At 64.1% G+C, this 115,343-nt stretch carries 103 protein-coding genes, 1 tRNA gene and 1 pseudogene; 66 read left to right on the top strand and 39 right to left on the bottom strand.

Features of this window, described 5'->3' with window-relative positions:
• Positions 1–183 precede the first annotated feature (183 nt).
• Both ilvD and SADO_RS09585 read right to left on the bottom strand, forming a co-directional pair.
• Positions 184–1,881, bottom strand: coding sequence for a dihydroxy-acid dehydratase (gene ilvD, locus SADO_RS09580; RefSeq protein ID WP_353110981.1), 1,698 nt, complete (start codon positions 1,879–1,881; stop codon positions 184–186).
• A 195-nt stretch (positions 1,882–2,076) separates the two neighbouring features.
• A complete protein-coding gene (locus SADO_RS09585; protein WP_353110982.1) occupies positions 2,077–2,712 on the bottom strand; it encodes a peroxiredoxin in 636 nt (211 codons plus the stop codon).
• 181 nt (positions 2,713–2,893) lie between these two features.
• On the opposite strand from SADO_RS09585, the gene cutA reads away from it, so the two are divergent.
• The 12 genes from cutA to SADO_RS09645 all read left to right on the top strand — a co-directional run bounded on the left by cutA (position 2,894) and on the right by SADO_RS09645 (position 16,204).
• Positions 2,894–3,235 (top strand): divalent-cation tolerance protein CutA, encoded by a 342-nt coding sequence (cutA, locus tag SADO_RS09590; RefSeq protein ID WP_353110983.1) that lies wholly within the window; start codon positions 2,894–2,896, stop codon positions 3,233–3,235.
• Positions 3,232–5,100: a protein-disulfide reductase DsbD gene (dsbD, locus tag SADO_RS09595; protein ID WP_353110984.1), complete on the top strand. Its 1,869-nt coding sequence runs from the start codon at positions 3,232–3,234 to the stop codon at positions 5,098–5,100. The genes cutA and dsbD overlap by 4 nt, the downstream gene beginning before the upstream one ends.
• Positions 5,097–5,642, top strand: coding sequence for a TlpA family protein disulfide reductase (locus SADO_RS09600; protein WP_353110985.1), 546 nt, complete (start codon positions 5,097–5,099; stop codon positions 5,640–5,642). The genes dsbD and SADO_RS09600 overlap by 4 nt, the downstream gene beginning before the upstream one ends.
• 172 nt (positions 5,643–5,814) lie before the next feature.
• Positions 5,815–6,270 (top strand): type II 3-dehydroquinate dehydratase, encoded by a 456-nt coding sequence (gene aroQ / locus SADO_RS09605; protein WP_353110986.1) that lies wholly within the window; start codon positions 5,815–5,817, stop codon positions 6,268–6,270.
• Between the two features lie 6 nt (positions 6,271–6,276).
• Positions 6,277–6,741: an acetyl-CoA carboxylase biotin carboxyl carrier protein gene (gene accB, locus SADO_RS09610; protein WP_353110987.1), complete on the top strand. Its 465-nt coding sequence runs from the start codon at positions 6,277–6,279 to the stop codon at positions 6,739–6,741.
• Positions 6,741–8,096 carry an acetyl-CoA carboxylase biotin carboxylase subunit gene (accC, locus tag SADO_RS09615; protein ID WP_353110988.1) on the top strand — a complete coding sequence of 452 codons (1,356 nt, stop codon included), beginning with the start codon at positions 6,741–6,743 and terminating at the stop codon, positions 8,094–8,096. The genes accB and accC overlap by 1 nt, the downstream gene beginning before the upstream one ends.
• Positions 8,089–8,988 (top strand): 50S ribosomal protein L11 methyltransferase, encoded by a 900-nt coding sequence (prmA, locus tag SADO_RS09620; RefSeq protein ID WP_353110989.1) that lies wholly within the window; start codon positions 8,089–8,091, stop codon positions 8,986–8,988. The genes accC and prmA overlap by 8 nt, the downstream gene beginning before the upstream one ends.
• Positions 8,989–9,071: 83 nt before the next feature.
• Entirely contained in the window at positions 9,072–9,332 is a 261-nt protein-coding gene (gene fis, locus SADO_RS09625) for a DNA-binding transcriptional regulator Fis (RefSeq protein WP_353110990.1), read from the top strand.
• Positions 9,333–9,424: 92 nt separating this feature from the next.
• A complete protein-coding gene (purH, locus tag SADO_RS09630; protein WP_353110991.1) occupies positions 9,425–11,023 on the top strand; it encodes a bifunctional phosphoribosylaminoimidazolecarboxamide formyltransferase/IMP cyclohydrolase in 1,599 nt (532 codons plus the stop codon).
• Between the two features lie 141 nt (positions 11,024–11,164).
• The gene (locus SADO_RS09635; RefSeq protein WP_353110992.1) at positions 11,165–13,810 is read left to right on the top strand and encodes a galactose oxidase early set domain-containing protein; all 2,646 of its coding nucleotides are present in this window, start codon (positions 11,165–11,167) and stop codon (positions 13,808–13,810) included.
• Positions 13,807–14,823 carry a hypothetical protein gene (locus SADO_RS09640; RefSeq protein ID WP_353110993.1) on the top strand — a complete coding sequence of 339 codons (1,017 nt, stop codon included), beginning with the start codon at positions 13,807–13,809 and terminating at the stop codon, positions 14,821–14,823. The genes SADO_RS09635 and SADO_RS09640 overlap by 4 nt, the downstream gene beginning before the upstream one ends.
• Positions 14,824–14,983: 160 nt before the next feature.
• Positions 14,984–16,204, top strand: coding sequence for a carbohydrate porin (locus SADO_RS09645; protein ID WP_353110994.1), 1,221 nt, complete (start codon positions 14,984–14,986; stop codon positions 16,202–16,204).
• Between the two features lie 72 nt (positions 16,205–16,276).
• Here SADO_RS09645 and SADO_RS09650 read toward each other — a convergent pair whose 3' ends face one another.
• The 5 genes from SADO_RS09650 to gatC all read right to left on the bottom strand — a co-directional run bounded on the left by SADO_RS09650 (position 16,277) and on the right by gatC (position 20,598).
• Positions 16,277–16,816, bottom strand: coding sequence for a superoxide dismutase family protein (locus tag SADO_RS09650; protein ID WP_353110995.1), 540 nt, complete (start codon positions 16,814–16,816; stop codon positions 16,277–16,279).
• 104 nt (positions 16,817–16,920) lie between these two features.
• Positions 16,921–17,337, bottom strand: coding sequence for a secondary thiamine-phosphate synthase enzyme YjbQ (locus SADO_RS09655; protein ID WP_353110996.1), 417 nt, complete (start codon positions 17,335–17,337; stop codon positions 16,921–16,923).
• 59 nt (positions 17,338–17,396) lie between these two features.
• Positions 17,397–18,851 (bottom strand): Asp-tRNA(Asn)/Glu-tRNA(Gln) amidotransferase subunit GatB, encoded by a 1,455-nt coding sequence (gatB, locus tag SADO_RS09660; RefSeq protein ID WP_353110997.1) that lies wholly within the window; start codon positions 18,849–18,851, stop codon positions 17,397–17,399.
• The gene (gatA, locus tag SADO_RS09665) at positions 18,851–20,314 is read right to left on the bottom strand and encodes an Asp-tRNA(Asn)/Glu-tRNA(Gln) amidotransferase subunit GatA (RefSeq protein ID WP_353110998.1); all 1,464 of its coding nucleotides are present in this window, start codon (positions 20,312–20,314) and stop codon (positions 18,851–18,853) included. Before gatA ends, gatB begins: the two co-directional genes overlap by 1 nt.
• The gene (gene gatC / locus SADO_RS09670; protein WP_353110999.1) at positions 20,311–20,598 is read right to left on the bottom strand and encodes an Asp-tRNA(Asn)/Glu-tRNA(Gln) amidotransferase subunit GatC; all 288 of its coding nucleotides are present in this window, start codon (positions 20,596–20,598) and stop codon (positions 20,311–20,313) included. The genes gatA and gatC overlap by 4 nt, the downstream gene beginning before the upstream one ends.
• A gap of 223 nt (positions 20,599–20,821) precedes the next feature.
• Here gatC and SADO_RS09675 point away from each other — a divergent pair, with 223 nt between their 5' ends.
• The 16 genes and pseudogenes from SADO_RS09675 to SADO_RS09750 all read left to right on the top strand — a co-directional run bounded on the left by SADO_RS09675 (position 20,822) and on the right by SADO_RS09750 (position 34,774).
• Positions 20,822–21,862, top strand: a complete 1,041-nt coding sequence (locus SADO_RS09675) for a rod shape-determining protein (RefSeq protein WP_353111000.1) — start codon at positions 20,822–20,824, stop codon at positions 21,860–21,862.
• Between the two features lie 85 nt (positions 21,863–21,947).
• A complete protein-coding gene (gene mreC, locus SADO_RS09680) occupies positions 21,948–22,871 on the top strand; it encodes a rod shape-determining protein MreC (protein ID WP_353111001.1) in 924 nt (307 codons plus the stop codon).
• Complete coding sequence (mreD, locus tag SADO_RS09685; protein ID WP_353111002.1) at positions 22,868–23,353, top strand: rod shape-determining protein MreD; 486 nt, start codon at positions 22,868–22,870, stop codon at positions 23,351–23,353. The genes mreC and mreD overlap by 4 nt, the downstream gene beginning before the upstream one ends.
• Before the next feature lie 109 nt (positions 23,354–23,462).
• Positions 23,463–25,346, top strand: a complete 1,884-nt coding sequence (gene mrdA / locus SADO_RS09690; protein ID WP_353111003.1) for a penicillin-binding protein 2 — start codon at positions 23,463–23,465, stop codon at positions 25,344–25,346.
• The gene (gene rodA / locus SADO_RS09695; protein ID WP_353111004.1) at positions 25,343–26,461 is read left to right on the top strand and encodes a rod shape-determining protein RodA; all 1,119 of its coding nucleotides are present in this window, start codon (positions 25,343–25,345) and stop codon (positions 26,459–26,461) included. Before mrdA ends, rodA begins: the two co-directional genes overlap by 4 nt.
• Positions 26,458–27,468: a lytic murein transglycosylase B gene (gene mltB / locus SADO_RS09700; RefSeq protein WP_353111005.1), complete on the top strand. Its 1,011-nt coding sequence runs from the start codon at positions 26,458–26,460 to the stop codon at positions 27,466–27,468. Before rodA ends, mltB begins: the two co-directional genes overlap by 4 nt.
• Entirely contained in the window at positions 27,465–28,472 is a 1,008-nt protein-coding gene (locus SADO_RS09705) for a septal ring lytic transglycosylase RlpA family protein (protein ID WP_353111006.1), read from the top strand. The genes mltB and SADO_RS09705 overlap by 4 nt, the downstream gene beginning before the upstream one ends.
• Positions 28,473–28,549: 77 nt before the next feature.
• Positions 28,550–29,695: a D-alanyl-D-alanine carboxypeptidase family protein gene (locus SADO_RS09710; RefSeq protein WP_353111007.1), complete on the top strand. Its 1,146-nt coding sequence runs from the start codon at positions 28,550–28,552 to the stop codon at positions 29,693–29,695.
• Positions 29,696–29,767: 72 nt separating this feature from the next.
• Positions 29,768–30,613 (top strand): aminotransferase class IV, encoded by an 846-nt coding sequence (locus SADO_RS09715; RefSeq protein ID WP_353111008.1) that lies wholly within the window; start codon positions 29,768–29,770, stop codon positions 30,611–30,613.
• Positions 30,606–30,875, top strand: a complete 270-nt coding sequence (locus SADO_RS09720; RefSeq protein ID WP_353111009.1) for a YbeD family protein — start codon at positions 30,606–30,608, stop codon at positions 30,873–30,875. The genes SADO_RS09715 and SADO_RS09720 overlap by 8 nt, the downstream gene beginning before the upstream one ends.
• Positions 30,876–30,878: 3 nt before the next feature.
• On the top strand, positions 30,879–31,535 hold the full coding sequence (gene lipB, locus SADO_RS09725) for a lipoyl(octanoyl) transferase LipB (protein ID WP_353111010.1): 657 nt from the start codon (positions 30,879–30,881) through the stop codon (positions 31,533–31,535).
• Between the two features lie 34 nt (positions 31,536–31,569).
• Positions 31,570–32,415 carry an ABC transporter ATP-binding protein gene (locus tag SADO_RS09730; RefSeq protein WP_353111011.1) on the top strand — a complete coding sequence of 282 codons (846 nt, stop codon included), beginning with the start codon at positions 31,570–31,572 and terminating at the stop codon, positions 32,413–32,415.
• Positions 32,412–33,197: a lipid asymmetry maintenance ABC transporter permease subunit MlaE gene (gene mlaE, locus SADO_RS09735; RefSeq protein WP_353111012.1), complete on the top strand. Its 786-nt coding sequence runs from the start codon at positions 32,412–32,414 to the stop codon at positions 33,195–33,197. The genes SADO_RS09730 and mlaE overlap by 4 nt, the downstream gene beginning before the upstream one ends.
• 19 nt (positions 33,198–33,216) lie before the next feature.
• A pseudogene (mlaD, locus tag SADO_RS09740) lies at positions 33,217–33,666 on the top strand (outer membrane lipid asymmetry maintenance protein MlaD); the annotation flags it as partial.
• A gap of 152 nt (positions 33,667–33,818) precedes the next feature.
• Complete coding sequence (locus SADO_RS09745; RefSeq protein ID WP_353111013.1) at positions 33,819–34,436, top strand: MlaC/ttg2D family ABC transporter substrate-binding protein; 618 nt, start codon at positions 33,819–33,821, stop codon at positions 34,434–34,436.
• Positions 34,437–34,474: 38 nt separating this feature from the next.
• Positions 34,475–34,774: an STAS domain-containing protein gene (locus SADO_RS09750; protein WP_353111014.1), complete on the top strand. Its 300-nt coding sequence runs from the start codon at positions 34,475–34,477 to the stop codon at positions 34,772–34,774.
• Between the two features lie 97 nt (positions 34,775–34,871).
• Here SADO_RS09750 and SADO_RS09755 read toward each other — a convergent pair whose 3' ends face one another.
• Positions 34,872–36,854 (bottom strand): acetoacetate--CoA ligase, encoded by a 1,983-nt coding sequence (locus tag SADO_RS09755; protein ID WP_353111015.1) that lies wholly within the window; start codon positions 36,852–36,854, stop codon positions 34,872–34,874.
• A 348-nt stretch (positions 36,855–37,202) separates the two neighbouring features.
• Here SADO_RS09755 and SADO_RS09760 point away from each other — a divergent pair, with 348 nt between their 5' ends.
• Entirely contained in the window at positions 37,203–38,765 is a 1,563-nt protein-coding gene (locus SADO_RS09760) for a class I adenylate-forming enzyme family protein (RefSeq protein WP_353111016.1), read from the top strand.
• A gap of 59 nt (positions 38,766–38,824) precedes the next feature.
• Here SADO_RS09760 and purL read toward each other — a convergent pair whose 3' ends face one another.
• The 4 genes from purL to SADO_RS09780 all read right to left on the bottom strand — a co-directional run bounded on the left by purL (position 38,825) and on the right by SADO_RS09780 (position 44,013).
• A complete protein-coding gene (purL, locus tag SADO_RS09765; RefSeq protein ID WP_353111017.1) occupies positions 38,825–42,748 on the bottom strand; it encodes a phosphoribosylformylglycinamidine synthase in 3,924 nt (1,307 codons plus the stop codon).
• The gene (locus SADO_RS09770) at positions 42,724–43,512 is read right to left on the bottom strand and encodes an MBL fold metallo-hydrolase (protein WP_353111018.1); all 789 of its coding nucleotides are present in this window, start codon (positions 43,510–43,512) and stop codon (positions 42,724–42,726) included. Before SADO_RS09770 ends, purL begins: the two co-directional genes overlap by 25 nt.
• 21 nt (positions 43,513–43,533) lie before the next feature.
• Complete coding sequence (locus SADO_RS09775; protein WP_353111019.1) at positions 43,534–43,890, bottom strand: DUF1820 family protein; 357 nt, start codon at positions 43,888–43,890, stop codon at positions 43,534–43,536.
• Positions 43,891–43,922: 32 nt separating this feature from the next.
• Positions 43,923–44,013: transfer RNA gene (locus SADO_RS09780), tRNA-Ser, on the bottom strand.
• Positions 44,014–44,194: 181 nt separating this feature from the next.
• On the opposite strand from SADO_RS09780, the gene mltF reads away from it, so the two are divergent.
• Positions 44,195–45,661: a membrane-bound lytic murein transglycosylase MltF gene (gene mltF / locus SADO_RS09785; protein WP_353111020.1), complete on the top strand. Its 1,467-nt coding sequence runs from the start codon at positions 44,195–44,197 to the stop codon at positions 45,659–45,661.
• Positions 45,662–45,780: 119 nt separating this feature from the next.
• On the opposite strand, the gene SADO_RS09790 is transcribed toward mltF, so the two are convergent.
• Positions 45,781–47,868 (bottom strand): TonB-dependent receptor, encoded by a 2,088-nt coding sequence (locus SADO_RS09790; protein WP_353111021.1) that lies wholly within the window; start codon positions 47,866–47,868, stop codon positions 45,781–45,783.
• Positions 47,869–48,247: 379 nt separating this feature from the next.
• Here SADO_RS09790 and SADO_RS09795 point away from each other — a divergent pair, with 379 nt between their 5' ends.
• Genes SADO_RS09795 through SADO_RS09815 form a run of 5 tightly spaced genes read left to right on the top strand, consistent with a single transcriptional unit; the run spans position 48,248 to position 52,770 of the window.
• Positions 48,248–49,162: an ABC transporter substrate-binding protein gene (locus SADO_RS09795; protein ID WP_434547907.1), complete on the top strand. Its 915-nt coding sequence runs from the start codon at positions 48,248–48,250 to the stop codon at positions 49,160–49,162.
• Entirely contained in the window at positions 49,159–50,151 is a 993-nt protein-coding gene (locus SADO_RS09800) for a FecCD family ABC transporter permease (protein WP_353111023.1), read from the top strand. The genes SADO_RS09795 and SADO_RS09800 overlap by 4 nt, the downstream gene beginning before the upstream one ends.
• The gene (locus SADO_RS09805) at positions 50,144–51,172 is read left to right on the top strand and encodes a FecCD family ABC transporter permease (RefSeq protein WP_353111024.1); all 1,029 of its coding nucleotides are present in this window, start codon (positions 50,144–50,146) and stop codon (positions 51,170–51,172) included. Before SADO_RS09800 ends, SADO_RS09805 begins: the two co-directional genes overlap by 8 nt.
• A gap of 3 nt (positions 51,173–51,175) precedes the next feature.
• Positions 51,176–51,967 (top strand): ABC transporter ATP-binding protein, encoded by a 792-nt coding sequence (locus tag SADO_RS09810; RefSeq protein ID WP_353111025.1) that lies wholly within the window; start codon positions 51,176–51,178, stop codon positions 51,965–51,967.
• A complete protein-coding gene (locus SADO_RS09815; RefSeq protein WP_353111026.1) occupies positions 51,964–52,770 on the top strand; it encodes an IucA/IucC family C-terminal-domain containing protein in 807 nt (268 codons plus the stop codon). The genes SADO_RS09810 and SADO_RS09815 overlap by 4 nt, the downstream gene beginning before the upstream one ends.
• Before the next feature lie 98 nt (positions 52,771–52,868).
• Here the strand turns inward: SADO_RS09815 and SADO_RS09820 are convergent, their stop codons facing one another.
• Positions 52,869–53,498, bottom strand: coding sequence for a phosphoadenosine phosphosulfate reductase domain-containing protein (locus SADO_RS09820; protein WP_353111027.1), 630 nt, complete (start codon positions 53,496–53,498; stop codon positions 52,869–52,871).
• 243 nt (positions 53,499–53,741) lie between these two features.
• On the opposite strand from SADO_RS09820, the gene ettA reads away from it, so the two are divergent.
• The 3 genes from ettA to SADO_RS09835 all read left to right on the top strand — a co-directional run bounded on the left by ettA (position 53,742) and on the right by SADO_RS09835 (position 57,428).
• Positions 53,742–55,403, top strand: a complete 1,662-nt coding sequence (gene ettA / locus SADO_RS09825) for an energy-dependent translational throttle protein EttA (RefSeq protein ID WP_353111028.1) — start codon at positions 53,742–53,744, stop codon at positions 55,401–55,403.
• A gap of 270 nt (positions 55,404–55,673) precedes the next feature.
• The gene (locus tag SADO_RS09830) at positions 55,674–57,089 is read left to right on the top strand and encodes a GGDEF domain-containing protein (protein ID WP_353111029.1); all 1,416 of its coding nucleotides are present in this window, start codon (positions 55,674–55,676) and stop codon (positions 57,087–57,089) included.
• 168 nt (positions 57,090–57,257) lie between these two features.
• Positions 57,258–57,428, top strand: a complete 171-nt coding sequence (locus SADO_RS09835) for a hypothetical protein (protein ID WP_353111030.1) — start codon at positions 57,258–57,260, stop codon at positions 57,426–57,428.
• Between the two features lie 167 nt (positions 57,429–57,595).
• On the opposite strand, the gene SADO_RS09840 is transcribed toward SADO_RS09835, so the two are convergent.
• Positions 57,596–57,970, bottom strand: coding sequence for a hypothetical protein (locus tag SADO_RS09840; RefSeq protein ID WP_353111031.1), 375 nt, complete (start codon positions 57,968–57,970; stop codon positions 57,596–57,598).
• Positions 57,971–58,245: 275 nt separating this feature from the next.
• On the opposite strand from SADO_RS09840, the gene SADO_RS09845 reads away from it, so the two are divergent.
• Both SADO_RS09845 and SADO_RS09850 read left to right on the top strand, forming a co-directional pair.
• Positions 58,246–59,127, top strand: coding sequence for an ATP-binding protein (locus SADO_RS09845; RefSeq protein ID WP_353111032.1), 882 nt, complete (start codon positions 58,246–58,248; stop codon positions 59,125–59,127).
• 36 nt (positions 59,128–59,163) lie between these two features.
• The gene (locus SADO_RS09850) at positions 59,164–59,709 is read left to right on the top strand and encodes a hypothetical protein (RefSeq protein ID WP_353111033.1); all 546 of its coding nucleotides are present in this window, start codon (positions 59,164–59,166) and stop codon (positions 59,707–59,709) included.
• A 114-nt stretch (positions 59,710–59,823) separates the two neighbouring features.
• On the opposite strand, the gene SADO_RS09855 is transcribed toward SADO_RS09850, so the two are convergent.
• From SADO_RS09855 to SADO_RS09870, 4 genes are all read right to left on the bottom strand, one after another.
• Positions 59,824–60,387, bottom strand: coding sequence for a SprT family zinc-dependent metalloprotease (locus SADO_RS09855; protein WP_353111034.1), 564 nt, complete (start codon positions 60,385–60,387; stop codon positions 59,824–59,826).
• Positions 60,388–60,422: 35 nt separating this feature from the next.
• Complete coding sequence (locus SADO_RS09860) at positions 60,423–61,106, bottom strand: hypothetical protein (RefSeq protein ID WP_353111035.1); 684 nt, start codon at positions 61,104–61,106, stop codon at positions 60,423–60,425.
• A gap of 82 nt (positions 61,107–61,188) precedes the next feature.
• Positions 61,189–62,193, bottom strand: a complete 1,005-nt coding sequence (locus SADO_RS09865; RefSeq protein ID WP_353111036.1) for a helix-turn-helix transcriptional regulator — start codon at positions 62,191–62,193, stop codon at positions 61,189–61,191.
• A gap of 89 nt (positions 62,194–62,282) precedes the next feature.
• Positions 62,283–64,433, bottom strand: coding sequence for a bifunctional metallophosphatase/5'-nucleotidase (locus tag SADO_RS09870; RefSeq protein WP_353111037.1), 2,151 nt, complete (start codon positions 64,431–64,433; stop codon positions 62,283–62,285).
• Between the two features lie 158 nt (positions 64,434–64,591).
• Between SADO_RS09870 and SADO_RS09875 the strand changes: the two genes are divergently transcribed.
• The 8 genes from SADO_RS09875 to SADO_RS09910 all read left to right on the top strand — a co-directional run bounded on the left by SADO_RS09875 (position 64,592) and on the right by SADO_RS09910 (position 72,418).
• Positions 64,592–66,007 carry an SDR family NAD(P)-dependent oxidoreductase gene (locus SADO_RS09875; RefSeq protein ID WP_353111038.1) on the top strand — a complete coding sequence of 472 codons (1,416 nt, stop codon included), beginning with the start codon at positions 64,592–64,594 and terminating at the stop codon, positions 66,005–66,007.
• The gene (locus SADO_RS09880; protein ID WP_353111039.1) at positions 65,994–67,286 is read left to right on the top strand and encodes an ABC1 kinase family protein; all 1,293 of its coding nucleotides are present in this window, start codon (positions 65,994–65,996) and stop codon (positions 67,284–67,286) included. Before SADO_RS09875 ends, SADO_RS09880 begins: the two co-directional genes overlap by 14 nt.
• 70 nt (positions 67,287–67,356) lie before the next feature.
• Positions 67,357–68,043 carry a 7-cyano-7-deazaguanine/7-aminomethyl-7-deazaguanine transporter gene (locus SADO_RS09885; protein WP_353111040.1) on the top strand — a complete coding sequence of 229 codons (687 nt, stop codon included), beginning with the start codon at positions 67,357–67,359 and terminating at the stop codon, positions 68,041–68,043.
• Between the two features lie 123 nt (positions 68,044–68,166).
• Positions 68,167–68,598, top strand: a complete 432-nt coding sequence (locus tag SADO_RS09890) for a hypothetical protein (RefSeq protein WP_353111041.1) — start codon at positions 68,167–68,169, stop codon at positions 68,596–68,598.
• Positions 68,599–68,783: 185 nt separating this feature from the next.
• Positions 68,784–70,115 (top strand): arylsulfotransferase family protein, encoded by a 1,332-nt coding sequence (locus tag SADO_RS09895; RefSeq protein WP_353111042.1) that lies wholly within the window; start codon positions 68,784–68,786, stop codon positions 70,113–70,115.
• Between the two features lie 12 nt (positions 70,116–70,127).
• Positions 70,128–70,433 carry a hypothetical protein gene (locus SADO_RS09900; protein WP_353111043.1) on the top strand — a complete coding sequence of 102 codons (306 nt, stop codon included), beginning with the start codon at positions 70,128–70,130 and terminating at the stop codon, positions 70,431–70,433.
• A 72-nt stretch (positions 70,434–70,505) separates the two neighbouring features.
• Positions 70,506–71,222, top strand: a complete 717-nt coding sequence (locus tag SADO_RS09905; RefSeq protein WP_353111044.1) for a hypothetical protein — start codon at positions 70,506–70,508, stop codon at positions 71,220–71,222.
• Positions 71,219–72,418: a sulfotransferase gene (locus tag SADO_RS09910; RefSeq protein WP_353111045.1), complete on the top strand. Its 1,200-nt coding sequence runs from the start codon at positions 71,219–71,221 to the stop codon at positions 72,416–72,418. The genes SADO_RS09905 and SADO_RS09910 overlap by 4 nt, the downstream gene beginning before the upstream one ends.
• A 94-nt stretch (positions 72,419–72,512) precedes the next feature.
• On the opposite strand, the gene SADO_RS09915 is transcribed toward SADO_RS09910, so the two are convergent.
• Together SADO_RS09915 and SADO_RS09920 are read right to left on the bottom strand one after the other, a co-directional pair.
• Positions 72,513–72,920: a GlcG/HbpS family heme-binding protein gene (locus SADO_RS09915; protein ID WP_353111046.1), complete on the bottom strand. Its 408-nt coding sequence runs from the start codon at positions 72,918–72,920 to the stop codon at positions 72,513–72,515.
• A 129-nt stretch (positions 72,921–73,049) separates the two neighbouring features.
• The gene (locus tag SADO_RS09920; protein WP_353111047.1) at positions 73,050–74,744 is read right to left on the bottom strand and encodes an L-lactate permease; all 1,695 of its coding nucleotides are present in this window, start codon (positions 74,742–74,744) and stop codon (positions 73,050–73,052) included.
• Between the two features lie 428 nt (positions 74,745–75,172).
• Between SADO_RS09920 and SADO_RS09925 the strand changes: the two genes are divergently transcribed.
• From SADO_RS09925 to SADO_RS09940, 4 genes are all read left to right on the top strand, one after another.
• Entirely contained in the window at positions 75,173–75,622 is a 450-nt protein-coding gene (locus tag SADO_RS09925) for a hypothetical protein (protein WP_353111048.1), read from the top strand.
• A 362-nt stretch (positions 75,623–75,984) separates the two neighbouring features.
• Positions 75,985–76,821: a p-hydroxycinnamoyl CoA hydratase/lyase gene (locus tag SADO_RS09930; protein ID WP_353111049.1), complete on the top strand. Its 837-nt coding sequence runs from the start codon at positions 75,985–75,987 to the stop codon at positions 76,819–76,821.
• 104 nt (positions 76,822–76,925) lie between these two features.
• Complete coding sequence (locus tag SADO_RS09935; RefSeq protein ID WP_353111050.1) at positions 76,926–78,767, top strand: feruloyl-CoA synthase; 1,842 nt, start codon at positions 76,926–76,928, stop codon at positions 78,765–78,767.
• Between the two features lie 99 nt (positions 78,768–78,866).
• Positions 78,867–79,175 (top strand): DUF1272 domain-containing protein, encoded by a 309-nt coding sequence (locus SADO_RS09940; protein WP_353111803.1) that lies wholly within the window; start codon positions 78,867–78,869, stop codon positions 79,173–79,175.
• 156 nt (positions 79,176–79,331) lie between these two features.
• Here SADO_RS09940 and SADO_RS09945 read toward each other — a convergent pair whose 3' ends face one another.
• The 11 genes from SADO_RS09945 to SADO_RS09995 all read right to left on the bottom strand — a co-directional run bounded on the left by SADO_RS09945 (position 79,332) and on the right by SADO_RS09995 (position 90,396).
• Positions 79,332–80,390 carry a TRAP transporter substrate-binding protein gene (locus SADO_RS09945; RefSeq protein WP_353111051.1) on the bottom strand — a complete coding sequence of 353 codons (1,059 nt, stop codon included), beginning with the start codon at positions 80,388–80,390 and terminating at the stop codon, positions 79,332–79,334.
• Positions 80,391–80,429: 39 nt separating this feature from the next.
• The gene (locus tag SADO_RS09950; RefSeq protein ID WP_353111052.1) at positions 80,430–80,927 is read right to left on the bottom strand and encodes a DUF3237 domain-containing protein; all 498 of its coding nucleotides are present in this window, start codon (positions 80,925–80,927) and stop codon (positions 80,430–80,432) included.
• Between the two features lie 12 nt (positions 80,928–80,939).
• Positions 80,940–82,259 carry a TRAP transporter large permease gene (locus SADO_RS09955; RefSeq protein WP_353111053.1) on the bottom strand — a complete coding sequence of 440 codons (1,320 nt, stop codon included), beginning with the start codon at positions 82,257–82,259 and terminating at the stop codon, positions 80,940–80,942.
• Entirely contained in the window at positions 82,256–82,801 is a 546-nt protein-coding gene (locus tag SADO_RS09960; RefSeq protein WP_353111054.1) for a TRAP transporter small permease, read from the bottom strand. Before SADO_RS09960 ends, SADO_RS09955 begins: the two co-directional genes overlap by 4 nt.
• A 277-nt stretch (positions 82,802–83,078) precedes the next feature.
• Positions 83,079–83,558 carry a MarR family winged helix-turn-helix transcriptional regulator gene (locus SADO_RS09965; protein WP_353111055.1) on the bottom strand — a complete coding sequence of 160 codons (480 nt, stop codon included), beginning with the start codon at positions 83,556–83,558 and terminating at the stop codon, positions 83,079–83,081.
• A 208-nt stretch (positions 83,559–83,766) separates the two neighbouring features.
• Complete coding sequence (locus tag SADO_RS09970) at positions 83,767–84,666, bottom strand: MBL fold metallo-hydrolase (RefSeq protein ID WP_353111056.1); 900 nt, start codon at positions 84,664–84,666, stop codon at positions 83,767–83,769.
• Between the two features lie 111 nt (positions 84,667–84,777).
• Positions 84,778–86,217 carry an alginate export family protein gene (locus SADO_RS09975; protein ID WP_353111057.1) on the bottom strand — a complete coding sequence of 480 codons (1,440 nt, stop codon included), beginning with the start codon at positions 86,215–86,217 and terminating at the stop codon, positions 84,778–84,780.
• Between the two features lie 169 nt (positions 86,218–86,386).
• Entirely contained in the window at positions 86,387–87,673 is a 1,287-nt protein-coding gene (locus SADO_RS09980) for a TRAP transporter large permease (protein WP_353111058.1), read from the bottom strand.
• Entirely contained in the window at positions 87,663–88,175 is a 513-nt protein-coding gene (locus SADO_RS09985) for a TRAP transporter small permease (protein ID WP_353111059.1), read from the bottom strand. Before SADO_RS09985 ends, SADO_RS09980 begins: the two co-directional genes overlap by 11 nt.
• Positions 88,176–88,180: 5 nt before the next feature.
• Positions 88,181–89,218 carry a TRAP transporter substrate-binding protein gene (locus tag SADO_RS09990; RefSeq protein ID WP_353111060.1) on the bottom strand — a complete coding sequence of 346 codons (1,038 nt, stop codon included), beginning with the start codon at positions 89,216–89,218 and terminating at the stop codon, positions 88,181–88,183.
• Positions 89,219–89,493: 275 nt separating this feature from the next.
• Positions 89,494–90,396 (bottom strand): LysR family transcriptional regulator, encoded by a 903-nt coding sequence (locus SADO_RS09995; protein WP_353111061.1) that lies wholly within the window; start codon positions 90,394–90,396, stop codon positions 89,494–89,496.
• 97 nt (positions 90,397–90,493) lie between these two features.
• Here SADO_RS09995 and mdlC point away from each other — a divergent pair, with 97 nt between their 5' ends.
• Both mdlC and SADO_RS10005 read left to right on the top strand, forming a co-directional pair.
• Positions 90,494–92,086: a benzoylformate decarboxylase gene (gene mdlC, locus SADO_RS10000; RefSeq protein ID WP_353111062.1), complete on the top strand. Its 1,593-nt coding sequence runs from the start codon at positions 90,494–90,496 to the stop codon at positions 92,084–92,086.
• A 282-nt stretch (positions 92,087–92,368) separates the two neighbouring features.
• Positions 92,369–93,679 (top strand): MFS transporter, encoded by a 1,311-nt coding sequence (locus SADO_RS10005; protein WP_353111063.1) that lies wholly within the window; start codon positions 92,369–92,371, stop codon positions 93,677–93,679.
• A gap of 76 nt (positions 93,680–93,755) precedes the next feature.
• On the opposite strand, the gene SADO_RS10010 is transcribed toward SADO_RS10005, so the two are convergent.
• Complete coding sequence (locus SADO_RS10010) at positions 93,756–95,207, bottom strand: aldehyde dehydrogenase (RefSeq protein WP_353111064.1); 1,452 nt, start codon at positions 95,205–95,207, stop codon at positions 93,756–93,758.
• 350 nt (positions 95,208–95,557) lie between these two features.
• Between SADO_RS10010 and SADO_RS10015 the strand changes: the two genes are divergently transcribed.
• From SADO_RS10015 to SADO_RS10065, 11 genes are all read left to right on the top strand, one after another.
• Complete coding sequence (locus SADO_RS10015) at positions 95,558–96,358, top strand: IclR family transcriptional regulator domain-containing protein (protein WP_353111065.1); 801 nt, start codon at positions 95,558–95,560, stop codon at positions 96,356–96,358.
• A gap of 92 nt (positions 96,359–96,450) precedes the next feature.
• Positions 96,451–97,788, top strand: coding sequence for a class-II fumarase/aspartase family protein (locus SADO_RS10020; RefSeq protein ID WP_353111066.1), 1,338 nt, complete (start codon positions 96,451–96,453; stop codon positions 97,786–97,788).
• Between the two features lie 141 nt (positions 97,789–97,929).
• Complete coding sequence (locus SADO_RS10025; RefSeq protein ID WP_353111067.1) at positions 97,930–98,751, top strand: CoA transferase subunit A; 822 nt, start codon at positions 97,930–97,932, stop codon at positions 98,749–98,751.
• Positions 98,748–99,521 (top strand): CoA-transferase subunit beta, encoded by a 774-nt coding sequence (locus tag SADO_RS10030; protein WP_353111068.1) that lies wholly within the window; start codon positions 98,748–98,750, stop codon positions 99,519–99,521. The genes SADO_RS10025 and SADO_RS10030 overlap by 4 nt, the downstream gene beginning before the upstream one ends.
• A 3-nt stretch (positions 99,522–99,524) precedes the next feature.
• Positions 99,525–100,733 (top strand): 3-oxoadipyl-CoA thiolase, encoded by a 1,209-nt coding sequence (pcaF, locus tag SADO_RS10035; protein ID WP_353111069.1) that lies wholly within the window; start codon positions 99,525–99,527, stop codon positions 100,731–100,733.
• An 18-nt stretch (positions 100,734–100,751) separates the two neighbouring features.
• Positions 100,752–101,924, top strand: coding sequence for a bifunctional 3-oxoadipate enol-lactonase/4-carboxymuconolactone decarboxylase PcaDC (gene pcaDC / locus SADO_RS10040; protein WP_353111070.1), 1,173 nt, complete (start codon positions 100,752–100,754; stop codon positions 101,922–101,924).
• A gap of 87 nt (positions 101,925–102,011) precedes the next feature.
• Positions 102,012–102,950, top strand: a complete 939-nt coding sequence (locus SADO_RS10045; RefSeq protein ID WP_353111071.1) for a LysR substrate-binding domain-containing protein — start codon at positions 102,012–102,014, stop codon at positions 102,948–102,950.
• Between the two features lie 137 nt (positions 102,951–103,087).
• Positions 103,088–103,825, top strand: a complete 738-nt coding sequence (gene pcaH, locus SADO_RS10050) for a protocatechuate 3,4-dioxygenase subunit beta (RefSeq protein WP_353111072.1) — start codon at positions 103,088–103,090, stop codon at positions 103,823–103,825.
• A 3-nt stretch (positions 103,826–103,828) separates the two neighbouring features.
• Entirely contained in the window at positions 103,829–104,452 is a 624-nt protein-coding gene (gene pcaG / locus SADO_RS10055) for a protocatechuate 3,4-dioxygenase subunit alpha (protein WP_353111073.1), read from the top strand.
• A 62-nt stretch (positions 104,453–104,514) separates the two neighbouring features.
• Positions 104,515–105,708 carry a 4-hydroxybenzoate 3-monooxygenase gene (gene pobA, locus SADO_RS10060; protein ID WP_353111074.1) on the top strand — a complete coding sequence of 398 codons (1,194 nt, stop codon included), beginning with the start codon at positions 104,515–104,517 and terminating at the stop codon, positions 105,706–105,708.
• An 81-nt stretch (positions 105,709–105,789) separates the two neighbouring features.
• A complete protein-coding gene (locus tag SADO_RS10065; protein ID WP_353111075.1) occupies positions 105,790–106,899 on the top strand; it encodes a 5-methyltetrahydropteroyltriglutamate--homocysteine S-methyltransferase in 1,110 nt (369 codons plus the stop codon).
• A gap of 21 nt (positions 106,900–106,920) precedes the next feature.
• On the opposite strand, the gene SADO_RS10070 is transcribed toward SADO_RS10065, so the two are convergent.
• Genes SADO_RS10070 through SADO_RS10095 form a run of 6 tightly spaced genes read right to left on the bottom strand, consistent with a single transcriptional unit; the run spans position 106,921 to position 114,126 of the window.
• Positions 106,921–107,934: an Ldh family oxidoreductase gene (locus SADO_RS10070; protein WP_353111076.1), complete on the bottom strand. Its 1,014-nt coding sequence runs from the start codon at positions 107,932–107,934 to the stop codon at positions 106,921–106,923.
• Positions 107,935–107,972: 38 nt separating this feature from the next.
• Complete coding sequence (locus SADO_RS10075; RefSeq protein WP_353111077.1) at positions 107,973–108,857, bottom strand: HpcH/HpaI aldolase/citrate lyase family protein; 885 nt, start codon at positions 108,855–108,857, stop codon at positions 107,973–107,975.
• A complete protein-coding gene (locus SADO_RS10080; protein ID WP_353111078.1) occupies positions 108,854–109,315 on the bottom strand; it encodes a MaoC family dehydratase in 462 nt (153 codons plus the stop codon). The genes SADO_RS10075 and SADO_RS10080 overlap by 4 nt, the downstream gene beginning before the upstream one ends.
• Before the next feature lie 38 nt (positions 109,316–109,353).
• Complete coding sequence (locus tag SADO_RS10085; RefSeq protein WP_353111079.1) at positions 109,354–111,342, bottom strand: acetyl/propionyl/methylcrotonyl-CoA carboxylase subunit alpha; 1,989 nt, start codon at positions 111,340–111,342, stop codon at positions 109,354–109,356.
• A gap of 19 nt (positions 111,343–111,361) precedes the next feature.
• The gene (locus tag SADO_RS10090) at positions 111,362–112,969 is read right to left on the bottom strand and encodes a carboxyl transferase domain-containing protein (protein WP_353111080.1); all 1,608 of its coding nucleotides are present in this window, start codon (positions 112,967–112,969) and stop codon (positions 111,362–111,364) included.
• 8 nt (positions 112,970–112,977) lie between these two features.
• A complete protein-coding gene (locus tag SADO_RS10095) occupies positions 112,978–114,126 on the bottom strand; it encodes an isovaleryl-CoA dehydrogenase (protein WP_353111805.1) in 1,149 nt (382 codons plus the stop codon).
• Between the two features lie 176 nt (positions 114,127–114,302).
• Between SADO_RS10095 and SADO_RS10100 the strand changes: the two genes are divergently transcribed.
• Positions 114,303–114,911 (top strand): TetR/AcrR family transcriptional regulator, encoded by a 609-nt coding sequence (locus SADO_RS10100; protein ID WP_353111081.1) that lies wholly within the window; start codon positions 114,303–114,305, stop codon positions 114,909–114,911.
• Positions 114,912–115,343 lie beyond the last annotated feature (432 nt).

The following is a 115,343-nucleotide window of genomic DNA, read 5'->3' on the forward strand; positions in this document are numbered from 1 at the left end:
ACTAGCGTCTCGATTTCTGTCGGCATCTTCAAGATGCGAGGTCTTGCATCGTGCATGACGTGAGCTGGATCTGAATCCCAACTGGAACACAGCGGCGGTGCTTAGAAGCATCTCAGAATCCCCGAACATAAAAAAGCCCGCACGAAGCGGGCTTTCAATAGACAGCTAATCAATCAGCACCAATCACTCCGGCGCCTGATCCGTAACCGCCCCTTTCGAGGCCGTCCCCACCAACCGAGCATATTTCGCCAACACACCCCGAGTCGCATTCGGCGGCTTGGGCTGCCATGCCTTACGACGCTCGGCCAGCTCCTCGTCGCTGACGTCGAGATGCAGCTTGCGCTCGCGCGCGTCGATGGTAATGGTGTCGCCTTCCTGTACCAGGGCGATATTCCCACCTACGGCAGCTTCCGGCGCAACATGCCCAACAACCATGCCGTAGGTGCCGCCGGAGAAACGGCCGTCCGTGATTAGGCCGACTTCCTCGCCCAAGCCGCGGCCGACGATGGCGGACGTCGGCGAGAGCATTTCGCGCATGCCGGGGCCGCCTTTCGGGCCTTCGTAGCGAATGACGACGACATCGCCGGAGACGATCCTCTCGTCGACGATCGCCTGCATGGCTTCCTCTTCGGAATCGAACACGCGGGCGGGGCCGGTGATGGCCGGGTTCTTGAGACCGGTGATCTTGGCGACACCGCCCTCTTCGGCCAGATTGCCCTTGAGGATGGCGAGGTGGCCGGACTTATACAGCGCCTCTTCCATCGGCAGAATGACCTTCTGGCTCTTCGGCGGCTCGTCGGGCACGTCGGCCAGCGTTTCGGCCAGCGTTTCGCCGGTGATGGTCAGGCAATCGCCATGCAGCAGACCGGCGTTCAGCAGCATCTTGAGCACCTGCGGGATGCCGCCGGCGGCGTGCAGCTGGGTGACTACGAAACGGCCGGACGGCTTGAGGTCGCAGAACACCGGCACCTTGGCGCGAATGCGCTCGAAGTCGTCGATGGTGAGGTTCACATCCGCGGCCTGGGCGATGGCCAGCAGATGCAGCACGGCGTTGGTGGAGCCGCCCACGGCCATGATCAGGGTGATGGCGTTCTCGAAGGCCTCGAACGTGAGCAGATCACGCGGTTTGATGTCTTTCTCGATCGCCTCGATCAACACTTCGGCCGAGCGCGCCGCGCTGTCGGCTTTTTCGGCATCCTCGGCAGCCATGGTCGAGGAGTACGGCAGGCTCATGCCCATCGCTTCGAACGCGCTCGACATGGTGTTGGCGGTGAACATGCCGCCACAGGAACCCGCCCCCGGGCAAGCATTGCATTCGACGGTCTTCACGCGTTCGTCGTCGATCGTACCGGCGATGCGCTGGCCGACGGCCTCGAACACAGAGACCACGGTGAGATCTTCGCCGAAGGCGTGACCGGGCTTGATGGTGCCGCCGTAGACAAAGATGGCCGGCACGTTCATGCGGGCAATGCCGATCATGGCACCCGGCATGTTCTTGTCGCAGCCGCCCAACGCCATCACGCCGTCCATGGATTCGCCCTGCACGGCGGTTTCGATGACGTCGGCAATGACTTCGCGCGAGACCAGCGAATACTTCATGCCCGGCGTGCCCATGGAAATGCCGTCAGACACGGTCACGGTGCCGAACATCTGCGACTTGGCGCCGCCGCCTTCGAGCGCAGCCTCGGCCCGCTTGGCGAGATCGTTCAGGCCCATGTTGCAGGGTGTGATGGTCGAGTAGCCGTTGGCGATGCCGACGATGGGCTTGTCGAAATCCTCGTCGGTATAACCCATCGCGCGCAGCATGGCGCGGTTGGGCGCGCGCGACGTGCCCTGGGTGACGACGTGACTGCGGCGTTGCTTGGGCGTGTCCTCGGCCATGGTGTTTCTCGTTGTTTGAAGGTTGATCGGATGACGGCGGCTGGGCCGACCGGCGGCGCGCCAATGCGGGCGGGCCCTGCGGCTATGCGTGGCGGTCGCCGTCGAGCGGCGTAGTATGCCGCGATCCGTGCAGTGCACACAAAAAAGGCGCGGCCTCGAAAGACCGCGCCCTTTTGTTCGCTGACGTAGCGCCGCTTACTTGTTCGGCTGCTTGGTCATGCGCAGGTAGGGCTTGAGCTCGTTCCAGCCCGCGGGAAACAGCTTCTCGGCTTCCTCGTTGGACAACGCGGGCGAAACGATCACGTCGTCGCCGTCCTGCCAGTTCGCCGGCGTGGTGACCTTGTAGTTGTCGGTCAGCTGCAGCGAATCGATCACGCGCAGGATCTCGTCGAAGTTGCGGCCGGCGCTCTTCGGATAGGTGAGCGTCATCCGGATCTTCTTGTTCTGATCGATGATGAACACCGAACGAACCGTCGACGTGTCGCCCGCGTTCGGGTGAATCATGTCGTAGAGCTCGGCGACCTTGCGATCGGTGTCGCCGATAATCGGGAAGTTGACCGCATTACCCTGGGTCTCTTCGATGTCCTTGGACCATTTCTTGTGGTCTTCCACCGAGTCCACCGATACGACGATGGCTTTCACGCCGCGCTTGGCAAAGCGCTCGGTCAGGCCGCCGACGGCGCCCAGTTCGGTCGTGCACACCGGCGTGAAGTCGGCCGGATGCGACATGAGCATGCCCCAGCCGTCGCCCAGCCATTCGTGGAAGTCGATCTCACCTTCGGTGGTGTCGGCGGTGAAGTTCGGTGCGGTATCGCCCAGTCGAAGACTCATGTTTGTCACTCCGTTCGTTGTTGTGGCGCGACTATAACAGCCGCTTTTTGGCGCCACTAAATAAGCCTGTTTACACCAACTATTCTGGGGTGCGCTCGCCGCGGTACAAGACATTGCCAATGATTCGGCCGTACCGCGGTACGGCGTCGCGCCCGAGCACCACACGTCCTAGAATGCGCGCATGAACGAAACCCGAAACGACGCCGACGCCCGGATGGTCTACGTGACCTGCCCGGACCGCGAGACCGCCCGCACGATCGCCAGCGCCCTGGTCGAACACCACGAGGCCGCCTGCGTGAATATCGTGCCCGGCCTGGAGTCGGTCTATCGCTGGCGGGGCAAGGTCGAGATCGACGAGGAACTGCTGCTGCTCATCAAGACTCGCGCAGCGCGCGTCGCCGACGTGCAGGCACGCGTCGAGTCCCTGCATCCGGATGAACTTCCCGAGGTGGTCGCAGTCCGTCTGTGCGACGGCTCCAAAGGCTATCTCGATTGGCTCGACCAGCAGACGACCCCGCAATGACGTCTTCCCCGGCTGCGGCGGGCCGAGCGCCCGCGCCTTACGCGCGCGCGTTCTTCTTATGCTCACTCTGTGTCCTGACGCTGCTGAGCGCGATCAGCGCGCCAGCCCGTGCCGCCGACGACTTCCTGCCGGTCGAGCAGGCGTTCGCGCCCAGCGCGGCACGCACCGTCGAGGGCGATATCGCCGTGACGTGGCAGGTCGCCGATACCTACTATCTGTATCGGCACGCCTTCGACTTTGCCCTGGTCGACGCCGGCCCCGCCCGCATCGGCGAGCCGCAGATTCCCGACGGCGAAAAGCACGAGGACGAGTTCTTCGGCCCGGTCGAAACCTATCGCGATAGCGTGACCGTGCGCCTGCCGGTCGAGGACGGCCCCGAGCTGGCGGACGAGGCGCGTATCGAAGTCACCTACCAGGGCTGTGCCGATGCCGGCCTGTGCTATCCACCGCAGACAATCGCGCTCGATATCGCAGACGCGCCCGCAGGCGCCACGGCTACAGCCGAGACGACGACCAACACGTCTACCGGCACGGGTGACAGCGCATCCGACAGCTTTCTGACCCAACAGGACGACCTCGCCGGCCGCCTGGCTAATGCGGACACGCTGTCGACGCTCGGCCTGTTCTTCGTATTCGGTCTGCTTCTGGCGTTCACGCCGTGCATTCTCCCGATGATTCCGATTCTGTCAGGGTTGATCGTGGGCGCCAACGCGCCGCCGCGGCGCGCCTTCGCCCTGTCGGTGGCCTATGTGCTGGCAATGGCGCTGGCGTACACGGTGTTCGGCGTGATCGCCGGCTATTTCGGCGCCAACCTGCAGGCCGCGCTGCAGATGCCGGCCGTGCTGATTCCATTCGCCGGCGTGTTCGCCCTGCTCGCGCTGGCGGCATTCGGTGTTTTCCAGTTGCAGGTGCCCGGCGCGCTACAGGCACGGCTCGGCGGCCTCGGCACGCGTCGCGGCGGGCTCGCGGGCGCCGGCATCATGGGCTTTTTCTCCGCGCTGATCGCCGGGCCCTGCCTCGCCCCGCCACTGGTCGGCGCGCTGCTCTATATATCCAGTAGCGGTGACATGCTGCTGGGCGGCGCAGCGCTGTTCATGCTCGGCCTGGGCATGGGCGTGCCGCTGATCGCGATCGGCGTGTTCGGCGCGCGGATCATGCCGCATGCCGGCGCCTGGATGAACGAGTTCCGGGTCGCCTCGGGCGTCGTGCTGCTGATGGTCGCGTTGTGGTTGCTGTCCCGCATCCTGCCGGCTGACGTGACGCTGGCCGGCTGGGGCCTGATCGCGCTCGGGTACGGCAGCTATCTGTCGACGCTGGCCACACAGACCCGAGCCGCCACCGCCATCAAGCGCGCGCTCGTGTTTGCGGTGCTCGTTTATGCCGGGGCCGCGCTGACCGGCGTGCTCATAGGCGGCGGCACGGCACTGCGGCCGCTCGCCGGGTTGGGCACGGCGGCCAACGGCGCGACGAGCACCGCCGACGTCGAATCCCCCTTCACCCGTATCGATAATCTGGAACAACTTCAAGCGGCGCTCGATACCGCACGCGCCAACGGCCGGCCCGCGGTCGTGGATTTCTATGCCGACTGGTGTGTCGAGTGCGTCGAGATGGAGCATGGCCTGTTCGCGGATCCGGCCGTGCGCGATGCGCTATCGAACGTGGCCGCGCTGCAGGTCGACGTCACCGATTACGACGATGTCGATCGCAAACTCATGCGTGAGCTGGATGTCTTCGGCCCGCCGACCGTGCTGTTCTATCGCGCGAACGGCGAAGAAGCCGCCGATCAGCGCCTGATCGGCAAGATCGATACCGACGGCTTTATCGAGCGCCTGAACCGTCTGGACCATGCGGGTAACGCACCATGAGTCGACCGCTCCGCAACCTCGTCGGACTGGCGCTGATCGCCCTGTTCGTTGCAGGTGGATCGCTGGCCTACTGGCTGGCCGCCGAAGACCACCCCGTACGCCCGGACTTCAGCCTGCCCGATCTGCAGGGCAATCCGCATGCGATCGGCGATTACGATGGCCAGGTGGTGGTACTCAACTTCTGGGCCAGCTGGTGCAAGCCGTGTCGCGAAGAGGTGCCCATGCTCATCGACGCCCAGAACGAGTGGGGCGACGAGGGCCTGCAGGTGATCGGCCTGGCCGTCGACCCACCTGAAGCCGCTCGCGATTTTGCGGCGGACTACAACATCAACTACCCCGTGCTGGCCGACCCCACCGAGGGCGCACGTATCCAGGACCGCTATACGGCCGAAGGCACACCGGCCGGCGTATTGCCCTACACCGCCATCATCGACCGTGACGGCCATATCGTTGCGCGCATCGCCGGTGCGCTGAACCACGCCAAACTGGCCGACATCGTGCAGCCGTTGCTCGAAAATGAGGCATCTGCGACCAAAGAGTGACGAGCAGCCCGCCGCGCCCGCCGAATGCGATTGCAATGCGCCTTGCGCTGAGGGGAACTTCGGCGAACTACCGACAATACGGTAGCGAACGGTCACGAAAATCCGCGGCGGATGGTTGTAACGCTGATTTCCTTGGGGCAGACTCCAAGCATCGCCATACAAGGACGGCCGCGTGGCTCATTTTCTGCTGCTCAACGGACCCAATCTGAACCTGCTCGGCAGCCGCGAGCCCGGCGTCTATGGCCACGACACCCTGCCCGCAATCGAACAGCGCCTCGCCGCGCGCGCCGCTGAACACGGGCATACGCTGAGCTGCTTCCAGTCCAACAGCGAAGGCACCCTGATCGACCGCCTGCATGCCGCCCGCGATGAAGACGTGGCCTGCGTGCTGTTCAACCCGGCGGCGTTCACCCATACCAGCGTCGCCCTGCGCGACGCGCTGCTGGCCAGCGAGCTGGCCTGTATCGAGATTCATCTATCGAACACCGCGAAGCGCGAAGCGTTTCGCCACCATTCCTATTTTGCCGATATCGCGATCGGCACCATCACCGGCTTCGGCGCACAGGGGTATGTGATGGCCCTGGATGCGGCCATCGCGCGTGCCGCCGAACCGACTCGGGAGAACTGAAACCTCATGGATATCCGCAAGCTCAAGAAGCTCATCGAGCTGGTCGAGGATTCCGGCATTGCCGAACTCGAGATCACCGAAGGCGAGGAATCGGTCCGTATCGGCCGTTATCCCGCACCGGGCAGCGTCCCCGCCGCACCGCCGGCTGCCGCACCCGCCCCGGCTGCTGCGCCGCCCGCCGCGGGCGGTGGTGAGCAGCCCGCGCCGGCCGCCAAGGAAGAGGACGACACGCCGGACGGCCAGATCGTGCGTTCGCCGATGGTCGGCACCTTCTATCGCGCGCCGTCGCCGGATGCCAAGCCGTTCGTCGACGTGGGCGACAAGATCGGGCCCAGCGACACGCTATGCATCATCGAAGCGATGAAGATGCTCAACCAGATCGAGGCCGAAGTGTCCGGCGAGGTCAGCGAAGTGCTGGTCGAGAACGGTCAGCCGGTCGAATTCGATCAGCCGCTATTCGTGGTGAAGTGATGCTCGGCAAGGTTCTGATCGCCAACCGGGGCGAGATCGCGCTGCGGATACTGCGTGCCTGCCGGGAACTCGATGTTCCGGTTGTCGCCGCCTATTCGACCGCGGACCGGGAACAGAAACACGTGCTGCTCGCAGAGGAAGCGGTGTGCATTGGCCCGGCCGATAGCTCCAAGAGCTATCTCAACATGGCCACGCTGATGAGCACGGCCGAAGTGACCGGCGCGAGCGCCATCCACCCGGGCTATGGTTTCCTGTCGGAAAGCCCTGATTTTGCCGAGAGCGTGGAGCAGTCGGGCTTCATCTTTATCGGCCCGCGCGCCGAGACGATTCGCCTGATGGGCGACAAGACCTCGGCGATTCAGGAAATGCAGGCCGCGGGCGTGCCCTGCGTGCCGGGCTCCGGCGGGCCGCTGGGCGCCGACGATGCGGCCAACCGCAAGCTGGCCCAGAAGATCGGCTTCCCGGTCATCATCAAGGCGGCCGGCGGTGGCGGCGGACGCGGCATGCATGTCGTGTACGAAGCCAAGGCGCTGGCGGGCGCGATCGACATGGCGCGCCGCGAGGCGGCCAGCTTCTTCGGCAACCCGGCCGTCTACATGGAGAAGTATCTCGAAAAGCCACGGCATATCGAGGTGCAGGTGCTTGCCGATCATCACGGCAACGCCATCCATCTGGGCGAACGCGACTGCTCGCCGCAGCGTCGCCATCAGAAGGTGGTGGAGGAAGCGCCGGCACCGGGCATAACCCCGGCCGAGCGCGAACATATCGGCAAGCTGTGTACCGATGCCTGCAAGCGCATTGGTTATCGCGGCGCGGGCACCTTCGAATTTCTGTACGAAAACGGCGAGTTCCATTTCATCGAAATGAACACGCGTATCCAGGTCGAGCATCCGGTCACGGAAATGATCACCGGCGTGGATCTCGTCGCCGAACAGCTGCGCATCGCGGCCGGCCACGAACTGCGCTACAAGCAGGAAGATATCGTGGTGCGCGGCCATGCCATCGAATGCCGCGTGAACGCCGAGCACTCGGAGACGTTCGTGCCTTCGCCCGGCAAGATCACGGCTTATCACGCACCGGGCGGCCCGGGTATTCGCATGGATTCGCATATCTATGCCGGCTACAGCGTGCCGCCTTATTACGATTCGCTGATCGGCAAGCTGATCGCCCACGGCGACGACCGGGCCGCGGCGACCGCGCGTCTGGACATGGCGCTGTCGGAGATGGTCGTGGAGGGCATCAACACGAATATCGCCCTGCACAAGCGCATCATCCACGACCCGGCCCATATCGAAGGCGGCGTGTCGATTCACTGGCTGGAGAAGAAGCTCAAGGAAGAAAGCAGCCGTGGATGAGCCGGCCGCTCCGGTGGCCTGGCTGCAGATCACGGTCGAGACAGAGCGCGCTTCCCTGGCGGAGGCGATCTTCGAAAGCTTCGACGCCGAAGCCGTCACCGTGCTCGACGCCGGCGACGACATCACGGTCGAGAACACGCCGCACGAGCACCCCGGCTTCGAGGCGTCGCGCGTAACCGGCCTGTTTACCCACGGCACGCTCGCTGCACCCATCGAGCGCGCACTGCAGGACACGCTGGGTAACGACGCCACCATCGAAGTAAACACGCTGGCCGACGAACACTGGGCCAGCGCCTGGCTGGCCCAGCATCCGCCGCTGCACTTCGGGCATCGGCTGTGGATTGCGCCGCACGAGGCGCCGGTGGACGTGGATGACGATGCGATCGTCGTGCGTCTCGATCCGGGCCTGGCTTTCGGTACCGGAACCCATCCCACTACCGCGCTGTGCCTGGAGTGGTTGGCCGAAGCAGATATAGCCGGCCGCCACGTGCTCGACTACGGCTGCGGATCGGGGATTCTCGCGGTGGCTGCAGCCCGTCTTGGGGCCGCATCGGTCACGGCCGTGGATATCGACGATCAGGCTGTCCGCGCGACCCGCGAAAACGCCGAGCGCAACGGCGTGAGCCAATGCATCGAAACGCCGGCACTCGACGGTATCGGCGCCCGCACCTTCGATATCGTGCTGGCCAACATTCTGGCCAAGCCGCTGATCGCGCTTGCGCCGACCCTGACTGGACATGCCGCACCCGGCGCACCGCTGGTGCTATCCGGGCTGCTCACACGCCAGATCGAAGATGTGAAAAACGCCTACACGGGCGCATTCACCTTCGAAGAAAGCGCGATACGCGAAGACTGGGTGCGTCTAGATGCAAGGCGCAACGGGCACGACTGACGACTCGCCGAAAGTCGCCTTTCTCTGGGCGAAAAATGCCGTTATAGTTTTGCGCCTTCGCCCCCCGAGCGACCCTGCACGGAATGACGCAGATCGACCCAGACGCCGAATCTCAGCCGCTCAGTCACTACGTCGGCGCCAGTCTCGATCGTTACTTCGATTCGCTCAACGGCTGCGCGCCACCGCGCGATCTGTACCAGATGGTGCTGGAGCAGGTAGAAAAGCCTCTGCTCGAACGCGTACTCGACTACAGCGAGGGCAACCAGTCGCGCGCCGCACAGATGCTCGGCATCAATCGCGGCACGCTGCGCAAGAAGCTGCGCAGCTACGCGCTCGATCGCTGACGTTTCGAAAAAACGACCAGACCCCACCACCCGCGCTGCGGGTGTTTTTGTTTCCATCGGATAGAAATCCGCACTACGGATAGAAGGCCATCGTGACCGATACCGCAAACACCGCCACCCCGATTCGCCGCGCGCTGATCAGTGTTTCCGACAAGACGGGCGTTGCCGATTTCGCCCGCGTGCTTTCCGAACGTCACGGCGTCGAGATCCTGTCGACCGGCGGCACGGCGCGCGCGATGCGCGAAGCCGGCGTACCGGTGGTGGACGTGGCCGAGCATACCGGCGCGCCGGAGATCATGGACGGGCGCGTGAAGACGCTGCATCCGAAGATCCACGGCGGCATTCTCGGTCGCCGCGGCACGGACGATGCCGTTATGGACGAACACGCCATCGCGCCGATCGATCTGGTGGTGGTCAATCTCTATCCGTTCGAGCAGACCATTGCGGCGGCCGACTGCAGCCGCGCCGACGCGATCGAGACCATCGATATCGGCGGCCCGGCCATGCTGCGTGCCGCTGCCAAGAACCACGACTATGTAACGCTCGTAGTCGACGCTGCAGACTACGATGCCGTGCTGGCGGACCTGGACGACCATAAGGGCACGACCACGGCCACACGCCGTCGCCTGGCCGCCAAGGGCTTCAGCCATACCGCCAGCTACGATCGCGCGATCGCCGACTATCTGCGCAGCGACAGCGATGTGCCGGACAGCCCCGCAGACGACGCCCTGCCCGAGCGCTTTGTCGGTACCTTCCAGAAACGCCAGGACCTGCGCTACGGCGAGAACCCGCATCAGCGCGCTGCGCTCTATGCCGCCGACACAGCCGTGGCAGCCAGTCTGGTCGATGCACGGGTGTGTCAGGGCAAGGCGCTGTCCTATAACAATCTGGCCGACTCCGATGCGGCACTGGCCTGTGTACGCGCGTTCGACCAGGCCCCGGCCTGTGTGATCGTCAAACACGCCAATCCCTGTGGCGTGGCTGTCGCAGCCGATCTGAAGACGGCCTACGAGCGCGCCTTTGCTACCGACCCGACCTCGGCCTTCGGCGGCATCATCGCCTTCAACCGGACGCTGGACCGAGCGACCGCGGAACAGATTCTTGCGAACCAGTTCGCCGAGGTGATCCTCGCGCCGCGGATCGACGACGACGCGCTGGGCGTGTTTTCCCAGAAGAAGAACCTGCGCGTGATTGCGACTGGGGATTTTCGCCCAAATAGCGAGTCCAAACTCGCCATACGCCAGATTGCCGGCGGTCTGCTGGTGCAGGACGACGACAGCCTGCTGTTCGATCGTGACAAGCTCGATGTCGTCACCAAGGCGCAGCCGGACGGCACCCAGTTGCAGGATCTTCTGTTCGCCTGGCGGGTGGCCAAGTTCGTCAAATCCAATGCCATCGTTTATGCGCGCGACGGACGCACAATCGGCATTGGCGCAGGCCAGATGAGCCGCGTGGATTCAGCGCGAATCGCTGGTTTGAAGGCCGCCGATGCAGGCCTGGACGTGGCCGGATCGGTGATGGCGTCCGATGCTTTTTTCCCGTTCCGCGATGGCCTCGATGCCGCCGCGCAAGTCGGTGTACGCGCTGTAATTCAGCCCGGCGGATCGATCCGTGACGACGAGGTGATCGCGGCAGCTGACGAGGCCGATATCGCCATGCTGTTCACCGGGATTCGACACTTCCGCCACTAGGGCGCGACGGCTTTCCGACATTCGCCCGCGTTTGCGTCATTTAATTGACGCGTGTTATCACTTCTCCTGACCGATCGATAAATAATATCAATTAAGGCACAACCACGGCCCCTCTACCGTGGTTCAGAGGAGTGGAAAACAATGCGAATCGTCATGTCTGCGGCAGCCGCGGCCGCGCTAACCTTATCCGTGTCGGCTACGCCGGCGCTGGCCGCCCTGGATGGCGGCTTGCTCGGCAAGCTTCTGAATGCGGGCCAGAGCGACAACGCCGGCGCCCAGACCGAAGGCTCGGCCGAGGCACAAACCGATGGCAGCTCGATGCAGGCGAATGCCGATGCGAGCGCCGACGCTGGTAACGAAGCCGGCTCGGATGCAATGGCCCCCGAGGTCGGCGGCAGCTTCAGCGAGCCGTTTGCCGAACCGACCATCACGGTCGACCAGGAAGAAGTCACCACCGACGAACGCTGCATCCCGGGCGCCGACGGCTCCCTGAACTGCAAGCCCGCCGCCGGCACCATTGCCGTGCTGGGTGACGGCCGTTTCGTCTATCTCAACGCCCTTGAAGGCACCGAGAACGTGGAGCTGTCCATCGTCGCCGAATTCGGCGAGGTCTCGGTGAACGATCAGTCGCGCGTGCTGACGCTCGACGAAAACGACAACCCGACCTGGACCCGCCCCGCGCCCAATGATGGCGGCGCGAATCCGGACGGCAACGACAGCGAAACGATCGCACGCGGCCTGCCCGGCGTGCCGAACGGCGTCCTGTCCACCGCCGACAACACCGACAAGAACGACGGCGCGCTGTTCTGTGCCGACGTCGTGTTTCTGGCCGACGGCAGCATGATGGCCGTAGGCGGCACCGACTATTACACCGAGCCGGGCGTCGACGGCGTGCCGGTCGGCGTGGTCGAGCTCGAGGGTCTGAAGTCCTCGCGTATCTTCGACCCGGAAACGAATACCTGGACGCAGAGCGGCGACATGAAGTTCGGTCGCTGGTATCCGAGCCTGGTGACCATGGCTGGCGGCGATGTGTTCGTGGCCAGTGGCGTGACCAAGCTGCTCAAGCCGGTTTACCCGGAGCAGCCGCTGAACTCGGGTCGTAACGTGGTCCAGACCGAGACCTACGACATCGACAACGGCACCTGGAGCGAGAACGGCGATGCCGCTCAGCGCACTCTGCCGCTGTTCCCGCGCATGCACCTGCTGCCCAACGGTCAGGTTTACTACAACGCCGGCGGCCAGGCCTTCAATCCCTTCGGCCAGGCCTATGACCAGGCGCTGTGGAACATCGTCGCGGCCTACGATCCTGAAACCAAGAACTGGACGGATCTCGGCTATGCCGGCCTGCCGCTCAAGCTCAACGAAGTCGGCCTGAGCCAGCTGACCAGCACGCTCAACCCGACCAATCTGAATGCGGATCAGGTTCAGAGCACGCTGACCGAGCTGGTCGGTACGACGCTTAGCAACCCGACTGGGGCGATTGAAGGTCTGCTGGAAACGCCAGTCGATGCCCGCGCGCTGGAGCGTGTCGTCGGTGCCGGCATGCGTGGCTCGACCTTCTCGGCCATGCTGCCCATGAAGCCCGACGCAAACGGCGGCTATCACGAAGCCGAGTTCCTGACCGCAGGCGGTGTGCCGACCTACGTGACCGTGGGCAGCCCGGGCGGCTACCTGCCGGTCTCCTCGTCGCGTATCGATACCGTGACGGTCAACAACGACGAAATGAGCTACGAGTCGCGCCTCACCGGCCCGCTCAGCCAGCCCCGCTGGTACGGCTACTCCGTCGTCATGCCGGACAATGGCGTGATGGTCTTTTCCGGTGGCACGCGTGATGGTGTGGTGGTGCCGGGTCTGGAAGGCGCTATCCGCCAGACCGAGCGTTTCGATATCGAAACCGAGACCTGGACCCCGATGGCCACAGCGCATCGTCCGCGTACGTACCACAACACCGCCGTGCTGATGCCGGACGGTCGCATCCTGGTGGGCGGCCATTCGCCGATCAACACGGCCTATCTGTCCTTCATCAACCTCGAGGGCATTGGCCTGGCGGACTACCAGAGCCGCGATCCGTCCTTCGAGATCTACACGCCGCCGTATGCCATGCGTGACGACCGGCCTGTGATCGAAGACGCGCCGACCGAACTCGAAACCGACGGCGATACGTTCACCATGACGGTGAGCAACCCGGACGTGGATCAGGTCATGCTCATTCGTCGCACCGCGACGACCCATCTGGTCGACGGCGACCAGCGTGCAGTCGTACTGCCGATCGCTTCCAAGAACGGCAACGAACTGACCGTGCAGATGACCGGCAACCCGGCCGTGCTGCCCGCCGGCCAGTACATGATGTTCGCCAGCTACGAAGCCAGCGACGGCAAGCGTGTACCTTCGGTCTCGACCCCGGTGGGCATCGCACCGAACCCGAGCGCCCAGGGCGACATCGATCAGCCTGAACCGGCCCCGGTCGAGGAAAGCGAAGACGGCAGCCTGTTCACCGGCGGTACCGGTAACGCGCTCGACGGCTCAGTGTCTCCGCTGCTGCCGGTCACCGACCTGCTGAGCGGCGTCACCAGCGCCATCCCGGGCCCGGAAACCGCCATCACTGGCGCACCGGCGGTCGGCGAGGAACTCGCCAACTTCGGTGAGCGTAGTGGCGGTCTGCTGCAGGAGACCGTAAAGAGTCTGCCAACAGCCGGTGAAGGCCTGGTCCGAGACCTGACCAACGCCGCGGGTGACAGCGGCGACGGCGAAGACGACGGTGGTGACACCGGCGCCGAGACGCCGTGATCGGGCTATCTAGCCTCAGCCGGCCGCTTGCGAGCGGCCGGCTTTTTATTGGTCTGTGCTTCGTGTTGTGGGCCGGCTTTGTCTTTGCCCACGGTGGTGACGACGACAAGGCACCGGTAGAGGCCGCTCTTGCGCCTCTCCCCGCGGAACTCGAGGGCATTCACGTACAGCTGCGTCGTACGCTTGCGCCGCAGTTGCTGGTAGCCAACCCGACCGACAAGGAACTCACCGTCTTCGACAGCGACGGCCGGGCATTCTTGCGTATCGGTCCGGGCGCCACACAGGCAGACCTAGGGGCAGCAGCCTTCCATCGCACCAACACACTGATGGCGCCCGGCGCGATAAAAGCCGATGCATCAAAGGCGCCCAACTGGCAAACCGTCGAAGCCACGCCGAACTGGGGCTGGTTCGATCTGCGCCTGCGTACCGACGCAGTCGCCGTGCCACACGAGATAGTCGATCGCGGCAAACGTGCCGAAGTCGGGCAATGGTCCATTCCAGTACAGCTGGGTGATCAGAAAGCCGCGATTAAGGGCCATTTCGCATTCGCTCCCAAGCCGGCCGGCATTCCCGAGGCTCGGGTCGCCGATACGGGCGCGCTTGGTGATGTCGCACTCGTACGAGCCATGAACGGCAGTGCGCGTATCGGTCTGTTCTTGTCGTACCGCGGCAGCGAACCGATGATCGTGCATGGCGCGGTCGATGAGCCGATGCTGCGTTTCGACAGCACCGGCGTTTCGGTCAACCGGCATAGTCCGACCTGGAAAGATGTGGCGCCCGCCGGCGCCCCGCCCTACCAGGCCGGTGACGGCACCGATTGGGCACGGGTTTCGTCGCAGCGCAGTTACGGCTGGGTCGACCCGCGTGCAGGCCACCTCGGCACTGTCGAAGCCACAGACGAAACCTCGGTGATCAAGAACTGGACGATCCCGGTCACGGTTGGCGACAGCAAAAGCGCGATCGAAGGCGTCACCGAATGGAAGCCCGTCAAGCCGCTGGCCAAGGCGGACTGACACCCACCTGACCTGTCTGGGCGTGCCCGATGTCGATGTGGCTCGGGCACGCTACAGATATTCTATGCAAGAACCAACAAACTAAGCATTTGCTGAGTTTAGTATGCTTCCCCCTGCAGCACGCGATACCGCCGCTGCGCTTCGACCGACGGGGGATGCGATGACACGGCCACGACGATTCACGGCGTTTGGCGCTCTGCCACTCTCGGCACTCTGCCTCGGCCTGGCGCTTGCGGGTGCTAGCCAGGCCCAGACCGCTGACGAGTTCGACACCGGCCATAACCTGCTCGGCGATCCGGCCGGCCTGCGCTCCAGCGCCACAGCGCGCGGCTTCGTTCTTGATGCCAGTCTGACTGGCGACTATTCCATGGTTCTCGACGGCGGCGAGGCGAAGCGTGCCACCGCTGCCCGCTATCTCGTCGAAGCAGGCATGACCATCGACACCGCCTTCGGCCTGCCCGGTGGCACCTTCTATATTGGCTATGTCGGTTTTCACGGCAACGATGGCAGCGTGGATGTCGGCGATTTCCAGGGCACATCGAATATCGACGCCGAGCCATTCGACGCCCTCTATTCGCTCTGGTATCGGCAATCCCTGTTCGATGACCGGCTGTCGATCAAGATCGGCAAGGAAGACGCGAATACCGACTTCGCCTATGTCGACAACGGCGGCGAGTTCATCCATTCCTCGCCGGGTTTCTCGCCGACGATTCAGGCCTTTCCCTCCTACCCGGACCCGGCCACGAGCGTAAGCGCCTTCCTGCGCCCCGGCGGCGGGCTCTATATCGGCGCCGGCGTTTATGACGGCGCAACCCAGCCCGGCATCCGTACTGGCACGCGTGGGCCCAGCACCTTCTATGGTGCCCCCAGCGACCTGTTCTGGATCAGCGAAACCGGTATCGAGTACGGCGGCGTGCACAACGGGCGCGTCGGCGTGGGCTACTGGCAGCACTCGGGCGAATTCGAGCGTTTCGATACCGGCACCGAAGATCATGCCGACGGCGCCTACCTGGTCTGGGACCAGACCATATACGCCGATAGTGCATCGGCGCGTGAAGTCGGCCTGTTCGCCCAGTACGGCTGGGCCGACAAGGAGATCAGCGAGGTCGAGCACCATGCCAGCACCGGCGTACAGGTTCAGGCGCTGCTGGCGGATCGTCCGGACGACGTGAGCGGGCTGATGACCAGCTATGTGGCTTTCTCGGATGCGCCGGGTGCGGGCTTCAGCGACGACTACGAGCTCGCGATCGAAGCCTTCCATGCGATTCGGGCGGCCGAGTGGCTCACCATCAAGCCCGACCTGCAGTACATCGTGAACCCCGGCGGCATGGGGCTGGACGATGCGACCGTCGTAACCTTGCGCGCTCAGATCTCTCTCTGACGCGGCTTTGGCTTCGGGCCCTGGCTGCCGTCGCCGGGCGGAGCGTTACCGGCTCCGACCGGCAATCAAGACTTACTCGATCACACCGCAGTACATACGCATGCCGCCCTTGCCGTGGTGGTGTGTGCCGTGGTCGTCGTAACGATCGACCTCTGCATGCACCATCACGGCACGGCCTTCGAGATCGGCAACCGTCAGACGCGGTGCAAGTACTGGCGTCGCCGCCGTGCCGTCATCCTCGACGGTGAGATTCGGCAGGTCACCCAGATGCCCGTCGCCATAAGGCCCGGCATGGCGGCCGGCCTGCTCCGGATCGTAATGCCCACCGGCCGCACCGCCAGGCATCATGTGGTCGCCCATGCGGGTGGCGCCACAGTCGGCGTTGGCATGGATATGCGTGCCATGCAGCCCACGCGACTGCAGGTTTTCCAGGGCAGGGGTGACGATCAGCCCGTACTTGGAATCCGTGAACGTCACGCTACCGACAGGCTCGGCCTCACCCGCTCCAGTAATGTGATGGAGGTTTGCCGATGCCTCGGCGGCATGGACAGACGGGCATGACACCACGGCTGCCGCGGCCACGATCGCGGCCCAGCGCTTGCGAATAAGCATGAATTCTCCTCGGTAATCGACACGGTACGTCCGCCCCGCTGTAGAGGCCCGCGTACGGTCTTCTTGTCTTTATATGCCGGCTATCCATTATAGCCGTGTCGGGCCTAGCCCGCCGCAGGCAGCAGCGTAACGACCACCTCGCGCCGATGGGGCGCGCTGCGATGCTCATAAAGATAAATGCCCTGCCAGGTGCCCAGATTGAGCGCACTGTCGGTGATGGGTACGGTCAGGTCCATGCCGGTGAGAATGCTGCGGATATGGCCCGGCATATCGTCCGGCCCTTCCATGTCGTGTTCGAACATTGGGTCGCCATCGACCACGGCTTTCCCCATCCAGCGCTCGACGTCATCGCGCACGCTCGGATCGGCGTTCTCGCAGATCATCAGGGACGCCGAGGTATGCCGAATGAACACATGACACACGCCGGTTGCGACGCCGGCCTCACGCACCACGGCATTCACGTCGGCCGTGATATCGCGGGTTGAGCGTCCGGGGGTTTCGAAAGCGAGGGTCTGTTGCATGCCGATCCGTTCCAGAGAATCCAGGTTCGCGACCAGCCTAACCCGACAAGCCGGCGCGTCTACAGCGCGTCGAGCTTGGCCACCAGCATCTGGTTGACGTCCTTCGGGTTCGCCTTGCCCTTCGACGCCTTCATCACCTGGCCGACCAGAAACCCGACGATCTTGGTCTTGCCGTCGAGATACTGCTGGACCTGATCCGGGTTGTCGGCGATGACCTGATCCACAAAGCCCTCGATCGCGCCCGTATCGGTGATCTGCTTGAGGCCTTTCGACTCGATGATCGCATCGGCGTTCTCGCCCTCGCCCTTGAACAGCGCCTCGAAGACGTCCTTGCCGATCTTGCCGGAGATGGTGTTGTCCGCCACGCGGGCGATCAACCCGCCGAGCTGCGTCGCGCTGACCGGCGATTCGGTGATCGTCAGGCCTTCGCGGTTCAGCGCACCGGACAGATCACCCATGATCCAGTTGGCCGCCGGCTTGCCGTGCGTGCTGGCTTCGCCGCCGACCGCGGCGACGGTCGCCTCGAAATAATCGGCCAGCGCACGCGAGTTGGTCAGTGCTGCAGCGTCTTCGGCGTTGACGCTGTATTCCGCGACAAATCGTTCGCGCTTGGCGTCCGGCAGTTCGGGCAGATCGGCCCGGGCGGCTTCCACGAAGGCCTCGTCGATCACCACCGGCAACAGATCCGGATCCGGGAAGTAGCGATAGTCGTGCGCTTCCTCCTTGCTGCGCATGGAGCGCGTCTCGTCCGCGTCGGGATCGTAGAGACGGGTTTCCTGCACGATGGTGCCGCCGGATTCGAGCACGTCGATCTGACGATCGACCTCGAACTCGATCGCCTTCTCGAGAAAGCGGAAAGAGTTCACGTTCTTGGTTTCGGTCCGGGTGCCGAACTCGCTCGAGCCGACCGGACGCACGGACACGTTGGCGTCCACGCGGAACGACCCCTCCTGCATGTTGCCGTCACAGATGCCCAGATACTGGACCAGCGCATGCAGCTTGCGGGCATAGGCCACTGCCTCGGCCGCGCTGCGCATATCCGGCTCGGATACACACTCGACCAGCGGCGTGCCGGCACGGTTGAGATCGATACCGGTCTCGCGATCGAAAGCTTCGTGCAAGGACTTGCCGGCGTCCTCTTCGAGGTGCGCCCGGGTGATACCGACGCGCTTCTCGGCGCCGTCGGGCAGCACGATATCGAGATGGCCCGCGGCCACGATCGGCAGCTCGAACTGGCTGATCTGATAGCCCTTCGGCAGATCCGGATAGAAATAATGCTTGCGCGCGAATACCGAAGTCGGCGCGATCTCGGCATCGATCGCCAGCCCGAACAGTGTGGCCATGCGAATAACGTTCGCATTGATTACCGGCAGCACGCCGGGCAGCGCGATATCCACCGCACTGGCCTGCGTATTCGGCTCGGCACCATAAGCGGTCGGCGCCGTCGAGAAGATCTTGCTTTGCGTTGCGAGCTGGATATGCACTTCCAGCCCGATCACGGTTTCCCAGGCCATTATTCGAATCCTGCCGGACGCTTGGTGTGCCAATCGGTGTTCTGCTGGTAGGCATGAGCCGCGCCAAGCAGTCGTGTCTCTTCGAACCACGGGGCGAGCAGCTGCAGCCCGACCGGCAGGCCGTCCACGAAGCCGGCCGGCACCGACATGCCCGGCAGACCGGCAAGGCTTGCCGGCAGCGTGTAGACGTCGTTGAGATACATCGAGACCGGGTCGTCGAGCTTTTCACCCAGCTTGAAGGCCGGCGCCTGTGTCACGGGCGCGGCGATCAGATCGACGTTTTCGAAGGCGTCACTGAAATCACGCGCGATCAGGCGACGCGTCTTCTGCGCCTTGAGGTAATACGCGTCGTAATAACCGGCCGACAGCACATAGGCGCCGACCATGATGCGACGCTGCACCTCGCGGCCGAAGCCTTCGCCGCGCGAACGGGTATAGAGATCTTCCAGATCGACCGGGTTCTCGCAGCGGTAGCCGTAGCGCACGCCGTCGAACCGCGCCAGATTGGAAGACGCCTCGGCCGGCGCGAGCACGTAATAGGTCGAAACCGCGAGCTCGGTATGCGGCAGCGAGATCTCGACGATCTCGGCGCCCTGGGCCTGGAACTCGGCGATGGCCGCATCGATGACCTTGCGGCTGGCATCGTCCAGTCCCTCGGCGAAGTATTCCTTCGGCAAGCCGACCCGCATGCCCTTGAGGAAGTCGTCGCCCTGCCCGCCGAGTGCACCGACATAATCCGGCACGTCACGCTCCACGCAAGTGGAATCGCGCTCGTCAAAGCCGGCCATCGCCTGCAGGACGTGGGCACAGTCGTCGGCGGAGCGGGCAAAACAGCCGCCCTGGTCCAGGCTCGAGGCAAAGGCGATCATGCCGTAGCGCGACACGCGACCATAGGTCGGCTTGATGCCCGTCACGCCACAAAGCGCAGCCGGCTGGCGGATCGAACCACCGGTATCGGTACCGGTGGCCGCCGGAACGAGGCCGGCCGCCACGGCGGCAGCAGAACCGCCCGAGGAACCGCCCGGTACGTAATCGGTATTCCAGGGATTGCGAACCGGCCCGTAGAAGCTCGTCTCGTTCGACGAGCCCATGGCGAATTCGTCCATATTGGTCTTGCCAAGCGTGACCGTGCCGGCCGCAGCCAGACGTTCGACCACGGTCGCGTCATAAGGCGCGACGAAGTTGTCGAGCATGCGCGAACCGCAGCTTGTGCGCACACCGCGGGTGCAGAAAATGTCCTTGTGGGCGATCGGCAGGCCGGCCAGCGGCCCATCGGCCGCCCCGCCGGCGTCGAGCGCTGCCGCGCGCTCACGGGCGGTGTCGGCACAGCCGCTGATCATCGCGTTCAGCGTTTCGTCGTGAGCGGCGATACGATCGAGAAAATGCCTGCTGAGCTCGGCCGCGCTCACTTTCCCTGCGGCACGTTCTGCGACCAGTTCGCGGATACTGCGCGGGTAGCTCATTCGATCACCTTCGGCACCAGATAGACACCTTCGGCCGTCGCGGGCGCAATCGCCTGGAAATCGTCGCGGGACGTCACCGGAACCGCCTGGTCGGCGCGCAGGCGCGCGGCCAGATCCAGCGGATGGGCCATGGGCTCGACATTGGTTGTGTCGGCCTTTTCAAGGCTGGCGACAACATCGAGAATATTCGACAACTCGCCGGCATATTCGGCGATCTGGTCGTCATCAAGACCCAGTCGGGCCAGCCGGGCCACGTTGCGTACCTGATCGGCAGTCAGACTCACGGGCTTTGCCTTTGCTGTGCATGAACGTGTGGAAACACAGCCCCAATGGCGCTGCGCGGGCGTAAAACTAGCATAACTGCCCCCTGCCCGACTGTCGGCGTTGCCGACACGCAGCCCCATTGCTAGCATTGCGATCTTTAGTGCGTCGCGACGTGGAGTCGCGGTGCCCGATGCGCGTGTTTTCTCACGCGCTTTTTTGTACTTGCCCTCGGGTGTGCTTCACATGTTCGACAACTTTCGCGGCCTGTTCCTCAACGATCTCTCGATTGATCTGGGTACGGCCAACACGCTGATTTATGCGCGCGACCAGGGCATCGTGCTCAACGAGCCGTCGGTCGTGGCGGTTCGTACCGATGTCCGCGGCGGCAAACGTATCGAGGCCGTCGGCCATGACGCCAAGCGCATGCTCGGACGCACACCCAACCACATCACCACCATCCGTCCGCTCAAGGACGGCGTGATCGCCGACTTCACCGTCACGGAGAAGATGCTCCAGCACTTCATCCGCAAGGTGCACAAGAAGCGCATGCTGCGGCCGATGACGCGCGTACTGGTCTGCGTGCCCTACGGCTCGACCCAGGTCGAGCGCCGCGCGATCCGCGAGTCGGCTTCCAATGCCGGCGCACGGCGCGTGTATCTGGTGGAAGAACCGGTCGCAGCCGCGATCGGCGCGGGCATCCCGATTGGCGAAGCCCGCGGCTCGATGGTGCTGGATATCGGTGGCGGCACCTCGGAAGTCGCGGTGATCTCGCTCAACGGCATTGTTTATGCCGAATCCGTGCGTACCGGTGGCGACAAGTTCGACGAGGCAATCGTCAATTACGTGCGTCGTCAGTACAACATGCTGATCGGCGAATCGACCGCCGAGTCGATCAAGCAGCAGATCGGCACCGCCTTCCCTGGCCACGAGGTCAAGGAGATCGAGGTGGTCGGTCGTCATCTGTCGGCCGGTGTGCCGCGCGCGTTCACCCTCAACTCGAACGAGGTACTGGACGCGCTGCAGGAACCGCTGTCGAACATCACCAGTGCGGTCAAGCTGGCGCTGGAATCCACGCCGCCGGAACTGGGTTCGGACGTGGCCGAGCGCGGCATCGTGCTCACCGGCGGCGGCGCGCTGCTGGCCGATCTGGACAAACTGATTTCCGAGGAAACCGGTCTGCCGGTGATCGTCGCCGACGACCCGCTGACCTGTGTCGCCCGTGGTGGCGGCATCCTGCTGGAAATGATCGATCGCAAGACCGGTCAGCTGCTCGCGCTCGAATAGCGCGCGACACAGTTGCGCAAGGCCTGCACGCCGGCCTAATCTGGCGCGATAACATCAGTTAATTCCACGGTTTCGGGGGCGTTGGGTGCGCGGACTCGCCGAGGACGACAAAACGCCGTTTCTGGGTCGCCGCATTACGCCGGGCATCCGAATCGTTGCGATTGCGGTCATCTCGATCATCCTCATGATGGTCGATCACGCCAGCACGTCTCTCACTCCGGTGCGCAGCACGCTGGCGGTCGCAACGCAGCCGATCCAGATGATCGCCGAGATGCCGGGCGAGGTCGCCCATTATCTGGGCCGCTACTTCGATCGTGGCCAGCTGATCACCGAGAACGAAGCGCTCGAGCAGAAAGTGCTGCTGCTCCAGGCGCGCCTGCAACGACTCGCCTCGCTGCAGGCCGAAAACGAGCGCATTCGCGCCCTGCTCGCCTCGGCCAGTTCGCTGGATCAGAACGTGCTCATCGCGCGCATTCTGTCGGTCAGCCCTGACCCGTATCGCCACTACATCAAGCTCAACAAGGGTAGCTCCGACGGCGTGTTCGTCGGTCAGGCACTGGTCGATGCGAACGGCATCATGGGCCAAATCACCGATGTCACGCCGCTGGATTCGCGCGCGATCCTGATTACCGATGCGAATCACGGCATCCCGGTCGAGATCAATCGCACCGGGCTGCAGACGATCGCGCAGGGCAGCGGCAAGACCGATGAGTTGCGATTGCCGTTTCTAGCCAACAACTCGGATATCCGCGCCGACGACCTGCTGGTCACTTCCGGGCTGGGCGGGCGTTATCCCGCAGGTTACCCGGTTGCACACGTCACGAGCGTCGTCCATCAGCCCGGCGACGAGTTCCTCGACGTGGTTGCCAACCCCACTGCCCATCTCAACCGCGGCCGCGAAGTGCTGCTCGTGTGGACCAGTAACACCGAGGCGCAGGCGCGCGAAGACGCGGTTGCGAGCGAGGCTCAACCCCAGGGCGAAACGGGCGCCGAACCCACGGCCCCATGATCATCGAACGCCGCGTCAGCGGCCTGCTGATCCTCGCAACTCTCGGCGCGGCGTTGTTCCTGGCCCTGTTGCCATTACCTGATGCGTTGTCCGCGATCCGGCCGGCCATTTATGCCGCCACCGTGCTGTTCTGGGTGCTGATGCAGCCGATGAGTTTCGGGCTGATCGCGGCCTGGTGTTGCGGTATCCTGATCGACGTCATCTACGGCACGCCTTTCGGCGAGCACGGCCTCGCGCTGGCCGTGGCCGGTTATGCCGTGATTCGGATGCGTGAATTACTGTGGACCTTTCCGGTCTGGCAGCAGAGCGTGCTGCTTCTGCCCGTTTTCGTCCTGTATGAATTCGTGCTGTTCTGGATCGACGGGGTCGCCGGCGCCGAGGTGAACCAATGGTGGCGTTGGCTGCCGGTATTGACCACGGCCGTCATCTGGCCTTTCTGGGCCTCTATTCTGGAACGCATTGCAGAATTCGAGGTCGGATAGCGTGGGGTCTCAACTATCCTTTATAACCGCTTGAGCCAGCTCGCAAACCGCCACTGCGACGCAGCTCGGCGCGGGCAGATGTCCGAAAGACGGGAGCGACACACATCCAATGGCCGCCGATAACGCCATCAAGAACCATGCGGCCGAACGCCGCATGTTCCTGCTGCGTACCGCTGTGGCGGGCGCGGGCATCGCCGTGCTCGTGGGTGTTCTGCTGTTCCGCGTGAGTTACCTGCAGGTGCTGCGCCACGGCTATTACGAGACCCGCTCGCAGGACAACCGCATGCGGGTACAGGTCATGCCACCGGTGCGCGGGCTGATCTACGACCGCAACGGTGTGATCCTCGCCGACAACCTGCCCGCCTACCGGCTCGAAATCGTGCCCGAGCAGGTCGATGATCTCGACGCGACGCTCGATCGGCTGGCCAAGCTCATCGAAATCCGCAAGGCCGACCGTGACCGGTTTCGCGAGCGGGTGGCCAAGACGCCACGTTTTCGTGGCGTGCCGATCCGGCTGAACCTGAGCCAGCGCGAAGTCGCGCGCTTCGAGGTCAATCGCGGCGATTTCGCGGGCGTCGAGATCCGGGCGGGCCTGACGCGCCACTACCCGCTGGGCCGCGTCGCCGCGCACCTGGTCGGCTATGTCGGCGGCATTACCGTGCAGGATCTCGGCCGCGTGGACGAAAAGCGCTACCGCGGTTCGAACCACATCGGTAAATCCGGAGTGGAATACAGCTACGAGTCCCGTTTGCACGGCGACCCCGGCTCGCGCGTGGTCGAGACGAACGCCAGCGGACGCGCCCTGCGCGAGCTGGAGATGAATCGCCCGACCGCCGGCGAAAGCCTCTACCTGACCATCGACGCCCGCCTGCAGAAGGCCGCCTTCGATGCGCTGGGCGACCAGGACGGCGCCGTGGTCGCCATCGATCCGAACACCGGCGGCCTGCTGGCGCTGGTCTCCAAGCCCAGCTACGACCCGGATCTGTTCGTCGACGGCATCAGTCATGTGAACTACAAGCAGCTGATTACCGATCCGCACAAGCCACTGTTCAACCGCGCGCTGCAAGGCCAGTATCCGCCCGGTTCGACGGTAAAGCCGGTGATGGCGCTGGCCGGGCTGGAAACCGACCAGATCGAGGCTGAAAAGCAGGTGTGGTGCCCGGGTTTCATCACCCTGCCCGGCAGCAATCACCGCTATCGCGACTGGAAACGTTCCGGCCACGGCTGGGTCGATATGCTGGAAGCGATCTTCCGCTCCAGCGACGTGTATTTCTACAAGCTCGGGCTCAAACTCGGCATCGACAACATCCATCGCTATGGCGAGCTGTTTGGCCTAGGCGCTCGTACCGGCGTGGACCTGCCGCGCGAGAACTCCGGCATCATGCCGTCGCGTGCCTGGAAGAACGGCACGCGTAACCAGCCGTGGTATCCCGGCGAGACGCTCAACACGATTATCGGCCAGGGCTTCATGACCACCACGCCGCTGCAGCTCGCACAGATGACCAGCCTGATCGCGCAGCGCGGTGCCGGCTACAAGCCGCATGTCTTGCGCGCGTGGAAGAATCCGGTCAACGGCGGCGTCAGTCAGACCGAGCCGACCGCCTTGCGCCCCATCGCGCTCAATGACCCCCAACACTGGGATGTGGTGATCAAGGGCATGGAAGAGGTCATCGGCAACCCACGCGGCACGGCTTATCACTACGTCGGCCAGAATCTCGACTACACGATTGCCGGTAAATCCGGCTCGGCCCAGGTCACGAAACTGGCCCAGAACCAGGCCGCGCCTGATATCGAGGATGTCGAACACCAGTTCCGCGACCACGCGCTGTTTATTGCCTTTGCGCCGATCGAGAATCCGGAAATCGCAGTGGCCGTGCTTGTCGAGCACGGCGGTGGCGGCTCCAGCGTGGCCGGGCCCGTCGCCCGCAAGGTCATCGACGCGTTCCGTAGTCAGCCGCCTGTACTACAGGCTTCAACCGGGAGCGGCCGATGAGCACGAACGCCACCAACGCGCCGTCCACGTTGTCCGAATGGCTGGTCTACTGGCGTATCGATCTGCAGCTGCTTGTCGCCCTGGCCTGCTGTGCCGCATTGGGCCTGTTCGTGCTCTACAGCGCCTCCGGCCAGTCCAGCACGGTCGTAATCAACCAGAGCATCCGGCTGGGCATCGGCCTGTTGGGCATGTTGCTCGTTGCCCAGATACCGCCGGAATGGTTCCGGGTGGCCGCGCCCTGGGTCTTCGGCTTTGGCGTCTTCCTGCTCGTGCTCGTGGTCGTGCTCGGCGACACCGCCATGGGCGCGCGGCGCTGGCTAGATCTCGGCGTCGTGCGCTTCCAGCCGTCAGAACTGATGAAGCTGGCCGCGCCGTTGGCCGTTGCAGCTTATTTCCGTGATCGCAGCCTGCCGCCGAACCTGCGCGATATCGGCGTCGGCGCGCTGCTCATCGCGGTACCCGTTCTGCTCGTCGCCGACCAGCCGGACCTCGGCACGGCACTGCTGATCGCCGCCGCCGGCAGCTTCGCGCTGTACTTCGCCGGCCTGCGCTGGCGCATCATCCTGCTGCTGATAATCGCGGCGGCCGCCGCGGCTCCGGCGCTGTGGTTCAACATGCACGAGTACCAGCAGGAACGCGTGCTCACGTTCCTGAACCCGGCGCGCGATCCGACGGGGGCGGGCTATCACATCTCCCAATCCAAGATCGCGATCGGCTCCGGTGGCTTGTTCGGCAAGGGCTGGCTCAACGGCAGCCAGGCCCATCTGAACTTCCTGCCGGAATCGGATACCGATTTCGTGTTCGCCGTATTCGCCGAGGAAACCGGCCTGTTCGGCGTCATGGCGCTGCTCGGGCTGTACTGCTTCATCGTCGGCCGCGGCCTGTATATCGCAATGAAGAGCCAGGACACCTTCCAGCGCCTGACGGCTGGCAGCCTGAGCCTGACCTTTTTCATCTATGTGTTCGTGAATATCGGCATGGTCGCCGGGCTGTTGCCCGTGGTCGGCGTGCCGCTGCCGCTGATCAGCTATGGCGGCACCTCCATGGTGATCCTGCTGATCTCTTTCGGCATCCTCATGTCTATCCATACCCACCGGAAACTGCTCGCCACATGACACGATCGACTCTTCTGCTCGCGCTGGGTCTGGCCTGCGCGCCCCTGATCGCCCCGGCAGCGACCGGCAACTACGCTCAGCGCCCCGAAGGCAAAGCGCTGCTGGAACGGCTCGAGAAATCCGACGGTGTGGATATCGAAGCCGCGCGCGCCCTGCTCGAGGACGCGAAATACCAGCCCAAGATCGTGGCCACGATGCGCAAGCCAGCCGAGCGCACGCTGACCTGGAAGGATTACCGCCCGATCTTCCTGCAGCCCGAGCGCGCCGAGAAAGGCGCGGCCTATATCGAAAAGCACCGCGAGCTGTTCGAACAGGCCGAGGACGAGTACGGCGTGCCGGCCAATATCATCGCCGCTATTGTGGGTGTCGAGACCAAATACGGCGCATTCATCGGCCGCGACCGCGTGCTCGATGCGCTGGCCACGCTGGGGTTCGATTATCCGGAACGTTCCGCCTATTTCATGCGCGAGCTCGAAGGCTTCATCGAACTATGCGTGGAAGAGGATCTCGCCTGCGATCGCGAGATCGGCTCCTATGCGGGCGCCATGGGCCTGCCGCAGTTCATGCCGTCGAGCTACCGCGCCTATGCGGTGGACGGCAATGACAACGGCAAGCGCGACCTGTGGGAAGAGCCGGCCGACATCATCCACTCCGTCGCCAACTACCTGGCCGAGCACGGCTGGCAGCGCGATGCGCGCGTCGCCCTGCCCGCGTGGATCGGGGATAGCGACAACCTCGACGAAATCGAGCGCAGCAAGCGCAAGGGCGCCTACCGATGGGACGCCCTGCGCAAACTCGGCGTGCGCGTCGACGACGAGCCACCGGCCGATGCCGATGTCGGCCTGCTCCAGTTCGAAGGCGCCCACGGCACGGAATACTGGCTCGGCCTGAACAACTTCTTCGTGATCACCACCTACAACCACAGCCCGCTGTACGCGATGGCCGTGTACCAACTGGGTCAGGAAATCGCCCTGGCACGCCAGACTAGCGGCGAGGACAAGCCGTGATTGGCTGGCGCCTGCCGGTGCTGCTGGGCGGCGCCGCGCTGCTGATCGCGGGCTGCGCCAGCCAGCCTCGCTCGCCGGCCAGCAGCGGTGGCAGTGCGCCGTCGCCGCAATCCAGCAAGGGTGGCGGCTACTACCAGAACGACGGCCCGCCCGACGACGAGAACATCGATCTCGACGCCGTACCCGATGCCGTGCCGCGCGATGAGCCGTTCTCGCGCTACGGCAACCCGGACAGTTACGAAGCGCTGGGCAAGACCTACTACGTGCTCGACAGCGCAGCCGGCTTCACCCAGACCGGACGCGCCAGCTGGTACGGCAAGCAGTTCCACGGTCGCCGCACATCGAGCGGCGAGCCGTACAACATGTTCAAGATGACGGCCGCCCACAAACGGCTGCCGGTGCCCAGCTATGTGCGCGTGACGAATCTCGACAACGGCAAACAGGTCATTGTGCGCGTCAACGACCGCGGCCCGTTCCACGACGGCCGGATCATCGACCTGTCTTATGTCGCCGCGCGACGCCTTGATGTCGTGGCCCACGGCAGCGTGCCGGTACGTATCGAAACCGTCACGCCGGCGACGATCCGTGCCGAGAAGCGCCAGCAACAATCCAACGCTCGCGCGTCGACCCCACGCCCGCCGCAGCAGGCACGACGGACACAGACGACAACAGCCGCCCCAGCCGCTCCTGCGCCTTCAACGCGCGCGCAGACGAATTCGAATCGCGGACGCGCGATTCCGGTTGCCAACCGCACGGCTACGCCCAATGCCGGCGGGGACGGCTATTATCTGCAAAGCGGTGCCTTCGGCGAGCGCGACAACGCGCAGCGTCTCAAACAGAAACTTGGCAACGCCGGTTTCGGACGCGTATCAGTCGTGCCACCGAGGAGCAGCGCCGGCCTGTATCGCGTCAGGCTCGGCCCGTTCGACGACGAACGCAGCCGTGCGCTCAACCGCCAGATCCTCGTCGAACAGGGTTTTTCCGCCCGCAACGTCGATCGTTAGCCCACACGGGCCCGAAGCGCTAAACTGCCGCGCAACCGGGGTCGCCATCAATTTGTCCCGTCAAAGAGCCGAAGTCGATGATCCACGCTAAACGCCTGCTTTATATCGCATTCCTTCTCGTGGTTAGTGCGAGCGCGTTCGCGAAGCCGCTGCCAATTCCCGAGCCGCCGAGTCTTGATGCGCGCAGCTATATCCTGATGGATTTCGACTCCGGACAGATTCTTGCCGCCAAGAATCCGGAAAAGCGGGTCGAGCCCGCCAGCATCACCAAGCTGATGACGACCTATATCGTTTTCGACGAGCTGTCCAAGGGCAATATCTCGCCGGACGACAAGGTCACGATCAGCGAAAAAGCCTGGCGCATGGGCGGCTCGAAGATGTTCATCGAGGTCGGCACGCAAGTGTCGGTCGACGACCTGCTGCACGGCATGGTTACGGCCTCGGGCAACGACGCGACCGTCGCGCTCGCCGAGTATGTCGCCGGCACCGAATCCACGTTTGCCGACTACATGAACCAGTACGGGCGCGAGATCGGCCTGGAAGACAGCCATTTCGTGGATGCCAGCGGCTGGCCGCATGAAAATCACTACATGTCGGCCCACGACATTGCCCGCCTGCTGTCGGCCGTCATTCGTGATTTCCCCGATCTGTACGCGCAGTACTTCAACGAAAAGAAGTTCACCTACAACGGCATCGAGCAGTACAACCGCAACTCGCTGCTCTGGTCCGACGAAAGCGTGGACGGCGGCAAGACCGGGCATACCGAATCGGCCGGTTACTGCCTGTCGGCCTCGGCGAAGCGCGACGGCATGCGCACCGTCGCGGTGGTCACCGGCACCGTGTCGAACAATGCGCGCAAGTCGCAGACTCAGGCCCTGCTGAACTACGGCTTCCGTTTCTTCGAGACTGGCCGCCTGTTCGACGAGGGCAAGGAAATCTCCGAAGTCCGTGTCTGGAAGGGTGACGACACCATGCTGCCGGTCGTCGCCAAGGGCGCGGTCGATGTGTCCTTCCCGCGCGGACAGCGCGATACGCTGACGACCAGCGCCGAGCTACCCTCGCAGCTGCTCGCGCCGATCAAGAAAGGCGAGCGCCTGGGCACGCTGGAGGTCAAGTACGACAGCGAAGTGCTGGCGCAGGTGCCGCTCTATGCCGGCAAGGATATCGAGCGCGGCGGCATTTTCCGCCAGCTCACCGACGAAGTCATGATGATGTTCGAATGATCGCGCGCGGCCACGGCCGATAGCGGCCGTGGCCCGTGATCCGACCCTGGAATCCACGACCGCGAGCGCCCTATGTCCACCGCCTTTCTCAACGGCGAGTTCCTCGCCCTCGAAGACGCCAAGGTTTCCGTACTCGATCGCGGCTTCCTGTTCTCGGACAGCGTCTACGAAGTCATCCCTTACTACGACGGCCGCGGCTTCGGCCTGGACGCCCATCTGCAAAGGCTGGCCCGAAGCCTGGACATGCTAGGCATCGCCCACCCCTGCGACATGGACGGCTGGCGGCGTATTCTCGCCGAACTCGTCGAGGCGAATGGCGGCGGCGACCTCGCGGTTTACCTGCAGATCACCCGCGGCGTGCCCGAGCGACGCGATCATCGTATTACGCACGATCTCACGCCCACGGTGGTCGCCTTTTGCCAGGATCGTCCGCCCCACGACCCGGCTGCGCTCACCGACGGCATCGCCGCTGTCACCCAGGAAGACACGCGCTGGCACTACTGCACGATCAAGTCGACGTCGCTGCTGGCCAACGTGCTGGCCGCTGACGCCGCCCGTGCCCAGGGCGCGAACGAGGCCATCATGGTGCGCGACGGCGCCGTGCTCGAGGGCACGTCGTCGAACGTGTTCGCGGTGATCGATGGTCAGCTGGTCACGCCGGCGCTACGCGACACCATCCTGCCGGGCATCACCCGCGGCGTGGTGCTCGATCTGGCCGCCCGTGACGGCGTCGATCATGCCGAGCCCGAGACGCTTACGCTCGACGCTCTGCGCGGCGCGAGCGAGATCTGGGTCACCTCCTCGATCCGCGAGATCTTTCCGGTCACGCGGCTGGACGGTGCGCCGGTGGGCGACGGCAAGCCCGGCCCGGTCTGGACGCAGATGCAGGAACGGTTGCAAGCTATGACCGATGAGTGATGAACGCGAAACCCTGCTCGAATTCCCCTGCCGCTTTCCAATCAAGGCTTTCGGCAAGGATGAAGATGATTTTCAGGAGCGGGTCTACAAGCTGATCAAGGCGCATGTGCCGGAACTGGAACGCTCGGATCTGTCCATGCGCAACAGCAGTGGCGGGAAATACGCGGCCGTGACCGCCGACATCATGGCCCAGAGCCAGGACCAGCTCGATGCGATCTATAACGATCTCACCGACAGCGGCACCGTCCTGATGTCGCTGTAGCGCATGCCGCGGCCCACCATCGATATACGCCGTTTCGGCTGGCAGCCGCAACCGTATCGCCCCATCTGGCAGGCCATGCAGGACTTCGCCGACACGCGCGATGCGGACACGCCGGACGCATTCTGGCTGCTCAACCACGAACCGGTGTTCACCCAGGGCAAGAACGGCCGTGCCGAGCATATCCTCGCGCCCGGCGACATTCCGGTCGTACCGATCGACCGCGGCGGCCAGATCACCTATCACGGGCCCGGCCAGATCATGGCCTACGTGATGGTCGATCTGCGCCGGCTGGGCATCGGCATCCGCAGCCTCGTAAGCGCGCTGGAGGACGCCATGGTCGGCACCCTCGCCGGTTACGGCATCGAGGCCTATGCCAAACCGGACGCCCCGGGCGTGTATGTAGACGAAGCCAAGATCGGCTCCATCGGCCTGCGTGTACGGCGCGGCACCAGCTATCACGGCCTGGCGCTGAACGTGGACATGGACCTGGAGCCCTTCCAGCGTATTGATCCCTGCGGCTATCACGGCCTGGCGATGACCCAGGTAGCCAATCTCGGCGGCCCGCGCTCGCTGGATACGGTCGCCGATGATCTGAGCACGCATCTGTGTCGTACATTGAAGGTCGATGCCATGCACCACATGAGTGCCACCCCCATCTGATAGGCTTGCGCGCAAGTTAAGTGCGTAATCTTGAATGACTCCGGATCCCGAAACCTTGAACCAGCGCCCGCAAGCGCCCGACAACCTCGTCGAGGTTCGCGGCGTGCATTTCACCCTCGGCGAACGCGTGATCTACAAGGCTGTGGATCTCGATATCGCGCGTGGAAGAATCACCGCGATCATGGGCCCCAGCGGCACCGGCAAGACCACCCTGCTGCGCCTGATCAGCGGCCAGTGGCGCCCCGGCAAGGGCACGGTGCATTTCGACGGCGCACATGTCGCCAAGCTGTCGCAGAACGACCTGTTCGAGCAGCGCAAGCGCATGGGCATGCTGTTCCAGTCCGGCGCGCTGCTTACCGACCTATCGGTATTCGATAACGTCGCCTTTCCGTTGCGAGAGCACACCAAGCTGCCCGAGCCGCTGATCCGCGATATCGTGCTGATGAAGCTCGAGGCCGTGGGGCTGCGCGGCGCGCGTGCGCTCTACCCGGCACAGCTGTCGGGCGGCATGGCGCGGCGCGTGGCGCTGGCGCGGGCAATCGCGCTCGATCCGGAAATGATCATGTACGACGAGCCCTTCGCCGGCCAGGATCCGATTTCCATGGGCGTACTGTTGCGGCTCATCCGCCGGCTGAACGATGTGCTCGGCCTGACCTCCATCGTCGTATCGCACGATGTGAAGGAAACGCTGGGCATTGCCGATTACGTGTATGTGATCTCGGACGGCGAAGTGATCGACCACGGCACGCCGGAACAGATTCGCGATTCCTCTTCCAAATGGGTGCAGCAGTTCATCCATGCCGAAGCCGACGGCCCGGTGCCCTTCCATTACCAGGGCGCGCCCTATGCCGACGACCTGCTCAACGGGAGCCGCCGATGACCACACTGCAGCGCGGCTTCAACAGCGCCACCGGCTGGATGGCGGACCTTGGCCGCGGCGCCATGTTCCTGCTGCGTATCATCATGAGCCTGCCGGGCCTCGTCCTGAAGCCGCGCCTGCTCATCGAACAGATCTATTCCGTCGGCGTGCTGTCGCTGGTGATCGTGGTCGTAGCCGGTGTATTCGTCGGCATGGTGCTCGCTTTGTCCGGCTATCGGCTGCTCGTGGGCTTCGGCGCTGAAGAAGCGTTGGGTACGTCGGTGGCACTTGTCGTGGTCCGTGAACTCGGCCCCGTGGTCACCGGGCTGCTGTTCGCCGGCCGTGCCGGCAGCGCGCTCGCCGCCGAGATCGGCCTGATGAAGGCCACCGACCAGCTCTCCGGCATGGAGATGATGGCGGTGGACCCGGTCAAGCGCATCGTCGCGCCGCGTTTTCTCGCCGGCGTGATCGCCCTGCCGCTACTGACGTCCATCTTCTGCGTGATGGCGATTGGTGCGGGTGGCGGCTATTTCGTCGGCGTCGACATGCTCGGCGTGGATGCCGGCTCCTACTGGTCCGGCATTCAGTCCAACGTCGATTTCGGCGAAGACATCATCAACATCTTCCTCAAGAGCGGCGTGTTCGGCGCGATCATCACCTGGGTCGCGGTGTATCAGGGCTACCACGCGCCGCCCACGTCCGAAGGCGTGTCGCGCGCGACGACCAATACTGTCGTGATCGCCTCGCTCGCCATCCTGGGCGCCAATCTCATGCTGACTGCCGTGCTGTTCGGCAGTCACTAGACGTAGGTCATCGAAGTTTATGCAATCAAGAGCGGTAGAACTGCTGGTCGGATTCTTCGTCTGTCTCGGCATCGCAGCGATCTTCATCCTCACGATGCGGGTGAGCAATCTTGCCGATACCAGCGATGTGCAGGGTTATACGGTGGTCGCGGCATTCGACAATATCGGCGGCCTCAAGGTCGGCGCCCCGGTGAACATGGCCGGGGTACGCATCGGCCGCGTCGCGGATATCACGCTCAACCAGGAAACCTTCCGGGCCGAAGCCAGCCTGCGGGTCAGTGATCAGTACAAACTGCCCAAGGATTCGGACGCCGCGGTACTCACGTCCGGCCTGCTTGGCGAGCAGTATGTCGGCATCGGGCCCGGCGGTTCGCTCAAGGACATGCAGGACGGCGACGAATTCATCATCACGCAGAGCGCGGTCGTGCTCGAAAACCTCATCGGCCAGTTCATGACCAGCATGGGCGCCGGCGGCGGCCCTGGCGGTGATTCGGGGGGCAATTCCGGCGGTGGCTCGGGTAGCGGCGGACTGCCGGCACCGGCCGACCTGTAGTTCAGGATCAATTCATCGCTGCAGCTCGATACTGCAGACCAGTGAACCCCATCACGCGAGGACATTCGATGTTACGCATCAAGCGCACCCTGCTTAAGACCTTTGCCGTTGCCCTGCTCGCCCCGACGCTGGCGATCGCCGCGCCGACGCCGCCTGACCAGCTCGCCCGCGAGACCGTGCAGACGGTACTCAGCGAAATGGATGGCCGCCGCGACGAGCTGCGGAAGAATCCCCAAGAGCTCTACGCCCTGATCAATAGCGAGCTCGTGCCGCTCATGGACCTGCCGTACATGTCGCAGCTGGTGCTGGGTCGCGCTTGGCGCACGGCAAGCCCGGAACAGCGTGAGCGCTTCCAGGTTGCCTTCAAGAACATGCTCATCCGTACCTACGGCAACGGCCTGCTCAGCTTCGACGGCAGCCAGGACATCGAATACCAGCCGGTGCGTGCGGCGGAAGGCGCCGAAGATGTCACCTTCCGTGCGATCGTGACCACCGACGATGGCCAGAAGACGCCGGTGACCTTCCAGATGCATGTCGTCGACGACGAATGGAAGATCTACGACGGCAGCGTCGGCAATCTCTCGTTCGTGACCAACTATCGCGGCCAGTTCAACTCGCAGATCCGCAATGGCGGTCTCGAGAAGCTGATCGAGCGCATGGAATCCCGTTACAACAACGGCAGCTAGCGCGCGCCCTGCCGTAACCAGTCATGAACGAGCCAAAGATGAGCACCAACGGCCCCCACCAGGAACAGGTCCGGCTATCCGGCGAACTGGACGCCGACACCGTTCCGCGGCGCCTGCGCGAGTCCGAGGACTGGTTCGAGCAAGGCGAGGAAACCGTGATCGACCTATCCGGGGTTGGGCGCGTGGACAGCGCCGGGGTGGCGCTGCTGCTGGAATGGGTGCGCGACGCGCATGCCAACCAGGCCACGCTCAGCTTCATCAATGCGCCGGCCCAGATGCGGGCGATCATCGACTTCTGTGCGCTCAACGATGTGATCCGCCTGCGCGCTACCGGCTGAGAGCGGCTTTTGTACGGGCTGAAATAAAAGGGGCGATGCTTTCCGGCATCGCCCCTTTTTTCTTGACCCGGCTTCCTGCCCGGTGTCCCTCAATCCCTCAAGCGGGCGACGCAGAAATCTCCAGCGCCTCGATTGCGCGGATCTCATCCAGCGACTCGGGGTTGGCGATCGCCTCGGTGTTGTTGATCGGCATGCCGCGCAGCATCCGTGCGACCGCCATTTCAACCTTCTTTCCGCTACGCGTATAGGGCAACGCCGAGACCGGCACGATGACCGCCGGCACGTGGCGCGGGCTGGCCTGCTCGCGCAGGCGCTTGCGGATATCGGCCGCCAGCGCTTCGTCGCAGGTATAGCCGTCGTTGAGCACCACCAACATCACGATCCGGCTGTCGTCGCCATAGGGCTGCGCCGCGACCAGCGTATCGGCGATTGCGTCCATCGGTTCGACCTGGCGATAGATCTCGGCCGTGCCGATACGAATACCGCCCACATTGAGCGTGGCATCGCTGCGCCCGTAGATTACCGCGCCGCCGTGCTTCGTGAACATCACGAAATCGCCGTGCGCCCAGACACCTTCAAAGCTGGAGAAATAGGCTTCGTGATAGCGACTGCCGTCCTCGTCGTTCCAGAAACCGACCGGCATCGACGGCAACGGTCGAGTGCAGACCAGTTCGCCACATTCGTCGATCACCGGCTGGCCGTCATCGTTGAACGCTTGGGCGGCCACGCCCAGTAGCCGGCACTGGATTTCGCCACGTCGGACCGGCAGCAGCGGACAGCAACCGACAAACGAAGACACGATATCGGTGCCGCCCGAAATCGAGCCGAGCAGCAGATCGCCCTTGACCTCGGCATAGACCCAGTCGAAATCCGCGGGCAGCAGCGGCGAACCGGTCGACATCAGCGTACGCAGCTTGCCGAGATCGAAATCCTTGCCCGGCGTGATTCCCGCATTGCGACAGGCGGCAAGCCATTTGGCGCTGGTGCCGAAATGGGTGATGCCCTCGCGTTCGGCCACACGCCAGAGCGTGCTCATGTCCGGATGACCCGGGTTGCCGTCATAGACGATCAGCGTCGTTCCGGTCACCAGGCCGGACACGAGCCAGTTCCACATCATCCAGCCGCAGGTGGTGAAGTAGAAGAACACGTCGTCGCGATGAATATCCCCGTGCAGCATCAGCTCCTTGCTGTGCTGGAGCAGCGCGCCGCCGGCACCGTGCACGATGCATTTGGGCACGCCGGTGGTGCCCGAGGAAAACAGGATATAAACCGGCTGGTCGAACGGCAGCGGCGTAAACGACGGCGCTGCCCCGGCGCCGTTCGCGAGCGCGCTCTCCCAGGTCACGAAATACGGATATCCCTCGACATCGGGCGCTTCGCCGGCGTTGCCGATCAGGACGACCCGCTCGATCGACGGGATCTGCTGGCGAATCGCCTCGGCGTGTTCGATGCGTGCGAAATCCTTTCCGCCGTAGCGATAGCCATCGACCGAGACCAGCACCTTCGGCTCGATCTGGGCGAAGCGATCGACAATCCCGGCCACGCCGAAATCCGGCGAGGCCGAAGACCAGATCGCGCCCAGGCTGGCGCAGGCCAACATGGCAACGATCGGCTCATGCGTGTTCGCGACAACGCCGGCCACACGGTCGCCGGCGACCACGCCCACCGAGGTCAGATAGGCCTCGAACGCGCCGACCTGATCGATCAGCTGGCCGTAGCTCAAGCGTACGTCATCGCGCGATTCACTCAGCCCGACTACGGCCGTACGATCGGGGTCGCCGTACAGGCCTTCACGCAGCAGATTCTCCGCGAAATTCAGCCGCGCGCCGGGACACCAGCGGCCCGGCATGGTGTCGGAGGCCAGCATCCGCTCGGGCGGCGTATGCGCAATGACGCCGGTGTAGTCCCAGATACTCGACCAGAACGCCTCGAGGTCTTCGGTCGACCAGCGATGCAACGCATCGTAGTCAGGCAACGCCGGATAACCATTGGCCGGCAACCATTCCATGTAGTCGTGCATCCGGGTGCGCGCCATGGTGGCCTCGTCGGCCTGGTAGAGAATCGCGTTGTCTTCGCTCATCGCGAACGGCCCTTTTTCTGTCGTGTTTACAAGCGCCTCAGCTTACACCGACACAGGTTCCATACGTTTGCGCCTGCTCGCGGGGTTATTTGCGCATGGATATTCGCGGCACCCTTCCAGAGCCACCACCGCTGATTATCCGTCCGGCATGAGCAACGTAATGCCGCCACATAATGGGTCTTTGCTCTTGGGATGAAACGCCGTTCCATACAAATTGCAGCCATAGGATGACCATGCAAGACTCGACGACCCGCGATCCGGCCGCGCTTCTACGCGTACATATCGTCGGACACCCATAACAAGACAGACCTGTCGCGACCGCAGGCTGACCGCGAACGAAGGAGACCCATGCCAGAATCCCTGTCCACGCCCGATGTCGTACCCACGTTCGGCACCCTGCCGGGCCGGGTACGAGAGCACGCGCAGCAGCGCCCCGATCACGTCGCGCTTATCGATGACACGCGCACGATCACCTATCGCGAACTCGATCAGCGCGTGGACCGGGGCGTGGCGGCGCTACAGCGAGACGGTATGCGACCCGACGACGTCGTCGCGCTCTGCGCCGCGAACTCCATCGACTATGTGGTGGTCATGCTCGCCGCACTGCGTGCCGGCGGCACGTTCGCGCCGCTGGCGCCGTCGAGCACGGCGGCCGCGCTCGGGCTGATGCTGGACAACTGCGGGGCACGCTTTCTGTTTGTCGACGCGGTTGGCCGCGGCGCGGTCGAAGCAGCCGGCGAGCGACCTGAGCTGATCGGGATCAGCATCAACGGCGACGACGCTTACCCGCCGTTCAAAGACTGGCTGACGAGCGACGACAGCGCGCCCACGCCAGTCGAGCCGAATCCGGACACCATCTTCAACATCATCTACTCCTCCGGCACCACGGGCGCGCCCAAGGGCATCGTGCATACCAATGCCCTGCGCTGGCCGCAGATCGCCGGCAGCACCGTGTCGCTCTACGACGGCGACTGCGTCACGCTCGTCTCGACGCCGCTGTATTCCAACACCACGCTGGTGAGCTTCATGCCCGCGCTGGCGGCCGGCAGCACGCTGGTGCTGATGCCGAAATTCGATGCCGGGCAGTTCCTGGCCTTGGCAGAAAAACACCGTGTCACCCACGCCATGCTCGTGCCGGTGCAATACCGGCGTCTGCTCGATCACCCCGATTTCGATCGCACCGATCTGTCCAGCTTTCAGATGAAATGCTGCACCAGTTCGCCGTTTGGCGCCGATGTAAAAGCCGAGGTTCTGGATCGCTGGCCGGGCGGCCTGCTCGAGTTCTACGGCATGACCGAAGGCGGCGGCAGCTGCATGCTCGCCGCCCACGAACATCTCGACAAACTGCATACCGTCGGCCAGCCCATGCCAGGCCACGAACTGCGGGTCATTGATGAACAAGGCCAGGAGATTGATCGTCAAAGCACCGGCGAGATCGTCGGCCATTCCGGCTTCATCATGCGCGGCTATCACGGCGATGCCGAGCGCACGCGTGCGACCGAATGGTACGAGCCGGAGACCGGCGCCCGCTTCATCCGGACCGGCGATATCGGCTATTTCGACGCCGACGGCTTCCTGTCGATCGTCGGGCGCGCCAAGGAGACCATCATCTCCGGCGGTTTCAATATCTTTCCGAGCGACATCGAAGCGATACTACGGGAACACGAGTCGCTGGCGGACGTGGCGGTATTCGGTGTCGCCAGCGAGCGCTGGGGCGAAACGCCGGTGGCCTTCGTCACGCTGGCCGCAGGCGCAACGGCGACTGCCGAAGAAATCCAGATCTGGGCGAACGAACGGCTGGGCAAGTTTCAGCGGCTGACCGATACGCGGGTGGTTGACGCGATACCGCGCAATGCGATCGGCAAGGTATCGCGCAACGACTTGCGCAACATCTACGGTGCGAGCGCGTAAACACGATCTCGCCTCACCGGCCCGGAACACTCATCCGGGCCGGCTACAACGCCGTATTCCTAGCCGACGAAACGACGTGCGTTGGAGAACAGCCGCGCCCAAGGGCTCATCTCGCCCCAACCGCGCGGCGCCCACGACAGATTCACGCTGCGCGTGACGCGTTCCGGATGCGGCATGGTGATCAGCACGCGGCCGTCGGCGTTGCACAACCCGGTCACGCCATCGGGCGAGCCATTGGGGTTGGCCGGGTAATGCGCTGCCGGCGCGCCGTGGTTGTCGATATAGCGCATGCCGACCTGGCCGTTGGCAGTAAGCATGTCCAGATCGTTCGGCGCACCGAACTGCGCCCGCCCTTCACCATGGGCGACCGCGATCGGCACCCGGCTGCCGGCCATGCCGTCGAGCAACACGGCCTTGGATTCAGCAATCTCGACCGCGCTGGTACGGCCCTCGAACTGACGCGAGGCGTTGGCCACGAAGGTCGGCCAGTTGTCAGTGCCGGGGATTATCTCGGCGAGCGCGGCCAGCATCTGGCAGCCGTTGCAGACACCGAGCGCAAAAGTCTCGTCGCGGCTGAAGAAATCGGCAAACACGCGGCGCGTGCCGTCGTTGAGCAGGATGGACTTCGCCCAGCCCTGCCCGGCGCCGAGCACGTCGCCATAGGAGAAGCCGCCACAGGCTGCCAGGCCCTGCATGTCGGTGAGATCGCGGCCTGCCGCAATCTCGCTCATGTGCACGTCGACCGCCTCGAAGCCCGCTCGGCTGAACGCCCAGGCCATCTCGTTGTGGCCGTTGACGCCCTGCTCGCGCAGGATCGCGATACGCGGGCGCGTTGTATTTACGAAGGGTGCGGCGACGTCGTCGGCGATATCGAAGGTGGGCGCGGCCGGCAAGCCCGGATCCGCATCGTCGAGCATCGCGTCGTATTCCTGCGCCGCACACTTCGGCTCGTCGCGCAGCGTCTGCATCGCATGGCTGGTCGCGGCCCAAGTTCTTTGCAGGCCGGCGCGCGATGCTTCGAACAACGTCGTTCCGCCGTGCGCGATCGTGAGCTGCTGATCCGCCACCACGTCGCCGATCGTATGCGCGGTAAGACCAGCGGCGCGCAGTTCACCGACGACGACAGAAGCGTCGTCGCGTCCGACCTGGAGCACCGCGCCGAGTTCTTCATTGAAGAGCGCGGCGAGCGCATCGTCGCCCAGATCGTCGAGCGTGATGTTCGCGCCCACGCGGCCGGCAAAGACCATCTCGGCGACACAGGCCAGCAGGCCGCCGTCGCTACGATCGTGATAAGCCTTGATGCGATTCTCGCCGGCCAGGCGCTGGATCACGGCGAAGAACTGGCGCAGCTGCTTTGGCTGATCCAGATCGGGCGCGCCCTTGCCTGATTGATGGCCCAGCGCGCCGAAGGCCTGTGCGAACGCGGAACCGCCAAGACGGTTCTTGCCGTTGCCCAGATCCGCGAGGACAAGCGCGGTCGGCGCCTCGTCCGGCGCGCTCAGCTGCGGCGTAAGCGTCGCACGCGCGCCGCTGACTGGCGCGAAGGCCGAGACGATCAACGACAACGGCGCGCTCATGCGGCGCTCGTCGCCGTTGTCGTCAGTCCAGACGCTGCGCATGGACAGCGAATCCTTGCCGACCGGAATCGCCAGGCCGAGTTCGCTGCACAGCTGTTCGCCGACGGCCTGCACCGTGTCGTAGAGCCGCGCGTCCTCTCCCGGCTCGCCGCAGGCGGCCATCCAGTTGGCGGATAGGCGGATATCGGTGAGCTGGTCGATACGCGCTGCAGCAATATTGGTTACGGCCTCTGCGACCGCCATACGCCCGGAGGCGGCGGCATCGAGCAGCGCCAGCGGCGCGCGCTCGCCCATGGCCATGGCTTCGCCGGTATCGCCGGTATAGCCCGTCGTGGTGACCGCGACATCGGCGACCGGCACCTGCCAGGGGCCGACCATCTGGTCGCGCGCGGTCATGCCGCCGACGCTGCGATCGCCGATGGTGATCAAAAACGATTTGCTGGCGACGCTGGGTACGCGCAGCACCCGGTTGACCGCCTCGGCCATTTCCATCCCGGCATGATCCCAGCGCGGCAGATCGACCTGCTGATGCTCCACTTCGCGCTGCATCTGTGGCGTACGCCCGAGCAGCACACCCATGGGCATATCGACCGGATAGCGAACGTCGTCGCTATCGGCTTCCGCGTCCTCGACCTGCAACAAAGGCTCGGCCGTCGCGCGCCCGACCACCGCATAGGGGCAACGCTCACGCGCGCACAGCGCTTCGAACGCGCCGAGTTCGTCGGCCGCGATCGCGAGCACATAGCGCTCCTGCGATTCGTTGCACCAGATCTCCATCGGCGACAGGCTCACATCCGCCGCATCGACGTCGCGCAGGCGCACGCGGCCGCCACGATCGTCGGCATCGATGATCTCGGGCAGCGCGTTGGACAGCCCGCCCGCACCCACGTCGTGGATCGAAGCGATCGGATTGCCCGATCCGAGCGCGATACAGCCCTCGACGACTTCCTGACAGCGGCGCTCCATCTCGGGATTGGCACGCTGCACGGAGGCAAAATCCAGCTCGGCCGAGGACGTGCCGCTGGCCATCGACGAGGCTGCGCCGCCGCCGAGACCGATGAGCATGGCCGGCCCGCCGAGCACGATCAGCGCCGCATCGACCGGCACCGCATGTTTTTCCACGTCGTCCGGCCGCACATTGCCCATGCCGCCGGCGATCATGATCGGCTTGTGATAGCCGCGCAGGCCGGTGGCCTCGGATTCGTACTGAAAGCTGCGGAAATAGCCACCCAGCGCCGGGCGGCCGAATTCGTTGTTGTAGCGTGCCGCGCCGATCGGGCCTTCGAGCATGATATCGAGCGGCGTGGCGACCTGCGGCGGGCGACTGTCGTCGACTTCCCAGGGCTGCACGTCGTTCGGCAGGCGCAGATCGGAGACCGAGAAGCCCGCCAGCGCGGCCTTGGGCTTGCCGCCGCGACCGGTCGCGGCCTCGTCGCGGATCTCACCGCCGGCACCTGTCGCCGCACCCGGGTTGGGCGCGATCGCGGTCGGGTGGTTGTGCGTCTCCACCTTCATCAATATATGCACGGGTTCTTCGTGCAGGCGATAGACGCGGTCTGCATCCACCAGCTGGCGCGTGGCGTTGTGGCCCTCGATCACGGCCGCGTTGTCGCGATAGGCCGAAAGCACACCCTCGGGGCGCGCCCGGTGCGAGTCGCGGATCATGTCGAACAGCGACTTGGCGCGCGTTTCGCCGTCGATCGTGAATTCGGCGTTGAATATCTTGTGCCGGCAGTGCTCGGAGTTGATCTGGCCGAACATCATCAGCTCGACGTCGGTCGGATCGCGATCGAGCGCGCGATACTGTTCGGCGAGGTATTCGATCTCCTCGTCCGCCAGCGCCAGGCCCCAGTCGCGATTGGCGTTCTGGAGTGCGGCGACGCCCTCTTTCGCCAGCGGCACGCGGCGCAGTCCGCGCCGGGCGAGCGTGTCGAACAGGCGCGGCAGACGTTCGGCATTGGGCAGCAACGACTGGGTCATCGGGTCGTGCAGGACGCCGCTTTGTGCCAGTTCTTCAAAGTCGGGCGTGCTGCCGAATGAGAACACCACGCCGCGCTCGAGACGCATCAGGCCGACCAGCCCGCTGTTGTGGGCAATGTCCTCGGCCTTGGTCGACCACGGCGAAACGGTGCCCAGCCGCGGAATCGCGATCACGCCTTCCGGCACGTCGTCGTCCTCGGTCACGCCGAGCACCGCGCGCAGGCGGCGGGCCGTGTCTGCATCGGGCGCTTCGGCGAAAGCCGCCACGAACACTTCGCGCGCGACGAGGCTGGCGACGTCGATACCCGCGCCCGCCAGACCGCCACGCAGGCGTTCCAGTTCGAATTCCGCCAGCGCCGGCTTGCCGACGATGATATTCACGGCAGCGATGGAAGATTCGCCTACCGGTTGACCAGACTGCGCCACGACAGACCCTCGCGTTGATTGGCGACATGCACCCAGTCGGCCGTGGTCGACAGCGCTTCTGCGAGCGCGGCCTGGGCCAGTTCCGGGCGGTTGTTGCTTTCACTGATATGGGCCACGACCAACTGCTGCAGGCTCGTGGCATCGATTTGGGTGAGCAGCTCGGCCGCCTGCTGATTGCTCAGATGGCCGAGCTTGCCGGCGACGCGGCGCTTGAGCGATGCCGGATACGGGCCCGTGGCCAGCATCTCGGGATCGTGATTGGACTCGAGAACCAGCGCATCGCAGGCGTCGATCATCTCGCGTACATGCGGCGTCGCATAGCCGATGTCCGACAAGATGCCGAGCCGTTTGTCGCCATTACCCACGACCAGCTGCGCGGGTTCGCGCGCGTCGTGTGGCACGGGATACGGGAACAGCTCCAGATCGCCGATGGCGAACGGCTCGTGCGGCGAATACAGCTCGGTAGCGGCGAGCGCGTCGGCGGCCTTAGCGGCCTGGGTGCCGGGCGTGAGCCACACGGGCACGTCGTGACGACGTGAAAACCGCGAGACGCCGCGCCAATGGTCGTCGTGTTCGTGGGTGATGACCAGCGCGTCGATATCGGCCGGCACGAGCTCGAGCCGCGCGAGGCGCTTTTCCATCTCTTTCGCGGAAAAACCGCAGTCGATCAGCAGGCGCGTATCGGCGTATTCGACCACCAGCGCGTTGCCCTTGCTGCCGCTGCCCAGCAGCGCGAAACGCATGGACCCGGCTTTGTCGCTCATGTCCGCCGGCTCATGCGCGGCTCACGAGCCGCCGCCTTGACCGCCAGGCCCCTGGCGCGTGTAAACCGGAAACGGCCGCACCTTGCTGTCGCCGTCGGCGGGCGTGATCTTCGCGGTGCCGCGGCGCGTGACCTCGTCGATACGAATCACTGAATGCATCGGGATATAAGAGCGCTCGACATCAGCGAATTCGCTGGCGAGCTTCTCTTCGGCCGGGTCGATCACCACCGAGGAGCGTTCGCCGAAGACGAGCTTCTCGATCTCGATGAACCCGAACAGCGCGCCCTGCGAGACCGAGCGCGCGAACACCTCGTAGACTTCACCCTGGTTGAAGAAAGCCACGCGGTACAGACGCTCGGGGGATTTACCTGTGGCCATGGCAGGGGTTCGCGAAAGGCGGCAGGAAAAAATGGCGGAGAGGGTGGGATTCGAACCCACGTGGGGCTTGCGCCCCCAACCGATTTCGAGTCGGTGCCGTTATGACCGCTTCGGTACCTCTCCTAAAACTCGTTCAGCCTACCGGCGCTTTTGCGGCGCTACGCTCGCCGGTGGCCCGTCAAGAAGTCGCGTATGTTAAATGATAACGCCGGCTTTCCCAACACTCGTGTGCAAGATAGCCTGACGCCATGACCACTGCCCTGCCCCAGCGCCGCCCGCGACGCTGTCCATGCCACGCTGCGCCATGACCGGAGTACGCGAACTGCTGCGCTGCCTGCAGCTAGTCACAATCGCCGCGCTTGCGCTCGCGCTGGGCACTTGCGTGTCGCGCCCCGGCCTGCTCGAACAGATCGACACGCTGGGCACGCTGCGCGTGGCCACGGTGAATTCCGTGAGCACCTACTATCTGGATGCCGACGGGCCGACCGGTTTCGAATACGACCTGATCCGCGATTTTGCGCAAAAACTGGGCCTGCGCTTCGAGATGATCGTGCTGCCCGACCAGCAGGCGGTGCTCGATGCGATCGCCAGCGGCCATGCCCATATCGGCGTCGGCGTGGCCGTGAGCGAGCGTCGCCGCGGGCGCGTGCGTTTCACCCCGCCCTACGACGAGGCCGACCTCGAAGTCGTCTATCGCGTCTACAAGAACAAGCCCCAGACCCTGGCGGATCTTTCCGGTGATCTGGTGCTGCCGGCGAACACCGCAGTCGCGGACTGGCTGCGTGCCAATCGACCCGACGTGGCCTTCACGGTCGATCCGCAGGCCAATACCGAGGAACTGATGGACCGCGTCGCCTCGGGCGATCTCGCCGCCACCATTGCCAATGCCGACATCGTGGCGATGAACCAGCGCTACTACCCGAAGCTGCGCGTGGCGTTCGATCTGGAAGACGTGCATCAGAAGACCGCCTGGGCAATGGCGGGTAACGGCGATGGCGGGGTGGACGACACGCTCTACAACGAAGCGATCGCCTATCTGGAGGAAACCAAGGCCAACGGCCGCCTGCATATTCTGCGCGACCGCTACTTCGGCCATGTAAAACGTCTGGGCTTTGTGGGCGGCCATGAGTTCGCGCGCCAGGTCGACAACCGGCTGCATCTCTGGGAAGGCTACTTCCGCCGCGCGGCCGACGATTACGATCTGGACTGGCGCCTTTTGGCCGCGATCGGCTACCAGGAATCCCACTGGGACAAGAACGCGGTCAGCCCGACCACGGTGCGCGGCATCATGATGCTCACCCGCGCGGCCGCATCCGACATGAACGTCACCAACCGGCGCGATCCGGCGCAGAGCATCGACGGCGGCGCGCGTTACTTCATCCGCATGCTCAAGCGCATGCCCGAGGAGATCGACCAGCCCGACCGCACCTGGTTTGCGCTGGCTGCCTACAACGTCGGTTACGGCCATGTGATGGACGCGCGCCGCCTGCTCGAAGCGCAGGGGCGCGATCCCAATCTATGGGTGAACCTGCGCGATGCGCTGCCCTGGCTGACCCAGGAACGCTATATCGCCCAGACCCGCTACGGCTATGCACGCGGTCACGAGGCCGCCGCCTACGTGGGCAACATCCGCGCCTATTTCGACATTCTCACCTGGATGACGAACAACCGCACTACACAGGAACCGCCGGCGCTGGCCGAAGAGGAATCCGAAGGCGGCACCGAGGTCGCCGAGAGTCCGTCGATCTCCATCGATTCGCCGGCGTTCTAGACCACTCCATCGTTCGAACCACGCAGAACGTGGTCAGCCCATCGCTGAAGCGCCCGGCCAAAAACCGTCGGCCGGGCGTGACGAACGAGACCGCGCCCGAAGGCGCGGATTCGTCAAGCCTAGAAATCCACCTGATAGCCAAGCTTGAGCGTGCGGCCGCGGCCCTTGAAGTAATACTCGTCGCTGATGCGTGCCGACTGCGAGTAGTAGGTGAAATAGTCCTTGTCGAAGACGTTGTCGATGCCGAACTGGGCACGCCCCACCGGTAACGCGTGGCTGAGCGACGCGTTGACCAGCGTGAAGCCGTCGAAATCGAGTTGCGGATCCTCGGTCTCGCGATCGATGTAATGCACCGCCTGGATATAGGACGAGAAATCCGGGCTCCAGGTCGCACCCCAGGACGCCGTCACCGTATCGGGCGCGATATTGATGCCGGTCAGCTTGGTATCGACCCGGCCATTGCCGTTGGTGTCGGATCGGCCTTCGGCTTGCGCATAGGACAGATCGAATCGATGACGCTCGCCGACCTCGGCGCGGCCGGTCACTTCCAGACCATGGATCTCGGTCTTCTCGCGACTGCCGACAAACCTGCCGTCGCGCTCGGTCAGCCGCTGACCCAGATCCGAGTCGGACTGGTAGTAGCTCACTTCCAGCCCATAGCGCCCCCAGTCCAGGCGCGTGCCGACCTCACGGGTATCGGTCACGATCGGCGTGAGTTCCAGCAGGTCGTCCACATCCTGGCCAGGTGTGCTGATGCCACGCAGCACGCGCCCGACATCGGGCATGCCGAAGCCCTCGGAATAGCTGGCATAGAGCTGGCCCCAGGCGGTGGCCTGGTAGGTAAGCCCCGCGTTGTAGAGCGTTTCGGAGAACGACGGCTCGCCGCCACCGACATCCACGGCGTCGTCGGTCACGTTGCTGCGGTCGATGGTCGCGTAGTCATCGACCTTGAGCTTTGCATTCTCGCGGCGCACGCCACCGGTAACGGTAAGCGCTTCGGTCAGGTGCAGGTCGGTCTGCAGAAAGCCAGCATAGCTGCGAAAACGGGTTTCGGGCACATAGGTTCGCCCGGTATGCACGAGCACCTGCTGTGTCTCGTCCTGCAACAGGTCGACGCCGGTGGCGATGTCGACCAGCCCGTCGAACATGCCCTGACGATTGAACGTGAACTGCGAGCCGATCTTGTCGGATTCGTTGCGGGTCTGGTCGAAGGCCGGCTGCCCGTCCTCGGTGTAAGGGAAGAAAGGCGTGGTATCGAACTGGGCACGGAAACGCTGGGTATAGATCTGCGCATCCAGTTCGTTGCCGTGCCAATCGGCGTGTGAATAGGAAATTCGTGCGGTGGTGATGTTGTTGTAGCCGGGATCGCCGATCGGGTCGCCCTTCTCGGCGCCGGTCTCGACGCCGTTGGCCCGGTCGCCGACGACCGGCACGTAGTCGCCATTGCCTTCGAGGTCGAAGTGATTGAGCGACAACTGGATTTCCTGGTTATCGTCGATCCAGTAGCCGAGCTTTCCCAGCAGGTCGTAGCTGGTCGAGTTCTGTATTTCGCCGGGATAGGCGACGCCCACGGCTTCGTCGTTGCCATCATAGAAAACGCCGCGCTCCTGCCAGCTCGCGGCCACGAGGTAGTCCCACTTGCCCTTGGCACCGCTCACCCGGTAGTCCGCCTTGTAGCCGAGGCCGTCGGACTGGCCGTCGTCGTCGGTGGTGAGGCTGATACCGGCGTGCTGACTCAGCGTGCCTCCTTCCGGCCGCCGCGTGACGAAGTTGATGATGCCGCCGGTCGCGCCCAGGCCATGTTCGGCGCTTGCGCCATAGATGACCTCGATCCGCTCGACCATGCTCAGATCGACCGTATAGCTGTCCCGGGAGCTGTCACGCAGCGGATTGGTCTGCGGCACGCCGTCGACGAGATACTGCGGGTCGCGCCCTCGTAGGGTTTCGCCCGCGTTGGATAGCTTCTGGCGGCTGGGCGAATAGGACGGAATCAGATTGGCCAGTACCTGGCCGGGGTCGCTGGTACTCGCCAGCTGCTGCTCGATCTGCTGGCGCTGGATCACCGTCACGCGGCGCGGCGATTTGTCCTTCTCCGTCTTGTTGCGTGTGGCACTCACGGTAATCGGGCCCAGATCGGCCTCGGTTAGCGGCTCCAGCGAGTCCTGTGCCTGCGCGGCAAACGCGATGGACGTGGATGATATAGCCATGGCGATAGCCGTAGCGGTCCCGTGAACGCCGACCCGCGGCGTATTCCCCCTGAATTGCAAAACTGCCCCCTTCGAAAGATCTCAGAACGATAATCGGCACCGACCGTAAATGATATTCATTCGCATTCATAGTTTGTATTGTGGGCCATGGTTTTCTGCGCAGGCCGTTTTGTGGGCCGTACCCGCGCGGCGCTCGACGACAGGGCCCCCAGTCGATCGGGCCACATTGAAGATAACAATGATTCTCATTACAGTGCCCGATCGATATCCGCGCCCATCGGGGCACCGTCTTGACCGCGTCTAGAGGTCGCTCTTGCCGATCCTGAAGCCGACCGCTCGCGCGCTGGCGACCTGCCCAGTCACGGCCCTTGCCGACCACGTGCCCGAAGCGACAAAGCTCGCCTCGCCCGCACGGCGACGGCTTTTGCTCGGTCTGGCTGCCAGTCTGCTGTCGCCCGCCTGGGCGGGCGCCGCACATCAGCCGCGCGTCGTCACGCTGTTTCAGGGCGCCACCGATACCGCCGTCGCGCTCGGGGTCACACCGGTCGGCATCGTCGAGTCCTGGCAGGACAAACCGGTCTACCCCTATCTGCGCCCAGACCTGGCCGGCGTGCCGCTTCTCGGCCTCGAAACCCAGCCCAGCCTCGAACACATCGTGCAGCTCGAACCCGACATCATCGTCGCTTCACGTTTCCGGCACGCGCGTATCGAGCCGCTGCTGGCAAGGATCGGGCGCGTCGTCATGCTCGAAGATATCTATCGGTTTAGAGAAACACTGTCGGTGATGGCACAAGTGCTGGGCCGCGAGGCGCAGGCCGAGGCATGGCTTGCCCGTCTGGACGCGCGCATACGAAATCTGGGGACACGGCTACAAAAGCATTTCGATGACCGCTGGCCGCTCACCGTATCGCTACTGGATATTCGCGCGAACGAGGTGCGCAGCTATCTACCGCCCAGCTTCGGCGGCTCGATCCTGGCAGCGCTCGGTTTTCGCTGGAATGCCGCCAGCCGGCGTGCATCCGGCGTGTCGCTCAAGCTGAGCGGCGTCGAAAGCCTGCCCACGGTGGATGCGGATGTCTTCTTCGTGATGCTGCATAGCCGTAGCGCTGCGGTGGCGGCGCACTATAGACGCTTACAGGCTCATCCCCTGTGGCAACGCATGGCCGCACCGACGCAGAATCGGGTCTGGCCGGTCGAGGCGGTGCCCTGGGTGCTGTCCGGCGGGGTACTCGGCGTCATGCACATGCTCGACGATGTCGAGCACTGGCTGGCCCATGAATCAGGCCGCGCATGAGCACGCGTATGCGACTGCTGATGCTGGCTGCCCTGCTGTTGCTCTGCGCGGCCACGAGCCTGATGGCCGGCGCGCACTGGTTGAGCCCTGTCGATATCTGGCATGCGGTCTGGATGCCGTCGGCCACGAACGTCGAGGATCTGCTGATTCGTACGACTCGCATATCCCGCACCGTGCTCGCGATAACGGTGGGCGCCAGCCTTGCGGTCGCCGGCGGTATCCTGCAGACGCTGACCCACAATCCGCTCGCGTCGCCGGGGATTCTGGGTATCAACGCCGGCGCGTTGTTTGTCGTGGTGCTGATCGCGACGTTCGGCGGCTTCGGTATCAGCTGGAGCCCCTACGCCGGCGCTTTCCTTGGCGCGGCCGTCGCGGCGGCTATCGTGTGGTGGCTGGCGATGCACCGGGCCACGTCCGCATCACCGCTGCGCCTGATCCTGGCCGGCGCGGCGTTGGCCGCACTGTTCAGCGCCTTCACGCAGGCGCTTCTGGTAATCGATCAACAGGGACTGGATGCGGCGCTGTTCTGGCTGGCGGGTTCGGTATCCGGTCGGCCACTCGACACCGCCTGGCCGCTTGTGGTCATCGCGGCGATCGGTCTATTGCTGAGTGCACCGTTGTTGCGCGATCTGAACGTGCTGTCAGCCGGCGATACCGTTGCCGCCTCTGTGGGCGTGCGTCTTCGCCGACTGCAAGCCCTTGCCATCGGCGCGATCGTGCTGCTCGCCGGTGCCTCCGTGGCCTTGGCCGGCAACATCGTGTTCATCGGGCTGATCGTGCCGCATATCGCGCGCCGCTTGCTGGCGGCCGATCTCCGCGTCTGGCTGCCAGGGGCTGCGCTGCTCGGCGCGATCCTCACGCTCGGCGCGGATATTGCCGCCCGCCTGCTCATCCAGCCGGGAGAAATACCGATCGGCGTCATGACTGCCCTGATCGGCGCCCCGCTTTTCATCATTCTCGTGCGCCGGCAGCGTAATGCCCATGTCTGACACACGCGCCATCCGTTTCGGCAGCTGGTCGCGCCAGTTTGCCGGCACGCCGTGGCGACGTGCGCTGGCGGTGTTCGTGCTGGCCGGCCTGGTCGGAATTATGGGTTTGGTGATCGGAGCGGTAAAACTCTCGCCGCTGGCATTGCTGGACGCAATGGCACACCCGGACAGCCAGGCCGGCCTGATCGCGCTGCAACTGCGCCTGCCCCGCTTGTTGCTGGCCCTGCTCTGTGGCGGCACGCTGGCGGTATCCGGCTGGATATTCCAGCAGGTGATGCGCAACGCGCTCGCCTCGCCGGATACGCTGGGCGTGACCAGCGGGGCCAGTGCGGCTGCGGTCGCTTATCTGTCCTATCTGGCCGCGGACTGGGGCACGACAGGACTACCGCTGGCCGCGATGGGCGGCGCGCTGGCGGTGATTGCGGTGGTCTACGCGCTGGCTTGGCGCTCCGGCACCACGCCGCTGCGGCTCATACTCATGGGCATTGGCATGGCTGCGCTGTGCAGCGCGATCACGACGTTCATCCTGGTTTCCAGTCCACTGACCACCACGCTTTCCGCCTATGTCTGGCTGACCGGCAGCGTGTACGGCGCGAACTGGGTCGAGGTGCGGCAACTGGCGCTGTGGTGCGCAGGCCTGGCCGTTTTGCTGGTGCCGTTGGTCCGGTTCGCATTACTGGCGCCGCTCGATGATGCGCTGGCTGTCGGCCTCGGCGTCCGGGTTCAGCGTACCCGCGCCCTGCTGACACTCGTCGCTACCCTGCTCGCCGGCGTGGCGATTGCCTGGGGCGGTGCGATGGCTTTCGTCGGTCTCGTCGCGCCGCATATAGCCCGGCAGGTGACGCGAGCACCCGGCGTGGCACAACTGCTGACCAGTGCCGCGCTGGGCGCCACGATTGTGATGCTCGCCGATCTGGTGGGACGAACACTGTTCCTGCCGCTGGATCTGCCGGCCGGAATTTTCGTGGCCGCCATCGGCACACCGTTCTTCCTCGCCCTGCTTCTGAGAGAGGCCCGCTAAGCCGTGACCCGTCTTTCCGCACAAGGCATCACCGCCGGCTATCAGCGCGCCGCGATCCTGCGCGATCTGACACTGGCGCTGCCCGAAGGCCAGCTATCGGTACTGATCGGCAGCAACGGCTGCGGCAAGAGCACGCTGCTGAAGACGCTTGCGCGGTTGCTCCAGCCCTGGTCCGGCGAGGTCTGTCTCGATGGCGCCGATATCCATCGCCTACCGACCAAGGCCGTGGCGACAACGCTCTCGCTGCTGCCGCAACAGCCGATTGCGCCCGAAGGGCTGACGGTACGCCAGCTCGTCGCGCTCGGACGTCACCCGCATCAGAGCTGGTTGTCGCAATGGTCCGAGCGCGACGAGGCCTGTGTGGAAGAAGCCCTGGCGCGTACCGATCTGGAGACGCTGGCCAGCCGGTCGGTGGATGCGCTGTCGGGCGGCCAGCGCCAACGGGCGTGGATTGCCATGGCCGTGGCGCAGGATACCCCGCTGATGCTGCTCGACGAGCCGACCTCCTTCCTCGACCTGACCCATCAGCTGGAAGTCCTCGACCTGCTTAAAGCCTTGAATCGCGATGCCGGCAAGACGATCGTCCTGGTCCTGCACGATCTGAATCTGGCCTGCCGGTATGCCGATCACGTCGTTGCCCTGAAGGAGGGACAGATTCACGCCCAGGGCACGCCCGAAGAGGTCGTGACCGCAACCCACGTCCGCGAGATATTCGATCTGGAATGTCGGGTCATTGCCGACCCGTTCTTTGGCGTGCCGCTATGTATCCCGTTTGGCCGGGCAGCGACCGAATGAGTGCGGTACCAGAAGCCCTCAGCGCCGGAGAGTGGCAATACCTGACCGGGCCGTTGCGGCTGACAAGCGCCGCCCGCGCAGGTCGTCATACCATGACCTTCGCCGCGTTCACCGACCTCGATCGCTGTCGCAACGCGCTCGACCAACTGGGCCCGGTGATCGGCTCATCCTCGCGACGGGTGACGGCATCTTTGCTGTCCAAGCGTCTGGCGTTTCTGGCCACGGGCGCCTGCCTGTATGCGCTGTCGGCCTGCGACCGGGGAATCGATGTCTCACCGGATAATTGCCTGATCGATCTGGCGCACGACGGCAACCGCTGGACATCGCATCTCCCACTGCATGTGATCGACGCTAAAAACTGGCCCACCTCGAGGCGCGAGGCGGCCCGGGAGCACATCGTGGCGACATTGTTCGCCGGTCTGATCGCGCCGCTGTGGGACACATTGCATCAGGCAAGCGGCGTACCGATGCGCATGCTCTGGGAGAACACGGCGGTTCGCGTGTATTCACTGTACGAACGACGCTTGGCAGAGCTGACAGCCGCGGCCGCCGTCGCACGGCGCGACGACGATTGGCGCTTTCTACACGCGGCGCCATCAGCGCTATTCGGCTGGTCGGCGAATCCGATCGCCCGCTTCCATTCGCGGCCGCTCCCTATGGGCGACACTGACCCCGTCCGATTCCGGCGCACCTGCTGCCTGTATTACCAGGCCACCTCGCCGCCGAAATATTGCCGGACCTGCCCGCTGCTCAAACTCGCGCCGGCCCGGCGACCGGTCGCAAAACAACGCGACGCTGTCTGAACCACGACGCCGAAATCAACGGCCCGCCGCATACGGCAGGCATAAAAAAGCGCGGGGCCGAAGCCCCGCGCTTTTATCGATCCTCTTCTAACCTGTGATCAGGCGGTGAAGCGGTTATGCAGGCCGCATTCGCGGTTGCCCAGCACCTTGGTCGGATCGTAGTAATTGGTCTCGTTCGGCAGACCGTGCTTCTCGCGATAGGCCGCCATGTCGTCTGCGGTCCATGCCAGCACCGGGGCGACCTTGACCACCGCATCCGGCGAATCCTGGGTCACGATCTCCATGTTCTTGCGGAACTCGGTCTGATCGCGACGTACTGCAGTAAGCCAGACGTCCGGCGCCATGGCCTTCATCGCACGGCCGAACGGCTCGAGCTTGACCTGACGGGTGAACTCTTCGTGCTGCGGATCGTCCACGTCCGGGATGCCCATCAGCGCGTCGCGACGCGCGGCAGAGGCCAGCGGATTGAACACGTGCACGTTGAGGTTCAGGTCGTTGATCAGCTTTTCGGCGAACAGATAGGTCTTGCGCGTGGCGTAGCCGGAATCGATCCAGACCACGTCCATATCCGGCTGGACCTGGGTGGCCAGATGCAGGATCACGGCTTCATCGGGGCCGAAGTTGGTGGTCACGATGGTCTTGCCACCGAGGCCAGCCGCCCACTCGACGATTTCCTTGGGATGCTTGCCTTCGAGCTCGGCGTTGGCTTTTGCGACATCGACTTGCATGTGCTGTTCCTCGTTCCTTTGGCCGTGTACACGGCAAATGGCTTGAAATTGGGCCGTCGCGCGTGTGCGAATACGCCAGATGATAGGCGCGTTCTCGTTATTTTAAAGGCGCACTCTTAGATCGATCGGTCATAAGGTTATTTTGCGCGCCGCTGTAGCGGGCGTATTCCAAGGCTGCGGCATTCAGTCCACGCGGCAGTTGGCTTACACTGGCGCTCTTTTCACCACCAAGGCCGCGTAACCATGGCTCAATACATCTTCACGATGAATGGCGTCGGCAAGGTCGTGCCGCCGAAGAAGCACATCCTGCGCGATATCCATCTGTCGTTCTACCCGGGCGCCAAGATCGGCGTGCTCGGCTACAACGGCGCCGGCAAGTCCACGCTGCTGCGCATCATGGCGGGCATCGACAAGGAAATCGAAGGCGAAGCCCGTCCGATGCCCGGCATCAACATCGGCTATCTGCCCCAGGAGCCGCAGCTCGACGAATCCAAGGACGTGCGCGGCAACGTGATGGAAGGCCTGGGCGATATCGCCGAGAAACTGGCGCGCTTCAACGAAATCAGCGAAGCCTTTGCCGAGCCCGATGCGGACTTCGATGCCCTGCTTACCGAGCAGGCCGAACTGCAGGAAGCCATCGACGCCGCCGACGGCTGGGAGATCAACAACACGCTGGATCGCGCCGGCGAGGCGCTGAACCTGCCGCCGTGGGAAGCCGAGGTTTCCAAGCTGTCCGGCGGTGAGCGCCGTCGTGTGGCGCTATGCCGGCTGCTGCTGTCCAAGCCCGACATGCTGCTGCTCGACGAGCCCACCAACCATCTCGACGCCGAATCGGTCGCCTGGCTGGAGCGCTTCCTCAAGGACTTCCCCGGCACCGTCGTAGCGGTCACCCATGATCGCTACTTCCTGGACAACGTCGCCGGCTGGATCCTGGAGCTCGACCGCGGCCACGGCATCCCCTGGGAAGGCAACTACTCCTCCTGGCTGGAACAGAAGGACAAGCGCCTCGAGCGCGAACAGAAATCCGAGGATGCCCACCAGAAGGCCATCAAGGCCGAGCTGGAATGGGTGCGCAGCAATGCCAAGGGCCGCCAGTCCAAGTCCAAGGCGCGCCTGAAGCAGTTCGAGGAGCTGCAGTCCAAGGAATACCAGAAGCGTAGCGAGACCAACGAGATCTATATCCCGCCGGGTCCGCGTCTGGGCGATCTCGTGTTCGAGATGAACAACGTCACCAAGTCCTACGGTGATCGCACGCTCTACGAAGACGTGTCGCTGAAGGTCCCGCAGGGCGCGATCGTGGGCATCATCGGCCCCAACGGCGCCGGCAAGACCACGCTGTTCCGCATGCTCAACGGTGAGGAAGAGCCGGATTCCGGCGAGATCCGGGTCGGCGAGACGGTCGACCTGGCCTATGTGCGTCAGTCCCGCGAGGAACTGGATTCGTCCAAGACCGTGTGGGAGGAAGTGTCGAACGGTCAGGACATCCTGCAGATCGGCAACTACGAGATCCCGTCGCGCGCCTATATAGGCCGCTTCAACTTCAAGGGCGGCGATCAGCAGAAGCGCGTTTCGGAACTCTCCGGCGGTGAGCGCAACCGACTGCAGCTGGCCAAGCTGCTGCAGAAAGGCGGCAATACCCTGCTGCTCGACGAACCGACCAACGATCTGGACGTCGAGACCCTGCGCGCGCTCGAAGAAGCCCTGCTGGAGTTCCCCGGTGCCGCGCTGGTCATCTCGCATGACCGCTGGTTCCTCGACCGCATCACGACTCATATCCTCGCCTTCGAGGACGATGAGGTGGTATTCATCGAAGGTAACTACCAGGACTTCGAAGCCGATCGAAAACGCCGACTCGGCAATGCCGCCGAAGGCTCGTCCAAGGCCAAGCATCGCAAGCTGGCCTGATCGACTTCAGATGTAGAGAATCAAAGCCCTCGGTCTTGGATCGGGGGCTTTTTTGTTGCGGCGTAAGAAATCTTCAAGCCAGAGCGCACGCCGCGCCCATGGCAAAAAACACCGAACAGCAGTTCGGTTTATAGTAAGCCAGTAGCGACATCGGCTTGAGCCTTGCCTATTCAAGGACGTAGCGCGGTCAGCAAAGCTCTGGCGCGTAAAAATCCAGTCGTCTACTCGACTGTTGCCGATCGTTAAATGACGCATTCATGAAGGCTGTTGATGAAAACCCACCAACTGCATAAAGCCTCCAGCGAGCCGAACCTCAAGCTGGTCGCGATATTGATGCGATTGGAGGTTCTGGCCGCACTGGCTGCCGTGATCGTGACCGCGGTGGTGTTGCTCGCCTGGCTCATTCCCGCCCTTGCCTCGCTGCTGCCATCCGGCTGGAATGTGATGAAGGCGAATACAGCCCTCGCACTCATGCTCGGCGCGACCAGCCTCGTTCTGTCACAGCCCCGGCGCAGTCGTATACAGCAGCAAACCAGCATGGCGCTCGCCGCTGTCGTCATGCTTATTGCGCTATCGGCGCTTGCCCGCCACCTGGTCGGCTGGAATATCGGTCTCGAAGCGCTGCTCGCGCCCGACACAGGTTCCGCGCGCCCCGGGCTGATGTCGATCCAGAGTGCGGCCTATCTGCTGGCGTTGGGTTTCGTCGCGCTTCAGATCACTGCGCGCACGAAACCGCTTTCACCTTTCGTCGATGCCCTTACGATGGGCCTGATCATGTTCACGCTGATCGTACTGTCCGGCTACTGTTTCGATGCCGCACGGCTGGTCGGCCAGTCGCTGGAAACGCGTGCTTCGCCCCATACGCTGCTGTGCATGGGGCTACTGACCTGCGTGGCGATCGGCCGGCGCTCGGAGTCGGGTTATTTCTCGGTGCTCGTTGGTATCGGTATCGGCAGCCAGATCGCGCGCGTCATTTTTCCGTTCGCTCTGGTTCTACCTTTTCTGCTCGTACTCGGCGGCCAGTATGCGAACTGGATGGGCTGGGTCGAGATGGCCTATGCGTCCGCGATGACCGCAGCCGGCACGTCCTTCATCTTTTTCCTGCTGCTTATCGTGGCGGCACAGCGCATCAACGACCTCGAGCGCGAACTGCGCGATATGTCGCTGTCGGATGCCCTGACCGGCGTCGCCAACCGGCGCGGCTTCGAACTGCTGGGCAGTCAGTCCATGCGTGAAGCGCAACGCAACAAGACACCGTTGACCGTCATGTTCGCTGACTTGGACGGCCTCAAGCAGACGAACGACGCGCTTGGCCACGATGCCGGCTCCGAATTCATCATCGACGTGGCGCGCCTTCTGGTGGAAACGTTCCGCGGCGCGGATATCGTCGCGCGCGTGGGTGGCGACGAGTTCGCCGTGGTCATCCACGCGGACGAAGCCGCGGCGAACCGGGCGATCCATCGCCTTGCCGAGCGCACGAAAGCCCGCAACGCCCAGGGCGATCGCCCGTACGAGATCAGCTTCAGCCTCGGCGCCGCAACGAGCAGCGCGGATCGAAAGGAAAGTTTCAGCAGCCTGCTCAAACGTGCCGATGAGGTCATGTACGAGCAGAAGAAGAAAAAGAAAAAACTGCGCGAGCGCGAGATCTACACGCTCCGCGACGTAACAATGCCGCAAGGCAGCTAACTGCCCCGGTTCGCATGCACCGTTCGGGCGCGTCTTTGTTGAAACCTGCCAGGAAGAGCGCGCCTCGGATCAAAGCGTATTAGTGCTCCCCTCGCCATGGCGCCGGCGACTAGCCGGGCGCCCGTGGACTGCGCCGCCTGGCGAACGATCGCCGGACTCTAGCTCGGCGTGGCGTCTCTCTACGACGTCACCGACCGCGAGGCGGCCTTTATTCACGCGAAGAATCGCACGCGCATGCTGCGCCTATCGGCGGGCTGTGCCCGCGGTGCAATCCCCGGCTTCACGCGGGCAAACGGCAATCACGATCTCCTGCCGTTGGTGTTTGAGATCACACGCTAGACGAAGGCCGTGGCTATACGGTCTGTTTCGCTTCCGCCGGCGATCCATCGTAAAGCCGCCCGGCCCGGGCGCTGGTCAAATATTGGGCAACGCGCACCCAGCCATGCTGTGCGGCCACCGCGTCACACTATCCACAGGGTTGTTCACGCCAACTGTGGAAAGCCCTATCAGTGCAGACGCGCCACGGGCGTCACCTCGGTGGCCATGGCAGTCGGCGGGAACGCCCCGCCGCGCGTGCCGTGCTTTTCACGCGACGTACGTGGCACCGGCGGCCCGAGCTTGAGATGGCGCTGCCAGTACTCACGTGCTGGCTGAGAGAACCAGTGGTATGGCGCGGTGATAAACACATGCACCAGATAGGCACGCCCGGCAAGGTCCACCAATTCGCAGACGTCGCGATAGGTGCCGGCCGACATCACCCGCGCGGCGATACGCTCGGGCGACTCGCTATCCGATAACGCATCCGCGCTGAAATAGCGCCGCGCCATCCGGGCCAGAAAAGCTTCCAGTTCATACGGCCGTAGTTCCGAATTCGTGATCATGGGGCTACCTGAAAGTTGTTGTACCGGCGGATGGAGGCGTCGAACGGCACGCTCGACGTGCGCAAATCTCGTCTTCAGATGGCTGCGATATACCGTGAAAATAAGCGCGCCGGCGCCGTTCTCATCCTGTTGGGCGCATAGCCTGAACCGCGGCTGTGACAGCTCGACGACAACCCGCACACGATCGAATCCGGCGCGATGAAATCGTGATCGGCCACGCCTGTACTGCAACTGCGGCACTGCAGGCGCCGGGGTGTATTGGCTACACTGGCCGGATGCACGATGCAGACACCTTGGAAACCATCGCGACCCAACTCGCCCGGATCGCGGACGCTCAGGAAGCCCGGCTTGCCGATGAACGACGCGCGGTCGGCGGCGATATCGACTGGTCCGCGCTGGCGTTTCGCTGGCGCGACGACGGGCGCCTGCAAGCGATCGACTCGCCCATTGCCCTGCCGCTGGAACGCCTGCACGGCATCGAGACCCAGAAACAGCGGCTGGTCGCCAACACGCGCCAGTTCGTGGCCGGTCTGCCAGCCAACAATGCCCTGCTCTGGGGCTCGCGCGGCTCGGGCAAGTCGTCGCTCGTGAAAGCGCTGCTGCCGGCGTTCGCCGACGAAGGCCTGCGCGTTGTCGAGGTGCCGGCCCACCGGCTGGTCGATCTGCCGGATCTCGTCGCCATCCTGGCCGATCGTCCGGAAAAGTTCGTGGTGTTCTCGGACGATCTGTCGTTCGAGGCCGGCGACGGCAGCTACAAGGCACTCAAGGCCGTCCTCGACGGCTCGCTGGCCGCCGCACCTGAGAACGTGGTGATCTATGCCACTTCGAACCGGCGTCACCTGCTGCCCGAGTACCAGTCCGAAAACCAAGCCGCGCAGCAGATCGACGGCGAGATTCATCACGGCGAAGCCGTCGAAGAGAAGATTTCCCTGTCCGAGCGCTTCGGTCTGTGGCTGTCGTTCTATCCGTTCGACCAGGCGAACTATCTGGCGATCGCGGCCAAGCATCTCGCCGCGCGTGATATCGAGGCCGAGATCGGTGTCGACGCGCCCTGGGAACGTGCCGCTCTGCAGTGGGCGCTGGCGCGCGGCTCGCGCAGCGGTCGAACCGCCGAACAGTTCGTGCGCGACTGGGTTGGCCGCCTATCGAATGCCTAGAATGCTAGCGTCAATATCACTTTAGAGTTGCTAGGGATGATGAAAACTAAACTTAAAAACTTTATTCAGCATCTCTATCATGAAGTTGAAGACGAGGAAAAAGCCGAGGAATACATCGACAATGCCCTGCCTTCCATCGGCCTCATCGTGATGTACTTCAATTCTCTAGAAAGTTGGCTTGACTCCATCCTTTGTGAGAATTTTACGGATCGGACAGATTCGACGGGATTAATAGTTCTTAACAAAATGAACTATAATTCAAAAATTGAGCTATTCAAAAGATTTTGCGACGACTTTCATGTAGCCAGTCAACAACCGATAGAGGGCTATGAGAGCCTTATACAAGATTTGAAGGAATGCGGCCGGTTGCGAAATTTAGTAGTGCATGCAAATTGGCAAGCTACTGATGACGAAGGTTATACTTTCGTTAGACTCAAGATGTCTAAAACTGGCATGCAGCAGGAATACGTGCAGTTCTCTAAAGACTCTCTTGAGCGGATCATTGAATTAATTATTAAAACTGAATTCAATCTCAGCACATACTGGGAAGCACGAAATGAAGTGCTCTACGGCAGCGTTTAACTGTTCATTAGAGGCGGACCGCTATCTAACGAGCAACAATAAGCCGCACTCGTAAGAATAGCGTTAGCTACAGGTGGGCAACCCCTTTGCAGTGGCATTTTGGGAGCCAGAGCCTCACGTTAACTCGCTGACGCCTCCGTCTACTAAACGAAGCTTCTGGCCACAGCGCCGGCAGACATAGTCGGTGCCTTTCTGTGCACGCTTGTGGCGAATGCTGGTGAGCCAGGCGTCTTCATCGCAGGCGCATTCGTAGCGAAACCGCTTGAGCTGACGTACCGGTTCGGTCGGCAGCGTATGGCACGGCGCAGGGTCGACGCCGAAGGCGCGCATGAGCGCTTTCCACTCCCTGCCGTGCGGTTTTGCGCGGCGGCCATAGAGCCGGTAGATGACGACGTGCGCGACTTCGTGCGGCACCGTCTCGGCAAGCATTTCCTGTGGATGCGAATCCAGCAGCGCGGCGTTGATACGAATCCGGCAATCCCGACTGCGGCGCGCAAAGATCGCCTGCCCCGCCGAGCGGCCGCGCAGATCGAAGGCGACCGCGGGCACCGGCAGCCGCCGCGCGCTGACGCCGGTGATCTCGCGGGCGCGTTCGATCCAGTACGCGGTCTCGCGCTCGGCGCGGGTCTGCAAGTCCTCGTCGCCGAGATCGAGACGATGCTGTTCGGCCTGGGCCATGGGCGGGGCACTTCATTGCAAAATCGACCAGCCGCTCAGGATACCTGCTTGCGCGCGTCGGCCTCTCCCCGGGCACGCGAGCGCGGCGGCTGCGCCATGGCAATGACCTGGCGCAGCCCCAGACGCTGACGACGTACCCAGGCGGGGTCGGCCAGCTGGTTGCGCAGGCAGAACGGGAACTGCTGGCTCAACTCGGCCAGACGCCGATCGGCCTGCTCGCGCAGAGCGCGCAGACGGTCATGTTCCTGGCGCAGCGCGACGATTTCATTCGGCAGACGGGCCGATGCCGCATTGTCACGCGCCCGTGTCAGCAATTCCCGTAGCCGGGCGGCATCGCCGGCACGATAAGCCAGCACGGCCAGCGACCAGAGCCCGGCCGTATCTTCGGCGGCGGCCTTGGGCGCCACGTCCGGATGCAGCGCTGCAAGCAAGGCACGAAAGATCGCACGGGCCTGGTCGGATTCGACCGGCGCGAGCGCCGTCCAGTCGCGGCGCGGCGCGGCACTGGCGGCGACCTGCATGTCGTGGGCGGTTTCGGCATCGCGACGCAGGTCGCCGAAGGCTGCCCAGTACTGTGCGGCCCATTCGGGGCCGTCGTGAAAACGCCAGTCGGCTTCGATGGCCAGCGCGCGGGTCAGGCCACGGCGCTCGGCCTGGGCCGCCTGCAGCAGTGCGGCACGGGCCGGATGGATCAGTCGTTGGGCGGTGGTCATGCTCATCGGTCACTCCCTGTTTTCAACGTGGGTACAGGGTGGCGCGGCCGGTGGGTCATTAGACGACCCTGAGCTGTATGAATTTACATTATTTCGCGTTGGCGCCGTATTGGGCGGCGGCCGCATGCAGGCGGTCGGCCGCCGCGGCACGCAGCTCGAGGGGCGCGATCACTTCGGCGTCCGGGCCGTAGGCCAGCACGTCGGCCAACAGTTCGGCCGAGGCCGAATACGGCACGCGCAGTTCATAGCCACCATCGTCTAGCGACTCGCCCTGCTGATCCGGGTGCCATTGCTCGTCCGCGACCCAGCGCGCCGCGCGCGCACTAAACCGGATCACCGCGGTATTGGCTGGCGCGCCGGAGAAGATGCCGTAGCCGCCCCCGAGTTCGGCTTCCAGCGCGTCCTCGTCCATCTCGATCGCCGCGGCCTCGCGTGCCTGCGCGTGGCGGATACGGTCCAGCGAGAAACTGCGCAGGCCCTCGGCGTCGTGACACCAGGCATCGAGATACCAGTTGTCGCGGTAATAGATCAGCCGCTGCGGCGACACGGTGCGCTCGCTTTCGGTATCGCGCGCGCGGCCGTGGTAGCGAATCGTGAGCCGGCGTCGCATCGCCATGGCGCTGGCCACGTCGGCAAAGGCCGGCCCTGGCCGACGCGCGCTGGCGCGCAGAATACGCGTGCGTCGCGACAGTTCGCCCGTGCCCATCGCCCGGCTTTCGAGAATCCGCTCCAGGCGCTTGCGTACCGGCGCGAGATCGAGCGCGAGCAGGCCCGGCTGCACGGTTTCGAGCAGCTGATCCATGGCCAGCAGCGAGACCAGCTCCGAGGCGTTGAACCACAGCCCGGGCAGCTCGAAATGGCCGCTCGCGGCTTCGTCGGTACTCTCGTCGTCGGCATCGCGAGCGTAGTAATAGCCGTTGTACTCGCGGTCGTACTCGATCGGCGCGTCGAGATACAGCCGCATGTCCCGAATGATGCGCTTGACCGTAGCCGGCGAGCATTCGAGGCGTTCTTCCAGCGTGGCCTTGGGGATCGGCCGGCGCGCGCCGGCGAGCTGCTTGTGCAGCGCGTAAATGCGATCGAAGACATTCATGCTTCGAGTCTATCGTTTCGTTCGAAGTCCGCGCATGAAAAAGGCCGCGCTGCTGCCAGCCCGGCCTGTCCGTCCAGCCTAGACGACGATTAGGGCGCGTCGCGCTGGGCCTTCAGATTGACGATACGCGTGTCGTCCGCGGCGGCCGTTTCTACCTGTGCGTACGCCATACCCCCGTTGTCCGGGTTGTAGAGCGCCCGCAGATGTTCGGCCAGGGCGTCCTGCTCGGTACCGCTGTCGGCGAATGACGCCAGGCCCGGATCGTAGTCCGTGCTCACCAGCGACGGATCCGTCGCCGTAGCGGGGTCGAGATCCACGCGTTGCGGATCGGCCAGGCTCATCAGCGGATAGGCATCGCCGCATTCCTGGGTGCCGGCATCGTAGTTGTCGCCGGCCACGCAGGCCGCAGTGAAGGCCAGCAGCACCATGCGGATGCCACGATTTGAATCGCCTTGCAGCACGCCGTTGGCAACGATCGTATCGGTGGCCGTACCGGCGTCGTCGATGACTTCCAGGCTGCGGATTCGGCTGCCCGTGGTGGCCGCACCGAGATTCATCTGGCCGCCGGTCCGGGCGGTCTCGTCGGCATCGAACGCGATCCGCATGCCGCCGATCTGTGGGAACTGGCCCGGCGTGGCGCCTTCGGTGGTGGCCGCGACCGCGTGTTCCATGATGTCGCGCAGCTCGGCGGCGGTGACCGTGATCAGCGTCAGGCTGTTGTTGAAACGCAGCGAGCCGGCGATATCGAACTGCGACACGCCGCCGGCCGGCTTGCCGATCGAGTCGTTAGCCTGCGGCGGTCGAAATTCCGGCTCGGCGTCGTTCGAACCCGGCGGCACGACCACCTGGCCGATATCGTCACGAATACCGCCGCCGTTCTTGAGCGAGACCTGCACGCCGGGCTCGGCCAGACGGGCGTAATAAAGATTGGCATCGGCGGTGAGATCGCCGAGATTGGTCTCTTCGGTACGCACCTGGGTACGCCGGCCGTCCAGATAGACGTCGGTGATGCCCTGCACGTTGCCGTCCTGATCGGCGAGCACGGTCTGCAGTGCGGATTGCACGTCGAGCACGTCCGGGTTCGCCGTCGTATCCAGACCGCGATTGCCGAGCATCTCGACCACGGCATCGGTCGACGCCCAGGCGCCGTTTTCGGCGGCATCCAGCGTGCTAGTGATCAGCACGCCGGCATCGTCGAAATCCGCGACCAGACGGCCGAGGTATTTGTAGTCGCCGTCCACGTTGACGACCAGCGTGGGCGTGCCGTCCGGTCCGTCAAAGGACAACGGATAGGTGTCGGCGGCCATCTCACCGTCGCGCAGGACATCGTTGCTGTCCGCGAGCAGCGTATTGGACCCGCCGGCAATGATGATGTCGACGTCGTTCAGACGCGTGGCAAGTGCTTTCTCGATCGCGATCTGCTGCATGTGGGCCATGAGCACGATCTTGTCGATACCGGCGTCCACGAGCGCATCGATCGCGGGCTGGATCTCGGCGGCCAGCGCGTCGTAGCCGGACTCGTCCATGCTGAAGCCGCTCGGCGACACGGTGATGCCGCCCGTCGAGGTGAGGCTCGCCAGGGCCGGCGTGCTCGCGCCGACCAGACCGATGGTCTCGCCGCCGATCTCGACGGTGGCGGAGCCCGAAACGCTGCCGGCGCCGTCGCTTGTCGGCAGGCCGTCGGCCACGATCAGGCCCGACAGACTGGCATCAGTAGAGAAATCCAGATTGGTCGACAGATAAGGGAAGGCGGCGCCGGGGTAATCGCCATCGGCAGCGATAATATCGGCAAACGCCTCGGTACCCTGGTCCAGATCATGGTTTCCGACCGCAGCGGCGGCGGTATCGAAGGCGTTCACGAATACGATATCGCCGCGGCCGTTGCCGGCCACGCCGAGTGCCCCGCGTGTGTCGTCGTTATCCACGCCGGCCGCGAAAAATCGCGGGCCGGGAATGAAGTTGTCGCCGGAGCTGAGTACGAGCGTGTTGTCCGCCAGATCCTCGTCGCTGGCAAAGGCGTTGACCAGGCTCGAGAAATTCGACACATAGTCGAGCGCGGCGGTCGAGCCGTCCATATCGGCGAAATGCAGCAGCTGCAGCCGGTAGGCCGGCGCAGCGTTGTCCATGTCGCCGGAATCGTTGTCGTTATCGTCGCCGTCGCTGCTGGAACAGCCGGCGATACTGGCGGTCAGAAGTGCAAGCAGCACAAGTCGTCGCCAGACGGGTTGCGTCGTGGTCATGGTTCCCCCTCAGGTTGATCGGTCAAAGGCGACCAAGAACCTACCGGGGGCGCACTTCACGAGCGTGACGTTTACCTGACAGCGCGATGACAGTTGCAGTGCTCAACCGCACTGCACAAACTGGCGTACTACTCGACTTTGGTCGCAACTGTTCTTCAATGATCCGACTCCATGAAACCGTTCGTGTCGCCCGCAGCGCGGCCGACTGCTATCGCTACCTGCTGGACTTCTCCACCTGTGAGCAATGGGACCCGGGCGTCTATCGCGCCGCGAAGATCACGCCTGGCACGCCGGCGGTAGGCAGCGAATTCGATGTCACGGTCAGCCTGTTCGGACGCCGCTCCACACTGCGCTATCGCATTACCGCGCTAGAGGCGGATACGCGTATCGAGCTCGAGATGCACGGCAACGGCATCCGCTCGACCGAGACGATCGCTATCTCGTCCGGCGCTTCCGGCGGTGCCGAAATCGACTATCGCGCGGATTTCCAGCTTTCCGGCGTGTTGCGGCTGAGCCAGACCGTGGCACGCCCGCTGTTCAAGCGCGTCGGGCGCAAGGCCGTCGCCGGCCTGGCTGACGCGTTGACGATCAAGTCCGAGCCGCCGCGTCAGAGCTGGCCGAGCTACGCGGCCGATCGCAGCATGATCCTCGCAGCGCCGACGTTTACCGAGCGCGGCTACCTCGCGTTGGATGACAAATCGCACAGCGAGTTCATGGACGACCGCGTTGTTGTTGTCACCGGCGCGACCAGCGGCATCGGCGAAGCGATCGCCTGCGAATACGCGCGCCTGGGCGCGACCGTTGTGCTGGTCGGCCGCGACGCGGACAAGCTCGCCGCCTCGCGCCAAGCCGTGCACGACTTCGCCGGCGGCGATATCGCGCGTATCCATACCGAACAAGCCGACCTGGTCGACGTCGCGCAGACCCGCGCACTCGGCGAACGTCTGGCCGCTCAGTTCCCGCATATCGACGTGCTGGTCAACAACGCCGGCGCGATGTTCGATACGCATGCGCTTACCGACGACGGTTTCGAACGCACGCTCGCGATCAACCTGGTCGCGCCATTCGTGCTCACGGAAACGCTCATGGGCACGCTCATCGCCGCCGGCGGGCGTGTGGTGAACATGTCTAGCGGCGGCATGTACCTGCAGCCGCTGGTACTCGGGGACCTTAACTTCGAGAAATCGAGCTACAGCGCCAACAATGCCTACGCCCGCGCCAAGCGCGGGCTGGTCGCCGTCACCCGTCACTGGGCGCGCCGCTACGGCGACGCCGGCGTGCAGTTCAACGCCATGCATCCCGGCTGGGCGGCCACGCCGGGGGTGACAAAATCGCTGCCGGGATTCGACAAGGTGATGGGCCGCTTCCTGCGTGATGCGCGTATGGGCGCCGATACCGCTGTCTGGCTGGGGGCAGCGGAGGCTGCCAAGCATTGCCAGGGCGAGTTCTTCCTCGACCGCACCCCGCATCCGACCGCCGTGCTCCCGAATACCCAGGTGCGCCCGAGCGACGCGCAGGCGCTTTACGGCTGGCTTCGCAACGAGAGCGATATTCCGGTTCATGGCTTCGGATAAGGACGAACAACGCACCCGCCGGCGCCGCATCATCGGCGCGGGCGTACGCAGCCTCGGGCGCAGCGCGCTGCATACGCTGCCGGGCTACGACCGCGCCAAAAGCTGGCAGAAAACCGGACAGGACTGGTTCGACACGCTCGGCGGGCTCAAGGGCGCAGCGATGAAGCTCGGCCAGATCGCCTCCCAGTATCAGGATTTCCTGCCCGAGCAACTAGCCGAACAGCTCGCGCGTCTGCAGCGTAACGCCGAGCCCTGGGCCTTCGAGCGTCTCGAGCCGGTACTCGATGCCGCCTGGAGCGACGAGCAGCGGGCCCAAGTCGAGCAACTCGACGAAGAAGCGCTCGCTGCGGCATCCATTGGCCAGGTCCACCGCGCTCGGTTGACCGACGGACGCGATGTGGTGGTCAAGATCCGCTATCCCGGCGTCGCGGACGCCGTGGATGCCGATATCGCCAATCTCGGTCGGCTGCTCAAGCTGTCGCGGTTTCTGCCCATCCGCGGCAGCGATATCGATGCCGTGCTCGATGAACTGCGCGAGCGCTTCATCGAAGAAACCGACTACCGCCACGAGCTACGCAACCTCGAATCGCTGCGCGCCATTGGCCTGCCCCGTTTCGTGCTGCCTGAACCGGTGCCCGAGCTGTGCGCGGACTCGGTGCTCGTGACCCAACACGTGCCGTCCGCACCGATCGGCGAAGCGCCGTCAGATCTCGGGCATGCGATCGTCGGCGCGATCAACCGCCAGGTATTCACCCACGGCGTGCTGCACGCCGACCCGCACCCGGGCAATTTCGGCGTAACGAAAAACGGCGAGGTCGCGCTCTACGACTTCGGCTGCGTGAAGCGTCTGGACATCGAGACCCGCGCCGGTCTGCGCGACGTGGTCGCGGCCGCGCTGGAAAGCCGCTGGGAAGACGTCCACTCGGCCCTCGAGCGTCTTGGCGTCGTGCCGCCGAACAGCTGGTCCCGGCACAGCGAACTCTATACCGAGATCTATGCCGGGCATGCGGCCGCGTCGCTCGGCCCGCTGCGCGACAACGCCGCGTACGTATTCACAGACGACGGCCTGATCGAGTCCATCCGAGGTGAAATCCGCAAGTCGCTGCGCCACTGGAAGCTGTTCAACGCCGCGCCGGAGCTGGTGTTTCTCATGCGCACGCTCAGCGGCCTGTACTGGATCCTGCGCAGCATCCACGCCGAGGCCGATCTCTACGCAGAACTGGAGGCCATCGCTTCAGGCGCTTATGACCCACCGGCAGACGCCGAGAACACGACCTAGTATCCTGCGCACGCTCGCGTAACACCGTGTCCACGGGTTCCCTCACCCCGTCATTAAAAAGGTCATGCCCATGTCCGCGCTTTCCGACGCCCAGTGGCGTCGCGTCGTCATCGCCCTCGCCGTGCTGCATATCGTCGTGATTGCGGCCAGCAATTATCTGGTGCAACTGCCGTTCACGCTGTTCGGCTGGCATACCACCTGGGGCGCTTTCAGCTTTCCGTTCATCTTTCTGGCGACCGACCTGACGGTACGCATCTTCGGTGCGGCGACCGCGCGCCGGATCGTGTTCGCGGTGATGGGCCCGGCACTGCTGGTGTCGTATCTGTTCTCTGTGCTCTATGTCGACGGGCGCTTTGCCGGCTTCGGCGCGCTTGGCGAGTTCAATGGCGCGGTCGCGCGGATTGCGCTCGCCAGTTTCTGTGCCTATCTGTTCGGCCAGCTGCTCGATATCGGGGTGTTCCGGCGCCTGCGCGCATTGCCGCGCTGGTGGGTCGCGCCAGCGGCCTCAACGATCATCGGCAACGCACTGGATACGCTGCTGTTCTTCTCGATCGCCTTTGTGGCGTCGTCGAACCCGTTCATGGCCGAACACTGGTTCGAAATTGCCTGTGTGGACTACGTCTTCAAGCTGCTGATCAGCCTGTGCCTGTTCCTGCCGCTCTACGGCGCCCTGCTGGCCGTGCTTTCCGATCGCCTGCTCGCCCTCACCGCCGAGGGCGCGAGCGCCCACCGCGCAGCCGAGCCCGCAACACGCTGAACCGCGGTCACGGCGCGATCGGGCCCGTGCTATAACCGGAGAACGCGCGTTGACGTGACCGCACCGGACACGCCGCGCGGGCCGATAAGCACCACCGCAGCCGCGGCTGCAGGAGATAGGGCGATGAGCATGTCCACGTCCACGCGCGTCGCCCTGCTTCTGGGGCTGGCGCTGATCTGTGCGCCGCTTACCGCTCTGGCCCAGAGCGCTGCCGGCGCCGCGCCGTCCAAGCCGTTCACGGTCAAGATCCGCTATGGCATGAACGCGGCGCCGGATAGCACCGCGACGCCCAAACCGCGACGGCTTGAATTTTCTGTTGCCGCCCGCGACGCCGGCCGTATCGCCACCCGCGATGCGCGCCTCGACTATGGCTTCGATGCGGGGTCCGGCAGCGATATCACGGTCTCGATCGAGCTCACCTATGCCACCGCCGACGGCTCGCAGAGCATGCAGACACAGCTGCTCCTGCCGCGACGCCAATGGACGCCTATCGGTGGCGAAACAGACGATGGCCAGTCCGGCAATGCGGTCTATATTCGTGTCGACCCGAACTAGTTTCAGCCGCTATCTCGCCGTAGTCGAATACATTTTCCGGCCGTCGATCCCAACAGCGACGCCATCATCACGATGATGTTTCGCTAACGTGAACTTGAGAAAAATGCTAATGTCCTAACAGAGCCGAGGGCGCCGCGCTTCAAACCCGAAGCCGGTGTATGGGGCCCTGGAACAAGGGTTCAACAATGGATAATGCGGATCGCGTCGGGTTTACGGCGTTTTTCGTGGCGTGTCTCTTTCTCGCCTTTCTTGGCGGCACCATGGTCGTGCTCGCCAAGGTCTTCCCCTATGAATTCGTCAACGATGCGTACAAGGCCGGGCATGCCCTGCTGGTACAGGATTCGATCGACGATCCGTATACCCAGACCGATCAATGGCGCATCGCGCGCAGCGAGCGCCGTGGCACGACCATTCACGACGCCGAGCGCGCCTATCAGGGCTATACGCTCTATACCTCGGGCGGCGGCCCCAGCGCATCACTGATCGACATGGAAGGCAACGAGGTTCATAGCTGGACCCTGCCTTACAGCAAGCTGTGGTCGACCAATCCGGCTGGCCGAGGCGCCCAGGACGACGGTTTGATGTACTGGCGCAAGGCGATCATGTACCCGAACGGGGATCTGCTCGCCATCTATATCACCGCGGGCGATACGCCGTGGGGTTACGGCATGGTCCGGCTCGACGCGGACTCGAACGTGATCTGGAAATATCACGGCGCCGCACACCACGACTTCGATATCACGCCGGACGGCCGGATCGTGCTGCTCACGCACGCCTTCTCCGACAAGACGTTCGACGACTTCCCGGCACTCGCGAAGCCGTTCCTGGACGACTACGCGGTCGTGCTCGACGGCGAGACCGGGGAAGAACAGAGCAAGATTCCGCTGTTCGAGGCGTTCTACGAATCGCGCTTTCAGCCGCTGCTGACGAATATCGCGCATTTCGCCGTCGAGGACCCGCTGCACACCAACAGCATCCAGTTCATCGACGACGAGTTGGCGCAATCCTTTGGCCCGGCCAAGGGCCGCGGCAATCAGGTACTGGTGTCTTTCCGTCATCCCGGCACGCCGGCACTGATCGACCTGGATTCCGGCCAGCTGACCTGGGCGATGAGTGGCTCCTGGCTCGGCCAGCACTCGGCGCGCGCCCTGCCGAACGGCAACTTCACCCTGTTCGACAACTATGGCCATTTCCAGGCCGACAACATGACCCGTGCGCTGGAAGTCGATCCTGAAAGCGAGGAGATCGTCTGGCGCTACCAGGGCGATAAGGAACACCCGTTCGCCAGTCGTCTGCGCGGCCAGATCATCACGCTTGCGAACGGCAACCGGCTGATTACCGAATCCGACGGCGGCCGCCTGTTCGAAGTCACCCGCGACGGCGACATCGTCTGGGAGTTCTTCAATCCCAAACGCGCCGGCGACAAGGATCAGCATATTCCCGTCGTCTCGTCGGGCCAGCGCCTGCAGGCCGAGGACTTCGAGCCGGAATTCCGTAACCGTATTCAGAACCCCTGAGAGGACAACGTCATGACTGACCTGAACAAACAACAGACGAAACCGCTGATACGCACCGGCCTCGCCGCTGCATTGATGCTGGCTCCTTTTGCTGCCGCCCAGGCCTATGTCGGCCCCGGTGCCGGCCTGAGCCTGCTGGGCGCCCTCTGGGGCGTGGTCGCCGCGATCGGTGCCGCGCTGCTGTTCGTCATCCTCTGGCCGATCCGGCGTATGCGCCGGCGCAAGCGGGAAGAGGCCAAGGCCGCGGCCGCAAGCCAGGGCACGCAGCAGAACCGCGACGCCAGTGACAGCTCACAAGAGCACTCGTCCAACCCGTAATTCCTATTCGGCGTTGTCGCCCGCCCGCCGTTCACGGTTGGGCGGCGGCGTCGTTTTCTCTGGAGAGAGTCGATGGGGCTTTTTGACCTGCCCGCGCCGCTATTCGATCTGATCGATGCGGCCATGGCGAATGTCTTGCCCGCGGCCGCGCGGCTGGCTATCTGGGCGACGGTGGGCGCGTTGCTCACCATGTTTCTTTACAAGGCGCTGTCGCCGCAATCGCGTATCGGCACGGCCAAGCGCGAAGCCAAGGATGCGCGACGTCAGCTCAACGAGTTCGACGGCGATTTTGCCGATGCCGGCCCGTTGATCAAGGCCCAGTTCGTCAGCGCCTTTCGCCATGTCGGCCTGGTCGTGCCCGGCACCCTGCTGGCGATCCTGCCCCTGCTCGCGCTGCTGCTCTGGGCCGAGACGAACTATGGGCGTACCCTGCCGGCTGATGGCCAACCGCCCGTCATCCAGACCGTGCCGGAAGGCGTTCAAACCGACTGGCAATCCGATGTCGCCCCCGCCCATCTGCTCGTAAGTGACGATGGCGGTGCCATCGCCGACATCGAGATGAGCGCGCCGGTCGGCATCGTCACCAAGCAACCCTGGTGGCATTGGTTGGCCGAGAATCCGCTCGGTTATCTACCGGACGATGCCCCTGTCGACCAAGTCCATATCGAACTGCCGACGCTCGAGGTGATCCCGTTCGGGCCGTCGTGGATGCGTTCCTGGCTGTTCGTGTTCATCCCCGTGATGTTCATCGTCTCGTTGCTGATCTACAAATGGGCGAAAATCGAATGAGCGATACCGAGAACAAGCCAGCTGACGAGGCGTCCACGCCGTCATCATCGGCAAACGAGTCGGGCGAGCGCACTGCCCGCTCCCGGCCCAGCGATGCAGCAATCGCGAGTTTCGAGGTACCGACCTGGATCGACCGTATCGGCGGCTGGCAGCATCGCCACCCGCGCGGCGCGATCCGGCTCGGCAACTTCGACACCCGCATGGCCGGCGAAGCGATCGAGGGCGTCACCATCGACGCACCGATCTATGTGGCCGGCCTTGCCCGTTCGGGCACCACCATTCTGCTGGAGCTACTGGCCGAGCATCCCGAAGTCGGCACGCATCAATACCGCGATTTCCCGCCGGTATTCACGCCCTGGCTGTGGGATCGTTGGCTGGCCCGCGTGCCACAGGCAGATGAAACCGCTAAGGAACGCGCCCACGGCGACGGTATTGCGGTCACCTCGCAAAGCCCCGAGGCCTTCGAGGAAGTGCTCTGGATGGCCTTCTTCCCCGATACGCACGACCCCCGCCGGAGCAGCGTGCTCGACGCACGGACCGAGCAACCCGAGTTCGAGCGCTTCTACGCCGAGCATATCCGCAAGGTACTCGCTATTCGTGAAGCCAGGCGCTATGTAGCGAAGGGCAATTACAACCTCATGCGCCTGCAGTATCTGCAGAAGATGTTTGCGGATGCGCGCTTCGTGCTGCCGGTACGCGATCCGGTCTGGCATATCGCCTCGCTGATGAAGCAGCAGACGCTGTTCGAGGCCGGCGAAAGCGAACACCCACGGGCACTCGAGCATATGCGCCGCGTGGGCCATTTCGAGTTCGGCCTGGATCGGCGCGCGATCAACACCGGCGACCGGCAGACGCTTGAGCGCGTCGAGGCGCTATGGGCCGAAGGCCGCGAGGTCGAAGGCTGGGCGCACTACTGGGCGATGGTCTATGCGGATATCGCCGACCGTCTCGATGCCGACCCGGCGCTCAAGCAAGCCGCGCTGATCGTGCGTTACGAGGATATGTGTACCCGTTCGCACGAGGTCCTCACCGGCTTCTATGCCCATTGCGGCCTGGAAGTGGATACCGAGACGCTCGATGCTGCCGCGTCGCGCCTGCGCCTGCCCGGCTACTACAAGCCGGCGTTCAGCGACGAGGAACTGGCCACGATCCGCGAGATCACGGGCCCGGTCGCCAGTCGTTTCGGCTACGCCTGAAGCGGCACCCCAGGTACCCCCGTAAAACGCGTGCATAAAAAAGGCGGCGCCGGGATTCCGGCGCCGCCTTTCGTTCAAACGCTGTCCCGTTCGATCAACCGGTAACCGCGGCGATGCCCGCCTTGGCAGTCTGCGCGTCCTGATCCGGCTTCACGCCCGACACGCCCACGGCGCCGGCGAGCTTGCCGTCGACCATCACCGGCACGCCGCCGGTCATCGTCGCCTTCAGTTCCGGCACCGACAGGAAGGCTGCACGCCCGCCATTGATCATATCCTCGAACGCCTGGGTTTCCTTGCCGCCCAGCGCCGCGCTGCGGGCCTTCTCGGTGGCGACATAGCTGCCCATCGGCGCACAGCCGTCGAGACGACGCAGCGCGATCAGGTGGCCGCCATCGTCGACCACCGCGATGGATACGTTCCAGCCCTGCGCCTCGGCCTCTTTCTGGGCCGCGTCGAGGATGGTGTTCGCGTCGTCGAGCGTGACTACGGATTTCTGTTGCATGGCAGTGTTCCCGAATTTTGGAAAAGATAAAACGATTGAAGACCGGCTTAGTGTAAACGCTGCGTCCAGTCACGCCGCACAACGAAAAACGGCCGCCGAGGCGGCCGCCCTTCGTTGTGGCACCGGCCTCTAGTTCATGAGGCCGTCGACCACGCCGATGCCGTAGAAGGCAATCAGGCCGATCACGCCTGCCAGTACGCAGTAGTAGAGCGTCGGCAGGATCGTCTTGCGCAGCGTCGTACCCTCGCGGCCCAACAGGCCGACGGTGGCCGACGCGGCCACGACGTTGTGGATCGCGATCATATTGCCGGCAGCCGCACCCACGGCCTGGAGTGCAACCATCATGGCGGTCGAAACACCCAGCGTCGCGGCGACGTTGAACTGGAAGTCCGACAGCATCAGGTTCGACACGGTGTTCGAACCGGCGATGAAGGCACCCAGCGCGCCCACGGCCGGCGCAAACAGCGGATAGATATGGCCCACGCCGTCAGCGACGAGCTGCGCCATCGCGACCGGCATCGACACCAGATCCGAACCGTTCACACCGGAGTTGATGAGAATACGCACCATCGGAATGGTGAAAATCAGCACGAAGCCAGCACCCAGGATCGTGTTGGTCGATTCCTTGAACGCGGCACCCATCGCCGGCGCGCGCATGCGGTGCAGGAAGAAGGTGATCAGCACGGCCATGCAGATGATGCCGCCCGGCAGATACAGCGGCTGAATCGAGCCGGAGACATCGGCTTGACCCAGGATATCGCTCCAGCTGATGGCGACCGACTTGAGCGCATTGGTGATCGGTTCAACCGTGCGCGAGATCACCAGCAGCGCGGCCAGCAGAACGTACGGCACCCAGCCCATGGTCGGCGTCAGCGGCGTGCGTCCGGCCACGTGATCGGCCTTGATATCCATGTTGCCGACCCATTCGGACGGCCATTTGCTGGCGTCCGGAAAGTCCCACGGCGTCTTGGGGATGAGAAAGCCACGACGCGCGGCGGGCACGACGATGGCCAGGCCAACCATGGCGCCGATCATGGACGGGAATTCCGGCCCGAGGAACACGCCGGCCAGGGCGTAGGGCACGACGAAGGCCACACCGGCGAACAGCGCGAACGGCGCCACGGCAAGGCCGTCGCCCCAGGATTTGCGTTCACCGAAGAAGCGCGCCATGACGGTGATCATGATCAACGGCATGAGAATGCCGCAGATGGCGTGCGTAATGGCGACTTCCGAAGTGATCAGGCGGAAATAGGTTTCCCAGTCCGAACCATTGGCCACCAGCTGCTCGGTGATCTGCGACTTCTGCACACCACCGGTCACACCCACGATGATCGGGGTACCGACCGCGCCGAAGGATACCGGCGTGGACTGAATCATCATGCCCACGACAACCGCAGCCAGCGCAGGGAAGCCGAGCGCGACCATCAGCGGTGCGGCTACGGCAGCGGGCGTGCCGAAGCCCGAGGCGCCCTCGATGAAGCAGCCAAACAGCCACGCCACGATGATTGCCTGGATACGACGGTCCGGACTGATGCCCGAGAAACCGTTGCGAATCGCTGCGATCCCGCCCGAGTGCTTGAGCGTGTTCAACAGCAGAATCGCGCCGAAGATGATCCACAGGATCGAGACCGTCAGCATCAGCCCTTGAAGACTGGAAGCTGCCACTCGCGTGAAGCTCATGTCCCAGGCCAGCAATGCGATCAGTACCGTGACGATGAAAACCACCGGCATCGCCGTACGCGCCTGCATGCGCATGCCGATGAGCATCACACCGGCGAGCACTAGTGGCACGAATGCCAGTAGCGACATGTAAATCGGAACCATGTATCTCTCCCCAGAAATAAAGAAGTTTCCGAGAGCGGCCCGGGACCCACCGACCCAATGGCGCACTGCACGAAGACCGCAAAGCTAATCATGTTATTTGTGAAACGACAATTCACTATCCGCAACGCGCCGCTCGCTCGCGGCACCCTGGCAAAACCGCCCACGCGCTTGCCGCGACGCGCAATACACAGGCCGGTGGGCGCTGTACCGCCGTATCCAGACGCTTGTTTCCGCTCTGCCGCACCTCCTTTCTTACAGGCAGCTACTACTAATTGACGACTTTTCCCGGCAACCGCTGTCCAAGAGCACTACCCTCGCCGCGCAACCGCCGTCACCTCCCCCCCTCGCAGCACGCATGGGGCCACTCGTCCAGGGACTGCCGCGCGGCGAGACTCAAGCGCGCCCCTGTGCAGCCGATACCGAGAAACATGGAAGCCATCGCCCATTTCGCCGAAAGCCCCCGCGTGATTCCTATTGAAGGGCGACGCGCGGCGGCGCTATGCCGCCAGCTTTCCGCAGCGCTTCCCACCGGCGCCCAGGTAGAGATCGGCCGCCATCCTCAGGTGGACCACGATTGCGGGCTGGCTTTGACGCTGCAACTGCCCGCGCGCCCGAACGCCACGCTCCCCGGGCGGCTGCATCCTGCAAGCGCGGCTTTTGCAATCGAGATTTCCTGGCGGTTGCTACAACGGCATTTCAGCAACCCCACACGTGAGCAGACCGCCGGCGCCGCTCTGGCAGACTGGATCGCCCTGCACGTGGCCGGGGCGGCACCGACCGCCGGGTCCGCGGATACCGCCCCGCTCCTGGTCTGGCGCTTTACAACCCCGCTCGACGACATCTCCGATATCCGCGTCCAGCGCGTCCGCGCTGCCTAAGCCGCGGTCGTCACCACGCCGCTGGCGTCATTGACGCCTGGCGTTTCCTCGCTTTTCCCGCGGCCATCGCACTCTCTCCATCGTGATGCTCGAGTAGACAGCCCACTCGGTTTCTCCGGGCTATCAGGTTCGCGCTACGCGAGCCTCTTTATGGCCCTGATTTTTGAAGACGATGCAGCTGTGATCACGCTCGCCAGGCAATATCTCGGCCGCAGGTGTACGCGTTGGCCCGATCCCCAACTGTCCTCGCCCGCCAAATGAGTGCCGCCATCTCGACCACTTATCTTCGGATATTTAGTTATTGATAATAACTTTATTTCGTGAAATGATCGCTCCAGATTCGAATGCAAGGAGGAGATGCCATGGGCGATTATCAAGACAAGTGGACGACGGTGGCGGTGTCGGTCGAGGCAGGGATTGCGTGGGTCACGCTGAATCGCCCCGAAAAGCGCAACGCGATGAATCCGACGCTCAACAAGGAAATGATCGACGTTCTGGAGACCCTGGAACTCGACCCCGAGGCCCAGGTGCTGGTGCTGCGCGGCGCGGGAGAAGCCTGGACTGCCGGCATGGATCTCAAGGAATACTTCCGCGAAATCGACGCCCAGCCGGAGATCGTCGAAGAGCGGATTCGCCGTGACTGTTCGCAGTGGCAGTGGCGCCTGCTGCGTTTCTATACCAAACCGACCATTGCCATGGTCAACGGCTGGTGCTTCGGCGGCGCCTTTTCGCCGCTGGTCGCCTGCGACCTGGCCATCTGTGCCGACGAAGCGGTCTTCGGCCTGTCCGAGATCAACTGGGGTATTCCGCCCGGCAACCTGGTGAGCAAGGCGCTGGCCGACACCATCGGCCATCGGCAGGCGCTGCACTACATCATGACCGGCGAGACCTTCGACGGTCCGCGTGCCGCGGAGATGGGCCTCGTCAACACCAGCGTGCCCCGTACCGAACTTGAAGACCATGTGCGCAAGCTCGCTGAAACCCTGCTGCAGAAGAACCCGGTCGCGCTACGCATCGCCAAGCACGGCTTCAAGCGCTGCCGCGAACTGACCTGGGAGCAGAACGAGGACTATCTCTACGCCAAGATCGATCAGTCCATGCACCGCGACAAGGAAGGCGGCCGCGAGGAAGGTCTCAAGCAATTCCTGGACGACAAATCGATCAAGCCAGGCCTGCAGTCGTACCAGCGCAACAAGTAGCGACGTCCAATAATAAAGACGCGATACGCCCCGCTCGCCCGACCGGCCATGCCGCTTCGGCACGGCATGGCCGGACGGCGTGCGTTCGCGTCGGAGGAGAACCCATGCCTGCCATCCGTTATCGGCCGGTGCGCCTGGGCGAATCGCCGTGCACGCTCGAGACCGACGAATCCGGCATCGCCCATGTCCAGCCTCGCAAAACGCTCGGCACCTACCCCGAACGGCTGCTCGATCGTCTGATCGAGGGTGCCACCAGCCATCCCGACCGCACCCTGGTCGCGCGCCGTGAAAACGGCGGCGCCTGGCGCGAAGTCAGCTACGCACAAATGCTGCAGCAGGTGCGCGCGATCGCACAGGCATTGAGTACGCGCGATCTGTCCGTGGATCGACCGCTGCTGATCCTGTCCGGCAACAGCATCGAACACCTGAGCATGGCTTTTGCCGCAATGTGGACCGGAATCCCCCACTGTCCGCTATCGCCGGCGGCGTCCCTGCGCTCTGCCGATTACGGCAAGGTGCATCACGCGATGACGCTGCTCACGCCGGGTATGGTCTTCGCCGACGATCTCGACGCTTTCGCGCCGGCGATCGCGGCCACCGTGCCGGACGATGTCGAGGTCGTGGGCGTGACCGGCACGCTCGATTCGCACGCGGTCAGCGACTACGCCAGTCTCGCCGCCACGCTCGCCACATCCGCTGTCGACGACCTGCATGCCGCAACCGGGCCCGACACGATCGCCAAATTCCTGTTCACGTCGGGTTCCACGAGCCTGCCCAAGGCCGTCATCACAACCCAGCGCATGCTGTGCTCGAACCAGCAGATGTTGCTGGAAACCTTCCCTTTTCTCGCCGACGAGCCGCCCGTACTCGTCGACTGGCTGCCGTGGAACCATACCTTCGGCGGCAGCCACAACATCGGCATCGCGCTCTATAACGGCGGCTCGCTGTACATCAACGAGGGCCGTCCGACGCCGGAGCTGTTCGGCGAGACCGTTCGCAACCTTAAAGACGTATCGCCGACGCTTTATCTGGACGTGCCGCGCGGCTGGGAGGAACTCGCCGACTCACTGGAAAAGGACGCCGAGCTGCGACGCAGCTTCTACGCCCGCTTGAAGCTCCAGTTCTTTGCCGCCGCCGGCCTGTCGCAGCAGACCTGGAACCGGCTGGACGCACTCGCCGAACAGGAATGCGGCGAACGCATCCGGGTCATGGCGGGCCTGGGCTGTACCGAAACCGCGCCTTCGTCGATGTTCACCACCGTGCCTGAGATTCGTGCCGGCACGGTCGGCCTGCCCTGTCCGGGCTGCACGCTCAAGCTCGTGCCCGCAGATGACCGTCTCGAGGCACGCTTTGCCGGCCCGCACGTCACGCCCGGCTACTGGCGCGAGCCCGAACGGACCGCAAGTGCTTTCGATGCCGAAGGCTTTTATTGCAGCGGCGACGCACTCGATTTCATGGTTGCCGACGATCTGTCCTACGGCTTCGTGTTCGACGGCCGCATTTCCGAGAACTTCAAACTGTCATCCGGCAGCTTCGTGAATATGGGTGCGATTCGCACGCGCATTCTAGAAGCCACCAAACCGTACGTGCAGGATGTCGTCATCACCGGCGCACAGCGCAACACCGTCGGCGCGCTGGTGTTCGTGGCACCGACAGCCTGCCGTAAACTCGCAGATGCGGGACACGACACGCCGGTCGAGACACTGCTCGATGATCCGGCGTTACAGGCGCACTTCTCCGCGTGGTTCAAGCAGATCAATCAGAGCGCCACCGGCAGCGCCACGCATATCGCGCAGGCCTGTCTGGTGGGCGAGCCGCCCTCTTTCGATGTCGGCGAGATCACGGACAAGGGCTCGATCAATCAGCGACGCGTACTCGAACACCGGGCCGAACTGGTCGACGCCCTCCATGCGGGCACGGCAGCCCATATGATCGCCACGGATTGAATCCACACGCCTGCGTCGCAAACGGTTTGGGCGTTTACCGTGCCGGCCACCGCCAGCCATGCAACGATAGGGCATCGGATCACCGGACGCCGGATCGAGATGCTGGAACTACGCCCGACCTGCGAACACTGCAACAAGCCGCTCGCGCCGGAATCGCTTGAAGCGCGCATCTGCAGCTATGAATGCACGTTCTGCGCGGCGTGCGTGGAACACGTTCTGGAGAACGTCTGCCCGAACTGCGGCGGTGGCTTCACGGCGCGGCCGATCAGGCCCGCCAAGGACCGCGTTGGGGGCAACTATCTGGGCAATCACCCGGCAAGCGACAAGCGCGTGCACAGGCCGGTCGATCCGGCGGCCCACGCGGAACGGATCGCGCGCATCAAACACCTGCCACCGGAGCAGCGCTGACTGCTTGACGGTGCCGTCGAGCGCTCGGCGCGCGAAGCGCTGACACCTCATCTGCGGCCACCGCCCCGGCCTCGCAAACCATGCTAGAACCGCGCCATGAAAAAGCCGGCCACTGCGCGTAGCGCCGGGGCCGGCTTGTGCCGTTGGAGACGTGTGCTATTCGGCGTTGTATTTCTCGATCAGGCGCCGGGCGTCGTCGTAGAGTTCCTGCGCCGGCAGCCGATCGCTGTTCTTCTCGATCCAGTCGTCGGTGATCTTCTGGCCCACCGCTTGCCACTTTGCGGTTTCCTCGGGGCCGACCGTCACGATCTGGCCGGGCAGCTCGCCGTTGTCGATCCTGTCGATCTCGACCTGATCGGCGTCGTCCATGATTCGCCCGATCTTGGCGGCGGCTTCGATACCCGAATGCGCATCGATCACTGCCTGCAGATCCTCGGGCAGGCTGTCGTAACGATCCTGATTCATGGCCACCATCATCATCGTCGTATAGAGCGCATGGTCGCCGCTGAATACAGTGTGCTGATCGGTGATCTTGGCCAGACCCAGCGCCGAGATCGCTTCGAACGGCACCACCGTGCCGTCGATCACGCCGCGCGACAACGCTTCCGGCGCCTGCGATACCGGCATGCCCACCGGCTGGGCGCCGAGATTCGCGAGATAGGTGTTGATGACCCGCGTGGGCCCGCGTAGCTTCAATCCACGCATATCCGACATCGTCTTCACCGGCTCGCCTCGCGTATGAATCGCGCCCGGGCTGTGGGTATGTACTGCGATCGGATAAACGCCTTTGAGCTCATCCTGCATGTGTTCCATGGCGTAGGCATGGGCAGCCTTGCTGGTCGCCTCGCCGGTGGTCGGCAAGAACGGCAGATCAAACACTTCCGCCTTGCGGAAACGTCCCGGCGCGTAGCCCAGCACCGTCCAGATGATATCCACCTGACCGCTTTCGGCCTGATCGAACAACGTCGCTGGCGATCCGCCCAGCTGCATCGACGGATAGATTTGCACTTCGATACGCCCGTTCGATTCTTCCTCCACCGCTTTCGCCCACGGCACGAAGAACTCTTCGTTCACGGGTGCAGTGGACGGGAAGAAATGATGGATCCGCAGCGTGTAGGTCTTGTCCTGGGCGGCGGCGGCGCCCGCTGCGATCAGCCAGACGACCGATAAGCCTGCCAGCCATCGAAAGCCATACTTACAGAGTCCGGTTTTCATGCTCCCTCTCCTCTCGTTTTGCAGGGTCGTTTTATGGGTTCATTCGATACGAAAGCCGTGCGGACGCACGGCAAAGACATCGACGACGACACCCGCTTTAAAACGCTGCGCGCTGCCGACGAAAATGGTGCGATTGAGCCAGTCCAGCGCTGGCTCTGCGGTGATGAAAACCGGCGCGGTCTGAAAGTAGTAGCTGTTCGGCGCGACCACCTCGCCGGCCGCGATGCGTTCGAGCACGGTTTTCGGGCCGTGCCGATAGCCACGGTTGTCGATCTCGATACGCGCGCCTGCATCGGTTTCGATCGCGTACATCGCCCGCAGGTCGGTCACGCCATCGGTGCGGATCGTCTGCCAGTCGCCACCGCCGGCGAGCACGCGCCCGCTGAGTTGCGGGCCGTTGAACCGACCGCCCGTGATCGGAATGATGCGGCGCAGGCCGTCACGGGTCGGGCCGATCTCGATGACCGGGCCGACCTCGACTTCCAGGCGCATGACGAAATCCAGCGCGGGTGAACGGTATTCCTGCGTCGCCGACATGAGCGCCTCGTGTCAGTAAAGAAAACGAACGAACCAGAGCGTGATCGCGGGGAACGCCACCAGAATGGCGACCCGGATCACGTCTGAAACCAGAAACGGCACGATCCCCTTGAAGGTTTCCTTGAGCGGCACCTGCGGCGCCATGGAATGGATCACGAAGATATTGAGCCCGACCGGCGGCGTGATCAGCCCGACCTCGACCACGATCACGGCCAGAATGCCGAACCAGATCGACACTTCCGATGCCGGCAGGCCGAAATCCAGCCCGACAATGATCGGAAGGAAGATCGGCACGGTAAGCAGGATCATGGACAGGCTGTCCATGAAGCAGCCCAGCACGAGATAGCACAGCAGAATGCCGGCGAGCACGAGCCAGGGGCTTGCCTCGAGCCCGATGATCCAGCCGGCGACATCCTGCGGCAGCTGGGTGAGGGCCAGGAACGAATTGAACTGCTCGGCACCCAGGATGATGAAAAAGATCATCGCCGTGGTGATCGCCGTATACGCGAGACAACGCGCGAGCAACGTCGCGTTCATCCGTCCCTGCACGAGCGCCAGCAGACCGGTACTGGCCGCGCCGACCGCGGCCGCTTCGGTCGGCGTAAAGATGCCGACATAAATGCCGCCGATGACCACAATGAAGATTGCCGCGGCCGGCCACACCTTCAGCACCGCTGCGAGTCGCCGACGCATCGGTGCCTTGTCCAGGCGCGGTGCGCTGTCCGGATAGAGCCGCGCATAGACCGAGATCGCGAGCATGTAACCCAGCGCGGCAAGCACGCCGGGTACGAGTGCGGCCGCGAACATCTCGTTGATGTTCTCTTCGGCGAGAATCGCGTAGATCACCAGCACGATCGACGGCGGAATGAGAATGCCCAGCGTGCCGCCGGCGGCGAGCGCGCCGGTCGACAATCCGCCGGCATAGCCGCGGCGTTCCATTTCCGGCAGCGCGACTTGGGTCATGGTCGCCGCCGTGGCCAGCGACGAACCACAGATCGCGCCGAACGCGCCGCAGGCGCCGATGGTGGAGATTGCCAGACCGCCGCGACGGTGCCCGAACCACTCACTGGCCGCCTGAAACAGCGCACCGGACAGGCCGGCGTGCGAGGCAAACTGACCCATCAGGAGAAACAGCGGGATGATCGAGAGCGTGTGGCTGGAAAAGTTTTCGTAGGGCAGGTTCTCGAACGCACTCAGGGTGCCAGGTACGCCGATGATCATCGCCGAACCGGCGGCGCCGACCGCGAGCATGGCCAGGCCAATCGGCACCCGGAGCATCATGAATACGAGCAGCACGGCAAACCCGCACAGCCCCAGCGTCTGGGCACTCATGCGTGCACGTCCTGGCCACGGCAGACGGCCAGCGCGCGGTAGAGACATACGAGTGTGAGTATCGAAAGCCCGACGATACCGACGCCATAGCCCCACCAAACCGGAATCTCCATGAGCATGGTGGTCTGCTCGTAGCGCAGCTTCTGCTGCATACCCAGAACCAGACGCCAGGTCATCAGCGCCGAGACCACAAGAAACAGGATCTCGCTGAGTGCGGCGACGACGCGCCGCAGCACGCGCGGTGCATGGCTCATCAACAGATCCACGGTGACGTGTCCGCCGCGCATATGGCAGTACGGCAGGAACAGAAACACCGCCATCGCGGTGCCCATCTTGGTCATTTCGAAATCGCCCATGATCGGGCCGAAATCACCAACAACGGGCACGCTGGCAAGCCAGGCGATGCCGGAAGACCAGCGCCCGAGAATGCTGCAGACCGTCATCCCGGCGAGCAGACAGATCACGACCCCGCCCGCGACGGCCATCGCCAGGCACAGGCGATCCAGCGCGCGCCCGATGGCGCCTGCGCCGCTCGGTTCCATAGCTCCTCCTCATCAATCGTGTTGCCCCGGTCGAAGGTCGCTCGCCATCGCCGCAGCTCATTCTGTTATTAACTATAAGTAATTCACTGGCAGCATGCTTTGCAAGCTCGATTTACGAGCAGTTAGCGGGTCTGCTGATTAGTCCCGTGATTCCAGCAACTTGCCGAATAGAACCGGAACCGGGGCGAACGCGAAGGGCCGCAATTCATCCACTCCGGCACGAGACTGCGCGCTTACTTAGCGTCGTCCGGGATGCAACTGCGCGGTCGCGGAGGGCCTAAGGGCGAACGCGTTGCAGCAACTCGAGCAGCTGCTCGTGCTCGCTATTTTTCCAGGAGGCCAGCGCCTCGGCTTCCATGTGTTCGACCGCCGAACGGACCTCGGTTTCCAGCGTCTCGCCCTTCGCGGTGAGTTTCAGAATGATCGAGCGACCGTCGCTGGGATTGCGCGCACGCGTGAGCAGACCATCCTTCTTCAGCCGCCCTACGACGGCGACCATGTTGGATGGCGCCACGTCCAGGGCCTGGCTCAGCCGTTTGTGGGTCACCTGGCTGTTGTGCTTGAGCAAGACGAGCACGGAAAACTCGACCGGCCTCAGATTGAACACGTTGACAATGTCTCGCGTGAAGGTCTGGCGCATGGCGATATCCGCACGCCGTAGCTGGTAGCCGACCAGCGATAGCAGGGGCGATTGATCAAGCTCGCCGTCGGCCGTTTCCGTGTCTGTCGTCGCTCTGGCGTGGTGCGGTTTGCTCATGGCATGCGTATCCGAAAGTTTGCCGACGCGGGCCCGATCGACATCGTTTCGACCGTCACCGTCAGCAGATCTGAGCACGCGCGATCTCTACGCCACGCGTTCCGGCCCCTGCAAGCAAGCGAGCATACCGCATCCGCCAAGCGCGTCAGACCCCGCGAAATCTGGTTCAGCGTCCCGTGGGACGCTGAACCAGGCGCGCTTTCACGTTCTAGTAAACGCTCAGATCATCGGCCAGCACGACCTCACCGTCGTAGTCCGCGCGAATCTCCTCGACAGTGGACTGCTCATCCGCACCGTAGAACAGGTTGTGAACGACCACGAGCTTGGCAGGCCGTGCCCGGTTCGCGATCTCGGCCAACTCGGTGCTCACGGTATGCGCGGCGCGATGATAGTTCTGCCAGAACTCCGGCAGAGCCGACAGGCCTTCCTGGCTGATTGCTTCGTGAATCAGCAGGTCCGCGCCCTTGGCCTGTTCGGCCACGACCGGATCGTAGGCGGTATCGCCGGACACGACGATGGTGCGATCGTCGGTGATTATCTTGTAGCCGACGGCATATTCGAGCGAGCCGTGCGAAACCGAGAACGCTTCGATCCGGATCCCGTCCTGTTCCAGGACGACGCCGTCTTCCGAGAATTCGGAAACCTCAGCCTTGTAGCCCTCCTTGTCCTTGATCGGCTGGTTGCCGCTGAAGCGTGCCTTGAGATCGGGCGCCATCATCTCGTAAACGCCTTCGCTCATCTGCTGTGTGCCGGGCGGGCCGTAGACGTTGACCCGCGCATCGCGACGCCACCAGTAGGTGCCCAGCATCTCCGGGTAATCGAGCATGTGATCGCTATGCAGATGCGTGAAGAACACATGATCGATGTTCGGCGGGTACAACGCCTCGATATCGTTCTCCTCGTAGGCGCGGATCGCGTTCTGAACCGCACCGCCACCGAGATCGAACAGATAGGCCTCGCCGTCATGGACGACCGCGATGCTCTGTCCGGCGCGATCGCCGTCGGGTACCGGTGTACCGGTGCCAAGCATCACGACCCGGGTTTCGGCCGACGCCGAGAACGCTGCGAACAGTACAGCCAGTGAAACCAGAATTGATCGTATTTTCATGGGATACATCCTTACTGTGAATCAACGCATAGGCCCACCGCGGCGGCGCCGCGCGTGGTATCGGATGCTTCGGCGCCGCGTGTGCAAGCCGAAGCATCCGCAACGACACAACTAGAACAGGAAGCTTGCTCGCACCGAGGCGTACTGGGTGTCCTCGCCGCCAACATCACGAATGACATCGCTCACGTCGTAATACTGGTATTCCAGATCGAGCGTGAAGTTGGCGGTCGCCGCCCAGCGCACGAACATGTTGTAGGTGGTACCCAGTCGGCTGCCCGGCACGTTGGCCGTGCCGGCTATCGGACGCAGACCCGGCAGGTAAGCGGAGTCTTCCTCACTTTCGCGCCACAAAGCCAGGATGGTTGGCGACACGGTGACCGAGGGCAATGGCGACACTGCAAACTGCGGACCGACTGCAATCAGGTTGGACAAGGTGGTCAACGACGCGTTGCCGTAGAACTTGCCGTTGGCCGGGAACAGCGGGTCAAAGGTATTCGACTCGCTGTCAGTCGGGCTGTCGTCACCGCTGGCGGCATCGAAACGCAGCGCCATGCCCGGCTTGCCGGCCACACCGTTGAACGTATAGCCCGTCGAACCGGACAGCCCCCAGGCCTTGATGTCCTGATCCCCGAGATCGCCGAACTGGTAGAGCGTATCCACGGTGAAATCGACGTTGCCGGCGACACCGTGCAGTCGGTTGCCGGTCGAGTGGCGCTTCTCCTTGCCAGCGGCCCCGTTGAGCGCGTTGTTGTCGCGCTTGTAGCCGTAGTAGTAGACGTCGGTGCTGATCGACTCCGAGAGCGGGATTTCGCTGTAGAGCCCGTAGAAATCGCCGCTGTCGCTCGAGCTGTCGTTGAACGAACCATCCTGAACGGTTCCGACCGGCTGGGTGAAGAATGCGTTGAAGTTGTAGCCGTCCGGGCCGGCATAGATCAGACGCACGCCATCGAAGGTTTGGCGAACGTTGGGCACCGCGCGCGTCGTCGTGTTGACGAACTCACCCAACGCCATTTCCTGCCGACCGACACGAGCGGTCAAGCGGCCACCGGAATAGGTATCGGTATTGAAATCGAGAAACGCCTGGTGCAGTTCGTTATCGCTCTCGTCGAACGGCGAGAAGGTTTCCTTGCTCCAGGATTCCGTGTTCTCGAGCTGCACGAACGCCCGCAGGGCATCGTCGAACAGATGCAGATCGGCGTGTAGCTGCAGACGCTGCTGGTAATAGCTGTCGTTGTTGACGCCGCCGAGACCGAAGCCCGGCTCGTTCTGATCTTCGTAGCGATACCGAAACCCGCCTCCCAGCTGCAGCCAGGATGACGACCCCACCGGGATATGCCGAATCGGGTCGAAGAAATCGTTATGGCCTTCCGACTCGGCCAGAAAATCATACTGCTCGAGATACCGCGGCGGCCCCGGGCGTAGCGGTCGAGACTTCTGCATCGGATTTGACGACGCGCCGCCCGCTGCCGCATTGGCATTCCCCGCCATCGGCAGACCGGCCGCCACCAGGCAAACCGCTGCGGCAGGCGCATATAGCCTGTTCATACGCATGGGTACTCCTCCCTTATCGCTTCGCTTTTAATGTTTTATTGGCGATCGGCGCGCGGCCGCCCGCTCTTTTCCACGCCGGATCGTGAATACGAACCGGAGTGATTTTTATTCTGATCGGCCGGCTGCGGCCTGCCGCTCCGTTGGTTGTTTCAGCGGTGCGAGGCGCGTGCTACAGCAGCAGCGTAGTCAGCACCGGGAAGGCGATCAGCAGCGCCAGGCGGATGAAATCCGAAACGATGAACGGCGCGACGCCGCGAAAGATCTCGCCCAGGCCCACATGCGGCGCGGTGGCCTTGATCACGAAGACATTCATGCCGACCGGCGGCGTGATCAGCCCCAGTTCCACGGTCAGCACGGTGACGATGCCGAACCACACCGGATCGATCCCGAGGCTCGTGATGATCGGGTACACCACCGGCACCGTGATCAGCAGCATGGCGATGGCATCCATGAAACAGCCGAGCACGAAGTACATCAGCAGCATGCACATGAGCACGCCGAGGTTGGACAGCCCCAGCCCGGCAACGTATTCGGTAATCGTGAACGACATACGCGAGGCGGAGATGAAATAGCCCAGCGTCTCCGCGCCCAGAATCATGAAAAAGACCACAGCCGAGAGCGCCAAAGTCTCCTGCGATGCCTGCCAGAGCCCGTCAAGGCGCATACCCTTGAACAGGGCATAGAGCAACGTCGCGAAGGCGCCGATCGAGGCGCCCTCCGTCGGTGTGAACAAGCCGCCGTAAATGCCGAACACCATGAGCGCGAACACGCCGCCGAACGGAATCAGGCCGGTCGTCGCCTTGAGCTTGGTGAGCAGCTTGGTGGGCTCCGAAGCCTGGGCCAGCTCGGGCCGAAGCTTCACCACGATCGACACGGTGATGATGTAGAACGCCAGTCCCATCAAGCCTGGAATCAGCCCCGCCGCGAACATCTCGCCGACCGACTGCTCGGTGAGGATCGCGTACAGCAGCAACGCGATCGACGGCGGAATCATGATGCCGAGCGTGCCGCCGGCGGCGAGCGCGCCGGTCGCCAGCGACGGCGCATAGCCGTTTCGCTCCATTTCAGGCAATGCCACCCGACTCATGGTGCTCGCGGTCGCCAGCGACGAACCGGAGATGGCCGAGAAGATACCGCAGGAGCTCACGGCGGCGATGGCCATGCCGCCCTTCCAGCCGCCGAACAGCTTTCGCGAGGCATCGAACAGGCTACCGGCCATGCCCGAATGCGAAGCCAGCACGCCCATGAAGATGAACATGGGAATGGCGCTGAAGCTGTAGCTGGTCAGCACCTCCAGCGGCACCGTCTTGATCATCGCCAGCGCGGCATCGAAAGTGATGACGTTGGCAAAACCGAAGAAGCCGACAAGCAGCATCGACAGCGCGACCGGCACCCGCAGCGCCAGCAGCACGAGCATGGCGACCATGCCGATATAACCGATCATTTCAGGCGCCATGCGCGACCCCGGAAAACAGGCCTTCGAGGCCGTGAATGGCACTGCGTACAGCAAAGATCACGAACAGCGCGGCCGCGGCTTCATAGATGGGCGCCAGCGGAATCGCGAGATCCTGGGTCACCTCGCCGAACTCGGCCGCCGCCCCCGCTGCCTCGTGAATACCCCATGCGAGCACCGCACCGAGCACGGCGAACACCAGCAGATTGGCGCCCGCTATCCGTGCCTTCAGAGAATCGCTCAGTGCCTGACTGAACACTTCGACCACGACCTGGCTCTTCTCGACATGTCCGGCCATCGCACCCAGCAGCGCGGCGAGCAACAGATACTTCACCAGTTCGACACTGCCGACGAAGGTCAGGCCGCTCGCGCCATCGGTCAGCTGAAAGGCATACCGCAGGACGACGTCCACGACCGTGATCATCATCATGGCCAGCAGGGCAACGCCTGCGACGGCCAGTGCGATACGCCCGAGCCAGAGGCTGGTTCGCTGCAACAACGCCATCGGTATCAGCCTTCAGCGCATTGCTGCGCGATCTGGCGCGCCTGCTTGTAGACCTGCTGGGACGGGCGACCGCGGGACTCGAGTTCGTCGAGATAACCCTGGGTCGCCTTTTTCAACGGCGGGCCCCAATCCGGGTCGTTAAGCGGGTCGGGAATCTCCACGATCTCGTGTTCTGGACCCTCGGCCTGTTCACGGCCCGCGGCGTCCTCGGCGGCAAACACTTCACCGGCCTTGCGGGCCCACTTCATGCCCGTGTTGTCGTCGATCACCTGCTTGAGATTGTCCGGCAGGCGCTCGTAGGTCTGCTTGTTCATGGTGGTCACGAACGTCAGCGTGTACAGCGGCATTTCCGTGTGGTGATTCGACAGTTCGTTGATGCGGAACGTCTTCATCCCTTCCCACGGCAGCGTGGTGCCGTCTATCACGCCGCGCTGCATGGCGGTATAGGCCTGCGGTGCCGGCATGCCGACCGACTGGGCACCCAGCGAACTGAGCATCTCACCCACAACCGCCGTCGGGCGGCGGATACGCAGCCCGGCAAGATCCTCGGGTTTACGGATCTGCGTTTCACGCGTGTTGATGAAGCCCTGTCCGGTGGTGAACATGAACAGCACATGCGAATCGCGATACTCATTCGCGAGCGCATCGTTTTTCTCGAACAGCGTCTGCGCCAGGCAGGAGCCCTGCACCGCGCTCTCGGACAGGCCCGGCAGTTCGATGATCTGGGTCAACGGAAAACGCCGGGCGGTGTAGCCCTGAGCCGTGGCTGTAATATCGGCCAGGCCGTTCACCGTGGCGTTATAGGACTTGTCCGCTTTCGAGAGTGTCTGCGAGGGGAATATCTGCACCGACAGCTCGCCGTCGGACTCGGCTTCGATGGTGTCGGCCCACTTCTGGAACACCTGCTCATTGATCGCCGACCCGGCCGGCCAGAAATGCGCGAATCTCAGCGTGGTCGCTCCCGAGGCCGCGCCGGCCAACCCGGTCAGACATAACCCGGCAGCGATAGCGAGAGCGCGCGAGCGTTTACGGGACGGGAACATGGCGACTCCTGGGTTTTATTGTTCGAGTGACAATCGTAGCGGACGAATCACAGTGTTCGCCTTGCGCACGACTGTTCGCTGAATGCAGACCCTGAGGCGAAACGCCCTATCGCTCATATTAGACGTTGGTCGAACATCGACGCCGCCGAGGGACGCCCCCAAGAGATTCGAACCCGGGGAACGCCTTGTTTTCGGCATGTTCCCGATGGCGACGCGCGGCGGGCTCGTGCTGGCGCTAAAACGTCCGTAAACCCGGGTGCCCGCGGGCCGGTGCGTCAGTCGGCCAAGGCCGCGCGGCGCGCCGCGACCAGAACGGCGTCGCGAAACCAGTGGTGTGCCGGTGAGCGTTCTCCGTCGCCATGCGAGTAGAGCCCCACCTCGAAAGCCGGTACTGCGAACGGCAACTCGTGAATCGTCAGCGCGGCCTGATCCGCAAACCGGGTCGCGATCTGGAGCGGGACGATCGCGAGCAGATCACTGCGCCCCACCACATACGGCAGGCTCCAGAAATGCGGCACAACGAGGCTGATCTTGCGGCGGATGTCCTGATCGCGGAGCACGTCCTCGACGAGCCCGTGGCCGCTCGCCGGATCGACCACGACGTGGTGTTCGTCCAGAAAAGTCGACCGCTCCAGACGCGCGCCGACATGCGGATGCCCGGCACGGGCAAGACATACATAGCGCTCTTCGAGCACCACATCGCGCTGCAGTCCGGGGTAGTCGAGCCTGCGGCTGCAGATCGCGACATCGATCCGGGCGCGGGCCAGATCGCGTGCGACCGTCTCGATTTCCAGGGGCACCACTTCGATTTCGACAGCCGGCGCGCTCGCCCGGATACCGCTGAGGATTTCGGGCAGCAGCGTAACCTCGCCCAGATCCGTCAAGGCGATACGAAAACGCATATCCGACCGCGCAGGGTCAAAACTGCGGGCCTGCGCCAACGCCTGGTCGATACCTCCGAGCGACCCGCGCAACGCGGGGTACAGCCGTGTCGCGAGCGCGGTGGGCTGCATGCCATCACGCTCGCGCACGAACAACGGGTCGGAAAGCCGCTCTCGCAGGCGGCCGAGCCCATAGCTCACCGACGGCTGAGTGACATGCAGGCGCTGCGCGGCCGCGGTCACGCTGCCCGCTTCATAGAGTGCGACGAAGGTACGCACGAGATTGAGATCAAACATTGCATCGATAGTATCTATTCGAATTAAAAATACTATCGATTTGTCTGATACACGTCCGGCGACATAGCGTGGTGATGTTGTTTTCTGGAGACGTGCCATGCCAACCGTTCATTCCTGTGTCTACGACCTGCTGCGTGCCCAGGGTCTGACCACTGTCTTCGGCAACCCCGGCTCCAACGAACTGCCGTTCCTCAAGGATTTCCCGGAAGACTTTGACTACGTGCTCGGCCTACACGAAGGCGTTGTCGTCGGCATGGCCGATGGGTTTGCCCAGGCGCGCGGCACGCCAGCGCTGGTGAACCTGCACGCCGCGGCCGGCTCGGGTAATGCCATGGGCGCGTTGACCAACGCCTGGTATGCGCACTCGCCGCTGGTGCTCACCGCCGGCCAGCAGGCGCGCGACATGATCGGGGTCGAATCCATGCTCGCCAACGTCGACGCGCCGCAGCTGCCGCGGCCACTGGTGAAATGGAGCTATGAATCGTCCTGCGCGACGGACGTGCCGCGGGCGATGGCGCAGGCCGTGCACACGGCACGCCTCGCGCCGAGCGGTCCGACGTATCTTTCCATCCCGCACGACGACTGGGCAGCCGAAGTATCGCCGCGCAGCGCCGAGTTGCTGGCCCAACGCACGGTAACGACTGCGGGCCACGCCAGCCCCGAACAGATCGACACGCTCGTGGCCGCGATCGCGGCGGCCGATAACCCCGTGCTCGTACTCGGGCCCGACGTCGATGCCGCTCGCGCCAATGCGGATGCCGTCGCGCTCGCGGAACGGTTGCGCATGCCGGCGTGGATCGCGCCCTCGGCGTCGCGCTGCCCTTTCCCGAGCCGCCACCCCTGTTTTCGCGGCGTGCTCCCGGCCGCAATCTCGGGGATCGCCGACAAGCTTGCCGCGCATGATCTAGTGCTCGTCATCGGCGCACCGGTGTTTCGCTATCACCAGTACGCGCCGGGCGACTATCTCGCCGAGAATGCCCGACTCGTCCACATCACCTGTGACCCGGGCGAGGCTGCACGCGCGCCCATGGGCGACGCCGTCGTCGGCGATATCGGCGCCATCCTGCAGGGATTGCTGCCGGCACTCGCGCAGCGCGACACGCCGATGCCCGAAGCACTGCCCCAACCCGAGCCGGTCGAACACGAGACGGGTCGACTCGCGCCGGAGACGGTGTTCGATCTCATCGACGAACTCAGCCCCGAAGACGCTATCTACGTGAAGGAATCGACGTCGACCGTGACCGCATTCTGGCAGCGCGTCGAGATGCGCCATCCCGGCAGCTACTACTTCCCGGCTGCCGGCGGGCTCGGCTTCGGCCTGCCGGCCGCGGTGGGCGTGCAGATGGCCGAGCCGCAGCGGCGCGTGGTCGCGCTGATCGGCGACGGCTCGGCCAACTACGGCATTACAGCGCTCTGGAGCGCGGCGCAGTATCAGGTGCCGGTGGTATTCATCATCCTCAAGAACGACACCTATGGGGCGCTGCGCTGGTTCTCCCGACTGCTGGATGCCGAGAACTCTCCCGGTCTCGACGTACCGGGTCTCGATTTCTGTGCCCTCGCCAAGGGCTACGGCGTCGAAGCGCACGCGATCGACGACGCCGCCCAGTTCCGCGCCGCGTATACGGCCGCGCTCGAAAACCGCAGCGGTCCGGTCCTGCTCGAAGTCCCGACGACCCTCATTGAGCCCTAGCACCAACTCGAAGCTTCGCGCGCGGCTGTAACGCAGCCGCGCATGCCTGCCCATGACGGCGGCCGCGCCAACCGCGTCCGTTTGACAGGCGACTTCGACTTCGACGAAGTTGTTCGACAGTCGCACTTTTAGTTCGTACTGCGAACGCGCTGATTTCTGCTAACTGCACGTCGGCACGATGAAGCCACGTGTTGATCGGCAGATGTCCGGGCGTTGGCAATCGCCGCACCGGCATGCGACCAGCGAGGGCCGCCAGAAAAACGAGGCACGCAGGAGAAAACCATGGCAGACACGCCTGACCAGATCATTGATCGATCCCGACTCACGTCGTTCCAGATCGTGGCTATCGCTATCACTGTCGCGCTCAACGGCCTCGACGGTTTTGATGTCCTGTCGATCAGCTTTGCCGCGCCCGGCATCGCCGAGGAATGGGGTATCAATCGCGCCGCTCTCGGCTTTGTACTGGCCGTGGAACTGATGGGCATGGCTGCCGGCTCCATCATGCTGGGCGGCGTAACCGACAAGATCGGGCGCCGGCCAATGGTGCTCGGCTGCCTTGTCGTGATGTCGGCCGGCATGCTGCTGGCCACCACCGCGACCGGTGTGACCACGCTATCGATCTGGCGTCTGCTCACCGGGCTGGGTATCGGCGGCATGCTGGCCGCCACCAACGCGGCCGCGGCCGAATACAGCAACGACAAGAACCGCAGCCTGTGCGTGTCGCTCATGGCCGTGGGCTATCCCATCGGCGCCGTGCTCGGCGGCGCGGTGGCCGCATGGCTGCTGCAGTTCTACAGCTGGCGTGCCGTGTTCATGCTCGGCGGCTGCATATCGTTGGTGTTCATTCCGATCGTGTGGTTCCGACTGCCGGAAACCGTGCACTTCCTGTGTCAGCGTCAGCCCGACGGCGCGCTCGACCGCATCAACGCAACGCTCAAGCGCATGGGCCACGCCACGGCCAGCGCCCTGCCCGCGCCGCGCAAGGAAGAGCTCAAGGGTGCGACCAGTGATCTGTTCAGCCCCGCGCTGATCCGCACGACGATCCTGGTCACCCTCGCCTACTTCACCCATATCGCGACCTTCTACTTCATCCTCAAATGGGTGCCGAAGATCGTCGTGGACATGGGCTTTGCGGCCTCCGCGGCCGCCGGCGTGCTGGTCTGGGCCAACGTGGGCGGCGCGATTGGCGGCTCGTTGCTGGGGCTGGTGACACGACGCTATCCACTCCGTGTCGTGACCATTGGCGTGATGCTCGTATCGTTCGTGATGGTGTCGGTGTTCGGCAGCGGTCAGGCCGATCTCACCGGGCTGGCTCTGGTCGCCGCGACCGCGGGCTTTTTCACCAACGCAGGCGTGGTTGGTCTGTATGCCATCTTCGCCCAGGCCTTCCCGACCCACGTCCGTGCCTCGGGCACCGGCTTTGCGATTGGCGTCGGCCGTGGCGGGGCCGCGGTATCGCCGATCGTGGCCGGCGTCCTGTTCGAGGGCGGCTTCGGCCTGCAGGGCGTGGCCATCCTCATGGCCAGCGGCTCGCTGGTGGCAGCGGCCGCGCTGTTCTTCGTCAAGACGAAGCAGGCGACAGGCTCCGCCTGATCGGCCCACACGAAAAACGCCCCGTCGGTTACCCGGCGGGGCGTTTTCTATTCGGCTCGGCTGACGCGCCGATCGATCAGATCGGGTAGTGGCGCGTGCCGGTCTGGAGTGTCATCCATCGCAGTTCGGTGAATTCGTTGATGCCCGCCTGGCCGCCGAAACGGCCATAGCCACTGCCCTTCACACCACCGAACGGCATCTGGGCCTCGTCGTGCACGGTCGGGCCGTTCACGTGGCAGATGCCGGACTGAATGCGCTTGGCCACGCGCATGCCGCGCGCGCCGTCACCGCTGAACACCGCGGCGGACAGGCCGTACTCGGTGTCGTTGGCCACACGAACCGCTTCGTCCTCGTCGGCCACACGGATCATGGCGACCACCGGCCCGAAGGATTCCTCGGTGTAAAGACGCATATCCGGCGTGACACGATCGACCACGGTCGGCTGCATGATCACCGAATCGGCTTCGCCGCCGCAGGCGATATCCGCGCCCTTCTCGCGTGCATCCGCGATCAGTTCATTGAGTTTTACGCGGGACGGCTCGCCGATGAGCGTGCCCAACGGCGTGTCTTCCGACTGCGGGTCACCTGCCTTGAGGCTTTGTGTCTTGCGGGCAAGCTTTTCGACGAATGCATCGGCGACCGAATCCATCACCACCAGCCGTTCGCTGGACATGCAGATCTGGCCCTGGTTGAAGAAGGCGCCGAAGGCCGCGGCCTCGACGGCTGCATCCAGATCGGCATCGTCCAGCACCACGAACGGCGCCTTGCCGCCGAGCTCCAGCAGCGCCGGCTTGAGCTGGCGTGCCGCGGTCTCGGCGATGATGCGCCCGACCGGGGTCGAGCCGGTGAAATTCACGCGCCGCACGTATGGATGCTCGATCAGCGCCTTGACCACCTCGGCCGCGTCTTCGGGCGCGTTCGTCACGACATTGACCACGCCCTTGTCGAGGCCGGCGCTGCTAAGCGCTTCGCCGATCAGGCGATGGGTCGCCGGGCACTGTTCCGACGCCTTGAGCACTACGGTATTGCCACAGGCTAGCGCAGTTGCAACGGCGCGCGTGCCGAGGATGACGGGCGCATTCCAGGGCGCGATGCCAAGCACCACGCCACAGGGCACGCGTACCGACATCGCCAGGTTGTCCGGCACTTCGGTCGGGATCGTCTGCCCCGCAACCTGGGTGGTGAGCGACGCGGCCTCGCGCAGCATGCCGGCGGCAATATGCACGTTGAAGCCGGCCCAGCCCGGCGTGGCGCCGGTCTCGTCGACCATGTGCCGGATGAACTTCTCGGTACGCGCTTCGAGTTCGTCGGCGGCAGCCAGCAGTTTCGCGCGCCGCGTATGCGGACCGATCTGCGACCACTCGGCAAAGGCCTCGTGCGCTGCATCGGCGGCAGCATTCGCATCGGCCACGCTTGCAGCCGCCGCGCGTGTCGCGACCGCGCCCGATGCCGGCGTGCAGCGGTCGAACGTGGCGCCGTGGGCGGCCGGGCGCGATTCGCCCCCGATCAGCAGATTGATTTCCTTCACTGGATTCTCCTCGCTCCAATAATTGGTATGACCGGCGATGATGCACGCCGTGGCCGCGCGACTTGAATCCGGTGTCGGCACCGAGCCGCGAGGCCATGGCCGATGCGTCGAATGATCGGCCGGAATGCAAGTTCGCATAGCGCTCAGTCGCGCGCAAGGCGCACTCGCCGGGCGAGCGCGCCCTCTTTCTTGTTCATCCGGAAAATGAGCCTGCGCGCCACATCGCCGTCAACACAAGGGTTATCCGCATTCACGGACGATACGGCGTGTCAGCGACATCTGTTCGCAGTGCGAACATTAACGCGCGTTGCTACACTCGGGTATCCATATCAACTCCTAGCGAGCGCCACGTGGCAGCCGACCAGCTCGACGACAACCCTGCGGGCCTGGCGCCCGATCATCGCGATTTCGTGACCGCGCTCGCGACCGGCCTGCAGGTCATTCGTGCCTTCGATGCCGCGCATCCACGGATGACCCTCAGCGAAGTCGCCACGCGTACCGGCATGAATCGCGCGAAGGCGCGCCGGTTCCTGCTTACGTTGCACGGTCTCGGTTATGTCCGCCGCCAGGATCGCTATTTCGAGCTCGCGCCCAAGACGCTGCAACTCGGCTATGCGTTTCTTTCCGCGAACAACTACCAGTCGGTGATCCGCCAACACCTGGAACACATCACCGAAGCCACCGGCGAATCGTCGTCGATGGGCGTGTTGCAGGGCTCGGACGTGATCTATGTCGCACGCTCTGCCGCGCCGCACCGGCTGATGACCATTGCGCTGTCTGTCGGCACCCATCTGCCGGCTGCCGCAACGTCGATGGGCCGCATGTTGCTGGCCACCCTGGAGCCGCAGGCTCTGGACACGCTGCTATCCGGGCTCACGCTGGAACGTTATACCCAGCGGACCGTGATCGATCCCACCGAGCTGCGCAGCCATATCGACGATGCGCGCGAACGCGGCTATTGCATCGTCGATCAGGAGCTGGAATCCGGCCTGCGGTCGCTGGCTGTGCCCGTACACAACATGCACGGCAACCTGCTCGGCGCGATCAATGTGAGCACCAACGCGGCACGCGTGGATCGCAAGACACTCAAACAGAAGTTCCTGCCCCTGCTGCAACAGACCACCCGGGATATCGCCAACCAGGTGAGCTGAACCCAGCCCGTATGAATCCCGCGATGTTCGGCTCGGCACGCACCGGCGCCGATGCGACACGCGGGACCTGTATCGACGGCCGAGATCCTGCCATGCCCGATCCGTTTCTTCGCCATCCTTTCATGAGCACCGCCGGGCGAGACGCCTGCACACCCCAGACATTCGTCGCGGCGATGTGCCGTGTCGAAATCGCCCTGGCCCAGGTCCAAGAGAACGCCGGCGTGCTCGCGTCCGGCACCACCCAGGCGATCGCCGAGCATGTGGTCGCCGATGCGTTCGATCTCGACGGGCTGGCCGCAGAGACAGCCGACGGCGGCAATGTCGCCATCCCGTTCGTGAGGCAAGCCAAGGCCCTGTTGCCGGACGAACTACGGACGAGCTTTCATGGCGGCGCGACCAGCCAGGACATCGTCGATACCGCACTGATGCTGGTGCTGAAGCCACGCATGGAACACTGCCTCGAGCTGCTCGCGCAGTGCCGCGCCGACGGCATCGCCCTGATGGACGCGCATGAAAGTACGCCCATGGTCGGGCGCACGCTCATGCAGCAAGCCTTGCCGATTACCTTCGGCGCGAAGGTCGCACAGTGGCTTTGGGGATTGGCGCAGGCCGAGCAGCGGCTGGCCGCCACGACCCGCGACGGCCTGTTCGTACAGTTCGGCGGCCCGGTCGGTGTGCATACCGGCTTCGCCGAAAACGGCCCCGATCTGGTGGAGGCGCTCGCGGTCGAACTTGGCCTTGGCTGCCCGGTCCTGCCTTGGCACACGGATCGCCAGCCGGTGCTGGCCATTGGCGACAGCCTGGGCGCCGTGGCGGTGGGCGCGGAAAAGATCGCGCTCGACGTGGCGCTCATGGCCCAGACCGAAATCGGCGAAGTCAGCGAACCGGCAAGCACAGGCGCGGGCGGCTCTTCGTCCATGCCGCATAAGCGTAATCCGGTGGGCTGTGCGCGTATCCGGGCAGCCGCGCGCCAGATCCATGCCACGGTCGGGCTGCTGCACAACGCCGGCGCCCAGCCGATGGAACGCGGCCTTGGCGAATGGCATGCCGAATGGGCGCCGCTGGTCGATGCGGTTCTCCTGCTCGAAGGCAGCCTGGAAACCCTTCAGTTGCTACTCGAAGGGCTCGATGTTCACCCCGGCGCCATGCGCCGCAATCTGGCGCTCACCGGCGGCGCGATTCTCGCCGGGCCAGCGATCACTTTCCTCGCTCGATACATCGATCGAGACCGAGCCGCCGCACTCGTTCAGAGCGCCCACCAGAGCGCCGCCGGCGAACATCGGGAGTTTGCCGAGATCCTGCTCGAGCAGCCCGAGATTCATGACGCGATCGATCCCCAGGAGCTGCGCGCCGCGGTCGATCCCTCGGCCCATGTCGGCGCCAGCCGTGCCCAGGTGGCCCGCCTGCGCCGGGCGATCAAGTCGCTGTAAAGGCCGATCTTCCCTCTCGCTGCCGGGTCCACCGGCACTGCGACGGCCGTTGGGCGGATTGACGCCTGTGATGCCCACCCATTAGGTTATTCGCATTACAAACTCGTGTTCGCACAACGCACTTATGAGGAGGCGCGCTCGATGGCCGAGTTTCTCTCGCTGCACGAGGCCGTATCGCGATATGTGGCCGATGGCGCCACGATTGCGATGGAAGGCTTCACCCATCTGATCCCGTTCGCAGCCGGGCATGAAGTGATCCGCCAGAATAAGCGCGATCTCACCCTTATTCGCATGACCCCGGACCTGATCTACGATCAGCTGATCGGCGCCGGCTGCGCGAGCAAGCTGATCTTCTCGTGGGGCGGCAACCCCGGGGTGGGCTCATTGCACCGTCTTCGCGATGCGGTCGAGCATGGTTGGCCGCGGCCGCTCGAGATCCTGGAACACAGCCATGCGGCCATGGCCTGCGCGTTCGAAGCCGGCGCCTCCGGACTTCCGCTGGCCGTGCTGCGCGGCTATATCGGCAGCGACCTGCCCCAGGTCAACGATCAGATCCGGTTCATCGAATGCCCATTCACCGGCGAACGATTGGCCGCGGTGCCGTCGATCCGTCCGGATACGTCGATCGTGCATGCCCAGAAGGCGGACCAACACGGCAACGTGCTGGTCGAAGGCATCGTCGGCGTACAGAAGGAAGCCGTGATGGCCGCAAAGCACGCCATCGTCACGGTCGAAGAAATCGTCGACGAGTTGGATACGCATCCCAATGCCTGCGTGATCCCCGGCTGGGTGATTGATGCCGTGGTCGAGGCGCCCGGCGGCGCGCGCCCGTCCTATACCCACGGCTACTACGGGCGCAGCAACCGTTTCTACAAGGACTGGGACGCCATCGCCCGCGACCGCGACGCCTTCAATACCTGGCTTGAGGACAACGTATACGCCGACGAAGGAGCCCGGGCATGAGCGCGCGCTATACCGATTCCGAAATGATGACCGTGACCGCGTCGCGCGCGCTGGCCAACGGCAACACCTACTTCGTGGGCATCGGCCTGCCGAGCGAGGCCGCCAACCTGGCACGGCTGACGCACGCGCCCGATGTCGTGCTGATCTACGAATCCGGCACGCTGCAGACGCGCCCGAACGTGCTGCCGCTGTCGATCGGTGACGGTGAACTCTGCGAGACCGCGCTGACGACCGTCTCGGTGCCCGAAATGTTTCGCTACTGGGTTCAGGGCGGCCAGATCGATGTGGGTTTTCTGGGCGCGGCCCAGATCGACAAGTATGCGAATCTCAACACGACACTGATCGGCGACTACACCAACCCCAAGGTCCGTTTGCCGGGCGGCGGCGGCGCGCCGGAAATGGCAACCTGTACGGGCGAGATCTTCATCACCCTCAAGCATTCGAAACGCACGTTCGTGGATGAAGTCGATTTCGTCACCACCGTCGGTTTCGGTCGCGACGGCACAGCGCGCGACAATGTACCCAACGTCGGTCGTGGGCCCACCCGCGTCATCACCGACCTGTGCGTGATGCAGCCCGATGCGGATACCCGCGAGCTCACCGTGACCTCGCTGCATCCGGGCGTGACCCGCGAGCAGGTCAGCGAAGCCACCGGCTGGCCGATCCGCTTCGCCGACGACCTGGCCGAAACGCCGGAGCCCGACGAGCACGAACTCAACACGCTGCGCGAACTCAAGACGCGCACCGAAGAACACCACAGCGAGGATTAATCCATGTCCAACGACGTCTATCTCTGTCATCCCGCCCGTACCGCGGTCGGCCGCTTCGGCGGCAGCCTCGCCACCGTGCGTCCCGACGACATGCTCGCGCATATCATCAAGGCGGTGATCGCCCAGGCGCCGAATCTCGACCCGGCGGCCATCGACGACGTGATCATGGGCTGTGCCAACCAGGCTGGTGAAGACAACCGCAACGTGGCGCGCATGAGCGCCCTGCTCGCCGGTCTGCCGACCGACGTCCCGGGCGCGACGCTCAACCGTCTGTGCGGCTCCAGCATGGATGCCATCGGCACCGCCGCACGCGCCATCCGCGCCGGTGAGACCAAGCTGATGCTGGCGGGCGGCGTGGAATCCATGTCGCGCGCGCCCTATGTGCTGTCCAAGGCACCGGCGGCCTTCTCGCGCGGCCAGACCATGGAAGACACCACCATCGGCTGGCGCTTCATCAACCCGCTGCTCAAGAAGCAGTACGGCGTGGACTCCATGCCCGAGACCGGCGAGAACGTCGCCGCGCAGTACAACGTCTCGCGCGAGGACCAGGACGCCTTTGCCGTGCGCTCGCAGGACAAGGCTGAAGCCGCCCGCGAAGCCGGTCGCCTGGCCGAGGAAATCACCCCGATCGAAATCCCGCGTCGCAAGCAGGACCCGCTGGTCTTCGATACCGACGAGCACCCGCGTGCCGGCACCACGATCGAGAAACTCGCCAAGCTGCCGACGCCGTTCCGCGACAACGGCACGGTGACGGCCGGCAACGCGTCGGGCGTGAACGACGGCGCCGGCGCCCTGTTGGTCGCCGGCGACGAAGCCATCAAGCAGTTCGGGCTGCAGCCGAAGGCGCGCATCCTGGGCATGGCGACAGCCGGCGTGGAGCCGCGCATCATGGGCATGGGCCCGGTCTATGCCACGCGCAAGCTGCTCGACCGTCTCGGTCTGGGCATCGACCAGATGGACATCATCGAGCTCAACGAAGCGTTCGCGAGCCAATCGCTGGCCTGCCTGCGCGAACTGGGCGTGCCGGACGACGCGCCGCATGTGAACCCCAACGGCGGCGCGATCGCACTGGGCCACCCGCTGGGCATGTCCGGCGTGCGCATCGTCAGCGCGGCGCTGCACGAGATGGGCCGTACTGATGCACGCTATGCCTTGTGCACCATGTGCATCGGTGTCGGTCAGGGCATCGCCACGGTCATCGAACGGGTCTGATCCCGAGGACAAGACGTTATGGCATTTGTCGAATGCAACGGGCGGGTGATCTGCTATCGCGACAGCGGCGAGACCGCCCTGCCCGTGTTGCTGTTCGCGCACCCGCTGGGCATGTCGCAGAACGTCTGGTGCGACGTGATCAAGCGTCTGCAGGGGCGCTATCGCTGCATCAGCTGGGATCTGCCGGGGCACGGCGCGAGTGCGCCGGTCGACGAGTCGATCAACGCGCAGGATCTTGCTGAAGATGCGCGTGCGCTATTGAGCCAGCTGGCGATCGAGCAATGCCATTTCGTCGGCACTTCGATCGGCGGGGTGATAGGCCAGGCGCTGCTGATCGAGTCGCCGGAGCTGCTGCAAAGCGTGGTGCTTACCAATACAGGTGCCGTGATCGGGTCGACCGCGGCATGGAACGAGCGCGCCGAGCGCGTGCGTAGCCAAGGCCTCGCACAGATCGCGGGGGAACTGTCCCAGCGCTGGTTCGCCGATGCCTACAAACGCGACACGGCCGCGGGCGCCGCCGGCTGGATGCACCAGCTCGCCCGCACCGACGACGAAAGCTATGCGCGCCTGTGCGAACTGCTGGCCGACACCGACTTCCGCGACAGGCTCGGTAACGTCGACGTGCCGGTACAACTGGTCGCCGGTGCTGACGACCCGGCCACGCCACCCGCAACGCTGACGGCTCTCGCCGAGGAAATCACCGGCGCGCGAATGGATACGCTTGCCGGCGTTGCCCATGTGCCATCGGTGGAGGCACCCGCCGAGTTCGCCGATCGCCTGCCCCGCTGGCTCGACCCGGAAGCACGTGGCCGGCGCGCGCCCTTCACCTATGACGAGGGCCTGGCAACTCGCAAGTCCGTGCTGGGTAGCGAACATGTCGAACGGGCATCGAAAGCGGCTTCCACGCTCGACGCCCCGTTCCAGGAACTGATCACCCGCTTCGCCTGGGGCGAGCTCTGGAGCAACCCCGATCTGTCGCGCACCCAGCGCAGCCTGATCACGATTGCCGTGCTTGCCGCACTCGGGCGCGATGGCGAACTGACGCTGCATCTCAAGACCGCCAAGCGAATCGGCGTAACCGAGCCGCAGCTGCGCCAGTCGCTGATGCATGTGGCGATCTATGCCGGCGTGCCCGCATCCAACCACGCCTTCAAGCTGGCCAAGGAAAACGGCTGGGGCGAAGCGCTGTAGCGCCTGGGCCATGACAGCGCGCGCAGGCAAGGCGACCGATTCCACAGCCCTCGCGGCTGCACCGTGCGCAACACTGTGGGCCCAGCGATGATCCACTCGCCGATCAAGCTGCGTCATCTGGTCGCTTTTCAGGAGGTCGCCCGGCTCGGGCGCCTGAAAAGCGCGGCCGATGCGCTGTCGATCACCCAGCCGGGCATGTCCAAGACCATCCGTGAGCTGGAAGACAGCCTCGGCGTACGCCTGTTCGAGCGGCTGCCGCGCGGCGTGCGCCTCACCCCGGCCGGGCGCACCCTGCTTCGTCATGCCGCGCCTGCGTTGCGCTCGCTGCGCGAGGGTATCGACGCGATCCGACAGGACAGTACCGAGACGGCGGTACGGCTGGGCGCGCTTTCCAACGTCGAGGGCGGTCTGCTGCCGCTCGTGCTCGAACGTCTGCACGAGCGCTATCCCGCGCTGCGAGTCGAGGTCGATACCGGCACCAGCGCGGCGCTGCTCGCGCGTCTTCGCCTGGGCGAGCTGGACCTGGTGCTCGGACGCATGAGCGAGGCCGAGGAAATACGCGACCTGCATTTCGAGCATCTCTACTACGAACCGTTGATCGCGGTGGTCCGCGCGGGCCATCCGCTGCTTGCGACTGAAAACACCCAACAGCTTGCCGCCCTCGTCAGCTATCCCTGGGTCGTTCCGCCCCGGGGCACCACCCTGCGCGAGAAGCTCGAACGTTTCTGGGTGGAGCAGCTCTCCGAGCCCCCCCACCTGGCGATCGAAACGCTCTCCCTGCCCTTGAGCCAGCGCTATGTGGGCTTATCCGATGCGATATGGATCACACCGCTGGACACCGCGCGCGAGGCCATGCAGAGCGGTGCTCTGGTGCGCCTGTCGCAATCTATAGAACTGCGCGGCGGCTCCGTCGGGCTTGCCGTCAACAGCACCCAGCCCATGCCGGATGCGGTATCCCGCTTCTGTGATTGCCTGCGCCGTATCGCCGCCGATTATCCGCAAGAAACGGCTACGCATAACCCATAGGTTATTCCAAGGCACGCTATTTTCACTTGGCAGCGGACGTTCGTTCGCCACAATTGAAAACATGACAACGCATGCCGTGGCGCCGCGCTCCATTGCGCGCCGTGGTCGAGCATCGCTGACCCGCAGGAGAACCAACCATGGCGCAGAACGACCATACCGCTTTCGTCATGCGCGACCGCGGCTGGCATCCGCCCGCCTATGCACCGGCCTACAAGACGTCGGTCGCCCGTTCGCCGCAGCAGGCCCTGATGAGCCTGCAGACGCCCACGGCCTCGGAGCTCACCGGCCCCGACTTCGACAATTTCGCGCTCGGACCGGTCGACAACGATCTGCTGCTCAACTACCGCGAAGGCACGGCGCGCGACGGCCTGCCGATCGGCGAGCGCATCATCGTCTATGGCCGCGTGGTGGATCAGTACAACAAGCCGGTCGCGGGCACGCTGGTCGAGGCCTGGCAGGCCAATGCCGGCGGACGCTACCGGCACAAGAAAGACGCCTATATGGCGCCGCTGGACCCGAACTTCGGCGGCGTGGGCCGAACCGTCACGGACGCCGATGGCTGGTATCGCTTTCGCACGATTCGGCCCGGGCCCTACCCCTGGCCGAACGACGTCAATTCCTGGCGGCCCGCACATATTCATGTCTCGGTAATGGGCCCATCGATCAGCACCCGGCTGATCACCCAACTCTATTTCGAGGGCGATCCGCTTATCCCGCTGTGCCCGATCGTGAACACGCTCAACGACCCGGACGCCATCGACACGCTCGTCGCCCGGCTAGACAAGGCCGGCTCACGCCCGATGGACAGCCTTGCGTACCGCTTCGACATCGTCACTCGCGGCGCGCTGCAGACGTACTTCGAGAATCAGGGGTAGGCCATGACACAACCGACACGAGACGGGCAGCTGCGCTATCCGGAGTCGCCCTCGCAGACCGCCGGCCCGTATGTGCATATCGGCCTGGCGCTCGAAGTCGCGGGCCTTCCGCCACGGGACGTCGAAATCGGCCCCGAGATCGCCACGCGCGATGCCGAGGGCGAGCAAATCGAGATCGTGGGCACGGTGATCGACGGCAATGGCGATGTCGTCGAAGACATCCTCATCGAGGCCTGGCAGGCCGACGCGAACGGCGTCTACCAGACCGACTACCGGGCCGATCGCGCATTCCGCGGCTTTGGCCGTAGCGCCCCGGGCGAGCACGATGCCGGCGAGCTGGCGCTGCATACGATCAAGCCCGGTCGGGTGGCCCATCCGAACGGCCAGCCGATGGCCCCGCATATCAATCTCATGCTGTTCGCGCGCGGGATCAATATCCACCTGCACACGCGGCTCTACTTCGACGACGAAGCAGAGGCGAACGCGGCCTGCCCGTTCCTCGCGCGCGTGCCACCGACCCGGCGCGACACCCTGATCGCGGCGCGTGAAAACAACGACGGCGTGCCCCGCTACCGGTTCGAGATCCACCTGCAGGGGCCGCGCGAAACGGTGTTCTTCGACTTCTAGAAGTACAGGCGAACGCGACCGGGCGCGTTGGAGATGCCCGGGTACCCCACCGGAGAATAATCATGAAGACACAGGTCGCCATCATCGGTGCCGGGCCTTCGGGCCTGCTGCTTGGCCAGCTGCTCGCCCGTCAGGGTATCGACAACGTCATCCTCGAGCGCCGCTCCGGCGAATACGTGCTTTCGCGTATTCGGGCCGGCGTGCTCGAGCAAGGCACCGCTGATCTGCTGCGCGAAGCCGGCGTGGCCGAACGCATGGACAGCGAAGGCCTGCCGCATACCGGCTTTGCTCTGGCCTTCGGCAACCGGCAGATCCGTATCGACCTCGAGGAACTGACCGGCGGCAAGACCGTGCTCGTCTATGGCCAGACCGAAGTCACGCGGGATCTGATGGACGCCCGCGCGGAGATCGGCGCGACCACCTGTTACGAAGCTGACGACGTGCAGCCGCACGATCTCGAAAGCGACGCGCCCTATGTCACCTTCACCCATGAAGGCGAACAAAAGCGGCTGGACTGCGACTACATCGCCGGCTGTGACGGCTTCCACGGCGTGTCGCGCACCTGTATTCCGGCCGACCGCCTCAAGACGTTCGAGCGGGAATACCCGATCGGCTGGCTCGGCCTGCTTTCAGATACGCCGCCCGTTGACGAGGAGCTGATCTACGCCAGCCACGATCGCGGCTTCGCCCTGTGCAGCATGCGCTCGTCCACGCGCAGTCGTTACTACATCCAGGTGCCGGATACCGAAGACGCCAACAACTGGTCGGACGACGCCTTCTGGGCGGAGCTCAAACGCCGCCTGCCCGAGCACGTGGCCGACGAACTGGTCACCGGCGAGTCGATCGAGAAAAGCGTGGCGCCGCTGCGCAGCTTCGTGGCCGAACCGATGCAGCACGGCCGCCTACTATTGCTCGGCGACGCCGCTCATATCGTGCCGCCCACCGGCGCAAAGGGACTGAATCTGGCCTGTAGCGACGTGAACACCGCGTTCCGTCTGCTCACGAAGATCTACGAAGAGAATCGTACCGACCTCATCCCGCGCTATTCCGAAACCTGTCTGCGTCGGGTCTGGAAATCCGAGCGTTTTGCCTGGTGGATGACGTCGAACCTGCATACGTTCTCCGAGAACGACAATTTCCTCAGTCGCATGCAGCGCGCCGAACTGGACTACTACACCCAGTCACGCGCGGGGCTCACCACCATCGCCGAAAACTATGTCGGCTTGCCCTTCGAGACACTGGAAGCCGACGCCTGAACAGGACCCGAGCAGCGGTTTGCACATCGCTGCATAGGCCATCAGGCTGCATCGATTACTCGAACGCGACAGGAGCAAACCATGCAAAGAAACAAACCACCCTTTCGCTGTGACCACGTTGGCAGCCTGCTGCGGCCGGCGCATCTCATGGACGCCCGCGCCCAGTACGCGCGCAAAGAAATCGACGCCGATGCCCTGCGCGCGATCGAGGACGAGGCGATTGCCGATGTCGTGCGCAAGCAGGAGAACGTCGGCCTGAAATGCGTCACCGATGGCGAGTTCCGTCGCGCCTATTTCCATCTGGATTTTCTCCAGCAGCTCGACGGCGTAAGCGTGACCGGCGGTATCGATGCCAACAAGAGCGCCAAGGCCTCGGGCGACGGTTTCACCCCGCCCAAGCTGAGCGTCACCGGCAAGCTGCGCCACGCACGCAATATCCAAGTCGCGGACTACGAGTATCTCGCCTCGCAGAGCGGCGTGATGCCGAAGGTCTCGATCCCGTCGCCGACCATGGTGCATTTCCGCGGCGGGCGTGCGGCGATTGATATCGAGGCTTATCCGGAAATGGACGAGTTCTTCGAGGATCTGGCCCAGTGCTACCGCGACGAAATCCGCGTGCTTTATGACGCCGGCTGTCGCTACATCCAGCTCGACGACACCAACCTCGCCTATCTGTGTGATCCGGACATGCGCGCCGCCGCTGCCGATCGCGGTGATGACCCGAACGAGCTGCCGCATCGCTACGCCGAGCTGATCAATTCGGCGCTGCAGGGCCGGCCAGACGACCTTACCGTCGGTGTGCATCTGTGCCGCGGCAACTATCGCAGTACCTGGTTCGCCCAGGGCAGCTACGAGCCGGTTGCCGACGTGCTGTTCAACGAACTCGACGTCGACGCCTACTTCCTTGAATACGACGACGAACGCTCGGGCGATTTCGCGCCGCTGCGCTTCGTGCCCAAGGGCAAGGACGTCGTGCTCGGGCTCGTATCCTCCAAGCTGGCCGCGCTCGAATCCCACGATGAGCTGGCGACCCGTATCGACGAGGCGGCGCAGCACGTGCCGCTGGATCAGCTCTGCCTGAGCCCGCAGTGCGGCTTTTCGAGTACGGCCGAGGGCAACGAGATCACCGAGGACGACCAATGGGCCAAGCTCGAGCGCGTAGTGAAGACCGCTGAAAAGGTCTGGGGCTAAACTCGTCCGCCTTCGCGGCGCTCAGTCGATGAGCTGATTCAGCTCGTCGACGAGCGCTGCATTCACGCGTACAAAACCGTCGGCCTTCGTCTGGCGTCGCGCTGCGCGCCGACGCTGCGACGGCAGACGCGCGCCCTGATCGACGATGCCCTCGAACAGTCGCTCCGCCGCCGCGCTCTGGTCTTTTGTGTCAGGTGCGAATGCGGCGGGGTCGATCGCGATAATCAATTCGCCATGAAACGGCGCCGCGCCGCGGCCGGCATCGAACTGCTGTGACTGTCCACTGGTGAGATCGCCGATGAGCGGCCCGGCGAGCAGTTCGATCAGGGTTGCCAGCGCGCTGCCCTTGTGCCCGCCGAAAGGCAGCATCGCGCCCTCAAGTGCGGCGTGCGCATCGATTGTGGGTGCGCCGGTTCTGTCCAGCGCCCAGCCCGGTTGCAGCGCGCGATCTTCGCGCGCGTGCAGTTCGATATCGCCACGCGCGATTGCGCTGGTCGCGAAGTCGAAAACATAGGGGTCGTTATTCGGCCGCGGCCAGGCAAAAGCCAACGGGTTTGTGCCGAACAGCCCCCGCTTGCCGCCGAAGGGCGCGACCCAGGCATGGCTCGGTGTCATCGCCAACCCGACCAGGTTCTCGGCGGCGAGCCGTTCCACCTCGGGCCATAGCGCGGTGAGGTGAAAACAGCGGTTGATGGCCATCGCCGCGATGCCGCCACGGCGTGCCTTGTCGATGAGCATCGGTAACCCGCGCTCGAATGCCAGCGGCGAGAAACCACCACCCGCATCGACCTTCACGACCGCCGCAGCGTGATCGACCACGGTCGGTGCCACACCGCCGTCGGCGACTCCGTCCCGGCACGCCTGCGCGATCCCGATCAGGCGATAGATGCCGTGCGAATGACAGGCGTCGTGCTCCGCAGCGAGCACAGTCTCCGCAATCGCGCGGGTATGGTCGGCGCCGAAGCCGTTGTGGCGCAGCACCGCGTAGGCAAGCGAGGCGAGTTCATCGAGCGTTATATCGCGAGTTTCAGCCATTGCTTGCTTCTCACTTGTTGCCGGTCACACGCCACGCCTTATTTTTCGTCGCGCCGCGCCAGAATTCCCGCGGCGGTCTTCATGTGTGGTTCGTCGACCATGCGCCCGTCGAGCGAGAAGGATGCTGCATCCGGGTTCTCTTCACGCAGCGCCTGAACGCGTTGCGCCCACTCAATCGCCGCGGCGTCCGGTGCGAGGCCGGTATTGATGGGTTCGAGCTGGGCCGGATGGATCGCCATTTTCGCGACGTAGCCGAGTTCGCGCGCCAGATCACATTCGTCGGCCAACGCGTCCATGTCGCGGAAATTGGCGCTGATCGTGTCGATGGCATCGATACCGGCGGCGGCGGCCATCAGCAGGCAATGCATCTGCACGGCCTGCATCAGGAGTTGCTGTGCCGGCGTCGCACCGGGCAACGGGACGCGCCCCAGCGCGGCCGATAGATCCTCGGTACCCCAGCTGTAACCACGCAGGCGCGGATGCCCCTGCGCCAGGCTCGACGCCTGCGCGCCGACCAAGGCAGTCGCGGTTTCCGTGATGATGCCGACGATGCCGGTCGAACCCATCGCGACGCCGTCGCGGGCTTCCAGCGCATCGAGCCAGTCCCCCATCCGGTTGAGCTGGCCGCGATCTTCGAGTTTGGGATGAAACACGCCGGTCACGCGATCGAGCGGCAATGCTGCCAGTTCGGCGAGCGCGCGCGCCGGATCGGCGGCGTTGAGTCGCACCCAGAATTCGCGCTCGTGAGACACCTCAGTCGTGCGCAGGAATTCGCAGGTCGTGGCAAGCGCTTCAGCCTTGTTCGCCTCGGCAACGGAATCCTCGAGATCGAGGATCAACGCGTGCGCGGCCGACTGCGCGGCCTTGTCCATCTTGCGTGCCGAATCGCCGGGCACGAACAGATAAGAGCGCACTGCCTTCATGCAGCACTCTCCCCGCGACAACGCATCATCGCCTGGCGGGTGCAGGTCGCCACCTCGTCGCCGTGCTGGTTGTAGGCACGATGGATGAATTCGATGATGCCGACATCCGGTTTCGAGCGGCTGCGCCGCGCACTGGCGACCTCGGAGACCACCGAGATCGTGTCGCCCTGGAACACCGGATTGGGAAAGCGCGTATCGGTCATGCCGAGATTGGCGACCGTGGTGCCCAACGTGGTGTCGTGTACCGAGATGCCGATCATCAGCGCGAGGGTGAACAGGCTGTTCACCAGCGGCTGGCCGAACTGGCTCTGCTCGGCGAAGTGGCGGTCGATATGCAGCGGCTGCGGATTCATCGTCATGCCGCAGAAGAGCATGTTGTCGGACTCGGTCGCCGTGCGGGTCAGCGCGTGCTCGAAACGCTGCCCCACTTCGAATTCCTCGAAATACAATCCGGCCATTGGCCTCTCCTTCTCTCCGCGCGAACGCGTCTTGATCGTTATGCGCTTGTGTCGGGCGCGTCGCCGTCCGCTTCGAACTCGAACAGTTCCGCGCCCTCGCTGACCTGATCGCCCACCGCGCAGTCGTAGCGTACGACGGTACCGCTGGCCGGCGCCTTGATGGTCAGCTCCATCTTCATCGCTTCCATGACAAGTATCGGCGTGCCGGCCTCGACGTGCGCGCCGGCCTCGTGATTGATGGCCACGATCGTGCCGGGCATCGGTGCCGTCAGCTCGGCCTGCGGGTCATCCACCGCGGCCGCTTCGGCGAGCGGATCGCGCCAGACAATCTCGTGCTGCGCGCCCGCGACGAAAACATGGCGTGCCGCAGCCGGTCCGACCAGCGAGACATCCTGTTGCGATGCGCCGAGGGTCAGTCGATGGCGCGCGCCGTCCAGTGCGATCAGCACTGCGCACTCGCCGTCGAGATGCAGCCCGTCGGCCGCGTATGTCACACGGATCTCGCGCTCCTGCTCGCCTGCGGCGAACGTCAGGGTTCGATGCTGTGCCGCATTCAGCCGCCAGCCGTCGGACAACGCCCAGGGCGACCCGCTGGTCGAAACGTCCTCGCGTTCGTCGGCCAGCAACGCCAGCGCCGCCGCCTGAAAGAACACGCCCGGCACGGCCTGGTTGGCAGGTGCGAGCGCTGCCATTTCGCGCTCGATCAGGCCGGTATCGACCGTTCCGGATCTGAAGGCCTCGTGACCGATCAGCCGGGCGAGAAACTCGCCGTTGTGACGCACGCCCACGATCTGCAGACCCGCGAGTGCTGTCAGCATGCGTTCGACGGCAGCCGCGCGGTCGTGGTCCCAGACAATCAGCTTCGCGATCATCGGGTCGTAATGTGGCGTGATCTCGTCGCCCTGCTCGACGCCGCTGTCCAGGCGGACATGCGCCGATGCTTCGGGTGCAACGAAATGCGCCAGCCGGCCGATCGACGGCAGAAAGCCGCGCGCCGGGTCCTCGGCATAGAGCCGCACTTCGATGGCGTGGCCCGCGATCGCGAGCGCCGATTGTTCACGCGGCAGCGGCTCTCCGGCGGCAATGCGCAGCTGCCATTCGACCAGGTCGAGGCCGGTAATCAGTTCGGTCACCGGATGCTCGACCTGCAGGCGTGTATTCATCTCCATGAAATAGAACGCGCCGCTATCGTCGGCGATGAACTCGACCGTACCGGCGCCGACATAATCCACCGCCCGCGCCGCGTTGCAGGCTGCCTCGCCCATGCGGGTGCGCTGCGCATCGTCGATACCGGGCGCCGGGGCTTCCTCGACCACTTTCTGGTGGCGGCGCTGGGCCGAGCAGTCGCGCTCGAACAGGCTCACGGTGTGGCCATCGTGATCGGCGAATATCTGGATCTCGATATGGCGTGGCCGTTCGAGATATTTCTCGATCAGCACGTGATCGTTGCCGAAACTGGCCTGCGCCTCGCGCTGGCAGGACGTCAGTTCCTCGGCAAAGGCATCGGCCGACCGGACCACGCGCATGCCCTTGCCGCCGCCGCCAGCCGAGGCCTTGATGATGACCGGGTAGCCGATTCGATCGGCCTCGGTTTGCAGAAGCTCAGCGCTCTGATCGTCGCCGTGATAGCCCGGCACCAGCGGTACGCCGGCCTCGTCCATCAGGCGCTTGGCGGCCGACTTCGCGCCCATCGCGCGGATCGCGGCGATCGGCGGGCCGATGAACACCACGCCGGCGTCGTGACAGGCCTGAGCGAAATCCTCGTTCTCGGACAAAAAACCATAACCCGGATGGACTGCCTCGGCGCCGGCGCGCTGAGTGACCTCGACGATCCGCTCGCCGCGCAGATAGCTTTCACTCGAAGCCGCCGGCCCTACGCAAAACGCTTCGTCGGCCAGGCGCACGTGACGCGCGGCCGCATCGGCCTCGGAATACACCGCGACGGTGCGCACGCCCAGCCGGCGACAGGTGTCGATGATGCGACAGGCGATTTCGCCGCGGTTGGCAATCAGTATTTTCTTGAACATGACTTCGATTCCCGACCGGCTACATGCGGAAGATGCCGAATCGCGTCTCGGCGATCGGTGCGTTCGCGGCGGCGGCGAGGCCCAGGCCGAGGGTGCGCCGCGTCTGGGCAGGGTCGATGATGCCGTCATCCCAGAGCCGGGCGGTGGCGTAGTACGGGCTGCTCTGCTGCTCGAACTGATCCTGAGTGGGTTTCTTGAACGCGGCCTCGTCTTCTTCCGACCAGTCCTCGCCGCGCGCTTCCATGGCATCGCGGCGTACCGTGGCCAGGACTCGCGCTGCCTGCTCGCCGCCCATCACCGAAATACGTGAGTTCGGCCAGCTCCACAAAAACCGCGGGCTATAGGCTCGCCCGCACATGCCGTAGTTGCCGGCGCCGTAGGAACCACCGACCAGCACCGTGAACTTGGGCACCTGCGCGGTGGCCACCGCGGTCACCAGCTTGGCGCCGTGGCGGGCAATGCCTTCGTTCTCGTACTTGCGCCCGACCATGAAGCCGCTGATGTTCTGAAGGAACAGCAGCGGAATACGACGCTGCGCGCACAGCTCGACGAAGTGGGCGCCCTTCACAGCCGACTCCGAAAACAGCACGCCGTTGTTGGCCACGATACCCACCGGATAACCGTGGACATGAGCGAAACCGGTCACCAGCGTGGTGCCGAAACGAGCCTTGAACTCGTCCAGTCGCGAGCCGTCGACGATACGCGCAATGACTTCGCGGATATCGAACTGCTTGGACAGATCTGCCGGCACGATGCCGTAGAGCTCGTCCGGATCGTAGAGCGGCGGCTCGGGTGTGGCCGACTGCGCGATCGACGGCGTGGCCACCGGCAGATGGCTGACGATACGGCGCACGATCGACAGCGCATGGGCATCGTTTTCGGCCAGGTGATCGGCCACGCCGGACAGGCGCGTATGCACATCGCCGCCACCCAGATCCTCGGCGCTGACCTCTTCGCCCGTCGCGGCCTTCACCAGCGGCGGGCCGCCGAGAAAGATCGTGCCCTGCCCCCGCACGATCACCGCTTCGTCCGACATCGCCGGCACATAGGCGCCGCCCGCGGTACAGGAGCCCATCACGCAGGCGATCTGCGGAATACCCAAGGCGGACATATTCGACTGGTTGTAGAAGATACGGCCGAAGTGATCGCGATCGGGAAAGACCTCGTCCTGCATGGGCAGAAAGGCGCCGCCCGAATCGACGAGATAGACACAGGGCAGCCGGTTTTCGAGCGCGATCTCCTGCGCGCGCAGGTGCTTCTTCACTGTGACCGGATAGTAGGTGCCGCCTTTCACCGTGGCGTCATTCGCCACGATCACGCATTCGCGACCTTGGATACGGCCGATGCCGGCGACTACGCCTGCGGCCGCTATACGACCGTCGTACATCTCGTGGGCCGCCAGCGGCGCGATCTCGAGAAACGGCGTACCGGGATCGAGCAGCAGATCGATACGTTCGCGTACCGGCAGCTTGCCGCGACCGATATGCTTCTGGCGCGCGGACTCGGAGCCGCCGAGCGCGGTCTCCTCGGTGATCTGGCGGAGCTTGCCAACCAGTTCGCTCAGCGCGGCGTGGTTGGCGCGATACTCTTCGCTACGGGTGCTGACGTTGGAGGCGATGACGCTCATCGATCGTCCTACCGATTCTCGTTGAACAGTTCGCGGCCAATGAGCATGCGTCGGATTTCCGAAGTGCCGGCGCCGATCTCGTAGAGCTTGGCGTCGCGCCACAGGCGGCCGGTGGCGTATTCGTTGATATAGCCGTTACCGCCGAGCGCCTGGATCGCCTGGCCGGCCATCCAGGTCGCCTTTTCGGCGCTATAGAGAATCGCGCCGGCGGCGTCCTTGCGCGTGGTCTGGCCGCGATCGCAGGCACGCGCGACCGCGTAGACATACGCCCGACAGGCATTGAAGCCGACATACATGTCGGCCAGCTTGGACTGCATCAGCTGGAACTCGCCGATCGCCTGACCGAACTGCTTGCGCTCGTGCACATACGGCACGACCTCGTCTAGACAGGCCGCCATGATCCCAAGCGGGCCGCCGGAAAGCACCACGCGTTCATAGTCGAGGCCGGACATGAGCACGTTCACGCCGCGGCCGACTTCGCCGAGCACGTTCTCTTTCGGCACTTCGCAATCCTCGAAAACCAGCTCGCAGGTGTTGGAGCCGCGCATGCCCAGCTTGTCGAGCTTCTGCGCGGTCGAAAAACCCGGAAAGTCCTTTTCAATGATGAAGGCCGTGATGCCTTTCGAGCCGGCGTCCGGATCGGTCTTGGCATAGACGATCAGCGTGTCCGCATCCGGGCCGTTGGTGATCCACATCTTGTTGCCGTTGAGCACATAACGGTCGTCGCGCGCCTCGGCGCGCAGCTTCATGCTCACGACATCCGACCCCGCACCGGGCTCCGACATGGCGAGTGCACCGATATGCTCACCGGAGACGAGCTTCGGCAGGTACTTGTCCTTCTGTGCGTCGCTGGCGTTGCGCCGCAGCTGGTTGATGCACAGATTGGAATGCGCGCCGTACGACAGGCCCACCGAGGCCGAGGCGCGCGAGATCTCTTCCATCGCCACGACATGCGCCAGATAACCCAGCCCGGTGCCGCCATAGGCCTCGTCGACCGTCAGCCCGAGCAGGCCGATATCGCCGAACTGGGGCCAGAGCTCGTTGGGGAAGACGTTGTCCTGGTCGATCAGCGCGGCGCGCGGAGCGATCTCGTTGCCTGCGAATTGACGGGCCAGCTCACGCAACTGGTCGACATCTTCGCCCAGTCCGAAATCCATTGATGCCAGATCCATGACTGCTTCTCCCCGCCTTTGATTTATCCGCCGATCTTTCCTGTATGAGCGTCCGCCTACTGCACCCTGACCTAGTCACGCACGCAGATCGGTGGAGTTCACTTCGAGGATGCAACATACTTAAGTGAATCCGGATTCGCAAAACAAATCACAATTCACTTATGGCCTATCAGCGTTCCCCGCTCATGGAAGAGCGGCTTGCCGACAATCGCGCCCGCATCATGCGCGCGACACGCCAATTGATCGCCGCCGGCGGCTTCCGCGAGGTCTCGATCACGGCAGTCGCTCGCGCGGTGGGATTGTCGACCGGCGCGATCTATCGCTACTTCCCGTCCAAGTCCGAACTCTATGTACAGGCGCTGGTGGACGCAGTCGATCACGAGGTCGCAGTACTGCGTGAAATTGTTGATACGGACGATCCCGCCACCGATCGCCTGCGAGCCGCCATCCGGTCTTTCACCAGCCGCGCGCTCAAGGGCCCGCACCTGGCCTATGCCTTCATTGCAGAGCCGATTGACGCCGAGGTAGATGCCGGACGCATCGTTTGCCGAGAGCGCTTCGGGGAGGTATTCAAGGATGTGCTGCGCGACGGTATCGCCGCCGGCGAATTCCCCGATCAGTCGGTAGACGTGGGCGCCGCCTGCCTGGTCGGCGCCTTCACCGAAGCGCTGGTACGGCCGGTGGCGGCTACCGAGAAAACTGCGGACGCGGAACGGCTGGTCGATGCCATTACCGGGTTCTGTTTCCGCGCGGTCGTTGGACGCACCTGAACGGCGCATACGTAAGAAACGCCCTTCGCGGCCCTCGCTGACTGATCGCGCCTGACCAGCTATTAACTAGCGTTAGAGAGGAAGACGCCCGAACAAGTCCGGCACAAAGAAGGCCTGGGTGAGAGCTTTCTCTTCGCCTGCTGAAGCCAGGAAGATGATTCGACGGATACGACGCCTCCGCCGGGGTCGCACAGCGGACACTGGACGATTCAGCCACTCAACCGGCTGTAGAACCATTTCTATCTATCGGGCTCGCGCCTGAAACCTCCAGACAAAAAAAAGCCCATCTGATGATGAGCCTCTTTCTTTGCAGGGGGCGCCCGGGAAGATCACTCGCGGCTACGCCGCTCGCCCTTCGGGCCGGTGCGACTGCGTCGCCCCGTTCAACCACGCTGCGCGCGGTTGTCGAACGATTATCATCTGTCGGGATTT

This window comes from Salinisphaera dokdonensis CL-ES53, assembly GCF_040361215.1.
Taxonomy (GTDB): Bacteria; Pseudomonadota; Gammaproteobacteria; order Nevskiales; family Salinisphaeraceae; genus Salinisphaera; species Salinisphaera dokdonensis.

What these genes read in the sequence shown, in the direction of transcription:
- ilvD (WP_353110981.1), bottom strand. Translation starts at nt 1,881, where the DNA reads ATGGCCGAGGACACGCCCAAGCAACGCCGCAGTCACGTCGTCACCCAG.
- SADO_RS09585 (WP_353110982.1), bottom strand. Translation starts at nt 2,712, where the DNA reads ATGAGTCTTCGACTGGGCGATACCGCACCGAACTTCACCGCCGACACC.
- cutA (WP_353110983.1), top strand. Translation starts at nt 2,894, where the DNA reads ATGAACGAAACCCGAAACGACGCCGACGCCCGGATGGTCTACGTGACC.
- dsbD (WP_353110984.1), top strand. Translation starts at nt 3,232, where the DNA reads ATGACGTCTTCCCCGGCTGCGGCGGGCCGAGCGCCCGCGCCTTACGCG.
- SADO_RS09600 (WP_353110985.1), top strand. Translation starts at nt 5,097, where the DNA reads ATGAGTCGACCGCTCCGCAACCTCGTCGGACTGGCGCTGATCGCCCTG.
- accB (WP_353110987.1), top strand. Translation starts at nt 6,277, where the DNA reads ATGGATATCCGCAAGCTCAAGAAGCTCATCGAGCTGGTCGAGGATTCC.
- accC (WP_353110988.1), top strand. Translation starts at nt 6,741, where the DNA reads ATGCTCGGCAAGGTTCTGATCGCCAACCGGGGCGAGATCGCGCTGCGG.
- fis (WP_353110990.1), top strand. Translation starts at nt 9,072, where the DNA reads ATGACGCAGATCGACCCAGACGCCGAATCTCAGCCGCTCAGTCACTAC.
- SADO_RS09635 (WP_353110992.1), top strand. Translation starts at nt 11,165, where the DNA reads ATGCGAATCGTCATGTCTGCGGCAGCCGCGGCCGCGCTAACCTTATCC.
- SADO_RS09645 (WP_353110994.1), top strand. Translation starts at nt 14,984, where the DNA reads ATGACACGGCCACGACGATTCACGGCGTTTGGCGCTCTGCCACTCTCG.
- SADO_RS09650 (WP_353110995.1), bottom strand. Translation starts at nt 16,816, where the DNA reads ATGCTTATTCGCAAGCGCTGGGCCGCGATCGTGGCCGCGGCAGCCGTG.
- SADO_RS09655 (WP_353110996.1), bottom strand. Translation starts at nt 17,337, where the DNA reads ATGCAACAGACCCTCGCTTTCGAAACCCCCGGACGCTCAACCCGCGAT.
- gatB (WP_353110997.1), bottom strand. Translation starts at nt 18,851, where the DNA reads ATGGCCTGGGAAACCGTGATCGGGCTGGAAGTGCATATCCAGCTCGCA.
- gatA (WP_353110998.1), bottom strand. Translation starts at nt 20,314, where the DNA reads ATGAGCTACCCGCGCAGTATCCGCGAACTGGTCGCAGAACGTGCCGCA.
- SADO_RS09675 (WP_353111000.1), top strand. Translation starts at nt 20,822, where the DNA reads ATGTTCGACAACTTTCGCGGCCTGTTCCTCAACGATCTCTCGATTGAT.
- mreD (WP_353111002.1), top strand. Translation starts at nt 22,868, where the DNA reads ATGATCATCGAACGCCGCGTCAGCGGCCTGCTGATCCTCGCAACTCTC.
- mrdA (WP_353111003.1), top strand. Translation starts at nt 23,463, where the DNA reads ATGGCCGCCGATAACGCCATCAAGAACCATGCGGCCGAACGCCGCATG.
- rodA (WP_353111004.1), top strand. Translation starts at nt 25,343, where the DNA reads ATGAGCACGAACGCCACCAACGCGCCGTCCACGTTGTCCGAATGGCTG.
- mltB (WP_353111005.1), top strand. Translation starts at nt 26,458, where the DNA reads ATGACACGATCGACTCTTCTGCTCGCGCTGGGTCTGGCCTGCGCGCCC.
- SADO_RS09710 (WP_353111007.1), top strand. Translation starts at nt 28,550, where the DNA reads ATGATCCACGCTAAACGCCTGCTTTATATCGCATTCCTTCTCGTGGTT.
- SADO_RS09715 (WP_353111008.1), top strand. Translation starts at nt 29,768, where the DNA reads ATGTCCACCGCCTTTCTCAACGGCGAGTTCCTCGCCCTCGAAGACGCC.
- SADO_RS09720 (WP_353111009.1), top strand. Translation starts at nt 30,606, where the DNA reads ATGAGTGATGAACGCGAAACCCTGCTCGAATTCCCCTGCCGCTTTCCA.
- lipB (WP_353111010.1), top strand. Translation starts at nt 30,879, where the DNA reads ATGCCGCGGCCCACCATCGATATACGCCGTTTCGGCTGGCAGCCGCAA.
- SADO_RS09730 (WP_353111011.1), top strand. Translation starts at nt 31,570, where the DNA reads ATGACTCCGGATCCCGAAACCTTGAACCAGCGCCCGCAAGCGCCCGAC.
- mlaE (WP_353111012.1), top strand. Translation starts at nt 32,412, where the DNA reads ATGACCACACTGCAGCGCGGCTTCAACAGCGCCACCGGCTGGATGGCG.
- SADO_RS09745 (WP_353111013.1), top strand. Translation starts at nt 33,819, where the DNA reads ATGTTACGCATCAAGCGCACCCTGCTTAAGACCTTTGCCGTTGCCCTG.
- SADO_RS09750 (WP_353111014.1), top strand. Translation starts at nt 34,475, where the DNA reads ATGAGCACCAACGGCCCCCACCAGGAACAGGTCCGGCTATCCGGCGAA.
- SADO_RS09755 (WP_353111015.1), bottom strand. Translation starts at nt 36,854, where the DNA reads ATGAGCGAAGACAACGCGATTCTCTACCAGGCCGACGAGGCCACCATG.
- SADO_RS09760 (WP_353111016.1), top strand. Translation starts at nt 37,203, where the DNA reads ATGCCAGAATCCCTGTCCACGCCCGATGTCGTACCCACGTTCGGCACC.
- SADO_RS09770 (WP_353111018.1), bottom strand. Translation starts at nt 43,512, where the DNA reads ATGAGCGACAAAGCCGGGTCCATGCGTTTCGCGCTGCTGGGCAGCGGC.
- SADO_RS09775 (WP_353111019.1), bottom strand. Translation starts at nt 43,890, where the DNA reads ATGGCCACAGGTAAATCCCCCGAGCGTCTGTACCGCGTGGCTTTCTTC.
- mltF (WP_353111020.1), top strand. Translation starts at nt 44,195, where the DNA reads ATGACCGGAGTACGCGAACTGCTGCGCTGCCTGCAGCTAGTCACAATC.
- SADO_RS09790 (WP_353111021.1), bottom strand. Translation starts at nt 47,868, where the DNA reads ATGGCTATATCATCCACGTCCATCGCGTTTGCCGCGCAGGCACAGGAC.
- SADO_RS09800 (WP_353111023.1), top strand. Translation starts at nt 49,159, where the DNA reads ATGAGCACGCGTATGCGACTGCTGATGCTGGCTGCCCTGCTGTTGCTC.
- SADO_RS09805 (WP_353111024.1), top strand. Translation starts at nt 50,144, where the DNA reads ATGTCTGACACACGCGCCATCCGTTTCGGCAGCTGGTCGCGCCAGTTT.
- SADO_RS09815 (WP_353111026.1), top strand. Translation starts at nt 51,964, where the DNA reads ATGAGTGCGGTACCAGAAGCCCTCAGCGCCGGAGAGTGGCAATACCTG.
- SADO_RS09820 (WP_353111027.1), bottom strand. Translation starts at nt 53,498, where the DNA reads ATGCAAGTCGATGTCGCAAAAGCCAACGCCGAGCTCGAAGGCAAGCAT.
- ettA (WP_353111028.1), top strand. Translation starts at nt 53,742, where the DNA reads ATGGCTCAATACATCTTCACGATGAATGGCGTCGGCAAGGTCGTGCCG.
- SADO_RS09830 (WP_353111029.1), top strand. Translation starts at nt 55,674, where the DNA reads ATGAAAACCCACCAACTGCATAAAGCCTCCAGCGAGCCGAACCTCAAG.
- SADO_RS09840 (WP_353111031.1), bottom strand. Translation starts at nt 57,970, where the DNA reads ATGATCACGAATTCGGAACTACGGCCGTATGAACTGGAAGCTTTTCTG.
- SADO_RS09845 (WP_353111032.1), top strand. Translation starts at nt 58,246, where the DNA reads ATGCACGATGCAGACACCTTGGAAACCATCGCGACCCAACTCGCCCGG.
- SADO_RS09850 (WP_353111033.1), top strand. Translation starts at nt 59,164, where the DNA reads ATGATGAAAACTAAACTTAAAAACTTTATTCAGCATCTCTATCATGAA.
- SADO_RS09855 (WP_353111034.1), bottom strand. Translation starts at nt 60,387, where the DNA reads ATGGCCCAGGCCGAACAGCATCGTCTCGATCTCGGCGACGAGGACTTG.
- SADO_RS09860 (WP_353111035.1), bottom strand. Translation starts at nt 61,106, where the DNA reads ATGAGCATGACCACCGCCCAACGACTGATCCATCCGGCCCGTGCCGCA.
- SADO_RS09865 (WP_353111036.1), bottom strand. Translation starts at nt 62,193, where the DNA reads ATGAATGTCTTCGATCGCATTTACGCGCTGCACAAGCAGCTCGCCGGC.
- SADO_RS09870 (WP_353111037.1), bottom strand. Translation starts at nt 64,433, where the DNA reads ATGACCACGACGCAACCCGTCTGGCGACGACTTGTGCTGCTTGCACTT.
- SADO_RS09875 (WP_353111038.1), top strand. Translation starts at nt 64,592, where the DNA reads ATGATCCGACTCCATGAAACCGTTCGTGTCGCCCGCAGCGCGGCCGAC.
- SADO_RS09880 (WP_353111039.1), top strand. Translation starts at nt 65,994, where the DNA reads ATGGCTTCGGATAAGGACGAACAACGCACCCGCCGGCGCCGCATCATC.
- SADO_RS09885 (WP_353111040.1), top strand. Translation starts at nt 67,357, where the DNA reads ATGTCCGCGCTTTCCGACGCCCAGTGGCGTCGCGTCGTCATCGCCCTC.
- SADO_RS09890 (WP_353111041.1), top strand. Translation starts at nt 68,167, where the DNA reads ATGAGCATGTCCACGTCCACGCGCGTCGCCCTGCTTCTGGGGCTGGCG.
- SADO_RS09895 (WP_353111042.1), top strand. Translation starts at nt 68,784, where the DNA reads ATGGATAATGCGGATCGCGTCGGGTTTACGGCGTTTTTCGTGGCGTGT.
- SADO_RS09900 (WP_353111043.1), top strand. Translation starts at nt 70,128, where the DNA reads ATGACTGACCTGAACAAACAACAGACGAAACCGCTGATACGCACCGGC.
- SADO_RS09905 (WP_353111044.1), top strand. Translation starts at nt 70,506, where the DNA reads ATGGGGCTTTTTGACCTGCCCGCGCCGCTATTCGATCTGATCGATGCG.
- SADO_RS09910 (WP_353111045.1), top strand. Translation starts at nt 71,219, where the DNA reads ATGAGCGATACCGAGAACAAGCCAGCTGACGAGGCGTCCACGCCGTCA.
- SADO_RS09915 (WP_353111046.1), bottom strand. Translation starts at nt 72,920, where the DNA reads ATGCAACAGAAATCCGTAGTCACGCTCGACGACGCGAACACCATCCTC.
- SADO_RS09920 (WP_353111047.1), bottom strand. Translation starts at nt 74,744, where the DNA reads ATGGTTCCGATTTACATGTCGCTACTGGCATTCGTGCCACTAGTGCTC.
- SADO_RS09925 (WP_353111048.1), top strand. Translation starts at nt 75,173, where the DNA reads ATGGAAGCCATCGCCCATTTCGCCGAAAGCCCCCGCGTGATTCCTATT.
- SADO_RS09930 (WP_353111049.1), top strand. Translation starts at nt 75,985, where the DNA reads ATGGGCGATTATCAAGACAAGTGGACGACGGTGGCGGTGTCGGTCGAG.
- SADO_RS09935 (WP_353111050.1), top strand. Translation starts at nt 76,926, where the DNA reads ATGCCTGCCATCCGTTATCGGCCGGTGCGCCTGGGCGAATCGCCGTGC.
- SADO_RS09940 (WP_353111803.1), top strand. Translation starts at nt 78,867, where the DNA reads ATGCTGGAACTACGCCCGACCTGCGAACACTGCAACAAGCCGCTCGCG.
- SADO_RS09945 (WP_353111051.1), bottom strand. Translation starts at nt 80,390, where the DNA reads ATGAAAACCGGACTCTGTAAGTATGGCTTTCGATGGCTGGCAGGCTTA.
- SADO_RS09950 (WP_353111052.1), bottom strand. Translation starts at nt 80,927, where the DNA reads ATGTCGGCGACGCAGGAATACCGTTCACCCGCGCTGGATTTCGTCATG.
- SADO_RS09955 (WP_353111053.1), bottom strand. Translation starts at nt 82,259, where the DNA reads ATGAGTGCCCAGACGCTGGGGCTGTGCGGGTTTGCCGTGCTGCTCGTA.
- SADO_RS09960 (WP_353111054.1), bottom strand. Translation starts at nt 82,801, where the DNA reads ATGGAACCGAGCGGCGCAGGCGCCATCGGGCGCGCGCTGGATCGCCTG.
- SADO_RS09965 (WP_353111055.1), bottom strand. Translation starts at nt 83,558, where the DNA reads ATGAGCAAACCGCACCACGCCAGAGCGACGACAGACACGGAAACGGCC.
- SADO_RS09970 (WP_353111056.1), bottom strand. Translation starts at nt 84,666, where the DNA reads ATGAAAATACGATCAATTCTGGTTTCACTGGCTGTACTGTTCGCAGCG.
- SADO_RS09975 (WP_353111057.1), bottom strand. Translation starts at nt 86,217, where the DNA reads ATGCGTATGAACAGGCTATATGCGCCTGCCGCAGCGGTTTGCCTGGTG.
- SADO_RS09980 (WP_353111058.1), bottom strand. Translation starts at nt 87,673, where the DNA reads ATGGCGCCTGAAATGATCGGTTATATCGGCATGGTCGCCATGCTCGTG.
- SADO_RS09985 (WP_353111059.1), bottom strand. Translation starts at nt 88,175, where the DNA reads ATGGCGTTGTTGCAGCGAACCAGCCTCTGGCTCGGGCGTATCGCACTG.
- SADO_RS09990 (WP_353111060.1), bottom strand. Translation starts at nt 89,218, where the DNA reads ATGTTCCCGTCCCGTAAACGCTCGCGCGCTCTCGCTATCGCTGCCGGG.
- SADO_RS09995 (WP_353111061.1), bottom strand. Translation starts at nt 90,396, where the DNA reads ATGTTTGATCTCAATCTCGTGCGTACCTTCGTCGCACTCTATGAAGCG.
- mdlC (WP_353111062.1), top strand. Translation starts at nt 90,494, where the DNA reads ATGCCAACCGTTCATTCCTGTGTCTACGACCTGCTGCGTGCCCAGGGT.
- SADO_RS10005 (WP_353111063.1), top strand. Translation starts at nt 92,369, where the DNA reads ATGGCAGACACGCCTGACCAGATCATTGATCGATCCCGACTCACGTCG.
- SADO_RS10020 (WP_353111066.1), top strand. Translation starts at nt 96,451, where the DNA reads ATGCCCGATCCGTTTCTTCGCCATCCTTTCATGAGCACCGCCGGGCGA.
- SADO_RS10025 (WP_353111067.1), top strand. Translation starts at nt 97,930, where the DNA reads ATGGCCGAGTTTCTCTCGCTGCACGAGGCCGTATCGCGATATGTGGCC.
- SADO_RS10030 (WP_353111068.1), top strand. Translation starts at nt 98,748, where the DNA reads ATGAGCGCGCGCTATACCGATTCCGAAATGATGACCGTGACCGCGTCG.
- pcaF (WP_353111069.1), top strand. Translation starts at nt 99,525, where the DNA reads ATGTCCAACGACGTCTATCTCTGTCATCCCGCCCGTACCGCGGTCGGC.
- pcaDC (WP_353111070.1), top strand. Translation starts at nt 100,752, where the DNA reads ATGGCATTTGTCGAATGCAACGGGCGGGTGATCTGCTATCGCGACAGC.
- SADO_RS10045 (WP_353111071.1), top strand. Translation starts at nt 102,012, where the DNA reads ATGATCCACTCGCCGATCAAGCTGCGTCATCTGGTCGCTTTTCAGGAG.
- pcaH (WP_353111072.1), top strand. Translation starts at nt 103,088, where the DNA reads ATGGCGCAGAACGACCATACCGCTTTCGTCATGCGCGACCGCGGCTGG.
- pcaG (WP_353111073.1), top strand. Translation starts at nt 103,829, where the DNA reads ATGACACAACCGACACGAGACGGGCAGCTGCGCTATCCGGAGTCGCCC.
- pobA (WP_353111074.1), top strand. Translation starts at nt 104,515, where the DNA reads ATGAAGACACAGGTCGCCATCATCGGTGCCGGGCCTTCGGGCCTGCTG.
- SADO_RS10065 (WP_353111075.1), top strand. Translation starts at nt 105,790, where the DNA reads ATGCAAAGAAACAAACCACCCTTTCGCTGTGACCACGTTGGCAGCCTG.
- SADO_RS10070 (WP_353111076.1), bottom strand. Translation starts at nt 107,934, where the DNA reads ATGGCTGAAACTCGCGATATAACGCTCGATGAACTCGCCTCGCTTGCC.
- SADO_RS10075 (WP_353111077.1), bottom strand. Translation starts at nt 108,857, where the DNA reads ATGAAGGCAGTGCGCTCTTATCTGTTCGTGCCCGGCGATTCGGCACGC.
- SADO_RS10080 (WP_353111078.1), bottom strand. Translation starts at nt 109,315, where the DNA reads ATGGCCGGATTGTATTTCGAGGAATTCGAAGTGGGGCAGCGTTTCGAG.
- SADO_RS10085 (WP_353111079.1), bottom strand. Translation starts at nt 111,342, where the DNA reads ATGTTCAAGAAAATACTGATTGCCAACCGCGGCGAAATCGCCTGTCGC.
- SADO_RS10090 (WP_353111080.1), bottom strand. Translation starts at nt 112,969, where the DNA reads ATGAGCGTCATCGCCTCCAACGTCAGCACCCGTAGCGAAGAGTATCGC.
- SADO_RS10095 (WP_353111805.1), bottom strand. Translation starts at nt 114,126, where the DNA reads ATGGATTTCGGACTGGGCGAAGATGTCGACCAGTTGCGTGAGCTGGCC.
- SADO_RS10100 (WP_353111081.1), top strand. Translation starts at nt 114,303, where the DNA reads ATGGCCTATCAGCGTTCCCCGCTCATGGAAGAGCGGCTTGCCGACAAT.